The sequence below is a fragment of the Pseudomonas sp. SST3 genome, from assembly GCF_003325755.1.
The window spans coordinates 1-93,752 of the sequence record NZ_QORI02000017.1; the positions used below are offsets into that span (position 1 = coordinate 1).

The window sequence follows — 93,752 nt, forward strand, 5'->3', positions numbered from 1 at the left end:
CTTCAGGATTGCCATTACTCGGTCTGCTCCGCTGCCTGCTCTTTCTTGCGCGGCTGGATGACCATATCCACGCGAGGGCGTGGCGTGGTGACATCGGCATTGGTAGCACGGCCGGCGTTGACGATCTGCCGCTGAGTGTCATAGACAATCTTTTCGCCTTCGAAAGTATTGCCTTCCTGCACCACTTTCGCCTGATCGATCAGCACGATGCGCTCGTTTGCTGCGAAATACTGGATAGTCAGGCCGTACGCCTTGACGATTTCCTTGTCCACGGCTGGCTTCTGCTCGTAGTAGGCAGGTTTGCCAATGGAGGTGAAGACCTCGACATCGCCGTTGCTGTTCTGGGTGATGGTCACGGTGTCACCGGTGATCTTCATCGTGCCCTGGGTGATGACTACGTCGCCGCGATACACGGCAACGCCCTGTCGATCGTCCAGCTCCGCCGTGTCGGCCTGGACGCGGATCGGCTGGTTGCGGTCTTCTGGAAGCGCATGGGCATTCGAGCTGAGCAGAAAGATGCTCAAGCCGATCAGAAGGGGGAAAGTCTTAACGCAGCTCATGCTGGCCTCTTACATTGGATAGCAGGAGCATCCTGCCTTCATTCAGATACGCTTTCATGCCCGTAGCGGTCGTTACGCCGTTCGCGGCGACGATTCTAACGGGTTGGCGGGTCTCGGCATAATCCTTCTCGGGTAGCACTGTCATTCGACTGCTGGTGATAATTGTCGGGCGGCCCTTGGTGTCGGTGCGTTCGACCCTGACGTTATCGATCAGCTCGACTTCCTCGCCTTGCGGGCCGACTTCACCGCGCTCGCTGGTCACGTGCCACGGCAGCTCCGAGCCTCGGTAGGAGCGCAGATCGGGGCGGGTCAGCAGGCTGATGTCCGTGGCCTTGATGTGCTCCACTTTCTCGGCGGACAGCTCATAGTTGCGCTTGCCATCCGGCTGGTATTGGACGGTTCGAGAGTTGATGACGTAGAAGTCGATCGGTGACTCCTCGCCTTGTGCCACCGGGGCTTCCTGCATAAAGCTCTCGGGGCGAATGTTCCAGTAGCCGACCGCAACCAGAAGCAGGGCGATCAGCAGGAGGATGGCGGGAAAGCGGATTCTGCTCAGCATTGAAACCTCTAAAGATAGGCGGCCTGAGCGGCTTCGAGGCTGCCTTGGGCGCGCATGATCAGTTCGCAGAATTCTCGCGCCGCACCCTCGCCACCGCGGGCGGCGGTGACCCCATGCGCATGCTGGCGAACAAAGGCATCGGCACTGGCGACGGCCATGCCCAGGCCGACGCGGCGAATGACCGGCAGGTCTGGCAGATCGTCACCCAGGTAGGCGACTTCAGCGTAGTCGAGTCCGAGCTCGGCGAGCAATTCATCGAGCACTACGAGCTTGTCTTCGCGCCCCTGGTACAGATGCTGAATACCCAGATTCTGTGCGCGACGCTCGACCACCGGTGTTTTACGCCCGCTGATGATCGCGGTGCGTACGCCGGAATTGATCAGCATCTTGATGCCGTGACCGTCGAGGGTGTTGAAGGTCTTGAACTCGCTACCATCGACGAGAAAGTACAGTTTACCGTCCGTGAGGACGCCATCGACGTCGAAAATCGCTAAGCGAACATCGCGGGCACGGCGTAGTAGATCGTTCACTTACATCACTCCTGCGCGCAGCAGATCATGCATGTTCAGCGCGCCGACCGGCCGGTCGTTTTCATCGACCACGACCAGCGCGTTGATCTTGTTGTCTTCCATGATTTTCAGTGCTTCGGCGGCGAGCATATCGGCAATGGCAGTCTTGCCGTGAAGGGTCATGACCTGGTCGATACTGGCCTGGCGCACGTCGATTCCCTTGTCCAGCGTGCGGCGCAGATCGCCATCAGTAAATATGCCGGCCAGGCTGCCATTCGCCTCGATCACCGCCGTCATGCCGAGCCCTTTCTGCGTCATTTCCAGCAGTGCTTCGCGTAGCGGAGTGCCACGGCTGACCTGAGGCAGGCGGTCGCCGGCGTGCATCACGTGTTCGACCTTGAGCAGCAGGCGACGGCCTAGTGCGCCGCCCGGATGCGAGAAAGCGAAGTCTTCGGCTGTGAAGCCGCGTGCTTCCAGCAAGGCAATCGCCAGCGCATCGCCGAGCACCAGACTGACGGTGGTCGAGGAGGTGGGTGCAAGGTTCAGCGGGCAGGCCTCGATGGCAACGCTCGCGTCGATATTGACGGCCGCCGCCTTGGCGAGCACCGATTCGGGGTTGCCGGTCATGCTGATCAAGGTGATGCCGAGGCGTTTGATCAACGGCAGCAGTGTCACGATCTCGTTGGTAGTGCCCGAGTTGGACAGGGCCAGTACAACGTCGTCACGGGTAATCATGCCCATGTCGCCATGACTGGCTTCGGCTGGATGGACGAAGAATGCGGTGGTGCCGGTGCTGGCGAGCGTGGCGGCGATCTTATTGCCGATATGCCCTGACTTGCCCATGCCGACCACGACGACGCGCCCCTTGCATTGAAGGATAAGCTGGCAGGCTTTGACGAACTGCGCATCGATGCGGGTCTTGAGTTGCTCGACCGCCTCTATCTCCATACGGATAGTGCGCTGGGCAGTCTCGATCAGCTGGCTGCTCTGGCTCATTTGCATCGTCGCCTGTAAATGAAAACGCGGGATTATAGCGGCAAAACCCAGCGCCGCTCACCGAAAAGCTTTCGAGCGGATCGTCGCCGCTAAAACTGAACTCAAGCTGAACGAATGTGCGCTTGCTCATGCGCCGATACAGGCCTCTGCTTGGGAGGTCCCGAGGGCGGTGCTATAGTTCGCGCCGCCAAAACGGCTCTGCGAAGTATCTCCGAAAGATCGGGGGGCGTCTGATTTTGCAGACTGTATCCAAGGAGATCCGATGAGCGCCGCCAACGCTAACGCCGTCGAGCTGAAGGGTGTCACCTTCATGCGCGGGGAGCGCAGCATTTTCAACAATGTCGATATCGTCATACCGAGAGGCAAGGTGACGGCCATCATGGGGCCGTCCGGCTGCGGTAAGACTACGCTGTTGCGCCTGATCGCCGCCCAGCTCAAACCAGCCAGTGGAGAGGTCTGGGTCGCCGGGACCAACCTGCCGACGCTGTCGCGCCGCGAGCTGTTCGACATGCGCAAGCAGATGGGCGTGCTATTCCAGAGCGGCGCCCTGTTTACGGACCTCGACGTCTTCGAAAATGTTGCCTTCCCGTTGCGCGTTCATACCAAGCTGCCGGAGGAAATGATCCGCGACATCGTCCTGATGAAGCTGCAAGCGGTGGGCTTGCGCGGTGCAGTGGAACTGATGCCGGACGAGCTGTCCGGTGGCATGAAGCGGCGCGTGGCGCTGGCTCGTGCGATCGCTCTGGACCCCCAGATTCTCATGTACGACGAGCCCTTCGCCGGCCAGGATCCGATTGCGATGGGTGTTCTGGTGCAGCTGATCCGCATGCTCAACGATGCCCTGGGTATCACCAGTATCGTCGTCTCCCATGACCTGGCGGAAACCGCGAGCATCGCGGATTACATCTATGTGGTGGGCGACGGCCAGGTGCTCGGGCAGGGGACGCCTGCCGAGCTGCGCGAATCGACCAATCCGCGGATTCAGCAATTCATGAGAGGCGCGGCGGACGGCCCAGTACCTTTCCATTTTCCGGCACCGGCCTATGCCGAGGATCTGTTGCGAGGCTCCGATGCGTAAGCGTTCATTGATCGAGCGAATCCGGATGTTTGGCGAGGCCGGCATGAACGTTGTCGCGGCGCAGGGGCGCGCGACGCTGTTTCTGTTTCATGCGTTGTTCGGCGCGAGCGGGCTGAGCAATCGCTTCTCTCTGTTGGTCCGTCAGCTCTACTCGGTTGGCGTGCTGTCGCTGGCGATCGTGGTGGTTTCGGGAATATTCATCGGGATGGTGCTGGCGCTGCAGGGTTATAGCATTCTCAGCAGCTACGGCTCCGAGCAGGCGGTCGGGCAGATGGTCGCGCTGACATTGCTTCGCGAGTTGGGGCCGGTCGTCACCGCGCTGCTGTTCGCCGGACGTGCGGGGTCCGCACTGGCTGCCGAGATCGGAAACATGAAGTCCACCGAGCAGCTATCCAGCCTGGAAATGATCGGCGTCGACCCGTTGAAGTACATTATCGCGCCGCGACTGTGGGCCGGCTTCATCTCCTTGCCCTTGCTGACCGTCATTTTCAATGTGGTTGGTATCTGGGGTGGGGCAATGGTTGCGGTGGACTGGCTCGGCGTTTATGAGGGCTCGTTCTGGTCGAACATGCAGAACAGCGTGACCTTCACCTCGGATGTGCTCAATGGCGTCATCAAGAGCATGGTGTTTGCCGTCGTGGTCACCTGGATTGCGGTATTCCAAGGCTACGATTGCGAGCCGACCTCGGAAGGTATCAGTCGCGCCACCACCCGGACCGTGGTTTACGCCTCGCTGGCAGTACTCGGCCTCGACTTTATTTTGACCGCCTTGATGTTTGGAGGCTTCTGATGCGTATCCGCACCCTGGAAATCGGTGTTGGCCTGTTCCTGCTGGCAGGTGTGCTGGCCTTGCTGTTGCTGTCGCTGCGTGTCAGTGGGCTGAACGTCGACAGCACCGACACTTACAAGCTTTACGCCTATTTCGACAATATCGCCGGACTCAGTGTCCGATCCAAGGTCACCATGGCTGGCGTAACCATCGGCAAGGTGACGGCAATCGACCTCGACCGTGAGAGCTATACCGGACGTGTCACGCTGGAGGTTCAGAAAGATGTCGACATTCTGCCGATGGACTCCACCGCGTCGATTCTGACCGCCGGCCTGCTGGGTGAAAAATACGTCGGCATCAGCGTCGGCGGTGAAGAGGAAACCCTGGGTGACGGCGATACGATCCGCGATACCCAGTCGTCTCTGGTACTGGAAGAGCTGATCGGCAAATTTTTGCTCAATTCGGTCAATAAAGAATGAGGAGTATCCACATGATGACTGCCCTGCGTCGCGGCTTGCTGGTATTGCTGGCAGCCCTGCCCATGCTGGCTTTTGCGGCTCCCAGCGCTCATGAAGTGATCCAGAAGACCACCGATGAGCTGCTTGCGGATCTCAAAGCCAATAAGGAGCAATACCGCCAGGACCCGAACGCCTTTTACGACTCGCTCAACGATATTCTCGGGCCGGTGGTAGACGCGGAAGGGATATCCCGCAGCATCATGACGGTCAAGTACTCGCGTAACGCCACTCCGGAACAGATGACTCGCTTCCAGGAGAACTTCAAACGCAGCCTGATGCAGTTCTATGGCAACGCTTTGCTGGAATACAACAACCAGCAGATTCGCGTGTTGCCGGCGAGTGCCAAGCAGGACGCTGAGCGCACCAGTGTCGGCATGGAAGTGACGGGTCGCCAGGGCGAGATTTACCCGGTGTCTTACACCATGGTCAATCAGGGCGGTGAGTGGCGGGTCCGCAACGTCATCATCAATGGCATCAATATTGGCAAGCTGTTCCGTGATCAGTTCTCCGACGCCATGCAGAAGAACGGCGGTGATCTGGACAAGACCATCGATGGCTGGGCCGAAGTGGTCGCGCGCGCCAAGGACACCGAGGCTGGTCAGCAGGCAGCGGGCGATGATGACTGACGCCCGTGTCGAAAGTGGCGCCGACGGCGAGCTGCGGCTCTTCGGTGTGCTTGACTACCAATCCGGGCCGGCTCTGCGCCGGGCCGGCCAGGCCTTGATCCGTGAGCATAAAGGGAAGCGGTTGTTAATCGACTGCTCGGCCGTAGAAAAATCCAGTAGCGTCGGGCTTTCACTACTGCTGGCCTTCACCCGGGATGCAACCGCATCCGGCCAGGACGTGCTCATCGCCGGTATGCCTGGCGACATGCGCGAAATCGCCAGAGTGTCAGGTCTGCTCGATGTTCTATCGCTGGCAGACGAACCAAGAGGAGTCGTCTGATGCTCCGTTGGGCTGAAACGATGCGCGGAAAGGTCCATGCGATCGCGGAGTCGCTGGGCAACCTGCTCGTCGAAACCTTTCATTATCTGGCGCTGTTCGCCATCGGTGCGGTCACCGCCTGGGCAGGGCTGGTGGCCTTCCTCGGGATGATCGACAAGGGCAGCATCAGCGTCGATGACATCCTGCTGTTGTTCATCTACCTTGAGCTCGGCGCGATGGTTGGTATCTATTTCAAAACCAACCACATGCCCGTGCGTTTCCTCATCTATGTCGCTATCACCGCGCTGACTCGCTTACTGATCTCCGATGTTTCGCACCATCATCGTCCAGACATGGGGGTCGTCTATATTTCCGGAGCGATTCTGCTGCTGGCCGTCGCCATTCTGGTGGTGCGCTTTGCGTCCTCGAAGTTCCCCTCGGTAGCGGCGGGTAGCCATCATTCGCGCCAGTCGAACAGCGAGGCGGAGACGCTTGAATAGGTGAGCTTCGTCACCCCGCGCGGCTTCGGGGTTCGCAGTCTTCGGGCTTTTTTGTATGATGGCCGGCCGCGCGCGTCCGGCGCCGATCGAGGTTGAACATGCAGGCCGTAGAAGTTAAGAATTTTCTGGAAGAAAAGCTTCCAGGTGCACAGGTGGAAGTCGAGGGCGAAGGCTGCAATTTCCAGCTGAATGTGATCAGCGACGAGCTGGCTGGTCTGGGTCCGGTCAAGCGCCAGCAGCAGATCTACGCGCATCTAAACCCCTGGATCGCCGACGGCAGCATTCACGCCGTCACGATGAAGTTCTTCAGCCGTGCCGACTGGCTTGCGCGTAGCTGATCGCCGGTCGCGGCACATCTTTCAGCCCGTGCGGCGACTTTTGACGTCGCGCACGGCTCCTCTTTGCAAGCGCTTCGAGCCTGCGGGTTACGGGAACATCCATGGATAAACTGATCATTACCGGCGGTGCCCGCCTCAATGGCGAGATTCGCATCTCCGGTGCCAAGAACTCGGCTCTGCCCATCCTGGCAGCTACCCTGCTTGCCGATACCCCGGTAACGGTCTGCAACCTGCCGCATCTGCACGACATCACCACCATGATCGAGCTGTTCGGCCGCATGGGTGTGCAGCCGGTCATCGATGAAAAGCTCAGCGTCGAAGTCGACGCCAGCAGCATCCAGACGCTGGTGGCGCCGTATGAGTTGGTCAAGACCATGCGTGCTTCGATCCTGGTGCTCGGACCTATGGTGGCGCGCTTCGGCGAGGCCGAAGTCGCTCTGCCGGGCGGCTGCGCCATCGGCTCGCGCCCAGTTGATCTACACATTCGCGGCCTTGAAGCAATGGGTGCGCAGATCGATGTAGAGGGTGGCTATATCAAGGCGCGGGCGCCGGCTGGGGGGTTGCGCGGTGCGCATTTCTTCTTCGATATCGTCAGCGTGACCGGCACCGAGAACATCATGATGGCCGCGGCGCTGGCCAACGGCCGGAGCGTGCTAGAGAACGCCGCGCGCGAGCCGGAAGTGGTCGACTTGGCCAATTTCCTCAACGCCATGGGCGCGCAGATTTCTGGTGCGGGTACCGACACCATCACCATCGACGGTGTGAAGCGCCTGGGTGGCGGTCGTTACAGTGTCATGCCGGACCGCATCGAGACGGGCACCTATCTGGTAGCTGCTGCGGCGACCGGCGGTCGTGTGAAGCTCAAGGACACCGATGCCACCCTGCTTGAGGCGGTGCTGCACAAGCTCGAAGAGGCTGGTGCCTATATCGACACCGGCAGCAACTGGATCGAGCTGGACATGAAGGGCAATCGACCGAAAGCGGTAAACGTGCGCACGGCACCGTATCCGGCTTTCCCGACTGACATGCAGGCCCAGTTCATTGCCATGAACGCGGTCGCCGAAGGTACCGGTACAGTGATCGAAACGGTCTTCGAGAACCGCTTCATGCACGTCTACGAAATGAACCGCATGGGCTCGCAGATACTCGTCGAGGGCAACACCGCCATCGTGACCGGAGTTTCGAAGTTGAAGGGCGCGCCCGTCATGGCGACCGACCTGCGCGCGTCGGCGAGTCTGGTAATCGCCGGTCTGGTGGCAGAGGGCGATACCCTCATCGACCGCATTTACCACATCGACCGCGGTTACGAGTGCATCGAGGAAAAACTGCAGTTGCTGGGCGCCAAGATCCGCCGCGTACCGGGCTAGCTATCGGCAATGGGCCGCAGCCGTCCGCTCGGTGAGTGGGCGGCCCCGGCTGGAACCTGCGTTTGGCTTGGTTGCCCTTGCCTGCGTCAGGGTCGCGATCAACAGGTTTCAAGGAATAACCGTCCATGCTCACCATCGCCCTGTCCAAAGGCCGCATCCTCGACGACACCCTGCCGTTGCTGGCAGCAGCCGGCATCGTTCCCACCGAGAATCCCGAAAAAAGCCGCAAGCTGATCATTCCGACCACTCAGGATGACGTGCGCCTGCTGATCGTGCGGGCCACTGACGTGCCGACCTACGTCGAGCACGGCGCGGCGGACCTCGGCGTGGCGGGGAAGGACGTTCTGATGGAATACGGCGGGCAGGGGTTGTACGAACCGCTGGACCTGCGAATCGCCAACTGCAAGCTGATGACCGCCGGCAAGGTCGGTGCGCCAGATCCCAAGGGGCGACTGCGGGTCGCGACCAAGTTCGTTAATGTCGCCAAACGCTACTACGCCGAGCAGGGCCGTCAGGTCGACATCATCAAGCTTTACGGCTCGATGGAGCTCGCACCGCTGGTGGGGCTGGCAGACAAGATCATCGATGTGGTCGATACCGGCAACACGCTGCGGGCCAACGGGTTGGAGCCACAGGAGCTGATCGCCATGATCAGCTCGCGCCTGGTGGTCAACAAGGCGTCGATGAAGATGCAGCATGCGCGGATTCAGGCGCTGATCGATGCTCTGCAAAACGCAATAGCGCACCGGGGTTGACGTTCGCCTGGCTGCTGGGCAGCCGGCTCGCCTATCCGTGTCATAGCCTAAATACTCAGGTGCCCGCACGGTTGGCTTGTTACTCTAAGGGCGCCTGAAGCCAGCTTGCACGTATCTCTCATGAGGCCCGCTATGACCGCTCCCATCGACATCCGCCGACTCAACGCCGCTGATCCAGACTTCTCGCGACACCTGGATCATCTGCTGAGCTGGGAAAGCGTGTCCGATGATGGCGTCAATCAGCGCGTGCTGGAAATCATCCAGGCCGTGCGCGAACGAGGCGATGCCGCACTGGTCGAGTTCACCCAGCGTTTCGATGGCCTTGAAGTGGCCTCAATGGCCGACCTGATTCTGCCGCGTGCGCGCCTTGAGCTAGCGCTCGATCGCATCAGCTCGGCCCAGCGCCAGGCGCTGGAGGCCGCCGCGGAGCGGGTCCGCCGCTATCACGAAAAGCAGAAGCAGGACTCTTGGACCTACACGGAAGCCGATGGCACCGTGCTCGGTCAGAAGGTCACTCCACTCGATCGCGCAGGGCTTTACGTGCCTGGCGGCAAGGCGTCATATCCGTCTTCGGTATTGATGAATGCCATCCCGGCGAAGGTGGCCGGTGTGCCGGAAGTGGTCATGGTCGTGCCGACACCGCGCGGTGAAATCAATGAGCTGGTGCTGGCTGCGGCATGCATCGCCGGGGTTGATCGGGTCTTTACCATTGGTGGCGCTCAAGCCGTAGCGGCACTGGCCTACGGCACCGAGAGTGTGCCGCCAGTGGACAAGATTGTCGGCCCGGGCAACATCTACGTCGCCACTGCCAAGCGCCACGTGTTCGGCAAGGTCGGCATCGACATGATCGCCGGACCCTCCGAGATTCTGGTGGTTTGCGATGGCCAGACCGATCCTGACTGGATCGCCATGGATCTATTCTCCCAGGCCGAGCACGACGAGGATGCGCAATCGATCCTGGTCAGTTCGGACGCGGCGTTCCTCGATCGGGTCGCTGAAAGCATTGCCCGGCTACTGCCAACCCTCGAACGCGCCGAAATCGCTCACGCCTCTCTGCAGGGCCGCGGGGCGCTGATTCAGGTGGCTGATATGCAACAGGCCATCGACGTGGCTAACCGCATCGCGCCTGAGCACCTTGAGCTCTCCGTTGCCGATCCGGAGCAATGGCTACCGCAGATTCGCCACGCGGGCGCGATCTTCATGGGTCGCTATACCGCCGAAGCGCTGGGTGACTACTGTGCCGGCCCGAATCACGTGCTGCCCACCTCGGGGACCGCACGATTCTCGTCGCCGCTCGGGGTGTATGACTTCCAGAAGCGCTCGTCGATCATCAATTGCTCGGCCGACGGCGCGTCAGAGCTGGGTAAGATCGCCTCGGTACTGGCTCGCGGCGAGTCGTTGACCGCACACGCGCGTAGTGCCGAGTACCGTATAAAACGGTAGAAGCGATAAGTGCATTGAAGGTCGGGCGAGAAGCCAAACGCGGTGCTTTTCGTCCAGCCTCCGGCTGCCAACCCTATCAGCGCCCAAGCGACTTGCCTCGAAACTGCACGATGCCAGTCAGATACAAATAACGTGAATTGCGAGAACCCCATGAGCAAATTCTGGAGCCCCTTCGTCAAGAATCTGGTGCCCTATGTGCCGGGTGAGCAGCCGAAGCTGACCAATCTGGTCAAACTCAACACCAACGAGAATCCCTATGGCCCATCGCCGAAAGCAATCGCGGCGATGCAGGCCGAGCTGAACGATAGCTTGCGCCTGTACCCAGACCCGAACGGCGAGCGCCTCAAGCGTGCAGTTGCCGACTATTACGGTGTGCAGCCGGCCCAGGTATTTGTCGGGAATGGATCGGATGAGGTGCTCGCCCACGCCTTTCACGGCCTGTTCCAGCACGGCAAGCCATTGCTGTTCCCCGACGTGACGTACAGCTTCTACCCGGTGTATTGCGGTCTGTATGGCATCGCGTACGAAACCATTGCGCTGAATGATGAGTTCCAAATCGACGTGGCCGAATATGCCCGGCCCAATGGTGGGATCATCTTTCCCAATCCCAATGCGCCAACGGGGTGCGTGCTGGCGCTGGATGCGATCGAGCGTCTGCTGCAGGCGAATCCCGACTCCGTCGTGCTGGTGGACGAAGCCTATATCGACTTCGGTGGTAGCTCGGCCATCGCGCTGGTGGATCGCTACCCGAACCTACTGGTCACGCAGACGTTGTCGAAATCGCGCTCGCTGGCGGGGCTGCGGGTTGGCCTGGCTGTCGGGCATCCGGATCTGATCGAGGCGCTGGAACGCATCAAGAACAGCTTCAACTCCTATCCGCTGGACCGCATCGCCATCGCCGGCGCCGCGGCTGCGTTCGAAGATCGTGTTTATTTCGAGCAGACCTGCCAGCAGGTCATCGCCAGTCGCGAAGCGGTTGCTTCGGCAATGCAGGGGTTGGGCTTCGAAGTGCTGCCATCCGCGGCTAACTTCATTTTCGCCCGGCATCCGCAGCACGATGCTGCAGCACTTGCCGCTGGGCTTCGAGAGCAGGGCGTCATCGTGCGGCATTTCAAGCAGCCGCGGATCGAGCAGTTCCTGCGGATCACCATCGGTACGCCGGAGCAAAACCAGGCGTTGCTCGACGCATTGAAGGACATCGGCTAATCGGCCTGGCCGCCAATATCCTGGGCTGCTTGCGGCTCAGGCTTATTGAGGGCTTTTCTCTACCAGCGGTCGCATGCCAACTTCGGCCGTCAGCGTCAGCGGCTTGCCGTTGCGCAGGATGTCGATGTCGATTTCGTCGCCAGGCCGAGCGCGGGCGACTTGGTTCATCGAGCTTCGACCATCACTGGCCTGCTCTCCATCGATGCTGAGAATCAGGTCGCCCGGGCGCAAGCCGGCGCGTTCTGCAGGACCTTCTCGATAGACCCCCGCGACGACGATTCCTGGTCGGCCCGCCTGGCCAAACGACTCCGCCAGCTCGGGCGTCAGGGATTGCACCTCCACGCCGAGCCAGCCGCGGATTACCCGACCATGCTCGACGATGGACTTCATCACATCCATGGCGAGCTTCACCGGGATCGCGAAGCCGATGCCCTGCGAACCGCCAGATTCGGAGATGATCGCCGTGTTTATGCCGATCAGATGGCCTGCGGTATCGACCAGCGCGCCACCGGAATTGCCGCGGTTGATGGCTGCGTCGGTCTGGATGAAGTCCTCATAGGTATTGAGCCCCAGCTGGTTGCGTCCTGTGGCGCTGATGATGCCCATGGTCACGGTCTGCCCAACCCCGAACGGATTGCCGATCGCCAGAGTCACGTCGCCAATGCGGATGCCATCAGAGCGGCCGATAGTGATTGCGGGCAGGTCCGCGAGATCAATCTTCAGCACCGCGAGATCGGTCTCAGGGTCGTTGCCAATTACCCGAGCGAGTGTCTCGCGGCCATCGCGCAGGGCCACCACGATCTGCTCGGCATTGGCTGTGACGTGATTGTTGGTCAGCAGGTACCCTTCCGGGCTCATGATCACCGCCGAGCCCAGGCTCGACTCCATACGGCGCTGGCGTGGCAGGTTGTCACCGAAGAACCGCTGGTATAACGGATCGTCCTTGAGCATTGGCTGCTGGCTGGAACTGTCGATCAGCTTGGTGGTGTAGAGATTGGCCACCGCTGGCGCTGCGCTGCTGACCGCATTGGCGTAGGAATACGGGCCTTGCTGCGGTATGCCCACGAGCGGTGCTTGTCGCAGGGTATATTCCGGTTCGGCGTTCATACCTACCAGCTGCGGGTAGCGCTGAATGATCAGCAGGGCCACCAGCAGGCCCACCAGCAACGGCCAGCCAAAAAAACGCAGGGCATTGATCATCGCGATTCGAAATCCGGACAGGTTGCGGAGGGCGATAGCGCCCCTTAAGGTGGCGGCATTATACGAAGCTGGCTGCGAATTGCAGCTCTGCCACGGTGATTCTGTGCTGGTTTGCCAACGCCGCTTGGTTCATTTTCGTTCCAGACCGGGCAGTGGCTGTTATCAGTGCAGCCAGCGTCGGCATATTGATGAGAGGAAACTTGCATGGCCATTGCGCTGACGACACTGGTAGAGGAAGCGGATCGCTACCTGAACACCGCCAAAATCTCCGACTATTGTCCGAACGGCCTGCAGGTAGAAGGACGGCCGCAGGTTCGCCGCATTATCAGCGGGGTTACGGCCAGCCAGGCGCTGCTCGATGCGGCGGTCGAGGCGCAGGCCGACGTGGTGCTGGTGCATCACGGCTATTTCTGGAAAAACGAAGATCCGCGCATCGTTGGCATCAAGCAGCGCCGATTGAAGACGCTGCTCAACAACGACATCAGTCTGCTCGCCTATCACCTGCCGCTCGACGTGCACCCGGAAGTGGGCAACAACGTCCAGTTGGCGCGGTTGCTCGGGCTAGTCGTGGAAGGCTCGCTGGAGCCCGACAACCCACGCTCGGTCGGTCTCGTTGGCTCGCTCGAAACACCGCTTGCGCCCGCTGATTTCATGCGTCGGATACAGACCGTACTCGGACGCGAGCCGCTGATGATCGAAGGAGCCGGGCTTATCAGGCGGATCGGCTGGTGCACGGGCGGCGCTCAGGGTTATATCGATCAAGCTGTGGCGGCCGGCGTCGATGCCTACCTGACCGGAGAAGTCTCGGAGCCCACCGTGCATATCGCACGTGAAAACGGGTTGAGTTTCTTTGCAGCCGGGCACCACGCCACCGAGCGTTACGGTGTCCAGGCGCTCGGTGATTATCTGGCGAAGCGGTTTGCCGTCGAGCACCTGTTTATCGACTGCCCCAATCCGGCCTGATGCGCCGCCCCTGCTGGTCGTAACCCTACTCAGCGCGGAAGATGAAGCGCGGTTTCGCCGGTATAAACCTAGAGCATTTCGATCTAAGAAGCGGCCTGATTAGAATTTTGTGCCGTGCTAAAGTTGCGCCTCGTTCCGGCCATGCCGGCCGTCCACCTGCCAATTCGTGAGTAGCCATGGTCGACAAACTGACGCATCTGAAACAGCTGGAGGCGGAAAGCATCCACATCATCCGTGAGGTGGCCGCCGAGTTCGATAATCCGGTGATGCTTTATTCCATCGGCAAGGATTCGGCCGTGATGCTGCATCTGGCGCGCAAGGCATTTTTTCCTGGCCGTCTGCCGTTCCCGGTGATGCACGTCGACACTCGCTGGAAATTTCAAGAAATGTATCGTTTCCGCGAGAAGATGGTCACCGAGATGGACCTGGACCTGATTACCCATGTCAACCCGGATGGTGTTGCGCAGGGCATCAATCCCTTTACTCACGGTAGCGCCAAGCACACCGACATCATGAAGACCGAGGGTCTCAAGCAGGCGCTCGACAAGCACGGCTTCGATGCGGCGTTCGGTGGCGCACGGCGTGATGAAGAGAAATCTCGGGCGAAAGAGCGCGTGTATTCCTTCCGCGACAGCAAGCATCGCTGGGACCCGAAGAACCAGCGCCCTGAACTGTGGAATGTCTACAACGGCAACGTGAAGAAGGGCGAGTCGATCCGCGTCTTTCCGCTGTCGAACTGGACCGAGCTGGACATCTGGCAGTACATCTACCTGGAGCAGATCCCGATCGTGCCGCTGTACTTCGCCGCGGAGCGCGAAGTCATCGAGAAGAACGGCACCCTGATCATGATCGATGACGAGCGCATCCTCGAACACCTCACCAACGAGGAAAAGGCGCGCGTCGAGAAGCGCATGGTCCGCTTCCGCACCCTCGGCTGCTACCCGTTGACCGGTGCAGTGGAATCCACTGCCTCGACTCTCCCGGAGATCATCCAGGAAATGCTTCTGACGCGTACCTCCGAACGTCAGGGCCGCGTCATCGATCACGATGGCGCCGGTTCGATGGAAGAAAAGAAACGTCAGGGCTACTTCTAAGGATTCCGCACCATGTCTCATCAGTCTGATTTGATCAGCGAGGACATCCTCGCCTACCTGGCGCAGCACGAGCGCAAAGAGCTGTTGCGCTTTCTGACCTGCGGTAATGTCGATGACGGCAAAAGCACCCTGATCGGGCGCCTGCTGCACGACTCGAAGATGATCTATGAAGATCACCTCGAAGCCATCACCCGCGACTCGAAGAAATCCGGTACCACAGGCGACGACGTCGATCTGGCGTTGCTCGTCGACGGTCTTCAGGCCGAGCGCGAGCAGGGCATCACCATCGATGTCGCCTACCGTTATTTCTCCACCGCCAAGCGCAAGTTCATCATTGCCGACACCCCCGGCCATGAGCAGTACACGCGCAACATGGCAACCGGTGCCTCGACCTGTGACCTGGCGATCATCCTCGTCGATGCGCGCTACGGCGTGCAGACGCAGACCAAGCGCCACAGCTTCATAACCTCCTTGCTCGGCATCAAGCACATCGTGGTGGCCATCAATAAGATGGATCTGATGGACTTCGACGAGCAGGTGTTCGAGCGTATCAAGGCCGATTACCTGGCCTTCGCCGAGCGTATCGAGCTGCAGCCAAATTCGTTGCATTTCGTGCCGATGTCCGCGCTCAAGGGCGACAACGTGGTCAATCGCTCTGAGCGCGCGTCTTGGTATGAAGGCCAGTCGCTGATGGAGATTCTCGAGAGCGTCGAGATTGCCGGCGACCGCAACTTCGACGACCTGCGCTTCCCGGTGCAGTACGTCAACCGTCCCAACCTTAATTTCCGGGGCTTCGCTGGGACGCTGGCCAGCGGCATCGTGCGCAAGGGCGACGAGGTGGTGGTATTGCCGTCCGGCAAGCGCAGCACCGTCAAATCCATTGTCACTTTTGACGGCGAGCTGGAGCAGGCAACCCCGGGCGAAGCCATCACGCTGACGCTTGAAGACGAGATCGACGTGTCTCGTGGCGACATGCTGGTCCATGCTGACAACCAGCCACGCATCACGGACAGCTTTGACGCCATGCTGGTGTGGATGGCCGAAGAGCCGATGCTGCCGGGCAAGAAATACGACATCAAGCGTGCCACCAGCTACGTGCCAGGTTCGATTGCCAGCATCACCCATCGTGTGGACGTGAATACGTTGGAACATGGCCCGGCCAGTAGCCTGCAGCTGAACGAGATCGGGCGGGTCAAGGTCAGCCTGGACGCTGCGATTGCGCTGGATGGCTATGCGAGGAACCCGGCTACCGGCTCGTTTATCATCATCGACCGCCTCACCAACGGTACCGTCGGTGCGGGCATGATCATCGCCGATCCGGTTGCTCATGGTTCGTCCGGGCATCATGGCGCGCTGGCTCATGTCTCTACCGAAGAGCGCGCAGCGCGCTTTGGTCAGCAACCCGCGACCGTGCTGTTCACCGGTCTTTCCGGCGCCGGCAAGAGCACGTTGGCCTACGCGGTCGAACGCAAACTGTTCGACATGGGGCGCGCTGTCTACGTACTGGATGGCCAGAATCTACGTCATGACCTGAACAAGGGCCTTCCGCAGGACCGTGCCGGTCGTACCGAGAACTGGCGCCGCGCCGCACAGGTGGCGCGCCAGTTCAACGAGGCTGGGCTGTTGACGTTGGCGGCATTCGTCGCACCGGACGCAGAAGGCCGCGAGCAAGCCAAGGCGTTGATCGGCAGTGACCGAGTCGTCACCGTCTACGTGCAGGCATCACCGCAGGCTTGTCAGCAGCGCGATCCGCAGGGTCTGTATGCGGCGGCTGGCGATAACATTCCTGGCGAGTCCTTCCCCTATGACGTGCCGGGCAATGCTGATCTCATCGTCGATACCGAGTCGCTGACGGTGGAAGAGGGCGCCAAGCAGGTCATTGATCTGCTGCGTAAGCGTGGCGCGATCTAAGAGGTCGCGGTAAAAAAACGCCTTGCAGATGCAGGGCGTTTTGTTTATGGCGGTTGCTTTGCTTGTGTAGGAGGCGCGCCCTCGCGGCAAATGCAGGCTATCGGCCTGCCGATATCGCTAGCTATCAGTCGCGAACCACGTACTTAATAATCTCCACAACCTGCTCGGTGCTAGTCGCCCAGGCCATGGCGGCCGCATCGACCTCTTTCAGTGGATGCACGATGTCGTCGCCATGCAGCGTCACATATGGCTTGCCCAGGGCCGCGCAGTAACCGGCATCGAAGGCGGCGTTCCACTGCTTGTACTTGTCGCCGAAACGCACCACCACCAGGTCGGCTTGTTGAATCAGCGTCTTGGTGCGAATCGCATTGACCTTGGAGGATTTGTGATCGCGCCAGAAGGCGCTGGATTCGGCACCAAGGCAATCACCGGCAGCATCGCTGGCCTCATGATCGGTTACGGCGGAAGTGAAAACCACGTCCAGCTCGGCGGCGGCCGCGCCGCGCTTGATTTCGTCACGCCAGTCGGTATGGATTTCACCAGACAGGTAAACGGTAAAGCTCATGATTCCTCCTGAGGACAGTTTTTGTAGGTAAGTCGAGCGGGATGAAGCGCTGAACGTTGGCCGGGCACGTTTCTAGAACTGCGGCCCGGAGCGGGTGTTGTTGCCCTTCGCCAACCGATCGTACAGCACTACATTGACCGTAGCGGCCAGGTTCATGCAGCCGGTGGTAGGGATGTAGATCACGTCTTCACACCAGTCTCGGATTTCCTTGTTCAACGAGCCATCCTCCGGCCCGAAGATATACAGGGCGCGATCCGGATGCGTGTATTCGGGAAGAGCCCGAGCACCTTCGACCAGTTCCACCGCCACCGGCACGCAGCCGAGCGGCAAGATCTTACGCAGATCGTCGATATTGATCAGCGGAATGTCCTGATGGACCTTCTTGGTGTCGGTATTGAAGTCGCGGGCGCGATCGTAGCGCGTGCCGGTATAAAAGACCGAACTGACGCCATAGCAGCCAGCGGCCCGCATGATCGATCCGACGTTGGAGGGCGACTTGGGGTTGAGCAAGCCGACGCAGCTGTATCGTTTATTGGCCACAGGGCTGGCTCGCAAAAGGGTGGAGTATAGCGGGGTGGTGGGACTAGGGAGGAGCGGAAGACAACCGTAAGGCGGGTGAAACCCGCGAGGCACGGCTATTGAATGGCTCCACAGTGGCGGGTTTCACCGGCCTACGCCCCATATTGCAGCCTGGCGCTGAACCGTTCACGATCAATGTTCGGTCAAACAAGGATGTTGTATGTCTCGTTTTCGTCGGGCAAGGGTGCCCGGAGGGTGTTACTTCATCTCCATACGATCTGGACGTTGCCTGAGGGGGATGCCGATTTCTCCAACCGGTGGCGCTTGATCAAGCGCCACGTGACTCGCAGGTGCGGGCCGGCATATCTCCGACCTGGCTTTCTCACACCGCGACGCTCGGCCAAGCAATGCGGAACCTTATGGCAGCACCGGTTCTGGGAGCATCTCATTCGAGACGAACGAGACTTCCGCCAGCATATGGATTATCTGCATGCCAATCCGCTGAAGCACGGGTATGTGGCACGCGCGGCGGTTGGGCATGGTCGTCCTTCCATCGTTGCGTCAGGCAAGGGATATATCCCGCCGATTGGGCTGGTGGTGCAACGAAAGCTGCCATCCACGATGCGGAGTAGACGTAGGGCGGATGAAACCCGCCGATAACGGGTCGGCGCGGCGCGGAACCGTCGCCGAACGGCCCGAAGGCGAGTTTGCCATGGTTGGATGACCAGCGCCGTCGCCGGATGCCATAAAACACAAAACCTTACCGGTGAGGGCAGGGTTTTGTTTGTGTCAGATGGTGCGTAACCACGCGGGTACACGGTGCCGAATAAACCGTAGGGCGGGTGAAAACCCGCCGATAACGGGTCGGCGCGATGCGGAACCGTCGCCGATTGGCCCGAAATGATCCGCCGTGGTCGGATGACCATTGCCGTGGCCGGATGCCATAAACACAAAACCCCGCCGGTGAAGGCAGGGTTTCGTTTGTGTCAGACGGTATGTAACCGCGCGGGTTTCACCCGCCCTACAGGGCTACAGGATTAGCAACCGTTAGGAATCAGGTTGGCAGGAACGGCGGTAGTCGAGCAGGCCCAGCTACCATCTGCGGAACGGGTCCAAGTTAGGGAGGCACCGGCATCTGTCAATACTGCAGCAGCGTTACCGCCAAAAGTAGCCACGATGGTTGATGTGGCAGTAAGAGGGTCTGTAACTTGCGGAACGCCAGTGCCTGCGGGAAGAATAATGCTTGTCTGAGCGGGGCCAGTAACCAGGTTGGAGCCCGTAGCGCCTGGGTCACATTCGCCTGCTGCGTCGCCAACGGCCGTGCGTCCATCAAGTATGCAGGCCTCTACTGCAGTACGAACCTGGCCAGATTCCGACATTACCCGGCTAACTTGAGACTTGGATACATAGTTCTGATATTGCGGAATCGCAACCGCAGCCAAAATACCAATGATCGCAACTACGATCATCAATTCAATAAGAGTAAAACCCTTCTGCATCTGAGCTTTCATTTGTATCTCCTTAGAGTGTTAAGGCCTATGAGCCTGCCAAAGCTAAAGCAGTTGGCGTGCCAGATATCGTTCGGCTCGGGTGCGACGGCTGACACTGTGATGTACCTCAACCTCTTTTCGTGGCCGAGAGGTCTTCCCTGGGCGCTGCCCATCCCTGGGCTTCAAGCGCGCCTACACAAAGTGGCTGCGTTGCACCTCTCGACCGACTCTTTGCGGGCGATATGTGACCAATAACGTCACCTGCCGCTGACCTTGTTTGCAGGGCCCGGCATCTGCGCTATAAGGCGGGCACAGATTCGAGCGAGGCCGTCATGAGCGAAAACATTTCTCTATCCGGATTGGCACGGCAGATGGTCGTGGCCGGCGTGTTGGACGAAAAAACAGCCCAACAGGCGCAGGCCCAGACTGTTCGCAGCAAAACTCCTTTCGTCACCTATGTGGTTCAAAACAAGTTGGCCAAAGGCCGTGCCATAGCGGAGCTCGCCTCCGAGCAATTTGGTGTCGCATTGCTCGACCTCTCCGCGATGGACAAGGAATCGCTACCCAAGGACCTGATCAGCGAGAAGTTGGCACGTCAGCACCGCGTACTCCCGCTCTCCAAACGCGGCACCAAGCTGTATGTGGCCATTTCGGACCCCGCCAATCATCAGTCAATTGCCGATATCCAGTTCAGCACCGGGTTGACCATCGAGTCGATCCTGGTAGAGGACGACCTGTTAGGCGCTGCGATCGATAAGCTGTACGAAAGCGGCACCACCGGGCTGGAAGATCTGGGCGAGGTCGATCTGGATGGCGTCGATGTCGAGACGGTCAGCGAAGATGGCAAAGTCGAGGATGGAAGTGAGGCCGCCGATGACGCGCCGGTCGTTCGCTTCGTTAACAAGATGCTGCTCGACGCTATTCGCGGCGGCTCATCCGACCTGCATTTCGAGCCCTATGAAAAAGCATTTCGCGTACGACTCCGTACGGATGGCATCCTTCACGAAGTGGCCCGCCCGCCGATTCAGTTGGCCCCGCGCATTTCCGCGCGCTTGAAGGTCATGGCCGGACTGGATATCTCGGAGCGCCGCAAACCGCAGGACGGCCGGATCAAGATGAAGCTTTCAAAGACGAAAGCCATCGACTTCCGCGTGAACACCCTACCGACCTTGTGGGGCGAGAAGATTGTGATGCGGATTCTCGACCCTTCAAGTGCCCAGATGGGTATCGATGCGTTGGGCTACGAAGAGGACCAGAAAGAGCTGTATATGAATGCCCTCAAGCAACCGCAGGGCATGATCTTGGTAACCGGGCCGACCGGATCGGGAAAGACCGTTTCGCTTTATACGGGCCTGAATATCCTCAATACGGTCGACGTGAATATATCCACCGCCGAAGACCCGGTAGAGATCAACCTGGAGGGTATCAACCAGGTCAACGTCAATCCCCGTCAGGGCATGGATTTCTCGCAGGCGCTGCGTGCTTTTCTGCGCCAGGACCCGGATATCATCATGGTGGGGGAAATCCGGGACCTGGAAACCGCCGAAATTGCCATCAAGGCCGCGCAGACCGGCCACATGGTGATGTCGACGCTGCACACCAACAGCGCCGCGGAGACCCTGACCCGTCTGCGCAATATGGGCGTTGCGGCTTTCAACATCGCTACTTCGGTAAACCTGATTATCGCCCAGCGCCTTGCGCGCAAGCTCTGTAACAGCTGCAAGAAAGAAGTCGAGTTGCCGCGCGAGGCATTAATTGAGGAGGGCTTTCCTGCCGATAAGATCGGCACCTTCAAAGTTTACGGCCCGGTTGGCTGCGAAAACTGCAAGGGGGGATACAAAGGCCGTGTCGGTATTTATGAAGTGGTTAAAAACACGCCGGCCCTGGCCAGGATTATCATGGAAGACGGCAACTCCATCGACATTTCCACCCAGATGCGCAAAGACGGCTTCAATGACCTGCGAACCTCGGCCTTGGTCAAGGCCATGCAGGGCGTGACCAGCCTGGAAGAAGTCAACCGGGTGACCAAGGATTAACATGGCGCAGAAAGCGATAAAAACCAGTGTCTTTACCTGGGAAGGTACCAACAGGCAGGGCGCTAAGATCAAGGGTGAGCTAAGTGGCGTCAGTCCTGCGCTAGTCAAGGCGCAGCTGCGCAAGCAGGGTGTCAATCCGCAGAAGGTGCGTAAGAAATCGGTATCGCTGTTCAGCGCCGGTAAGAAAATCAAGCCGATGGACATCGCCTTGTTCACCCGGCAAATGGCGACCATGATGAAGGCCGGCGTTCCGCTGCTGCAATCCTTCGACATCATTGGTGAGGGCTTCGATAATCCGAACATGCGCAAGCTGGTCGACGATCTCAAGCAGGAGGTCGCTGCGGGTAACAGCTTCGCCACCGCGCTGCGCAAGAAGCCCCAGTACTTCGACGATCTGTATTGCAACCTGGTCGACTCGGGTGAGCAGTCCGGTTCGTTGGAAACGCTGCTGGATCGCGTGGCGACCTATAAGGAAAAGACCGAGGCGCTGAAGGCCAAGATAAAGAAGGCGATGAACTATCCCATCGCCGTTGTGTTAGTTGCGGTCATCGTATCCTCGATTCTTTTGATCAAAGTCGTGCCTCAGTTCCAGGATGTTTTTGCTAACTTCGGGGCAGAGCTACCGGCATTCACGCTGATGGTCATCGGTCTGTCGGAGGCGTTGCAGGCATGGTGGCACGTAGTGCTGCTCGGCTTGTTTGGCGCTGCCTATGCATTTAAGACTGCTCACGGTAAATCGGAGGGCTTTCGAAACTGGTTTGACCGGTTTTTGCTCAAGGTTCCGGTTGTCGGCGACATTCTCTACAAGTCCGCAGTGGCTCGGTTTGCCCGGACGTTGGCGACCACTTTTGCCGCCGGCGTCCCCTTGGTGGATGCTTTGGACTCGGTCGCGGGCGCTACAGGCAACGTCGTGTTCCGTAACGCTACGATGAAGGTCAAGAGCGACGTGTCCAGCGGTATGCAGCTCAACTTTTCCATGCGCACAACCGGAACGTTTCCAAGCATGGCAGTACAGATGACGGCGATCGGCGAGGAGTCCGGCTCGCTAGATGAAATGCTGGCCAAGGTGGCAACCTTCTACGAAGATGAAGTGGACAACATGGTTGATGGGCTTACTGCCCTGATGGAGCCCATGATCATGGCGGTTCTTGGCGTGCTGGTTGGTGGCCTGATCATTGCGATGTACCTGCCGATCTTCCAGCTAGGGGCTGTGGTTTAAGCATGGATGTTGTGACTTTTCTGGCCAGCAACACGCTGGCCTTTGTTTTATGCGTTCTTGTGTTGGGACTGCTGATCGGCAGCTTTCTCAATGTCGTGATCCATCGCTTACCGATAATGATGCAGCGGGACTGGCGCGCCCAGGCGCGAGAATTCCTCGAGTTGCCGGCCGAGTCTGCTTCGACCTTCAATCTGGTTCTTCCCCATTCCCATTGCCCGCATTGCGATCATGAGATTCGTTCGTGGGAGAACATTCCGTTGGTGAGCTGGCTGGCATTGCGTGGCAAGTGTTCGTCTTGCCGCGCACCGATCAGCAGTCGATATCCCTTGGTCGAGCTGCTGTGCGGGGTGTTGTCCGCCTATGTTGCCTGGCACTTCGGTTTTTCCTGGCAGGCCGGTGCGATGCTGTTGCTGACTTGGGGCTTGCTGGCGATGAGTATGATCGACATCGATCATCAGCTGTTGCCCGACTCCATCGTGCTGCCGTTGCTTTGGCTGGGGTTGATCGTTAATTCCTTCGGGCTGTTCGCGACACTGCCTGAGGCGGTATGGGGTGCGATTGCTGGCTATTTAAGTCTGTGGTCGGTGTACTGGTTGTTCAAGCTCGTGACCGGCAAGGAGGGCATGGGCTATGGCGACTTCAAGCTGCTGGCGATGCTCGGAGCCTGGGGTGGCTGGCAGGTTCTGCCGCTGACCATTCTGCTGTCGTCCGTAGTGGGCGCGGTGCTGGGTACTGTCATGCTGCGCATGCAAAAAGCAGATAGCGGTACGGCTATCCCCTTTGGCCCCTACTTGGCGATTGCCGGCTGGATCACGCTGCTCTGGGGTGATCAAATCACCTCGGGTTATCTGCAATTCGCCGGGTTCTAGAGCATCGCGAGCGTCCCGCTTTTAGATGGCGGGTACGAAGCTTCAACAGCCAAGTTCCACCTCAGAGCGTGGACGCAATCGAATCTGAAGCGTCCGCCTCGCGAGCCTTCGGTAAGGAGGTGCGCCTTGCAGCGAAGGCGGAGCTATTGCCGGCCTACACTGGCCATTTGAACGGTTTAAGTGGCGCCCCGTCGCTCGCTGATCGCCTACGCATGGCCTGGCCCCTTGCATCCTCGCTTTTCAGGCGTTACTACTGCGCGTCGTTTTCTTGCGGGACGGTTCGTGATGAAGCCCTGGGTGCTTGGTTTGACTGGCGGTATCGGCAGCGGCAAGAGTGCTGTGGCGGAGGAGTTTGGATGTCTCGGCGTGCATTGGGTCGACGCCGATCATGCTGCGCGCTGGGTCGTTGAGCCGGGCAAGCCAGCGCTTGGATTAATCGCTGAGCGTTTTGGGGAGACCGTTCTCGCCGCTGATGGCAGTCTGGACCGCGCGGTGCTGCGTGATCTGGTTTTCCGTGATCCGGAACAACGCAAATGGCTCGAGCAGCTATTGCACCCGCTGATTCGTCAGGAGGTTGCCGAACATCTCGCTCGGGCAACTTCTCCCTACGCCATCATGGTCTCCCCGCTGTTGGTGGAGTCCGGCCAGTATCGGCAGGTTGATCGCGTGTTGGTAGTCGATGTGCCTGAGGCCCTGCAGCTGGAGCGTGTGGTCCGGCGTGATCAGTCAAGCGAAAAGCAGATTCGGGCCATACTCAAGGCGCAGGCCAGTCGTGAAGAACGCTTGCGTCATGCCGACGACGTGCTGGTCAATGATCTTGATATGGCATGGTTAAAGTCTGAGGTGGAACGTCTGCATAATTTTTATCTGACGCTACGAGGAGGTCAGGAATGAGCACTACGATTGTTGAATGCCCTACCTGTGGCGCTCCCGTCGAGTGGAGCGTGAAGAGCCCTAGCCGGCCTTTCTGTTCCGAGCGGTGCAAGTTGATCGATCTCGGCGCCTGGGCCTCGGAAGAGCATGCGATCCCAGGCAATGAGCTCGAAGATGATCTGTTTTCCGATGACATGCCGCCCCGCCAGCACTGAGCCTGGTTCGGGTTCGGGTTCGGGTTCGGGTGTGTTGCTCTAATTGGGTCGCGTTGTTGTGCGCTCAAGCCCGCTTGTTGCCGTCGTCTTTCCAGGGCGCTTGGAGATAACGGCTGCGGTTGAAGGTTTCCATCCAATCTGGATAGAACACCACCAGCGCGCTCACGATGGTGCCGTTGATGAACGCCTCGGGAAACATCAGTAGCCAGATGTAGCCGGCGAAGTCTTCCAGCCAGGGTGGCATCGGATAGCGGCCATCGATCAGCAGAATCCCGAGCCCCGCCAGAATGCAGAACAACGCGGCGAGGCCGGCAGCAAAGAAGCCGGAAAAGAATATATAGACAAAGAGATTGCGGGGCTGGGTGCGCTCGACCGCAATCGCGCAAAGCTCCGTCACCGTAACGGGTATCAGCACCAGCAGCACGCCGTTCAGGCCGAGGGCAGCCAGCTGTTGATGGCCCGTAATGGCGAGGCCCAGCTGAGCGGCAAAGGCTGCCAGTATCGCCAGTGGCCAATCCAGCAGTAGGGTCACAGCCGTCAGGCCAATGAAATGGACGGACAGCCCCGAATCGAAATCTCGGCGGACCAGCCATAGCAAAAAAATCGCCAATACCGCGCCAAGCAGCAAATGTTGGCGGCGGGTGTCGCTGAACAGCTCCACCCAGGGTGTTCGCGCGCAGGCCCATATCAGGCCCGCAGCGTAAAGCAACCAGCCCAGGACGAGGCTGGTTGGTGCGAGCAGTTCGGTGGCAATCATCTTCAGGGCTCCTTGCGCCAGCGCTGGCTTTGCGGTCGCGGCTTCATCACTGCGGAGCCGATGGTCGACCCGCTCTCAGTCGCGCGAGCGGGGCGGGGTCTCAAGGGGCGGGGTTGGGCTGTTCGGTGTGAATCGACTCGATGGCTTCGAGTACCTCGGTAGACAGTTGCAGCTCGGTGCTGGCGATGTTGCGGTCCAGTTGTTCGAGGGAAGTGGCGCCGATGATATTGCTGGTGACGAACGGTTGCCGAGTTACATAAGCCAGCGCCATCTGGGCCGGATCCAAACCATGCTCCTGGGCCAATGCGACATACCGGGAGCAGGCTGCTTGCGACTGGGGGTTGGTATAGCGGGCAAAGCGGCTGAAAAGCGTGATCCGCGCTCCGGCCGGGCGCGCGCCTTGCTCGTATTTGCCGCTGAGCATGCCGAAGGCCAGTGGCGAGTAGGCGAGCAGGCCGCATTGTTCGCGAATCGAGATTTCGGCCAGGCCGACTTCGAAGGAGCGGTTGAGAAGGTTATACGGATTTTGGATCGAAACAGCACGGGGCCAGCCTCTGGATTCGGCCAGCTGCAGAAACTTCATGGCGCCCCAGGGCGTTTCGTTCGATAGCCCGATATGGCGGATCTTTCCGGCCTTCACCTGCTCGTCGAGGACCTCAAGCGTTTCCTCGATCGGCGTAAAATCCTGATCCTGGTGGCGATAGCCAAGCTGGCCGAAGAAGTTGGTGCTGCGTTCCGGCCAGTGCAATTGGTACAAATCGATCCAGTCCGTTCGCAGTCGCTGCAGACTTGCATCCAGTGCGGCAACGATATGCTGGCGATTCATCTTCAGCTGGCCGTCACGAATGTGGCTGATGCCGTTGCCAGGCCCGGCAATTTTGCTCGCAAGAATCCAGTCGGCCCGGTTTCCGCGGGCTTTGAAATAATTACCTATGTAGCGCTCGGTGGTTGAGTAGGTTTCCGCGCGCGGCGGCACGGGATACATTTCGGCGGTATCGAGGAAGTTGATACCTGCGGCCTTGGCGCGGTCCAGCTGGGCGAACGCTTGGTCCTGGTCGTTCTGCTCGCCCCAGGTCATGCTGCCCAGGCATAGCGAGCTGACTTTCAATTCGGTGCGGCCGAGTTGACGCAATTCCATGCGGGATCCTTCTGTCTAATGAGGTTTGGTGGATCGGATTGCGGAGGCGGGCAATAAGTTTCGCTTCGTTCAGCGCCTCCGGGAAGTTCGAGCGCGCGCTCGATTATGCCCCTGGCAACTGTGGTGACGTAACCCTTGGCAATACGGCAGCCGAACGTGCTTGCTATTTTGCTGGTAATCCGGATAATTCCGCAGCCTGTCGCCGGGGATGCCTAGCCCGCTGACGCAAAACCAAGGTAGGGGATGCCTAGCCTACCGAACACTGCCGTAGCGGACGCGCTGACCCGAGCCCCCGATAGCGTCTGTTTCCGGCTGTCCTGGCTTGCCAGGGCGAGCACCATTCAGTAAGATTCGCCGTCTTATTTTCAGGGCGGCCCCTGAGGCTATAACGAATGAAGACTTTTACTGCTAAACCGGAAACCGTCAAGCGCGACTGGTTCGTCGTCGACGCTGCAGGCCAGACCCTGGGTCGTCTGGCAACCGAAATCGCTAGCCGCCTGCGTGGCAAGCACAAGGCGGAATACACCCCTCACGTCGATACCGGTGATTACATCGTCGTTATCAATGCCGAGCAAGTGCGTGTTACTGGTGCGAAGACCACCGACAAGATGTACTACTCTCACTCCGGTTTCCCGGGTGGCATCAAGTCGATCAACTTCGAGAAGCTGATCGCCAAGGCGCCAGAGCGTGTGATCGAGACCGCGGTCAAGGGTATGCTGCCTAAGAACCCGCTGGGTCGCGACATGTATCGTAAGCTGAAGGTGTACAAGGGTGCCAGCCATCCACACACCGCTCAGCAGCCCCAAGAACTGAAGATTTAACGGAATAGTTCATTATGTCGGCGACTCAAAATTACGGCACTGGCCGTCGCAAGACTGCAACCGCGCGCGTATTCCTGCGCCCTGGTACTGGCAAGATTTCCATCAACAATCGTGAGCTGGATAACTTCTTCGGGCGCGAAACCGCTCGTATGGTGGTTCGTCAGCCGCTGGAATTGACCGAGACTGTCGAAAAATTCGACATCTACGTTACAGTTCTGGGTGGTGGTGTAAGTGGTCAGGCCGGTGCGATCCGTCACGGTATCACTCGCGCACTGATGGAGTATGACGAGTCGCTTCGCCCTGCTCTGCGCAAGGCTGGCTTCGTTACTCGTGATGCTCGCGAGGTTGAACGTAAGAAAGTCGGTCTGCGTAAAGCGCGTAAGCGTCCGCAGTACTCGAAGCGTTAATTCGCTTCCGCTTCACAGAAACGCCCAGCTTTATTCGAAGCTGGGCGTTTTTTTTGGCCTGTTTTTGCCCTGTGCGACAGCATGTCGCGTTAGGAGAGCCCCGGTTTTAGGGGCTTCGCGACAGGTTGTGTCCGGTTATTACCTTGTCATCCGAGGGGCTTTTCTTTACCATTTGGCGAATTTTCCGCGGCTGATTTTACGTAGTAGACGCCTGCCTTCGGTAGGCCATAAGAAACTGATGGGAGACGACTGAATGAGCAATGACGGCGTGAATGCTGGCCGGCGTCGCTTCCTCGTAGCCGCTACTTCGGTAGTAGGTGCTGCAGGAGCGGTGGGTGCCGCGGTCCCGTTTGTGGGATCGTGGTTCCCGAGTGCCAAGGCCAAGGCAGCCGGTGCACCGGTTAAGGTAAATATCAGCAAGATCGAGCCAGGCCAGCAGATGGTCGCCGAATGGCGCGGTCAGCCGGTGTTCATCGTGCGTCGTACCGAGGAGGCGCTGGCTAATCTGGCTAAGTTGACCGATACGGTCGCCGACCCGAAATCCGAAGCGTCTGAACAGCCGGCCTATGTCGATCCGACGGTTCGCTCGATCAAGCCGGAACTGTTGATCGTCGTTGGGCTCTGCACGCATCTTGGTTGTGCTCCCTCCTTCCGTCCTGAAGTTGCCGCCCCTGATCTGGGCGCCGATTGGCTCGGTGGTTATTTCTGCCCATGCCATGGTTCGAAATATGACATGGCTGGCCGCGTCTACAAGGGGCAGCCTGCTCCCTTGAACCTGCCGGTTCCCCCTCACACCTACGAGACGGACTCTTTGGTCGTCATCGGCGTGGACCAGGAGAGCGCATGATGAGCAAGTTCATGGAATGGGTGGATGCGCGTTTCCCTGCGACCAAGATGTGGGAAGACCATCTAAGCAAGTACTACGCACCGAAGAACTTCAACGTCTTGTATTTCTTTGGATCCCTGGCGCTGCTGGTGCTGGTCAACCAGATCATTACCGGTATCTGGCTGACCATGAGCTTCGAGCCGTCCGCCGAGGGTGCCTTCGCGTCTGTCGAATACATCATGCGTGACGTGGAGTTCGGCTGGATCATTCGTTACCTGCACTCCACAGGAGCATCGGCATTCTTTGTCGTGGTCTATCTGCATATGTTCCGTGGCATTCTCTACGGTTCCTACCAGAAACCGCGCGAGCTGGTGTGGATCTTCGGCATGATGATCTACCTCGCTCTAATGGCCGAAGCGTTCATGGGTTATCTGCTGCCTTGGGGTCAGATGTCCTACTGGGGCGCCCAGGTGATCATCTCGTTGTTCGGTGCCATCCCGGTGATCGGCGCGGATCTGACCCAGTGGATTCGTGGTGATTACCTGATTTCCGGTATCACGCTGAACCGTTTCTTTGCGCTACACGTCATCGCGCTGCCGATCGTGATTCTTGGCCTGGTCGTGCTGCACATCCTGGCGCTTCACGAAGTCGGCTCGAATAACCCGATGGGTGTGGACATCAAGAAAACCAAGGACGAAGCAGGTATGCCGCTGGATGGCATTCCGTTCCATCCTTACTACACGGTCAAGGACATCGTCGGTGTAGTGGTATTCCTGTTCGTGTTCTGCGCCATCGTGTTCTTCTTCCCTGAGATGGGTGGCTACTTCCTGGAGAAGCCGAACTTCGAAGCTGCGAACGCTTTCAAGACGCCTGAGCACATCGCGCCGGTATGGTATTTCACGCCTTACTACGCGATTCTGCGCGCCGTTCCGGACAAGCTTCTGGGCGTTATCGCCATGGGTGCTGCCATCGCCGTGCTGTTCGTGCTGCCATGGCTGGATCGTAGTCCAGTCAAGTCCATGCGTTACAAGGGCTGGATGAGCAAGATCGCACTTGTGCTGTTCTGCATCTCCTTCGTCATCCTCGGCGTGCTTGGCGTGCTGTCTCCGACGCCTGAGCGTACGTTGGTATCTCGGATCTGTACTGCTATCTACTTCGGTTACTTCATCCTGATGCCGTTCTACACCAAGCTCGAGAAGACCAAAGTAGTTCCGCAAAGGGTGGCTGGCTGATGAAAAAGCAATTCGCTGCATTGATTCTTGCATTGGTGCCGGCATTCGGTTTCGCCGCTGGCGGTGGCGCTCACCTTGATGAGGTCGACATCGACCTGACCGACAAGGTGGCGCTGCAGGATGGTCTGAAGACTTTCGCCAACTACTGCATGGGCTGTCACAGTGCGCAATACCAGCGCTACGAGCGTGTCGCGACCGATCTGGGGATTCCAGCGGATGTGATGCTCGACAGTGTGGTTTTCAGTGGTGCCAAGATTGGCGATCACATGAAGATTGGGATGAAGCCGGACGACGCCAAGGCCTGGTTCGGCGCGGCTCCGCCGGATCTGACGCTGGTAGCGCGAGTGCGTGGCAACGACTGGCTGTACTCGTACATGCGCAGCTTCTATGAAGACCCGGCGCGCCCTTACGGCGTCAATAACACGGTCTTCCCCAACGTCGGTATGCCGCATGTTCTCGCGCCGCTGCAAGGCCGCCAGGTTCTGCCGGGCAAGCTGCCTGAGGGCGAATCCGTAGCCTGCAAACAGGTTCAGGTCGTTGAAGATGGCCGCAAGCAGTTCGATCCGTTGACCGGTACCCCGATCACGCACGAAGACTGCAATGCCATGACAGTTGTGCCGGGCACCGGTGAGCTGACCGAGGCGGAGTATGACGAGAAGATCAAGAACCTGGTGACCTTCCTGGCTTACTCGGCGAACCCAGTCAAGCTGGAAAGTCAGCGCATCGGTACCTACGTACTGCTGTTCCTGGCGTTCTTCTTCGTCTTTGCCTATCTGCTCAAGCGGGAATATTGGAAAGACGTCCACTGATCCTTCGCTGTTTTGCGGTACTCTGCGCGCGCCCTTTTGGGCGCGTGCTTTTTTATGCCATCCCACAATTCCAATGAAGGAGGGACCCTATGGCCGCTACCAATCGGTTGGCCTGCTATTCCGATCCCGCCGACCATTATTCGCATCGGGTACGCTATGTACTCGCTGAAAAAGGCGTCAGCGTAGAGATAATAGACGTTGACCCGGCGCACTGTCCGGTCAGACTGACTGAGGTAAATCCATACGCCAGCGTGCCTACGCTGGTGGATCGTGATCTGGCGCTGTACGAGCCGAATGTGATCACTGAATACCTGGAAGAGCGTTATCCGCACCCGCCATTGCTTCCGGTGTATCCCGTGGCCAGAGCCAATACCCGACTGCTGGTGCATAGGGTTCAGCGGGATTGGTGTGCTCTGGTAGATCGAATCGCCGATCGCCGTACTGCCGATGCGCCACGAGCGCAGGCGCGCAAGGAGCTGCGAGAAAGCCTGACAGGTGTATCGCCTGTGTTCGCTGAGAAGCCATTCTTCATGAGCGATGAGATCAGCCTGGTGGATTGCTGTCTGTTGCCGATCTTGTGGCGTTTGCCCAAACTCGGCATAGAGCTGCCGCGGGCCGCGAAACCGCTACTTGATTACATGGAAGTCAACTTTGCTCGAGAGGCCTTCCAGGTCAGTCTATCCGCCGTTGAGCGCGGCATGCGCTAAGAGGGGCTGTATATGACTTCAAGTCGTCCTTATCTGGTTCGGGCACTGTATGAGTGGATCGTCGATAACGACTGTACCCCGCATTTGCTAGTTGATACTGATCACCCAGGTGTTCAGGTGCCCGATGGCTTTGCCAGTGATGGTCAGATCGTATTGAACGTGGCGCCAAGCGCGGTTCGCCATCTGCAGATGGACAACCAGGCGATCAGTTTCGAGGGTCGCTTCGGGGGCGTCCCCCATAGCTTGCATGTTCCATCCGCCGCGATCATGGCGATCTACGCGCGGGAGAACGGGCAGGGGATGGTGTTCGAAATCGAGCCTACCCCGCCCGACGACACTACGCCGGCTGATGATTCGTCCGGTGCGGGTGTGTCGCCGCGTCCGGCTTCGGGCGGGCGTCCTAGTTTGAAGGTCGTCAAGTAGGCCTAGAAAAAGCGTGGCAGCCGCGTCAGCTTGGCTGCCACGTGAGGTCAGCTTGTAAGTGGCTCAGTCAATGTATTCGAACAGCTTGACGATGCGCTGTACGCCGGACACGCCTTGCACCACGCTTGTTGCGCGATTGCCTTCCTGGCGAGTGACGAGGCCAAGCAGATAGACGATGCCGTTCTCGGTGATGACTTTTATGCGTGACCCGGGAACGCTCGCGTCTGCAAGCATCTGGGCTTTGATCTTGGTCGTCAGCCAGGAATCATTGCTGCGAGCTAATGCGGAGGAGGGCTTCAGTACCTGGAGCTCATTGTGCACACGCTTGACACGCTGGACGGAGCTAGCGGCCTGCTCGGCCATCTGCTTCAGCTCCGTGCGCGGTGTCTGGCCGGCAAGCAACACCACACCGTTGTAGCTCGCGACGACAATATGTGAGCCTTGGTCGAGATCCGGATGGGCCTTGGCAATATTCACGGCCGCCTTCGTTTCGATGAGCGAATCGTCGATGGTGCTACCGATCGTGCGCGTCCCTCGGTTGTCATTGATGGGGTCGTCGCGCGTGGCGTTGAGTACCGAGCTGCAGCCGGTAACGGCTAGGCACAGTGCAAGCGTAACTGCGTGCAGTCGAACCGAATTCATTCTTCGCTCCCGAACAGTTGGTTGTCGATCAGATCGCACAGGCAGTGGATGGTCAGTAGATGGACTTCCTGGATGCGCGCGGTCACTTTCGCCGGCACGCGAATCTCCACGTCCTCCGGTAGCAGCAGTGAGGCCATTCCACCACCGTCGCGGCCTGTAAGCGCGACCACTACCATCTCCCGGTCGTGTGCCGCCTGTATTGCCTGTATGACGTTGGCCGAGTTGCCGCTGGTGGATATCGCCAGCAGCACATCGCCCGGCTGGCCTAGCGCGCGGATCTGTTTGGAAAAGACCTCGTTATAGCTGTAGTCATTGGCGATGGACGTCAGTGTCGAGCTATCCGTGGTCAATGCGATCGCTGGAAGGCTGGGGCGCTCACGTTCGAAGCGGTTGAGCAGCTCCGATGAAAAATGCTGAGCATCGCCAGCCGATCCTCCATTTCCGCAGGTCAGGATCTTGCCCTCGCTGAGCAGCGTATTGACCATGACTTGGCCGGCCTGCTCGATGCTGGGGGCGAGCTCGTCCATGGCGTTCTGCTTGGTTTCGATGCTGGCCTGGAAAAGCTGACGTATACGGGATTGCATATCCATCGGAGTTAAACCTTCAGGTGACGGGCTGGCTGCATGAGCCGTGCCGTAGGGGGATCTTGGCGATGTGATCGTCGCGATACGCTGTAGAGCGACCTGGCGTGCAGTCTGTCAGCTTTCGAACGCATTTCGAATCCAGCTGGGCTTCTCTGCGTTGCCGGCTGCCGCGCCTATGGCCACCACGTCGAAGCGGCAAGGATGCCTTGCCCAGCGACTCTCCTTCTGCAGGAAAAGCTGGGCAGCCTTGATCAGCTTCTGTTGCTTGCGCAGGTCGACGCTTTCGAGCGCGCCGCCCCATGCCGCGTGGCGTCTGTAGCGAACCTCGACGAATACTACTGTATCGCCATCGAGCATGACCAGATCAAGCTCGCCACTGCGGCATGTCCAGTTCCGGCATAACAAGGCCAGTCCATGCTGTTGCAGGTAGCGCTGTGCAAAATCTTCAGCGGCCCGTCCGCTGATCTGCTTGCTGGTCGCGGTCAATAGGGCGTATCCATTAGCGGCTGAACTTCACCGTCACGGAATTCGGCCCACGGCAGGCTTCGCTCGATCCGCTGCTCCGGCGTGATGCTCAGTGTGCCGGATAGGCCGTCGAGTCGTGTTTCCGGTAGCGCCAGCAGCTGGTTCAGGCGCGGTGCCAGCAGATAGGCGTCGGCGCCCATGGCGTACAGCCTGCCGAGGCTGCCGCGGGCTTGCGGCCACTTGCGTTCGATTTCCTGACGAAGTGGTAAATGAGCATCGAGCAGCCAGGGCGTTTCGGTGAAGCGAATGCCTTCGAGATCAAGGTACTGCGTGCGATTGTCGGTAGCGGCGTGCAAGTGAGAGGTGGCATACACAGGCAGGTCGCCGGCGTACTGGAATATCAGCGTGGGTTTGACCTGCTGCGCCTGCTGAGGCGTTGCTGCCAGGAACAGGAAATCCACGTCCTGGCGGCGTGATGGCTGGGACTCGGCGCTATTGCTGGTGGTGCTGTCGCGCTGCGCTTGGCTTCCGCTGCTGCCTACCTGCAGCAGCCTGGCGATTTGATTGGCCAGCTCGATCGGTTCGGCCAGGGGCTCGGCGGCTATGACTGTTCCGCCTTGGGCCTGCCACTCCTGGCGGAAGGCTTCGAACACGCGGTTGCCCCAGTCTCCACGAGGCGTCAGCGCTATCGCACGGCGATGCCCGTCGGCCCAGGCGCGACGTGCCACTTCGCGTGCTTCGTCTTCTGCGGCCAGACCGAACTGGAACAGCTGCGCTGGTGCCTTCTGATTTGCATCGCTGTAGTTCAAGGCGAGGGTAGCGATTGGAAGCTGCTCGCGGGCAGCCAGCTGGCGGACCATGTCCTTTTCCAGCGGGCCGATTACCAGTTCGACGCCGGAGGCGGTTGCTTGTTGGTAGAAATCGTCCAGCGAGGCCAGGCGGGTACTGTCGAATAGCTCGATCTTCAAGTCTTGCCGAGCTTCCAAATGAGCAGCGAGAAAGCCGTCACGCAGCGCGCGCGCTACGCTGGCCAGTGGGCCGTTCATTGGCAGCAGCAAGGCCACATGTGACAAGGGCTTGTCCGCCAGCTCGCGAAGCTGGATCAGCGGCTCCGGCAGGCGCCGCGCGGCAGGGTGATTGGGGTTCTGCTGTATCCAGGCGTCTATTGCCCGCTGTTGCTGGCCGATGGTGCCTGCTTGCTTGACGGTGGCTGCAAGTGATAGCCAGCCGGCCAGATCCGCATCGGGAGGGGGCTGCAGCTGATCGGAAGGAAGCGCCGAAACCAGCGACCAGATTGTTTCGTGGTTTTGCTCGGCCGCGTCACCGCTCAACAAGGGGGCGATGAACGTGCGTTCGCGTGCCGCGTCGAGCGGCTGCTTGTTTGCTTCGAGCGCTTGTGCGCGTGTCAGCTGAGCGCGCAATTGCTGCTCTACGGGCAATTCCGCGAGGCGTTCGAAAGCTGGGTGCTGCAGGGCTTGAAGGGCGCGTTGCGGTTCGCCTTCGGCCAAAGCCAGTTCCGCTTCGAGGGTTTTCGCAAACATCTGTTGCGCCGGCATCAGCTGCTCAATAGCCACCTGTTCAAGTATCTGCCGAGCCTGCGCCTGGTCGCCCTGTCGCATGCTCTGGCCGGCCGCTGACAATCGCAGCAGGGCGGCCTTTCCGGGTTCGCTGGCGTCGGCCTCCTTCAGCAGCTGTTGCGTTGACGCCTGCGGGGTGCGTGGCAGCTCGCCCAATGTCGAGGAGGGCGAGCTGGCGCAGGCCGAAAGTACGGCAGCAATGCATAAGAAAAGAAGCGGGCGAAAGCGAGCCATCATGTGATCATTCCTGGAGGCGCTGGCGGGTGTCGGAGGATTGTACCCAAGCGCTGGCGGGGCTGCGATGTTGCGGCCTCTAAACGGGCTACAATGCGCGTTTTCCGTGATTGAGGTATGCCCTGTGACTGCGCCAGACGATGTGAATTCCGCGGCAGGCACGCTCTACGTCGTCGCTACGCCCATTGGCAATCTGGAGGACATCAGTGCGCGGGCGTTGCGTGTATTGGCAGAGGTAGCTCTGATTGCCGCGGAGGATACCCGTCACTCGGCTCGGTTGATGCAGCACTTCGGTATCAGCACGCCTCTGGTTGCGTGCCACGAGCACAATGAGCGAGACGAGGGCGGGCGTTTTATCAAGCGGCTTCTGGCCGGCGACAGTGTGGCGCTGATATCCGATGCCGGCACGCCATTGATATCTGACCCTGGATACCATCTGGTCAGGCAGGCGCGCGCGGCAGGCATACGGGTGGTGCCGCTTCCGGGAGCCTGCGCGCTGATTGCCGCGCTTTCTGCCGCGGGCTTGCCATCCGATCGCTTCATCTTCGAGGGTTTTCTGCCTGCCAAGCAGGTCGCGCGCCGTTCCCGTCTGGAGCAGTTGCGAGAAGAACCACGTACGTTGATCTTCTATGAGGCGCCGCATCGTATCCTCGACTCGCTGATCGATCTGGAGCAGGTGTTTGGTCCGGATCGGCCGGCTGTGCTGGGGCGCGAGCTGACCAAGACGTTCGAAACATTGAAGGGGGCGCCACTTGCCGAACTGCGCGCCTGGGTGGAATCGGACAGCAATCAACAGCGCGGGGAATGCGTGTTGGTGATTGGAGGCTGGCAGGCGCCGCAGGGCGATGACGCGGTCGATGCGAATACGCTTCGTGTGCTGCAGCTGTTATTGGCGGAGCTGCCGGTGAAACGGGCAGCGGCTGTGGCGTCCGAAATAACCGGTGTTAAGAAGAACCTGCTTTACCAGCTTGCCTTACAGCACAAGCAGTCGGACGAGTAGTCTCGTCTTATTCATCGGTACTGCTGGCTGCGTCACGGAAGGCTGTCAGCTTGCAGGCCGGGGGCGGGCAAAGTACCCTAGCGGCCGGAGAGTCGATCGGACAGTCGCTGTCCTTTCCTGTTTACAGGATAGGAGGGAGGAAAGTCCGGGCTCCATAGGGCGAAGTGCCAGGTAACGCCTGGGAGGCGTGAGCCTACGGAAAGTGCCACAGAAAATAACCGCCTAAGCGCTTCGGCGCCGGTAAGGGTGAAAAGGTGCGGTAAGAGCGCACCGCACGGCTGGCAACAGTCCGTGGCTAGGTAAACCCCACTTGGAGCAAGACCAAATAGGGATCCATTGGCGTGGCCCGCGCTGGATCCGGGTAGGTTGCTAGAGGCGGTCAGTGATGGCCGTCGTAGAGGAATGACTGTCCTCGACAGAACCCGGCTTACAGATCGACTCTCCGACCCTTCCGTTACGTCCTGCTTTTAAGTCCAAAATATTATTGCTCTTAACAAAGCACTTTAACTTTGAAGTGCAGGTTTTTGGCTTGCCTGAATATATCTACCCAATCTCTGCGCTGCTTTACCGTCTGTCCCCTCTCTGCTCGCTAAATTCCCGTCCCATAAGGGTTTTTCCCCTCAGGCTCACCTTGACGGTGGGGCTGCTGCATTTCTATAGTGCGCACAAGTGGTAGAAAGTGGAACAAAGTGGGTTTTTATGGACACAAATAGCTAACTCAGAGGGAACGCAGCCGTGTTTCGCGGAGCAAACGCCATCAGTCTCGATGCCAAAGGGCGGCTAGCTATGCCCAGCCGGTATCGTGACGAGCTTGTTTCGCGCTGCGAGGGCCAACTGATCATCACCATCGACGCGGTTGATCGCTGTCTCGGTATATATCCACTGCCCGAGTGGGAGCAGATCGAAGCCAAGCTCCGTGAACTGCCATCGCTGCGTGAGGAGAGCCGCCGACTGCAGCGTTTGCTGATCGGTAATGCCGTGGATCTGGAGATGGACGGCAGTGGTCGCGTGCTGGTACCGCCACGTTTGCGTGAGTACGCCGGCTTGGATAAGCGGGCCATGCTGGTGGGTCAGCTGAACAAGTTCAGCCTGTGGAACGAGGACGACTGGAACGCGCAAGCAGATGCGGACCTGGCGGCCATTAAACAACCCGGCGCGTTGCCGGAAGAATTACGTGATCTAATCCTGTGAGCCAGACCAGCAGCTACAACCATGTGACCGTGTTGCTCGACGAGGCCGTTGCGGCGCTCGCTGTGCGGCCGGATGGCCGCTATCTGGATGGGACCTTCGGGCGCGGCGGGCATAGCCGCCTGCTGCTGCGGCAGCTCGGGCCTGATGGCTGTTTGCTAGGATTCGATAAAGACCCGCTAGCAATTGCTACGGGGCAAGCACTGGCGGCCGAGGATGGCCGCTTTGTCGTTGTGCAAAGAAGTTTTGCCGAGCTCGGCGCTGAAGTGGCGCAACGCGGCTGGAACGGTACTTTGAGCGGTGTCTTGTTGGATCTCGGCGTGTCCTCGCCGCAGCTGGACGATCCTGAGCGCGGCTTCAGTTTTCTCAATGATGGTCCCCTGGATATGCGCATGGATCCCAGCCGCGGGATCAGTGTCGCGGAATGGATCGCCACGGCCAGCGAGGATGACATCGCTCGGGTACTCAAAGAGTACGGCGAGGAGCGCTTCGCCAAGCGCATGGCGCGCGCCGTGGTTCAGCGTCGGAGCGAGCGGCCTTTTGAGCGCACCGCCGATCTCGCCCAGGTGCTGACGGTTGCCAATCCTGCCTGGGAGAAAGGCAAGAACCCGGCGACTCGCGCTTTTCAGGGGCTGCGCATCTTCATCAATAATGAACTCGGCGATCTGGAAACCGGACTCGAGGCTGCCCTGGAGGCGCTGGAGGTCGGCGGTCGGCTGGTCGTGATCAGCTTTCATTCGCTCGAAGATCGCATAGTCAAACAATTCATGCGTCGCCATGCCAAGGGCGAAGCTGACACGCTGCCCCGTGACCTGCCGATCATTCCGGAGAAGTTCGTTCCGCGCATGAAGTTGCTCGGTAAGCCACAATACGCCTCCCCGGATGAGGTCAAGGCCAACCCCCGCTCACGTAGTGCCGTGATGCGCGTTGCGGAGAAGCTGCGGTGAGCCAGCTCCGTCGCGCCATGCCCAACGGCAGCTTACTGATGCTGGTGCTGTTTGTTGCCGTGCTTCTGTCGGCGATCGCGGTCGCCTATAGCGCGCACTGGAACCGCCAACTACTCAATGAGCTGTACGGTGAACTCAGTGTGCGTGACAAGGCGCAGGCCGAATGGGGGCGTCTGGTCCTGGAGCAAAGCACCTGGACGGCACATAGCCGTATCGAGACGCTGGCTACCGAGCAGCTGAAAATGCTCATCCCTGAAGCGGCAGATGTCAGGCTGGTGGCCCCATGAAGCTTCAGGGCGCGCTCTATCCTTGGCGTTTTCGCATCGTGCTGGCCCTGCTGGCGCTGATGGTTGGCGCCATTGCCTGGCGCATCGTCGACTTGCAGGTGATCGATCAGGGTTTCCTCAAAAACCAGGGTGATGCACGCAGCGTGCGGCACATACCCATCCCCGCACATCGCGGTTTGGTTACCGATCGACATGGCGAGCCGCTGGCGGTCAGTACGCCGGTGACCACTCTCTGGGGAAATCCACGCGAACTGCAAGCAGCCCAGGCGCGCTGGCCAGAGCTGGCCGAGGCCTTGGGGCAACCGCCTGCTGTCCTTGAGCAGCGTCTCAAGGAACAAGCTGAGCGCGAGTTCATCTACCTCGTTCGCGGGTTGACGCCCGAGCAGGGCCAGCGCGTGCTCGACATGGAGATTCCCGGCGTGTATTCGCAGGAGGAATTCCGCCGTTTCTATCCGGCAGGCGAAGTGGCCGCGCATGTGGTTGGCTTCACCGATATCGACGATCGCGGCCGAGAAGGTCTGGAGCTGGCATACGACGAGTGGCTGGCAGGCGTCCCCGGCAAGCGCCAGGTGCTCAAGGATCGTCGTGGGCGGCTGATCAAGGATGTGCAGGTGGTCAAGAATGCCAAGGCCGGCAAGTCTTTGGCACTGTCCATTGACCTGCGCTTGCAATATCTGGCGCACAGCGAGCTGCGTAAGGTCGTGCAGGAATACGGTGCCAAGGCAGCCAGCCTGGTGATGGTCGATGTTAAGACTGGCGAAGTCCTCGCCATGGCCAACCAGCCGACCTACAACCCCAACAATCGACGCAACCTGACGCCCTCGGCGATGCGCAACCGAGCGTTGATCGATGTGTTCGAGCCCGGCTCGACGGTCAAGCCATTCAGCATCGCGGCGGCGCTCGGAACTGGTAAATATCAGCCTGAGTCGGTGGTCAATACATTGCCGGGTTGGATGCGTATCGGTCGTTACACCATTCGCGATGTGTCCCGTGGGGGCATGCTCAACCTCACCGGCATTCTGATGAAGTCGAGCAACGTCGGGATCAGCAAGATTGCGCTGGATATCGGCCCGGAGCCGGTACACGCAATCATGCATCAGGCGGGGTTCGGTCAGTCTACCGGCCTCGGCTTTCCCGGCGAGCGCGTTGGAAACCTGCCTAATCATCGCAAATGGCGCGATGCCGAAACCGCTTCGCTCGCTTACGGCTACGGGTTGTCGGTAACGGCGGCTCAGCTTGCTCATGCCTATGCGGTACTGGGTAACGAAGGCAGTAACGTTCCTCTATCGCTGCTGCGTCTGGATCAGCCGCAGGAAGGCGTGCAAGTTATCGACAAGGACATTTCCAGCACCGTGTTGCGGATGCTGCAATCGGTCGTTGAGGAAGAGGGTGGCGGTGGCGCGCGGGCGAAGGTGCCGGGGTATCACGTTGCGGGCAAGAGCGGCACAGCGAAAAAGGTATCCGGGACCGGTGGCTATACCAAGGATGCCTATCGCTCGTTCTTCGCAGGTGTCGCGCCTGTTTCCGATCCACGCATCGCGATCGTCGTGGTCGTCGACGAGCCCAGCGAAGGCGGCTACTACGGTGGCCTCGTCTCTGCACCAGTGTTCGGCAAAGTGGCGGCTCGTGCGTTGCGGCTGATGAACGTGGCCCCCGACAACCTGCCGCCACCTGCGGAGATTCAGACTGCCGAAGCGGCGAAGGCCAAGGGAGGACGGATCTGATGCCGATGCCGTTGAACCAACTGCTGCCTCAGGCGGCCAGCGCGACACTGATCCGTGAGCTCACCTTGGACAGCCGCAAGGTACGTCCTGGCGATCTATTTCTGGCTGTGCCGGGCCTTCGGCAAGACGGCCGCATACACATTGCCGATGCAATTTCCCGTGGCGCCGCAGCGGTCGCTTACGAAGCCGAAGATGCGCCTGAGATGACCGCGGAGAGTGCGGTGCTGGTACCGGTCCGCCACCTGGCGGACCAGTTGTCTGCGATCGCCGGCCGGTTCTATGGCGAGCCAAGCCGCAGCCTGCACCTGGCCGGCGTCACTGGAACAAACGGCAAGACCAGCGTGACCTATCTGATTGCTCAGGCCCTGGATCGCCTGGGGGAGCGTTGCGGGATCATCGGTACCCTTGGCACCGGCTTCCACGGCGAGCTGGTGCTCGGGCAGCACACGACGCCTGATGCCATCGGTGTGCAGGCCAACCTGGCAAACCTGCGCAAGCAGGGCGCCCGAGCCGTGGCGATGGAGGTTTCTTCCCATGGCCTCGCTCAGGGCCGGGTTGCTGCGCTGGCGTTCGATGTGGCCGTGTTCACCAATCTATCGCGCGACCACCTCGACTATCACGGCTCCATGGAAGCCTACGGTGAGGTGAAAGCCCAGCTGTTCAAGATGCCGGGGCTTCGCTGCCGAGTGATCAATCTGGATGATCCCTTCGGGCGCGCCCTCGCCGCAGAGCATGCGGAATCGCGGCTGATCACCTACAGCCTGGACGACGCAGCCGCTTATCTCTATTGCCCGGAAGCACGGCTTGACGATGACGGCATCCATGCGCGGCTGGTTACTCCGCAGGGTGAGCGCTCAGTGCGCAGCCCGCTACTTGGCCGCTTCAACGTCAGCAACGTGCTCGCGGCGATCGGTGCGCTGCTAGGCATGGATTATCCGCTGGATGAAATCCTCGCGGTGCTTCCGCAAATAGAAGGCCCTGCCGGGCGCATGCAGCGTCTGGGTGGCGGCGACCACCCGTTGGTGGTGGTGGATTACGCCCATACGCCCGATGCGCTGGAAAAGGTCCTTGATGCGTTGCGCCCGCATACCCGAGGCAAACTGCTGTGCTTGTTCGGCTGCGGCGGCGACCGCGATCGCGGCAAACGCGCGCTGATGGCCCAGGTCGCCGAGCGGTTGGCCGACCGTATTGTGGTGACCGACGACAACCCGAGAAATGAAGATCCCGTGCAGATTCTCGATGAGATTCGCGCCGGCTTCGGAGCGCCGGAGCAAGCTGTGTTCATGCCGGGTCGCGCCGCGGCCATCGCCGCCTGCATCGCCGGTAGCCATGCTGACGATGTCGTGCTGCTGGCCGGCAAGGGCCACGAGGATTATCAGGAAATCAAGGGCGAACGTTTACCGTTCTCCGATCTTGACCAGGCCTCTGTAGCCCTGGCTGCCTGGAGGGACTCTAATGCTTGATGCCATGCGCCTGACCGATCTGGTCGAACCGCTATCCGCCAAGCTGATCAACGCCGATACGACTTTCAGTTCGGTCAGCACTGATAGCCGAGCTATCGAGCCGGGGCAGCTGTTCGTGGCGCTGACGGGCCCTCGTTTCGACGGACATGCCTATCTAGCCGAGGTCGCCGCCAAAGGTGCCGTAGCCGCACTGGTCGAACGGCATGTGGCAGACGTTTCGCTGCCCCAGCTGGTGGTCGCGGATAGCCGCATCGCCTTGGGTCAGCTAGGAGCCCTGAATCGTGCCGCCTTTACCGGGCCGGTCGCGGCGATTACCGGCTCCAGCGGCAAGACCAGCGTGAAGGAGCTCCTCGCCAGCATCCTGCGAGCTGCCCATGGCACCGATGCGGTGTTGGCCACTCGAGGCAACCTCAACAACGATCTAGGGGCTCCGCTGACCCTCCTTGAGCTGGCGCCTCAGCACCAGGCCGCAGTGATCGAACTGGGCGCCTCGCGTCTTGGAGAGATCGCCTATACCGTCAGCCTGACGCAGCCGGATGTCAGCTTGATTACCAACGCCGGCACCGCCCATGTGGGCGAGTTTGGCGGGCCGGACAAAATTGTTGAGGCCAAGGGCGAGATACTCGACGGCCTAGGCGCTAATGGCATCGCCGTGCTCAACCGCGATGACCGAGCGTACGCGACCTGGGAGCGGCGCGCGGCTGGCAAGCGCGTGGTGAGCTTCGCAATAAAGAGCCCGCTGGCGGATTTTCATCCCGCTTCGATCGGCTACGACTTACGCGGTTGCCCCAACTTCGTCCTGGCCGGGCCGTCCGGGACGGTGCGCGTCCAGCTAAATCTGCTCGGCCGCCACAGCGTCGCCAACGCACTCGCCGCCGCTGCAGCTGCCAGTGCGCTGGGCGTTGCGCGCGAACACATCATCGCAGGCCTCGAAAGCCTCCAGCCGGTCAAGGGTCGAGGCGTCGCGCAGATACTCAGTAACGGTGTGCGCCTCATTGATGACAGCTATAACGCCAACCCGGCCTCCATCTGCGCAGCCATTGATGTGCTGGCCGGTTTTGCCGGGCGCACCGTGCTGGCGTTGGGCGATATGGGCGAGCTGGGTGACTGGGCCGAACAGGGTCATCGCGAGGTCGGCAGTTACGCTGCAGACAAGGTGGACATCCTGTTCGCCGTTGGGCCGTTGATGAAGCACGCCGTTGACGCCTTCGGTGCCGGCGGTCGTCATTTCGCCGATCAGCAAAGCCTGATCGAGGCGCTGCGCCTGGAGCAGGGCAACGCCACCACCATTTTGATCAAGGGATCACGGAGCGCTGCGATGGACAAGGTCGTCGCTGCGCTTTCCGCATCCGGCACGGAGAAACATTGATGCTGCTGCTACTCGCCGAGTATCTGCAACGCTTCCACACGGGCTTCGCGGTCTTTCAGTACCTGTCTCTGCGTGGAATCCTCGGCGTGCTTACCGCGCTGGCGCTTTCACTGTGGATGGGGCCCTGGCTGATCCGCACGCTGCAGCTGCGCCAGATAGGCCAGTCGGTGCGTACCGATGGGCCGCAAACGCACTTATCGAAATCCGGAACTCCGACCATGGGCGGCGCACTGATCCTCAGCGCTATCGCCATCAGCACCTTGCTCTGGGCAGATCTGGCCAATCGTTATGTCTGGGTAGTACTCGCCGTGACGCTGCTATTCGGGGCGATTGGCTGGGTCGACGACTACCGCAAGGTCATCGAGAAGAACTCCCGTGGCCTGCCGAGCCGTTGGAAATACTTCTGGCAATCGGTATTCGGCCTCAGCGCCGCGATCTTCCTTTATATGACTGCGCAGACTCCGGTCGAGACCACCCTGATCCTGCCGTTGCTGAAAAACATTGAGGTCCCGCTGGGGATCGGCTTCATCGTGCTGACCTACTTCGTCATCGTCGGCTCGAGCAATGCGGTGAATCTAACCGACGGACTCGATGGTCTCGCGATCATGCCGACGGTGATGGTCGGCGGCGCGCTGGGCATCTTCTGCTACCTGTCCGGAAACGTGAATTTTGCCGACTACCTGCTGATTCCCTATATCCCCGGCGCGGGCGAGCTGATCGTGTTCTGCGGTGCTTTGATCGGTGCCGGGCTCGGCTTTCTCTGGTTCAACACCTATCCGGCGCAGGTCTTCATGGGTGACGTCGGTGCGCTGGCGCTGGGTGCGGCGCTGGGCACCATCGCGGTGATCGTTCGGCAAGAAGTGGTGCTGTTCATCATGGGCGGGGTGTTCGTGATGGAAACCCTGTCGGTGATGATTCAGGTGGCCTCGTTCAAGCTGACCGGCAAGCGGGTCTTCCGCATGGCGCCGATCCATCACCACTTTGAACTCAAGGGTTGGCCCGAACCGCGGGTCATCGTGCGCTTCTGGATCATCACAGTGATCCTTGTGCTGGTTGGTCTCGCTACGCTGAAGTTGAGGTAATAAAGAGTGCTCATCGCTTCCGATCAGTTCCGCATTGTCGTAGGTCTCGGCAAGAGCGGCATGTCCCTGGTCCGCCACCTGGCGAGCCGCGGGGTGCCGTTTGCCGTGGCCGATACGCGCGCGAACCCACCGGAACTCGCCACTCTGCAAGCGCAGTACCCGGACGTCGAAGTCCGTTGCGGTGAACTTGATCCGCAGTTCCTCAGCCGGGCCAGCGAGTTGCTGGTCAGCCCCGGTCTGCCGATCAGCACGCCCGCATTGCAGGCGGCGGCCTCCAATGGCGTGAAGCTGTCCGGCGACATCGAGCTGTTCGCGCGCGAAGCCAAGGCGCCAATCGTGGCGATCACCGGTTCGAACGCCAAGAGCACGGTGACCAGTCTGGTCGGCGAAATGGCCGCCGAGGCCGGTCGCAAGGTGGCCGTGGGCGGGAATCTGGGTACGCCAGCGCTGGATCTGCTGGCTGACGACGTCGAGCTCTACGTCCTCGAGCTATCGAGCTTCCAGCTGGAAACCACCGACCATCTGGATGCCGAAGTCGCGACCTGCCTGAATATCAGCGAAGACCACATGGATCGCTACGACGGGCTGCCGTCTTATCACCAGGCCAAACACCGAATCTTCCGCGGTGCGCGACAGGTGGTGATCAACCGCGACGATCGTCTCAGCCGCCCGCTAATTGCCGATGATGTTCCGGCCTGGTCGTTCGGTCTCGGCAAACCTGATTTCAAGGGTTTCGGGTTGTTCGAGGAGAGCGGTGAGAAGTATCTCGCCTTCCAGTTTGACGCGCTGATGCCGGCCAACCAGCTGAAAATCCGCGGTGCGCACAACCAGTCCAACGCGCTGGCGGCGTTGGCGCTGGGGTATGCGGTGGGATTGCCGATCGAGCCGATGCTCGCCACCTTGCGTAACTTTACCGGTCTCGCTCACCGTTGCCAGTGGGTCGGCGAGCGCAAGGGCGTCAGCTATTACGATGATTCCAAGGCGACCAACGTTGGTGCTGCGCTGGCGGCGATCGATGGCCTGGGCAGCGACATCGACGGTGAGCTGGTGCTGATTGCCGGCGGCGATGGCAAGGGCGCTGATTTTTCGGCCCTGCACAGCCCGGTTGCACATCACTGCCGGGAGGTGATTCTGCTGGGCCGCGATGCCGAGCGGCTCGCCGTGGCGCTTGAGGGCGCAGCTCCGATTCATCGTGTCCAGACGCTTCAGCAGGCCGTGCAGTTGGCATCCAGGCTGGCGCAGCCTGGTGATGCGGTGCTGCTATCGCCGGCCTGTGCAAGTCTCGACATGTTCGAGAACTTCGAGGATCGCGGACGCCAGTTCGCCGCTGCCGTGGGGGCGCTCAGCTGATGCTCGCCTTCCTGCGCAGTGCGCCCTCTCCGCTGTTCGGCCGCCGTGGCCTGGATCTCGACTTCCCGATGCTCGCCGGCTGCCTAGCGCTGTTGGGGCTCGGTTTGGTCATGATCACCTCGGCGTCCTCCGAAGTCGCGGCGGTGAATGCCGGCAACTCGCTGTACCACATGGTCCGCCATCTGGTGTACGTACTGATCGGTCTGGGCGCAGCCGCGGCGGTGCTGCTGGTTCCACTGTCGGCCTGGCAGCGGCTGGACTGGATGCTGCTGCTGGGTGCTTTTGCGCTGCTGATTCTGGTGCTGATCCCCGGTATCGGTCGCGAGGTCAACGGCTCCATGCGCTGGATCGGCTTTGGTGCCTTCAACGTGCAACCCTCCGAGTTGGCCAAGCTCTTCGTCGTGGTCTATCTCGCGGGTTATCTGGTGCGTCGCCAGCAAGAGGTGCGTGAAAGCCTGTGGGGCTTCCTCAAGCCGTTCCTGGTACTGCTGCCAATGGCGATGCTGCTCCTGCTCGAGCCCGACTTCGGTGCGACCGTGGTCATGATGGGCGCGGCAGTGGCAATGCTGTTCCTCGGCGGAGTCGGCTTGATCCGATTCAGTCTGCTGGTCCTGTTGGCAGTCGGCGCTGTGTTCATTCTCGTGCAGACGCAGGAATACCGTCTTCAGCGGTTGATCACCTTTACCGATCCCTGGGCCGACCAGTATGGCGCCGGCTACCAGTTGACCCAGGCGCTGATTGCGTTCGGTCGTGGCGAATGGCTGGGGGTCGGCCTTGGCAACAGCGTGCAGAAGCAGTTCTACCTGCCCGAAGCGCACACAGACTTCGTGTTTTCCGTGCTGGCCGAAGAGTTGGGCATGGTGGGTGCGCTGCTGACCATTTTGCTGTTTGCCTTCGTCGGCGTGCGTGCGCTCTACATCGGATTGGCCGCCGAGCGTGCGCGTCAGTTCTTTGCTGCCTATATCGCCTGGGGCGTCGCCTTCCTCTGGCTCGGGCAGTTCCTGATCAACGTCGGCGTGAATGTCGGTTTGTTGCCGACCAAGGGCCTGACCCTGCCGTTCCTCAGCTATGGCGGCAGCTCGTTGGTCGTCACCTGCGCCAGCATGGCGTTGCTGCTCCGCATCGAGTGGGAAAGCCGCACCGTGTTGGGCAGCGAAGACGCCGAGTTCAGCGAAGACGACTTTGCTGAAGCACCTGCGCCAAAAGGCAAGGGGGTCGCGCATGGCCGCTAACGTCCTGATCATGGCTGGCGGAACCGGCGGACACGTATTCCCAGCGTTGGCCTGTGCTCATGAATTTCAGAGCCGCGGTTACAGCGTGCACTGGCTGGGTACACCGCGCGGTATCGAGAACGAAGTGGTTCCAGCCGCCGGTTTGCCGCTGCATCTGATTCAGGTGAGCGGGCTGCGTGGCAAAGGTGTGGGCTCGCTTCTCAAGGCGCCCTTCCAGCTGCTGCGCTCGCTCGGGCAGGCTCGGCGGATCATGCGCGAGCTGCAGCCAGTCTGCGTGCTCGGGCTCGGCGGTTACGTGACAGGGCCCGGTGGCCTCGCGGCGAAGCTTGCCGGAGTACCGCTGATTATCCATGAGCAGAACGCCGTGGCCGGGACCGCCAATCGCAGCCTGGTGCCATTTGCCCAGCGGGTCTGCGAGGCCTTTCCGAATACCTTCGGCGACAGCGCCAAGCGGCGTACGACCGGCAATCCGGTGCGTCACGAGCTGTTTCTCGAAACGCCGCGGCAGACCTTGCTCGGCCGTCGCCCCCGCTTGCTGGTGCTGGGAGGCAGTCTGGGCGCCGAGCCCTTGAATAAGTTGTTGCCCGAGGCACTCGCGCAGTTGGCCGTTGAGCTGCGGCCGGAGGTGTTCCATCAGGCCGGCAAGCAGCATGCGGACATCACCCTAGCGCGCTATGTCGCGGCGGGCGTCGAGGCCGAGGTGGCACCCTTTATCAAGGACATGGCCCGCGCTTACGCCTGGGCTGATCTGGTGATCTGCCGCGCCGGTGCGCTGACGGTATGCGAGCTGGCGGCGGCCGGGCTGCCGTCGTTCCTGGTTCCCCTTCCGCATGCAATCGACGATCACCAGACGCGTAATGCCGAATATCTGGCGAAGGAGGGCGCAGCCGTTCTTCTCCCCCAAGCAAACACTGATGCTGCAGCGCTAGCCGCGCAGCTGACCGAGGTAATGATGCAGCCGGAAAAACTCAAGGCCATGGGAGCCACGGCGCGCCGCCTGGCTCGGCCGGACGCCACCCGCACCGTCGTCGATATCTGCCTGGAGGTGGCGCATGGCTAAATCCCCCGCTGCGGTAAAAGCAGAAGTGCGGCGCATGCGCCGTATTCGCCGGATTCATTTCGTCGGCGTCGGTGGCGTCGGTATGTGCGGCATCGCTGAAGTACTGCTGAACCTAGGGTACGACGTCTCCGGCTCGGATCTAAAAGCCTCCGCAAGTACCGAGCGCCTGCAGAATTTCGGTGCGCAGATCTTCATTGGGCATCAGGCCGGCAACGTGGCCGGTGCCGATGTGCTGGTGGTTTCCAGTGCGGTCAACGCCACCAACCCTGAAGTAGCGTTCGCTCTCGAGCAGCGTATCCCGGTCGTACCCCGGGCCGAGATGCTGGCCGAGTTGATGCGCTATCGCCATGGCATCGCCGTTGCCGGTACCCACGGGAAGACCACTACCACCAGTCTGTTAGCGTCGGTCTTTGCTGCGGGTGGGCTCGATCCCACCTTTGTCATCGGCGGGCGTCTGACCGCAGCGGGTACCAATGCTCAGCTGGGCACCAGCCGCTACCTGATTGCCGAGGCTGACGAGAGCGACGCGAGCTTCCTGCATTTGCAGCCGATGGTTGCGGTCGTGACCAACATCGATGCCGATCACATGAGCACCTATGGCGGTGACTTCGGCAAGCTCAAGCGAACCTTCGTCGAGTTCCTGCACAACTTGCCGTTCTACGGACTGGCAGTGCTCTGTGTCGATGACCCGATAGTGCGGGAGATCATCCCGCAGGTGGGGCGGCCGATCACCACGTATGGCACTCATGAAGATGCCGACGTGCGGGCCATCAACATTCGACAGGAAGGCATGCGCACCTACTTCACTGTGCTACGCGATGGGCTCAATGCGCTCGACGTATCGGTCAACATGCCCGGCAATCACAATGTGCTCAATGCACTGGCCACGATTGCCATTGCGACCGACGAGGGCATCGACGACGACGCTATCGTCCAAGGGCTTTCGCAGTTCGGCGGTGTCGGTCGGCGGTTCCAGGTATATGGCGAACTGCCGGTGGAAGACGGCAGTGTGATGTTGGTAGATGACTATGGACATCATCCGCGAGAGGTGGCAGCGGTGATTCAGGCGGTTCGCGGCGGCTGGCCGGAGCGCCGGCTGGTCATGGTCTATCAGCCTCATCGCTTCAGCCGGACCCGCGATCTGTACGACGACTTCGTTCAGGTGCTGACCGAAGCCAACGTACTGCTGCTGATGGAAGTCTATCCGGCCGGCGAGGAACCCATTCCCGGCGCCGATAGCCGCCACCTGTGCCACAGCATCCGTCAGCGCGGTCAGCTCGACCCCATCTATATAGAGCGCGGCGTCGAACTGGCCCCGCTGGTCAAGCCGCTGCTGCGCGCGGGCGACATTCTGCTGTGCCAGGGTGCCGGCGATATCGGCGGGCTGGCCCCGCAGCTCGTCAACAGTCCCCTGTTTGCTGGCGACGCAAGCGCCGCGAGGAAAAGCAAATGACTGCCCTGCAATCAACTCGTGACCCTCAGGCGTTCGGCCGGGTTGCCGTGCTCTTCGGTGGCAAGAGTGCCGAGCGCGAAGTGTCTCTCAAATCCGGCGCCGCGGTGCTTGCCGCGCTGCAGGCGGCCGGCGTCGATGCGTTCGGCATCGATGTGGGTGACGATCTGCTGACCCGCCTGAACAATGAACGCATCGACCGTGCCTTCATCGTCCTGCACGGGCGGGGCGGCGAAGACGGCAGCATGCAGGGCCTGCTCGAATGCGCCGGGATTCCCTATACCGGCAGCGGCATTCTGGCCTCGGCGTTGGCCATGGACAAATTACGCACCAAGCAGGTGTGGCAAAGCCTTGGCCTGCCAACCCCACGGCATGCCGTGCTGGCGAGCGAGGCCGATTGCCACACGGCTGCCGAGAATCTGGGCTTCCCATTGATCGTCAAGCCGGCACATGAGGGTTCGAGCATCGGTATGGCGAAGGTCGCCGGCATTGCCGAGCTGATCGCCGCTTGGCGCGCTGCGAGTGCTTACGATGCTCAGGTGCTCGTCGAACAGTGGATTCAGGGCCCGGAATTCACCATTGCCACGCTGCGCGGTGCGGTGTTGCCGCCGATTGGGCTGGGCACACCGCATACCTTCTATGACTACGATGCCAAGTATCTGGCCAACGATACCCAGTACCGCATCCCGTGTGGGCTGGACGCGGCGAAGGAGCTGGAACTCAAGGAGCTTTCCGCACGAGCCTGCGAGGCCGTGGGTATTCAGGGCTGGGCGCGCGTCGACGTCATGCAGGACAGCACCGGCGCCTTCTGGTTGCTGGAAGTTAACACCGTTCCGGGGATGACGGACCACAGTCTGGTACCGATGGCGGCCCGCGCGGCAGGGCTGGATTTCCAGCAGCTAGTGCTGGCCATTATCGATGCCAGCATGGCGGCAGGTAACTGAGCATGATCACTACGCTGCGTCACTCCCAACCCGGCACTGGCCGCGCTTCGCGCAAGCCGGTGCCGCGTGGCGCGAGCCGTCTGGTGCAGCGCGAGCCATTGTCGGCGCGTATGCCGCGCCCTAGCCTGAGCGCGCTCAAGCGTGTTCTGTGGCCGGTCATGTTGGTAGCGCTGGCCGTGGGGCTTTACGAGCTGGGTGAGCAGCTTGCGCCCTATGCCGATAGGCCGATCGCCAAAGTCAGTGTTCGGGGTGAGCTGACCTATGTCGATCAACAGGCGGTGCAGGCGCGCATGGCACCGTTCGTCGAGGCCAGCTTCTTCAAGGTGGATCTCGATGCATTGCGTCGCGACCTTGAGCAGATGCCGTGGATTGCCCATGTCGAGGCACGCCGGATCTGGCCGGACGAGGTCATGGTGCGTCTTGACGAGCAGCTGCCTATCGCTCGTTGGGGCGATGAGGCGCTACTGAACAACAACGGTCAGGCCTTTGCGCCGGATGACCTGACACAGTATGAACACTTGCCGCAATTGTATGGTCCGAAGCGGGCCCAGCAGCGGGTCATGCAGCAGTACCAGATGCTCAGCCAGATGCTGCGGCCGCTCGGTTTTTCCATCGCCCGCCTTGAGTTGCGTGCGCGGGGCAGCTGGTTCGCGACGACCAGGCAGGGCGTTGAGCTGCTACTGGGAAGGGACCAGATAATCGAAAAAATGCGGCGCTTCACTGCCATCTACCAGCAAGAGCTGGCGCAGGAGAGCGAAAGAATTGCGCGGATCGACCTTCGCTATGCCAATGGCCTAGCCGTTGCGTGGCACGAGCCGAGCCCGACCACGACGGAAGACTCCGTCGTTGCGAAGAATTGAGGAATGAAACACATGTCTAGCGTGCAAAGCGGCAAGATGATCGTCGGTCTCGATATCGGTACCTCCAAAGTGGTGGCGCTGGTGGGCGAAGTGACACCCGATGGCGAGCTTGAGATCGTCGGGATTGGCACTCACCCGTCGCGCGGGTTGAAAAAAGGCGTGGTGGTCAACATCGAGTCCACCGTTCAGTCGATCCAGCGCGCCGTAGAAGAGGCACAGCTGATGGCTGGCTGCCGCATCCATTCCGCATTTGTCGGCCTGGCTGGCAATCATATCCGTAGCCTCAACTCCCACGGCATCGTCGCCATCCGTGATCGGGAAGTCAGCAGCGCCGACCTCGAACGTGTGCTGGATGCAGCACAAGCCGTGGCGATTCCGGCGGATCAGCGTGTGCTGCATACCCTGCCGCAGGACTACGTGATCGATAATCAGGAAGGCGTGCGTGAGCCGCTGGGCATGTCTGGCGTGCGCCTGGAAGCCAAAGTCCACGTGGTCACCTGCGCAGTGAACGCCGCTCAGAACATCGAGAAGTGCGTGCGTCGCTGCGGCCTTGAAGTCGATGACATCATTCTCGAACAGCTCGCCTCGGCACATGCGGTGCTGACCGACGACGAGAAGGAGTTGGGCGTCTGTCTGGTGGATATTGGCGGCGGTACCACCGACATCTGCATCTTCACCGAAGGCGCGATCCGCCATACCGCCGTCATCCCGATCGCCGGTGATCAGGTCACCAACGACATTGCCATGGCGCTGCGTACGCCGACCCAGTACGCCGAAGAGATCAAGATCCGCTACGCCTGCGCACTCGCCAAGCTGGCCGGCCCCGGCGAGACCATCAAAGTACCGAGCGTCGGCGACCGTCCGCCGCGGGAACTCTCGCGGCAAGCTTTGGCCGAAGTCGTGGAGCCGCGTTATGACGAACTCTTTACGCTGATCCAGGCCGAACTGCGTCGCAGCGGCTACGAGGACCTGGTCCCGGCCGGGATCGTTCTTACAGGCGGTACAGCGAAGATGGAAGGTGCCGTCGAGCTGGCCGAGGAAATCTTTCACATGCCGGTGCGCCTGGGCGTGCCGCACAGCATCAACGGACTCAGTGACGTGGTCCGCAACCCTATCTACTCAACGGGCGTTGGCCTGTTGCTGTACGGGATGCGCAAGCAGACCGACGGCACATCCATGTCCGGTCTCGGCAATTTCGCCGATGAACCCAAGACATCTGTCGTGGACCGGCTCAAGAGCTGGATCCAGGGCAATTTCTGAGCAGTGCGGCTGTACCTAAAACTAGAAAGCTGGAAGGAGAGAGGGAAATGTTCGAACTCGTAGATCATACCCCGCAAAGTGCAGTGATCAAGGTCATTGGCGTAGGCGGAGGCGGCGGCAATGCCGTCAATCACATGGTGCGCAACAACGTTGAAGGCGTGGAATTCATCTGCGCCAACACCGATGCTCAGGCGCTGAAGAAAATCGAAGCGCGGACCGTACTTCAGTTGGGTTCCGCTATTACCAAAGGGCTGGGCGCAGGCACCAATCCCGATATCGGCCGTCAGGCTGCGATGGACGATCGTGAGCGCATCGCCGAAGTGCTGCAGGGCGCCGATATGGTGTTCATCACCACCGGCATGGGCGGCGGTACCGGCACCGGCGCCGCGCCGGTCATCGCGTCGGTCGCCAAGGAAATGGGGATCCTGACGGTTGCTGTGGTGACCCGCCCGTTCCCGTTCGAAGGCCGCCGCCGCATGCAGGTCGCTGACGAAGGCATCCGTCAGCTGTCCGAGTGCGTCGACTCGTTGATCACCATCCCCAACGAAAAGCTGCTGGACCATCCTCGGTAAGGATGCGAGCCTGCTATCTGCCTTCGCCAAGGCCGACGACGTCCTCACCGGCGCCGTGCGTGGCATTTCCGACATCATGCAACGTCCCGGCCTGATGAACGTAGACTTCGCCGACGTGAAAACTGTCATGGGCGAAATGGGCATGGCGATGATGGGGACAGGTTGTGCGACCGGACCAAACCGCGCTCGCGAGGCAACCGAGGCTGCGATCCGCAATCCGCTGCTGGAAGACGTCAACCTACAGGGCGCTCGCGGCATCCTGGTCAACATCACCGCTGGTCTGGATCTTTCGCTCGGTGAGTACGCTGCCGTGGGTGAGATCATCGAGGCCTTCGCTTCCGATGAAGCGACCGTCAAGGTTGGCGCTGTGATCGATCCGGATATGCTCGACGAGCTGCACGTCACCGTCGTGGCTACTGGCCTCGGCCCGCGCAATGAGAAGCCGGTCAAGGTTGTCGATAACACGCTGCAGACCGCTGCGGTGGCCCCTCAGGCTGCACCGGCTCCGCGTCAGGATCAGGCTGCGGTGAACTACCGTGATCTGGACCGCCCGACTGTTATGCGCAATCAGGCCCATGCGGCCGCGACGGCGGCTAAGATGAATCCGCAGGAGGATCTGGACTATCTAGACATTCCGGCCTTTCTGCGTCGCCAGGCTGATTGATTGAATGTATCAGGACTATCGGGGTGATTGGTGTTCAGCAAAGTGGGGTTCTGCTATGATCGCCGTCTTTGTTGGAAACCATTCGCAACAGCGCACTAGCGAAACCAAGCCATGATCAGACAACGCACCTTGAAGAACATCATTCGCGCCACTGGCGTCGGCCTGCATTCGGGGGAGAAGGTATACCTGACCCTGAAGCCGGCACCCGTGGACACCGGAATCGTGTTCTGTCGTACCGATCTCAACCCGCCGGTGCAAATCGCCGCGCGGGCCGAGAACGTCGGTGAGACTACCATGTCGACTACGCTGATCAGCGGCGATGTCAAAGTCGATACGGTGGAGCACTTGCTTTCGGCGATGGCAGGGCTTGGCATCGACAATGCCTATGTTGAGCTGTCGGCCTCGGAAGTGCCGATCATGGATGGCAGCGCTGGCCCCTTCGTATTCCTGATTCAATCGGCCGGCCTGCAGGAGCAGGACGCCCCCAAGAAGTTCATCCGCATCATTCGTGAAGTCTCGGTGGAAGATGGCGACAAGCGCGCCACGTTCTTGCCATTCGAAGGCTTCAAAGTGAGTTTCGAGATCGATTTCGACCATCCGGTTTTCCGCGGCCGCACCCAGACCGCCAGCGTGGATTTCTCCAGTACTTCCTTCGTCAAGGAAGTCAGCCGTGCACGGACCTTCGGGTTCATGCGCGATATCGAGTTCCTCCGCTCGCACAACCTGGCCCTGGGCGGAAGTGTCGAAAACGCGATCGTGGTTGACGAAGACCATGTGCTCAACGAAGACGGCCTGCGGTACGAGGACGAGTTCGTGAAGCACAAGATTCTCGATGCAATCGGTGATCTCTACTTGCTGGGCACCAGTCTGATCGGCGAATTCCGCGGCTTTAAATCCGGACATGCATTGAACAACCGTTTGCTGCGCACCTTGATGGAACAGAAGGACGCGTGGGAAATGGTGACATTCGATGATTCCCAGACCGCACCGATCTCCTACATGCGTCCGGCAGCTGCCGGCTGAGCAGTACTCTCTTTCCTTTTTGAGGCCACCTTCGGGTGGCCTTTTTTTGTTCCTAAATACGCGATGGGCGAGGCTACCCTCGCTTGCGAATGCTCGGTCAGTTCATGCCATCTAGCAGGCCGGCCATATCATCGGCATGCTCTTCCTCCTGCGCGAGGATGTCTTCGAAGATCCGCCTTGTGGTTGGATCCTTATCACCGATGTACTGAACGATCTCCCGGTAGCTGTCGATGGCAATGCGTTCAGCGACCAGGTTCTCGAAGACCATGTCACGCAAGCCGTTGCCCTCGGCATATTGGGCATGGGCGCGTTCGGTCAGACTGTCCGGATTGAAGTCCGGGGCGCCGCCGAGCTGTACGATGCGTTCGGCCAACCGGTCGGCATGCTCCTGTTCCTCGTTCGCATGTTCCAGAAACTCGTCGGCCGCGACGCTCGATTTCAGCCCTGTCGCCATGTAGTAGTGGCGCTTGTAACGTAGATAACAAACCAGCTCGGTTGCCAGTGCCTCGTTAAGCAGGCGGATCACCGTATCGCGATCGGCCGAGTAGCTTTCGGTCACTGCGCCATTCTCGACGTGCTGGCGGGCGCGCTCGCGCAGCGTCTGTTTATCGCTCAACTGTACGTAGCTCATCACGGTCTCCTGAGTCTGTAGGGCTGTGTATCGTTCAGCCTATACGGCCGTCGCGCCTGCTGGCGTCTCATTGGGCCTAATCTGTGATGGGCGGGGAGGCGGAAAGTTTAGCCAGGCTGGTCTTTTTCCGGCCGTTCCGTCTTACCCGGCTCTTCGATGGGTACCGGTTTACCGGGGTCTTTGCGCTCGGGTTCCGGGATCGGGTTTGGCGTTCCGTCATCCCTCGGGTCTGGGTCATGCATGGGATGCTCCTTCAACTGAGGGCTTTGATGAGGTCGTCCTTGCGCATTTTCGAACGCCCCTGAACATCACGCTCACGCGCTTTCTGCATCAGTTCGTCTTTCGTAAGGTCGGTGAGGGAAGTGCTGCCCGAGCGGTCGTTGCGCGCCGAGCCCTTGTTGGGAGAATCACCCGAGCGAGCCTTTGCCGCCCGATGCGCCGAATCCTTGCGATCGGCTCGTTTCGCTGTGTCGCTTTTCTTTTGCCCCGAGCCACCCTTGCGCTCGCCACCTCCGGATTGCTTGTTGACAGTGGCCCAGGCTCGGGCTTCGGCCTCCTTCTCTGGCACCCCGCGCTCCTCGTAGCTCTCTTCGATATGTTCGGCCTTACGCTGTTGTTTGTCGGTGTACTTAGATTTTTCGCCTCTGGGCATGATGATTTACCTCGTGCCGGTAGAACATGCGGGGCCGCATTTGCCTGCCTTGGAGTGGCTTGCGCCACGACGCCTGTGTTCTGTTTGGTCCTCGTGGCAGGCCCTGAGTTTCACACGTGTTAGCATCGCCGGTTCCGCCTGCCACATCGGTCGTCCGGTTTGGCCACACCTCGAGCCGTGGCAAGTAGGTGGACTGGGTACAGCACAACAAACCTTGGCCAGCTTCATTTCAGCGGAACGAAATTCGTTTATGCTGGCCTGAAAGAAGCACGAGCCGCGCTATCTCGGCAGTTACAGCGTGATTTCGTGTTTCGAATCTGTTTCAGAAAATCCATGCTTGCCGTTACCGGTGAGCTTTGAATGAGGCAATAACCAGATGCGAATCCTTGTATGCGGAGCCGGTGGCCAGGTCGGCCACGAGTTGGTAGACCGTGCTGGTGCGTATGGTCTCGAGACGCTTGGCATGACTCGGGAGCAGCTGGACATTACCGATGCTGGCCAAATCGCAGGCCTCGTTAGCCAGCTCAAACCAGGCATGATCATCAATGCAGCCGCCTACACGCATGTCGACAATGCCGAGACGCACAGCGAGCAGGCTTACGCGACTAACCGCGATGGCGCAGCCAGGCTTGCCGAGGCCGCTCGGCAAGCGTCCATCCCGTTGCTGCACATCTCTACCGACTATGTATTTTCCGGCGAAGCCCGGGCGCCTTACCGGGAGGAAGACGACGTCGCCCCAACGGGGGTTTACGGCGCGAGCAAGCTGGCCGGTGAGTCGGCTATCCAAGCTGTGCTGGACGAGCATTTGATCCTGCGGACCAGTTGGGTGTATGGCGTGCACGGGCATAACTTCGTCAAGACGATGCTACGTCTTGGGCGTCAACGCGATTCGCTGTCCGTCGTCGCCGATCAGTTTGGTTGCCCAACCCAGGCCGGTAGCATCGCAGACGTATTGCTGCAGTTGGCTCAGCGTTATGCTCAGAACGGTACGCTTGCCTGGGGGCTTTACCACTACAGCGGCAAGTCGCCCTGCACCTGGTTCGATTTCGCCGCAGAGATCTTTCGTCAGGCGGAGACCAAGGGCATTCTTCCAAGAAAGCCGAAGGTGTCCTCGATCACGACCGCCCAGTACCCGACGCCTGCGCGCCGTCCGGCCTGGTCGGTGCTCGATTGCTCGAAGTTCGAAACAACTTTCGGCATCGATACGCACGACTGGCATGATGATCTGTCGTCTGTGCTCGATGTGCTGATCGAGGCGGAGCCCAGTGCCGCGGCTCCTGCTACGCAGCACTCCCAGGCCTGACCGATCCGGATCGGACCCTGCTTGAACGCGGGCTGCATCCGGTTGGGTGATCTGGCTCGCGACTCGGAGTATTCTTTGCGGCTTTTGCGGGGCGACATCTAGTCGCGCCGGTTGCTGGAGAAGCCGCTTGGTCGTGTTTCAGGCAATTCTGCCTATCTTTGGCTTGATCATGCTCGGCTATCTGCTGGGCTGGCGCCACTGGCTCGCGGGTGAGGCGGCGGCCGGGCTCGCCAATATCACCTTCAAATTGTTCATGCCGGCGGTATTGTTTACTGGCATTGCGCGCGCGCAGCTAAGCGAAGGCATGTCGCCGATGCTATTGCTGGCTTATTTCGGGCCGGTACTCGCCATTTTCGTTCTGGTAGGCCTGGTTGCCCACCGTGTGCTTGGTCGGGCTTCGCCCCTCGGATTGACGGCGGCCTATTCCAATAACGTGCTGGTCGGGATCCCCTTGGTCACAACCTTGCTTGGGCCGGAGAGCCTGGTCTATGTGTTCGCCATCCTGGTTTTTCACAGCCTGATTCTGTTTTCGCTGCAGAGCTTCTACGGTGCGTTCGGTTCAGGGCAAAAGGTTAGTGGCGCTGCGCTGCTGAAAAACCTGGCTAACCCGCTCATCGTGGGTTTGTTACTCGGCGCCTTGCTGAACGTGTCTGGGTTGGGCCTGCCGCAACCGGTGTGGCGCATGGCAGACTGGTTGGCTCAGGCCGCCTTGCCTTGTGCGCTTATCGTGCTGGGCATCAGCCTGTCGCGCTATCGGCTACGCCCGAGCACTACAGTGCTGGGGCTGGCATTGGTCAAGCTGGGCTTGTTTCCACTGCTGGTATGGTACGTCGGCGGGTTGCTGCCCGGACTCAGTCACGAGGCCCGCAGCGTGCTGGTGTTACTGGCGGCTTGCCCGAGTGGTGTCAACGTGCTGGCATTCGTGATCAATCAGGACGATACCCGCGTAGTCAGCTCGACGGTCTTCCTCTCGACATTGCTTGCAGCGATCAGCCTGCCGCTGTGGATGCTGTTGATGTCGGCCTGAGTCCGCACTCGACGGCCTCAGGACTTGCCGCGTCGATCACCGTGCGCATGAGGGGCGATGATGTCCTCGAGGCGCAGTCCGGTCAGGCCATGAATGGTGCGCCAGAGATAATAGAAAATCGCCATCATCATCACCATGCTCGGAATCGCAATCATCGGATAGCTGAGCAAGGTCATGCGGCCGAGCTCAGCGTTGAAAGCCTCACTACCGGCCGGGCTGTTGACGATCCATTTGGCCAGCACATAGTTCATGAACGACGAAAAGAAGAAGGTGCCGCTGAGGAAGTAGGTGGCGCGTAGCAGTCGGGTCTCGAAGTGAGCGGTCTGCCCGTTGCGTTCGAGTTGCTCGTGAACCTTCTCGACGTTAAGTACCTTGGGGTTGTACAGCAGCGTGCGGATCAGTGGAAAGCGAGTGCGGGTAGAAGCCAGCACGGCGATGCCGATGATGCCTGGAATGGCAGCTTCCTTGATTGCCAGCCACTGCGGATCGAGCTGCAGCAAGCCGATACCACCGGTAAGCAGCACGCTGATCAGCCCCAGCAGCGCGATCCAGTTGAATTTGCGGTACTTCGCCAACTCGAACAATCCCCAGCCGAGCGGGAATGCCAGTGCCAGTAATAGCGCGCCGTCTGCGCCGAGGCGGTCATCGCCACTGAGCTTCATCAGGATCACTGAAGGAATCACGATGCTGATGGCCAGGTCCATCAATGGCCGAGGCTTGTGATCGACCGGCTGGTCGGCGCCGGGTGGGTTGGAGCGGGTATCGGTCATGTGAGTCATGTTCGTCTCGGAGGAGCGCGCATGATCACCCGAGCGCGCGTCCTTAGCCATAGTGCAATGGTGGTGTTCCGTCACAACAGGTTACTGACCGGTACCACCCTTGCGTCGCCTTTCTGACCATTGCGCAGCTTCGAAGACCAACACTACGAGAATTGCGAGGGCGAATGGCAGCAGCAGGTAGAAGCCCCTGAATACGATCAAGGCTGCCAGGACATCGGCAGTCGCCAGCTCAGGCAGAGCCGCAATAAAGGTCACTTCGAGCACTCCGAGGCCACCCGGCGCATGGGACAGCAAGGCCAGGGAAAATGATGCGAGGAACACCCCGAGCACCACTAGATAGCCCGGATTCTGCGCCTCGGGGAGGGCAAAGTAGATGATCGCGGCGGCACAGGCGAGCTCCAGCGGTGCGGCGATTAGCTGCCTTCCGACAATTGGCAGCCGTGGATAGTCGATGCGCCATTTCCCGACGTGCATCGGTGCGAAATGCCGCCAAGCGCCGGTCACGTAAAGGCCGACCAGACACAGTAGGGAAGAGCCAACGGCGATCGACAACCATGGCTCGGCGTCGATGAGCCTGTTCAGCAGGTCGGGTCGAAGGATTAGAACAGCTCCTCCCGCCAGTAGGGTCCCGAGGACGAATGTCAATGAACAGAACACGATCAGCACGCCGATCTCGTGCGGGGTAAGGCCCCTGCTGCGGTAGGCGCGGTAGCGCACGACTGCGCCGGAAAACACCGATGCACCGACGTTGTGGGCCAAGGCATACGTGGTGAACGAGCAGAGCGTAATGAACCACCATGAAATGTTCTTGCCCAGATGGGCTATGGCGATTCGGTCGTACCAGGCCAGCGCGCTGTAGGCGCCAAGGGTCGCCAGGCCTGCCAGCAACCAGTCGCCATTGCCGATCGCTTCGAGGCTGTCGGTGAGTTCGGCCAGCGAAAGATTGCGAATTTCCTGATAAAGCAGATAGCCGGAAAGCAGTACCGCCGTGATGCCGACGAGGGTCCAGGCGACATCGCTCCTTTTCATCATTACGTTGGCTCCTTGGCGACGGCTTATGCCTCGAAGCGAAGGTTCGGACAATGATGGTGCATGCGTCGCGGAATAATTCGGCCGGTCTTTTATCGGCAGCGAACCGCGCGTTTTGTTCATTTCATCGCAGGCGCGGACGAGGCGCCGGCACCCATGCGGCGCGGCGAGGTCTACCGGCGAGCCACTCTGCTTCGGAGGCGTACGTATGCCGGACATCCCGCGAGACCCACAGGTAGAAAGCTCGCTTTCGCTACTCGGCGAAGGCTACTCGTTCATTCCAAGTCGGTGTCGGCGGCTCGGCTCGGATCTCTTTCAGGTCCGTCTGTTGATGCAGAACACCATCTGCATGAGCGGGGAAGATGCTGCCAAACTGTTCTACGACGAGCAGCTGTTTCAGCGTCAGCACGCGGCGCCACGTATGTTGAAAAAAACGCTGTTCGGCCAGGGGGGCGTGCAGGGATTGGATGGTGAGGCCCATCGGCATCGCAAGCAGCTGTTCACGTCGTTGCTGACGAGCGAGGCGATCGCGGAGTTGGTGCGGTTGAGCGAGGCCAATTGGCTGGCGGCTATCCAGACGTGGCGGCTCAGCGATCGTGTGGTCCTTATGAGTGAGGTTCAGGCGATCCTTACTCGTGCTGTATGCGAGTGGGCCGGCGTGCCGCTCGTGGAGCATGAACTGACAAAGCGTCGTGATCAGCTGGCGGCCATGATTGATGGTGCGGGTGGCGTTGGAGCCCGTCACTGGCGTGCCCGCAACGCGCGTAAAGAGGCGGAACGCTGGGTAGCCGACATGATCAATCAGGTACGTGACGGAACCATGAAGATTGGCGACGACCGGGCGTTGGCGATAGTCGCACGGCACCGCGACGCGGATGGGGCCGTTCTGGAGGAGCGGATCGCCGCGGTGGAAATGCTCAACCTGCTGCGCCCGACCGTCGCGGTAGCTCGTTTCATCGTCTATGCCGCGATGGAATTGCTTGCGCACCCGCAATGGAAACAGCGTCTCCAAGACGATGATGACGCGTTGGAACCCTTTGCCCAGGAAGTTCGCCGACTTCATGCCTTCTTTCCCTTCACCGCGGCGCGCGTTCGAAAGGATTTCGAATGGAAGGGCTATCATTTTCCCAAAGGGACACGGGTGTTGCTGGATCTCTACGGTACCAACCGAGACGCACGACTCTGGGCACAGCCCGAGATCTTTCGCCCCGAGCGCTTCGCCACCTGGGATGGCGGAGCGTTCAACTTCATCACTCAAGGTGGGGGAGATGTTGCGACAGGCCATCGCTGTCCCGGAGAGCCTCTGGCGATCGCGTTACTAGTGAGCGCGCTGGGGATACTGACGAGGCGAATGAGCTATGCGGTACCCGCTCAGGATCTACACATGGATGAGTCTCGAATGCCAGCACAACCGGAAAGTCTGCTGGTCATCAGCGATGTCCGACCCGTGCCGCCAATGGTGTAGCGGCGCGGAAGCGAAACAGCGTCAACGATTCGCGGCGGTGGCCCTGACACCCACCCAATACTCAATCAGCTCGCGCAGTTGCGACATCTCAACAGGCTTTGCCATGTGCCCGTCCATTCCGGCTTCACGGGCGCGTTCCCGATGCTCGCTCAGGATGTGTGCGGTCAAGGCGACCACTGGCGTCCGCGGGCGACCCTCGGCCGCTTCCCAGGCGCGTAGCCGAGCTGTGGCCTCGAAGCCATCCATGATCGGCATTTCACAGTCCATCAGCACCAAGTCGTAAGATTTCGCCTTGATCAATGCGAGCGCTTCCTCACCATTGCTGGCTGTATCCGGCTTGAGGTTAAGTTTGCTCAACATACCTCTGATGACCTTGGTGGAGATGCTGTTGTCCTCTGCGACCAGGATGCGGAAATCGTCCGGCATCGAAAACGGCGTGCTGGCTTGGGTGGTGGTGGACCGCGCAATCGAGCTGGTGCGGCGAGCGAGTTCGTCGGCCAGGGTGGTTTTCAGCGTATAGCCCGCCACGGGTTTGGCCAGGATGCGTTTGATACCGGCATTGCGCGCGATGATCTTGCTTGGCGCACTGCTCATACCGGTCAGCATGATCAAGAGGATGTCGTGGTTCAGGCTGAAGTCTTCCTTGATCCTGCTGGCTAGCTGCATGCCCGTCATGCCCGGCATGTCCTGGTCGAGCAAGACTACATCGAAGTATTCATGCAGGTGCGCCTTGGTGCGTAGCAGCGCCAGCGCTTCCTTGCCTGACGCTACCGCACTCACGTCCAACCCCCAGCTGCTGCACTGCTGGCTGAGCACTTTGCGGCAGGTATCGTTGTCATCCACGATCAGCAAGCGCGCGCCTTTCAGCTGATTGTCGAGATCGCTGCCGGTTTGCTCCGAAAACTCCGCGCTCAGCGGCAGGCTTATCCAGAGCGTATTGCCGGCAATGCCGCCGGTTTGAATGCCGAACTCCCCATCCATGAGGTGGACAAGCTGTCTGGCGATGATCAGGCCGAGGCGACCGCCGTGGCGGGTTGCAGCGAGGAAGTCTCGGCTATCCAGAGCGGAGTTGAGCAGGGCGTCGCGCTCCTGCGTTTCCAGTGGTCGTCCGCTGTCCTGCACGGTGATGCGCAGCCGAGGCTGACCGTCGAGATCGTCCACCGCCGCGATCAACAGAACCTCGCCTTCTTCTGTCTGCTTGAATGCGTTTTCCAGCAGGTTCAGCAGGGCTTGGCGCAGACGGGTCGGATCGCCTGCGACAACATGGGGCATCTGCGGCTGGATGAAGCTGATCAGTTCGACCTTCTGCTGCTCGGCCTTGGCGCGGAAGATGCCAAGGCAGTCCTCGATCAATGCGTTGAGGTCGAATTGCACATCGTCCAGCTCGATCTGCCCGGATTCCAGTTTGGAGATGTCCAGGATCTCGTTGATGAGGTTGAGCAGCTCGTTGCCGGAGCTATGAATCGTCTGCACGTAATCGCGTTGCTTGGCCGACAGCGAGGTGCTGAGTAGCAGCTCGCTCATACCTAGCACGCCGTTCATCGGGGTGCGAATTTCGTGACTCATCTTCGCCAGAAAATCCGCCTTTGTCCGCAGCTCGGCGCTGGTCACCGCTTCGGCCGTATGCTGGTTGCGGCTGTCGGACTGAATCTGCCGCTGCCTTTCGAGCAATGCGAAGCTGAGAATAAGCCCGGCGCATGTGGCCACGCTGAACATGACCCCGGTCAGCCAATCAGGGGCGAACTGGTTGAAGCCCAGCAGGATCGGCAGAACAAGTATGAAGCCGCCATCGAACAACAGCATGCCCGCGACCAGCAGCCGGGCTGGGTCGTAGCGTAGACGCCAATGGTGGATGGCCACCGCGGTCACGCTGATGGCGGTCGCCAGCACCATCGCGTAAATCAGCCAGCTGAACCAGAGCTGACCGGTGATCAGGATTGTCGCCGCCAATGCGATGAGAAGGCCTGCCTGGAGCGCGAGCAGGCCCGTCACCCAAGCGGTCCTGCGGGAATGGAAAAAGCTAAAGGCGAAGACCAGCAAGCAAAGGCAGGCAAACAGTGCGGCGATGTCGGCAATCAATGGCTGGCTATAGATCAGCCGGGGTGACCATATCGCCAGCAGGCCGAGATTGGCCGTGGCGCACGTCAGCAGCGCGCCATGCATCAGGGCGAGCCAGACATGGCTGTAACTAAGGGTATAAGCGAAGCGCAGGAGGTTGTAGATCATCAGCAACGCCAGAGCGCCGAACAGCGCTCCGAACAGGTAGGCCGGACGGGACAGCTCGACGAGGCCGACCTCGTCTACCGAGTGGAACCAAGCCATGATCGGGTGCGATGACTGCAGACGGATATACGCTTCGCGGGGCGTACCATCGTTAGGCAGAGAAAACAGATAAGCACGTGTAGGCAATGGGCGAGACTCCAGCGGCCTTAGCTCGCCGGTTTCAATATGCCGCTCGATCTGTCCGTCGCGCAGTAGGTAGAAGTCGAGATACTGTACGCGCGGGGCAAAGATCCACAGCCAGTTCGGCTGAGCAAAGGCGGGCAGGCTCACCTGTAACCAGACGGCGCTATCGCTCGCGGGGGCGGCGTAGGCGCGTTGGTCGATTCGCTGGAACAGACTGCGCTGATCCAGAATTTCCTCGAGCGTGAGCAACCCTGACTGATCGACGAGCAACCGCCAGTTCGTCTCTGTTGCCTGTGTCGCGTCAGTGGCCGCTGGAGGGGAAGCCGGCTCGATCGCTATGGCGTAAGCGGGCAACGCATTGAGCGCAGCCAGCAATAGAATGAAGGCAAAAGCAATGGCGACCCGGACTCGACGCACGATTGAAGTCCCTTCATCTATGTGACGGCGGATTATAGCCATCGCAATGAAACCCTGTAACGCGCGCAACGGCAGATAAGTCAACCGTTGCACACATTGCGGCGATCTCTCGCTCAGCTTTCACCCTGTTCGCGGGCGATAGCACGATAACCGATGTCGTGGCGGTAGAAGTGACCTTCCCACTCGATGCGAGCGGCCAATGCATAGGCGTTCTGTTGGGCGGCTGACACCGTTTCGCCCATGGCGGTTGCGCAGAGCACGCGGCCGCCGGCTGTGGTGATCATCCCATCTTGCAGCGCTGTGCCGGCATGGAAGACCTTGCCGTCCAGCTTGGCGGCTGCGTCCAGGCCTTGAATCGGGGCGCCCTTGGCGTAATCGCCCGGATAGCCGCCAGCAGCGAGCACGACACCGAGGCTCGGCCGTGGATCCCATTGCGCCTCGATCTTGTTCAGCGCCTTGGCCAGGGCGGCCTCCACCAGCAGAACCAGGCTCGATTGCAAGCGCAACATGATCGGCTGGGTTTCGGGATCACCGAAGCGACAGTTGAATTCGATTACCTTGGGCGCCCCGCTCCGGTCGATCATCAGGCCAGCATAGAGGAAGCCGGTATAGACGTTGCCTTCCGCAGCCATGCCCTTGACGGTCGGCCAGATCACTTCGTCCATGACGCGCTGATGAATCTCGGCGGTGACCACCGGCGCTGGCGAGTAGGCACCCATGCCGCCAGTGTTCGGGCCCGTATCGCCATCGCCGACGCGCTTGTGATCCTGACTGGTGGCCATCGGCAGCACGTTGGCGCCATCGACCATGACGATAAAGCTGGCTTCCTCGCCGTCGAGAAATTCTTCGATCACCACCCGGGCGCCCGCATCGCCAAAGGCATTGCCGGAGAGCATGTCGCGCACGGCATCCTCGGCTTCTGCCAGAGTCATGGCGACGATCACGCCTTTGCCGGCCGCCAGGCCGTCGGCCTTGATCACGATCGGCGCGCCTTTCTCCTGGAGATAGGCGAGCGCCGGTTCGATCTCGGTGAAGTTCTGGTAGTCCGCCGTGGGAATCTTGTGGCGGGCCAGGAAATCTTTGGTGAAGGCCTTGGAGCCTTCCAGCTGTGCGGCGGCCGCGGTGGGACCGAAGCAATCCAGGCCGCGCATGCGGAACAGATCGACCACGCCTTTGACCAGCGGCGCTTCGGGGCCGACGATGGTCAGCTGCACATTCTGCTCGGCGAAGTCGGCCAGTTGCTCGATGGCCAGCACGTCTATAGCGACGTTTTCGCATTTCGCTTCGGTGGCCGTGCCGGCATTGCCGGGGGCGACGAAGACCTTTTCGACGCGTGGATCCTGGGCGACCTTCCAGGCCAGAGCGTGCTCACGGCCTCCGCTGCCGATGATCAGTACGTTCATTGCGTTCTCCTTAGGGAGTCGGGCCTGTGGCCCCAATGGTGGATGCTATAAGCGTCATCCACGCTACGAAAACGAGCGAGCTCGCAGTCGGGCTGGTAGATGCAAGGCAGCGGTCCCGGCCCCATGCGGAGTTGCCTTCTGGCAATGAGCGTAGGGGCGGGGCGGGCGCGCCGCAGATGCCGGTCCGGGTGCGGCCGATAATCAGTGCCTGAAGTGGCGCATGCCGGTGAACACCATGGCGATGCCAGCTTCGTCGGCAGCGGCAATCACCTCGGCATCGCGCATCGATCCGCCGGGCTGGATCACGGCGGTGATGCCGGCCTTGGCTGCATTGTCGATGCCGTCGCGGAAGGGGAAGAAGGCGTCGCTCGCCATCACCGCGCCCGGAACCGGCAGCCCGGCATGCTCAGCCTTGATCGCGGCGATGCGCGCGGAGTTGACCCGGCTCATCTGGCCTGCACCAACGCCTACGGTCTGACGGTTCTTGGCATAGACGATGGCGTTGGATTTGACGAACTTGGCTACTTTCCAAGCGAAGATCAAATCGTGGACTTCCTGCTCGCTGGGCGCGCGCTTGGTCACGACCTTGAGGTCGGCTTCGCTGATCATTCCGATGTCTCGGCTCTGTACCAACAGCCCACCATTGACGCGCTTGAAGTCCCAGCCCGGGGCACGTTCGGCCGGCCACTGGCCGCACTCCAGCAGGCGTACGTTGGCTTTGCTGGACACCACGTTGCGGGCCTCGGCGGAAATGGTTGGCGCGATGATCACCTCGACGAACTGACGCTCGACGATAGCCTTGGCTGTTTCACCGTCCAGTTCTCGGTTGAAGGCAATGATGCCGCCGAACGCCGATTCGCTGTCGGTGGCGTAGGCCAATTCATAGGCTTGGCGGATGCCGCCTTCGTCGTCCGGTACCACGGCAACGCCGCAGGGATTGGCGTGCTTGACGATGACGCAGGCCGGCTTGACGAAGCTCTTCACGCATTCCAGCGCGGCGTCAGTGTCGGCCACATTGTTGAAGGACAGCTCTTTGCCCTGCCATTGGCGGGCAGTCGCAACGCAGGCCTCGTCAGCGGTTTCGACGTAGAAGGCCGCAATCTGATGTGGATTTTCACCGTAGCGCATGTCCTGCGCCTTGACGAACTGGGTGGTAAAGGTGCGCGGCAGCAGGCTGCGGCCTTCGGTGGAAAGTGTCTCGGCGCTCTGGTCGACGGTGCCGAGGTAATTGGCGATCATGCCGTCGTAGGACGCGGTGTGCTCGAACGCCTTGAGCGCCAGGTCGAAGCGCTGGGCATAGGTCAGTCCGCCGTTCTGCAGGTCCTCGATGACGCTGGCATAGTCATCGGCGTTGACCACGATAGCGACATCCTTGTGGTTCTTCGCGGCGCTGCGGACCATGGTCGGGCCGCCGATATCGATGTTCTCGATGGCGTCCGGCAGAGAGCAACCAGGCTTGGCGACGGTAGCAGCGAAGGGGTAGAGATTGACTGCGACCAGGTCGATGGGGTTGATGCCATGCTCGGCCATGACCGCACCATCAAGATCACGGCGGCCGAGGATGCCACCGTGGATCTTCGGATGCAGGGTTTTCACCCGGCCGTCCATCATTTCCGGAAAGCCGGTGTAATCGGCGACTTCGACTGCGGCGATGTCATTTTCACGCAGCAGCTTGAAGGTGCCGCCGGTGGACAGTATCTCGACGCCGAGAGCAACGAGCTCGCGGGCAAATTCAATGACGCCGGTCTTGTCGGACACGCTGATCAGCGCGCGGCGGACGGGGAGGCGGGTGCTTTGGTCGGTCATAGACATTTCCTAGGAGCTACAGGCTGCAAGCGGGAGGCCCCAGGCGAAACGGCTTGCTACCGTTCTCTCGGAGCGCGCCACTGTGTCAGAGAAGATCGTACTGCTTGAGTTTCTTGCGCAGGGTGCCGCGATTCAGACCCAGCAGCTCTGAGGCTTTGGTCTGGTTACCCTTGACGTAATTCATCACGGTTTCGAGCAGCGGCGCTTCCACTTCGGAAAGCACCAGGTTGTAAACGTCCGTGACGTCAGCGCCTTCGAGATGGGCGAAATAGTTGTGCAACGCCTTCTCTACACTGCCGCGCAGGGTCTGGCCTGCTTCGCTTGGTGTGTTGAGGTGTTGCTTGAGGTTCACGTTGTCGCTCACGGATGTTATTCCAGTTACCAGTGTTTCGTTCAACAGCGTCATGCAGCCACCCCTTTTCCATCCCCTGAATCAGGGCCTGTTCGGCGTTCGGCCAGAAAGGCCCGAACACTGGCGCATTGCGCGTCCCTGTCTTCCAAACCATTGAACCGGGCGCGGTACTCGCGCGCGCCGGGTAGTGTTGCGAGATACCAACTGACATGCTTGCGCGCGATTCGTACACCCATCACATCGCCGTAAAACGAGTGCAGGGCCTGCAGATGCTCCAGCAGGATGCTTTGGACTTCAGTCAGGTCCGGCGGAGCCAGCAGCTCACCGGTTGCCAGGTAGTGATTGATTTCGCGAAAAATCCAGGGTCTCCCCTGGGCTGCCCGACCAATCAACAGTGCGTCGGCTCCTGTTGCCTTCAATACCTGGCTCGCCTTCAGCGGCGTATCGATATCTCCATTGGCAAATACCGGAATCGATACCGCCTGCTTGATCGCCGCGATGGTGTCGTACTCGGCTTCGCCCGTGTAAAGGTCAGCCCGTGTACGACCATGCACGGCCAGCGCTGCGATTCCGGATTGTTCGGCGATCTTCGCCACCGTAAGTCCGTTTTTGTTCTGCCTGTCCCAGCCGGTGCGGATCTTCAAGGTCACCGGAACGTCAACCGCACCGACCACGGCCTCGAGTATTTCCGAGACGAGCCGTTCGTCTTTCATCAGCGCCGAACCGGCAGCCTTGTTGCAAACCTTTTTCGCTGGGCAGCCCATATTAATATCGATGATCTGCGCGCCAAGCTCGACGTTGCGAATGGCGGCCTCGGCAAGCATCCGTGAGTCGCCCCCGGCGATCTGCACGGAACGGGGCTCCGGATCTCCTTCATGCAATAGGCGCAAACGCGACTTGCGGCTATTCCATAGGCGTACGTCGCTGGTCACCATTTCCGATACCACCAAGCCGGCACCGAGACGCCGACATAACTGACGGAACGGTTGATCGGTCACGCCAGCCATGGGCGCGAGGATCAATCGATTCGGAAGGGTATAAGGACCGATGCGTACCGCTGACATGAAGATTCCCTGCTTGGAGCCTGCTTGTTAGGTCGATCGGGACAGCAAAAAAGGGTGTGCATAATACCCGCTCCGGATGACGGGTTAAAGGTTGTTCTGAACAAATTCTGAACAGCCTCAAGCTTATAACCGGCAGCGGGATTGGCACGTCGATGCGACAGGCGGCGCTCTAGGACGCCGCCATCCGAGCGAACGTCTATTCGGGAGAGCGGAAGCTCAGGCTGTAGTTGACGGCCTTGGCGCCTGGGTCAAGGATGTCCAGCGCGATGTGAATCGGGATCTGCGATGGCATTTGCCGCTGGCCGGCGAGCTCCCCGGAGAGATACTCACCGGGCTTGAAAATACGGCGCGCCTGGGTCTGCCCGTTGATGTCGTCGAAGCGGATTTCCAACAGCGGGAACGGCTGAGCGAAGGAGGCGCGGTTGTAGATGATCGCATCGACCACTAGCGCTCCCGCGAAATCCGGATGGCTGCGCACCACCAGATTACTGCTCTTGATCTGGCTGATATCCACGCGGGGTGGCAATTCGCAGCCCAGCGCAGGGCAGATTTTCTCGAGCCATGGCCGGTATTCGTCCTGCCGCGCCACTTCGTCGAAATTGTACGCCACGTACTGGGCCGCCAGAGCAAGCAGGGCGATCAGGTTCAAAAGCCCCCAGCCTAACCAGCGGCCCCAGGGCCGGCGGCGCGCTTGCCAATCGAGCTGCAATGGCTCGTCATCGAGCTCGAACAGGGGGTCTTCATCCCTGCGACTCGAGCGATCCACGGTGCGCTGGTCCTCGTCGTCGGAGCTTTCCGGCAAGCTGGTATGTGGCGGCTCGTCATCGGTCTCGATAACGCTATCAAATACGGGCTCGACTCGGTCTTCTGGGTTAAGACCTTTCGCCAGCGGGCCGGGCGGGTTCGTCAACGGGCTGGGCGGCGCTGGGTGCTCGGCGCTGACGGGGGTGAAGTGCAGTTCCGCCGTGCCGGAGGATGATTCGGTTGTGAAGGATGGTTCCGCTTCTGTGTGAGGGTCGGAATCTGGCGTGTCGCTTTCAGCACGGAGCAACTGTTCGGCCCAAACCTCGTCAGCCTCGGTTGGCTGATCGTCGAGGCGAGACTGCAGGCTCTCCCTGGATTGCGGCTCGAGCTCCAGAAACTCACGCGACAGTTCCAACTCCTGCCGCTCGAGCTTCGCCAGTTCTTCGTCCAGATCGAGGTTGTCCAGGTCCAGATCGTCGTGGATCCACAACGTACTGTCTTCAACCGCAGGCGTCGTCTGCGGTTGTGTTCTGGCTTGTGCAGGAGCGGTAACGAGGGGGCTGCCGGCTGTGGCTGTATCCGCCGTATTGCCGTCGTTCGCATCGCCCCCTTGCAGGTGGCGGGCTGCATTGAACAACTCCATGCACGCGCCGCAGCGCACCACGCCATGGGCAGCAGCGAGCTGGGTGCGACTGACACGGAAACTGGTGCGGCAATGTGGGCACTGGGTGACGAAGCTGGTCATGCATTGGTCCGGCGGAAATGCCCGTAGTCTAGCGCATGCGTGCCGATGAGCGGCAGCGGCGGTTCGCGGTGGGATCGCGGATTTGTTTGGACGATCCCGCTCGATACTCGGCCGGGTTCAGCGGTGCCGGGTGCCGGTGATTCGTACCCAGCCGTCTTTCTCCGCGGTAGGGTCAAGGTCGAAATGGCCCGCGTAGGCGGCACGGACGTCCTCGGCCTGCTCGGCCAGGACTCCCGACAGGGCCAGACGGCCGCCCGGCTTGACCCGTTCGATGATTTGCGGCGCCAGCGCCACCAGCGGGCCGGCGAGAATGTTGGCCACGACGACGTCAAACTCACCCCCCGGCAACTGCTCCGGCAGGTAGAGCGGGAGGCGTTCCGGAGCGATGCCGTTGCGCCCGGCGTTGTCACGCGATGCTTCCAGCGCCTGCACGTCGATGTCGGTACCCACCGCTCGCTCGGCTCCCAGGAGCAGGGCGGCAATGGCGAGAATGCCCGACCCGCAGCCAAAATCCAGCACCTGCAGGCCGTCCAGCCGCTGAGCATCCAGCCATTCCAGGCACAGTGCCGTTGTCGGGTGGGTGCCCGTGCCGAAGGCGAGGCCCGGATCGAGCAGCAGGTTTACTGCATCCGGTTCGGGGGCGGCGTGCCAGCTGGGCACGATCCACAGCCGGCGGCCAAAACGCATGGGATGGAAGTTATCCATCCAGCTGCGTTCCCAGTCCTGGTCTTCGATGCGCTCCAGTTGGTAGTTGGGTAGTTCGCCACTGACCAATAGCTGCAAATGGGCGAGCAGGTTGGCCTCGTCGGTATCGCTTTCGAACAGGGCCAGCAGGTGGGTGTGCGACCACAGCGGTGTGGTGCCGAGATCAGGCTCGAAGATCGGCTGGTCTTCGGCATCCATGAAGGTTACTGATACTGCACCGACGCCCAGCAGCGCGTCTTCGAGGGTTTCCGCCTGTTCTGGAGTAATAGCGAGACGAAGTTGTAACCAGGACATGAAAGCCTCTTGGATATGGACGGCCGCTCGAGCGGGCGGTCAGAAAAGAGCAAGCTTACTGCGCAGCGGCGCTGGCTTCCATCATTCGAATGCGTCAGAAACGACAAGGGCCGCCATCGGCAGCCCTTGTCAGCGCAACACTGGATCAGTGCTTGTCCATACCCAGTTTCTTTTCCAAGTAATGGATGTTCACGCCGCCCTTACAAAACCCTTCGTCGCGAACCAGATCCCGGTGCAGCGGGATATTGGTCTTGATGCCGTCGACGACGATTTCGTCCAAGGCATTGCGCATGCGCACCATGGCCTCTTCGCGAGTGGCACCGTAGGTGATCAGCTTGCCGATCAGCGAGTCGTAGTTCGGTGGTACCGAATAGCCGCTGTACAGATGCGAATCGACCCGCACGCCATTACCACCGGGGGCATGGAAGTGCTTGACCTTACCTGGGCTGGGCAGGAAGTTGGAGGGGTCCTCCGCGTTGATCCGGCATTCCAGCGAATGTCCGCGAATGACCACGTCTTCCTGCTTGATCGAGAGCTTGTTGCCGGCGGCAATACTCAGCATTTCCTTGACGATATCGACACCAGTAACCATCTCGGTTACCGGATGCTCAACCTGAACGCGGGTGTTCATTTCGATGAAATAGAAGCGGCCGTCTTCGTAAAGGAACTCGAAGGTGCCAGCACCGCGGTAGCCAATCTCGACGCAGGCGTCGGTGCAGCGCTTGAGTACTTCTTCGCGTGCCTTCTCGTCAATGTAAGGAGCTGGTGCTTCTTCCAGAACTTTTTGGTGACGGCGCTGCAACGAGCAGTCCCGATCGCCCAGGTGAATGGCGTTGCCCTGGCCGTCGGAGAGAACCTGGATTTCCACGTGGCGTGGATTGCCGAGGAACTTCTCCAGATAGACCATCGGATTGCCGAACGCCGCGCCAGCTTCGGTACGGGTCAGCTTCGCCGACTTGATCAGGTCTTCTTCCTGGTAAACCACGCGCATGCCGCGACCACCGCCGCCGCCTGCCGCTTTGATGATCACCGGATAGCCGACCTCGCGGGCGATGCGCAGTGCTTCGCTCTCGTCTTCCGGCAGCGGGCCGTCGGAGCCAGGCACCACGGGCACGCCGGCTTTGATCATGGCGTCCTTGGCCGAGACCTTGTCACCCATGAGGCGAATGGTTTCGGCTCTCGGCCCAACGAAGGCAAAGCCGGAGTTCTCAACCTGTTCGGCGAAGTCGGCGTTCTCTGCCAGAAACCCGTAGCCCGGGTGTATAGCTGTCGCACCGGTCACTTCCGCCGCGGCAATGATTGCCGGGATATGAAGGTAGGAGTTGGTCGCAAGGGCGGGACCGATGCAGACGGACTCATCGGCCAAGGCCAGGTGCATCAACTCGCGGTCGGCGGTGGAATGCACCGCGACGGTCTTGATCCCCAGCTCCTTGCAGGCTCGCAAAATCCGCAGGGCGATTTCACCGCGGTTGGCGATTAGTACTTTTTCCAACATCGCTGGTTCTCCGCGGTTCAAACGATGGTGAACAGCGGCTGGTCGTATTCGACCGGCTGACCATTCTCCACCAGGATGGATTCGATGGTGCCGCTGGTTTCGGCCTCGATGTGGTTCATCATCTTCATGGCTTCGACGATGCAGAGGATGTCGCCCTTCTTAACGCTCTGGCCCACTTCAACGAAGCTGGCCGACTCTGGGGAAGAGGCGCGGTAGAAGGTACCGACCATCGGCGAGCGAACCACGGTGCCATTGAGCTTGGGCTGGGCCGGCGCGGCATCTGCAGCTGCCGGGGCGGCGGCCGGAGCGGCTGCGGGTGCCGGCATCGGAGCCTGGGCGTAAAAAGGCTGCTGCATGGCCACTTGCTTGCTGTGGCGGCTGATGCGAACGGATTCTTCGCCCTCGTGAATTTCCAGCTCGTCGATACCGGACTCTTCCAGCAGCTCGATCAGTTTTTTAACTTTGCGAATATCCATGAAGCGGTAACTCCCAGGTAAGTTCATAAGGCATTGCTGCTCGCTTCTTCGAGGCCGGCGCATGCCGCGCGCGGTCCTGTCAGGAAGCAGCGAGTTGTTCCAGGGCGGCCTCCAATGCCAGGCGGTAGCCGCTGGCGCCAAGGCCGCAGATCACCCCTACCGCGACATCCGAAAAATAGGAGTGATGGCGGAAAGGTTCACGCTTGTGCACGTTGGACAGGTGCACTTCGATGAATGGGATGCTCACCGCCAGCAGCGCGTCACGTAACGCGACGCTGGTATGCGTGAAGGCGGCGGGATTGATCAGGATGAAGTCCACACCTTCGTCGCGCGCGGCATGGATGCGCTCGATCAGTTCGTATTCGGCGTTGGACTGCAGATGTAGCAGGTGATGGCCGGCATCGCGGGCCCGTTGCTCCAATCCCTGGTTGATCTGCGCCAGCGTAATTGCGCCATAAACACCGGGTTCGCGAGTGCCGAGCAGATTCAGGTTCGGGCCGTGGAGGACCAGAAGCGTCGCCATGAGTATTCCTTGTTGTTCTGTCCAATCAGCGCCTTCGACAGGCACGATGGGTGAAGGGAAAAACTATGCACGAAGGGAGGGCTGACTGTCCAGTCATGTCTCGATCGGCGTAAATGCCGGCATTATGACTGGAGATTGCTGCAGGAGCTCCCGTTAGCGGGATGCCTCGGCGGTATTCAGCCGTTTTGCGAACTGGCGGGCATCAATCTCACCAACGACGCGTGCCTTTGCCAGTTCCCGTCCCGTGGGGCCGAAGAACAGAACCGCCGGCGGCCCGAAGAGCTTGTAACGATCGAGCAAGGCGCGCTGCTCCGAATTGCTGTCGGTGATATCGAAGCGAATCAGGCGATAGGCGGCCAGGCGCGGTGCAATCTGCGGGTCGGCGAATACTTCGCGTTCGATCACCTTGCAGCTGATGCACCAGTCGGCGTACCAGTCGAGTATCAGGGGTTGCCCGGCTGCGCGAGCCGCATCGAGCTGAGCATCGAGCTCGGCAGGCGTAGAGACGGTGTGCCAGCCTTCGGCGTTGCTGCTGAAGCTCCCGCCGATATTCGACGCCTGGCTCGGCAATGGCCGCAGCGGATCGGAACCTCCTTGCAGTGCGCCGATCCATGCTGCCAATGCGTAAACCAGTAGGACTAGGCCTAGCAGCTGCGCGAGTTTTTGCCGTGCCGTTTTAGGCGTAAGTTCAAGCGTGCCGAGAAACAGCGCTGTACCGGCTGCCAGCAGACCCCACAGCGCCAGCGCCAGGGAGCTTGGCAGCACCCGCTCGAGCATCCACACCGCAACCGCTAACAGCAGTACGCCAAAAGTGTTGCGGACAGTGACCATCCAGGGCCCGCTCTTGGGCAACAATGCACCGCCGCCGGTGGCGAACAGGATCAATGGCACGCCCATGCCGAGGCCGAGGGCAAATAGCTTCAGGCCACCGCCTAAAGCATCGCCGCTGGCGCTGATATAAAGCAGTGCACCGGCGAGAGGGGCGGTGACACACGGCGAAACCAATAGGCTGGACACCGCCCCAAGTAGCGCAGCACCCATGAATGAGCCGCCTTTGACATTGCCGGCAAGGGCGTCGAGGCGACGGCTCAGTGACTGAGGCAGGCGCAAGTCGAACAGGCCAAACATGGCCAAGGCAAAGGCGACGAAGAACAGCGCGAAGGGCACCAGTATCCAAGGCGACTGAAGACGTGCCTGCAGATTCAATTCGGCGCCGAATACGCCCATCAACGCGCCCAGCAGGGCGAAGCCACCTGCCATCGGCAGCACGTAAGCGACCGATAGCAGGAAGCTGCGCACCCCGCCGGTCTGGCCACGCAGCACCACGCCAGAGAGGATCGGCAGCATAGGCAATACGCAAGGCGTGAAAGTCAGGCCCAGCCCGGCAAGGAAAAACAGCGCCACTGAGCGCCAAGACAGGGCAGTGCTGTCATCGGTCGTGCTGTTAACCGTGCTGGATGCAGACGCGGTGGGCGCCGATGTGGCTCCTATGTCGAAGGTTTCGGTTTCCGGTGGGTAGCAAAGACCTTTATCGGCGCAGCCCTGATAGGTGACCTGCAGCGTGAACGGTCTATCGTCAGGGTTCTGTATCGGTAGCTCGACGTCGAGCACACCGTAGTAGACCTCGACCTCGCCAAAATAATCGTCGGTCTTCTGCTCGCCTGCCGGTAACTTCGGCTCCCCGACGACCACCCCGGCATCGCTGGCCTTGAACTGGAAGCGATGACGGTACAGGTAATAGCCTTCCGCTGCGATGAAGCGCAGCTTGATCCTCTCAGGCGCCGCCTCCATCAGGCTCAGGCGGAAGGCCTCGCGCACCGGAAGGAAGTCCGCACTGTTATTCAGCCCGCCCAGGGTAGCGCTCGGGCGGCTATCGAACAGACCGGCAGCGGCGGGAAGGGCGAACAGCAGGATCAGCAGGCTCAGCAAACGGCGCATGGTCATCTCACAGGGTGCAATCGCGCCATGATACCCAACGTGGCGCATCATCGCCCGGGCGCAACGTCGCACTATTGCTCGTTTTGCAACCAGATTATGCCGTCGCGTTCGATGGCAGAGCGTGCTCGAAGGGCTTGGCCAGCACAGGGCCCCGCCACGCATTCACCCGTGTCGATCAGAAACAATGCCCCGTGAGTTGCGCACTGGATCAAACTGCCGCTGCTGTCGAGAAACTGATCCGGCAGCCATTCCAATGGTATTTTCCGGTGCGGGCAGCGGTTCTCGTAGACGTGCAGGGTACCGTTCTTGCGTATTGCGAGGAGCCGCTGGCCTTGTATTTCCAGGCCCTTGCTTTGGCCTTCAGCGATATCGCTCGCCGCACACAATCGAAACATTTCCCCTCCTTTTATTGCGACGATTAGCGCCTGATGTCTGGATAGATGTAGAGCTCAGCCGATTAATGCTGGCGGCCCCGTTGGCTGGCTTTTATCCTTCGCGTCGAACTCTCACTGGCGATATCCCTGATGAGCCCTGTGCTGTCTGTGCGCCCCCTGTTTCTTTCGCTGGGTCTGTTGTGGCTGATTGCATTCTGGTTGTCGCTGGCGCTGGGGCCGGTCAGTCTATCGTTTGGCGAAACGCTGGGCGCCATGTTTCGCCTGCTTGGCGTTCCGTTGCAGGGCCAGAGTCTCGGGTCGGCGGAGCTCATCCTGGGGCAGATAAGGCTGCCGCGCGCCTTGCTCGGGTTGGCCGTAGGCGCTGTGCTGGCGCTCTCTGGCGTCGCCATGCAGGGGTTGTTTCGCAATCCGCTAGCTGACCCGGGGCTGATCGGTGTTTCCAGCGGTGCCGCATTGGGCGCCGCTTTGGTCATCGTCGGCGGCGAGCTCATGGGCGGTATCCCGCCACTGCTGGAGCCATATCTGTTGTCGTTGAGCGCATTCGTGGGCGGTCTCGGCGTCACCGTGCTGGTGTATCGCCTCGGGCGTCGCGATGGTCGTACCCATGTAGCCACGATGCTGCTCGCCGGTATTGCGCTGACCGCTCTGGTGGGCGCCTTGATCGGGCTCTTCACCTATCTTGCCGATGACACCACGCTACGCACGCTGACGTTCTGGAACCTCGGCAGCCTCAATGGCGCGAACTATGCGCGGCTATGGCCGTTGCTGCTCGTGACGTTGGGGGTGGCGATCTGGTTGCCGCGCCGCTCCCAGGCGCTGAATGCACTGCTGCTGGGTGAATCCGAAGCACGTCACCTGGGATTCGATGTTGAACGACTCAAGCGTGAGCTGGTGTTCTGTACCGCGCTGGGTGTGGGTACCGCAGTAGCGGCGGCCGGCATGATCGGATTCGTGGGCTTGGTGGTTCCGCACTTGGTGCGGCTGATGATCGGCCCCGACCACCGGTTGCTGTTGCCGGCCTCGGCGCTGGCCGGCGGGAGCCTGTTGCTGCTGGCTGACCTGTTGGCGCGGCTGACGCTGGCGCCTGCGGAATTGCCGATCGGTATCGTTACCGCTCTGCTAGGCGGCCCTTTCTTTCTTTATCTATTACTGCGAGGGCGCCCGTGACCCTCGGTGCTTACGGGATCTCGGTACGCCGTGGTGCTTCAACGGTGCTGGCTGATATCGATCTCGAATTGGTGCCCGGCGAAGTTCTCGGTGTGTTAGGGCCCAACGGTGCAGGCAAGAGCACGTTGCTCGGGGCGTTGAGTGGCGAACTGGCGGTCAGTGCCGGCGAGGTATTGCTACAGGGAAAATCGCTGCACGGCTGGAATGGACCTGAGCGCGCACGTTGCCTGGCGGTGCTGCCGCAGAGTTCGACTTTGAGCTTCGGCTTCCGGGTCGATGAAGTGGTCAGCCTTGGTCGATTGCCCCATGCCAGCGGTCGCGAGCGCGACAAGGAAATCGTCGCCGCTGCGCTGCACGCCTCGGACGCACAGCATCTGGCTCACCGCAGCTATCTGACGTTATCCGGTGGCGAGCAACAGCGCGTGCACCTGGCTCGCGTGCTTGCGCAGCTGTGGCCGGGTAGCGCGGGGCAGGTGCTTTTGCTCGACGAGCCAACTGCCATGCTCGATCCCTTGCATCAGCACAGTATCTTGCGCGCGGTCCGGCACTTTGCCGAGCAGGGCGGCGCGGTGCTGGTGATCTTGCATGATCTAAACCTTGCTGCACGCTATTGCGACCGCCTGTTGCTCTTGGCGGATGGCTGCACTCGGCTGAGCGGTACGCCTGAAGAGGTGCTGCGTGCCGAGCCTTTGAAAGCCGTGTTCGGCCTCGACGTGCTGATTCAGCCGCATCCAGAGCGTGGCTACCCGCTCGTGATTGCCCGTTGAGGAACCGGTGATGCGATTTATGTTGTCCGTTGCCCTGGTCTTGCTTACTGCCTGTCAATCGACGCCGCCATTGCCGCCGTTGCCGTCCTGGCAGAGCCCCGAAGGTCTGGACCAAGCTAATCTCGGCCAGATCATCGATATGCGCAGCGGTAACAGCCTTACGCCGCAACAGCTGGTGGAGAAATTGGCCGGTGCCGAACGAGTACTGGTTGGCGAGCGCCATGACAACCCTGACCACCACGCGTTGCAGCGCTGGCTTCTCAACGCACTGGCGCAGCGGCGTGAGCAGGGCAGCCTGCTATTGGAGATGCTCAATCCAGATCAGCAGGGGAAGGTAGCCCGCACGCAGGAATCGATCCAGGGAGGGCGCTGGCCGGCGGATCTGCCTGCCGCGCTGGGATGGCAAAAAGGATGGGATTGGCAGCTGTACGGACCTTTAGTCGAATATGCATTGGCGCAGCCCTATCCGGTGCTATCGGCGAATCTTGATCGCGCCGAAATAACCGGTATCTACCGGCGCAAACCGCGGTTGACCGGGGCGACAGCGGCCGAGCAGGTGCAAGGGGCGTTACTGGAGCAGATCCGGGTTTCCCATTGTGGTCTGCTGCCCGAGGCGCAACTGCCGGCGATGCTGGCCGTGCAGCAGCAACGTGACCGTCGGATGGCCGAGCGGCTGGAGGCGGCGCCGATACCGGCTATGTTGCTTGCAGGTGCCTTTCACGTGCGTCGCGACCTTGGGGTGCCTTTGCATCTGGATCGAGAGGATATCGGCACTACCCGGGTGCTGTTGCTTGCGGAAGTGGGAGCGTCGCCGCAGGCGGGGCAGACCGATTTTGTCTGGTTTACCCCGGCCCTGCGGCAGCAAGACCATTGTGCGGAACTCCGCGACAAGACCAAATAACCGGCAAGCGCAGTTTGTGGCGCAGGTACGGTTTATCCAGGGCAAAAAAAGACCCGGCAAGAGCCGGGTCAAAACCGTGATTAGCCTGATGAGGAGATAATCTGAAAGTCCGATTGCCTGGCCTTCCAGCTTACCAGCTGATCTCGCGACCAGTGGTGCTAATAATAACAATTCTCATTATTAGGTCAACAGGCGATTCAAAATTAATTCACCGCTCGTCGCTGACCCTTACCGAGCTACGCAGATAGTGGCAAACGCAGCTGAGTGACTTCCTTATTGAGCAAGTCGATGCGTCTGGCCATGCTTTCTATCAGGCTGTGAGCAATCTTCGGGTTGCTCTGCATCAAACCGAGGAATTGGTCCTTGGGGATCAGCATCACGGTGCAGGCGGAGGTGGCAACGACTGTCGCGCTGCGTTTTTCCTGGGTGAATACGGCCATTGCGCCGAAGATTTCATCGCGCTGCACGTCACCGACTTTCTGCCCGTCAACAATCGCCTCGGCGTGCCCGTCGATGATGATAAATACATTGTCAGCATCGTCACCCTGGCGAATCAGTTCCTCGCCTGCGGCAAAATGTTGAAAGCCGGTCGTGGGGTGGATCTCGGGTTGCTTCAGCCGCGCCAGTGCATCGCAGAGAAGTGCTGTCTGGCCAATGAGGTACTGAGTAAAGAGCTCCTGCCGATGTGGATCAGCATGTATATGCTGAAATACCGCGCTACGCGAGTAGGGGATCAGGCGAATCGATTCGTCGCTGCGATAGCGGCAGGACGGCGTTTCGATCCCTTGGCGGAGGCCTAGAATATCTCCTTCCTGCACGTAGAACAGCGGCCTGTCATCCACGAGCGCGTGCAGCAACCCGCTTTCGATGATGAACAGTTGCTGCTCGGGTAGCTCCCCCGCCAAATCGTCGGAGCCTTTGATTTCGATAGGTGGTGCGAAGGGTGTCAGGCCTTCAAGGAGTTGCGCGGGGATCCCCTGCAAGCGGTTGATCAGTTGATCGGCGTAAGCCGGTTGTTCCCCGAGTAAGTACATAACGGCAATCCTTGGACAAGCGGGCTCACAAAGGTTGAGCGATGCGCGTGTTCACAGTAAGGCCGCAGCAGGCGGGAGTAAATTGGCTTACGTAGAGGTTGTGAGCTAGCTCTTGTCTCTGGCGTCGTGCTTGTCCAGATGCTGGTTCAGCTCGCTCTTGAGTGTGTCAGGCAGCTCCTTCCAGTTGATATCCCGAAGGGCGCCTTCGATGGCATAAAGCAGCACGCGTGACGCGCTGAATCCTCGTGATTTAACCGCTTGGTAAGCGCTGACCGCGCCGAGCCTGCGCAGGTCCTCGGCGGTGTGGATGCCGGAAGCGTGCAGCCATTGGGCGGATGTCTTGCCGAGGTTTCTCAAGGTCAGCAACTCGTCGTGCATGATTGCTCCTATCGGCCCGGATAGCCGGCAAGGAAATGAAGCGGCCAGCGGACTCTACGCTGCCGTTCGGGCGCTCCCCATAACTGCATGAGCTCGGGCTCCAGCTCAGCTACGGGATCCCTGCCGTGGATCTGCAGCCATTTTTTTACCGCCGACCAGGTGCGCAGATAACCGAGCATCTGATGGAAGTTCCATTGGGTCTCGATGGTGAATTCTGGAGGCGTGATGGTTTCGAACGGGGCTTTGATGTCGCGATAACCCGCATCAACGCTGGCGCGGCCGTGTGGCCAGTAACCGCTTAGCGTTTTGCCGTGCAGGCGAGCGATCACGGCATCGATCGACGGCTCGAGACGAAGCAGGCTGTAGCACCACGCGCAAAACAGACCATCCGGTGCGAGCACCCGCTTTGCTTCGGCAAAAAACACCGGAGTCGCGAACCAGTGCAGCGCCTGTGCAATTACCAACAGGTTGGCCTGACCATCGCGTAGCGGCAACCGCTCGGCCTGGGCAGCGAAACGCTGTGCGGATCGCCAGTTTGAGTGGCCGGTCAGCTGGTCAGGGCTGGCATCGCAGGCGATCACGCTGTCGAAGTGGTCCAATAGGGGAAGTGTCGCCTGACCGCTGCCGGCGGCAACGTCGAGTGCGCGGTGAGTTTGCGAGCACTGATCAGCGAGCCAGTCGAACAGAGTGGCCGGATAAGTCGGGCGGAACTGGGCGTAATCGTCGGAGCGAATCGAGAAAAGCCGGACGCTGTCACTCATGGCGATGGCCCGGCAGTACTAATGGCAGAACGCTGCGTGACATGGTCGACTTCCGAAGGCAGACCTATCCAAGTATAGAGACACCGGCGGGTTCTGCTCGGAACGGTGCCTGATTGCTGCCGATCATGCCTGGCTCGGCCCTCGGGTTCTAGGGCTAGAGCCCTGGTAGCCGTTGGCGAATCGCACTGACCAGATTGTCGAGGCTCTGCACGTCAGGCGTATCGATCTGCCGGCTGAGCAACTGTTCGCTGTCGGTAAGCGGCTCGCGTGACGCCTGTTGTGTCTTGATGACCGTCATGGTCGCGTCGGACGGGTCGCCACCTTCGGCCTGTCGTTGGGTCAGCCACTGTTCGATAACCGCATCCGGTGCCTCGCAGGAGAGGATCATGAACGGCACGCCAGTTGATTCCGCCACCTGCCAGGCACTTTGGCGGTGCTTCTGCTTGAGATAGGTCGCATCGATTACCACCGAAAAGCCTGCATTCAGTGCCGTCTCGGCTAGTGCGTGCAGTCGCTGGTAGGTCGCCTCGCCGGCTTCTGCGTTGTAGATGCCAGCGTCCAGTTCGGTGGCAAGGGCTTCTGGCTGTGCACCATACAGTCGCTTGCGTTCGACATCCGAGCGCAGCCTGATTGCGCCGAGGGCCTCGACCAGGCGTAGCGCAACCTGACTCTTGCCGACCGCCGATACGCCGTGGGTGATTGCGAGGAAGCGGGATGGAATGGCGCTGTAGCTTTCAGCCAGATTGGCGTAGCTGCGGTACTGGCGCAGGATTACCCGGCGCTGCACGGCGTCCTGTTCCTGATGGAGTCGAAATAGGCTGACCTTGGCGCGAACCAGGGCCCGATAGGCTTTGTACAGGTTGAGCAATTCGAGGGCTGCGTAGTCTCCAGTACGTTCCAGCCAGCTGTTGATGAAGCGGCGTGCCTGGCACTTTAAACCGCGATCTTCCAGGTCCATTGCCAAGAAGGCGGCGTCGGAGGCGATATCGATCAGTCGGAAGGGCTCGTTGAATTCTATGCAGTCGAACAGCACAACTTTGTTTTCGATGATCGTGGCATTGCCCAGATGCAGGTCACCGTGGCATTCACGGATGAAGCCCTGCTGGGTGCGCTGCTCTAGCAGAGACTGCAAACGGGCGATGCTGGTTTCGGTCCAGTCATGCAGCGCATCGAGCTGTTGCAGGTCGGATTGCTCGGTCAGCAAGGGGCGGATTTGCTCGAAGTTCTGCCGCATCGGCGCAACGATCGCTTCGGCATTGTTCAGCGGATGCTCGGCTGGCACCTGGGGGATGCTGAGGTGAAACTGGGCGATCTGTTCGGCCAGGGCATCGATATGTGCGTCGGTCAGTTCGCCGCGCGTTTGCACTTCTGCCATCAATTGAGTTTGTGGAAACTCGCGCATCTGCAACAAGTATTCGATCGGTTGACCTTCGCCGCCGATCACCGGGGCCTCGATGCTGCCGGTTACAGGCAGAACGCGCAGATACAGGTCTGGTGCCATGCGTTGGTTCAGGCGCAGCTCTTCCTCACAGAAATGCTTGCGATCCGCCAGGTCGGTAAAGTTGAGAAAGCCGAAATCCACCGGTTTCTTCATCTTGTAGGCGTAGGTGCCGGTGAGGATGACCCAGGAGATATGGGTTTCGATGACCCTGAAGCCGTCGACCGGATGGGGGTAGAGGGCCGGGTCTTGCAATGCGGTGATCAATGCTTGGCTCACGGTCATTCCTTGTAGATTGTCGGATGGGATGTGCGAGCCAATCGGGACGCGGGTCACACAGTCGGAAAGCGGCCCATTATGTCCGCCCCGGCTAGGCCTGCAAACCGCCAAGAGGCCGTCTTCTGAGCAAATCAAAGTGCGTATAATCCGCCGCCATGACTAAAGCACGCTCCCCTCGTTCTCGTTCCAAGCGCCGTTCTGGTGGTTCACGCCCCTGGCTGGGCTGGATGATCAAGCTATCCATAGTGGGCCTGGTAATATTTGCCGGCGTAGCCGTTTATCTCGATGCCGTGGTGCAGGAGAAGTTCTCCGGCAAGCGCTGGACGATCCCCGCAACGGTCTACGCACGCCCCTTGGAGTTGTTCGTTGGGCAGAAGCTGGCCAAGGAAGATTTCCTGACCGAGCTCGACGCGCTGGGGTATCGCCGCGAAAAAGCCGTCAGTGGTGCCGGTACCATGTCGGTCGCTGCCAACGCTGTCGAAATGCACACCCGCGGATTCCGCTTCTATGAGGGGACGGAGGAATCGCAGCGCATTCGGGTGCGTTTCTCCGGTGATTTCGTTGCAGGTCTGACACGCGCCAGTGGGGGCGAGCTGCCGGTGGCGCGCCTGGAGCCCGTCACCATTGGCGGCCTCTATCCGGCGCATAACGAGGACCGTATCCTCATCAAGCTGGATCAGGCGCCGCCCTACCTGATTGAAACGCTGGTTGCAGTAGAGGATCGGGAGTTTTTCGATCATTTCGGGGTGTCGCTCAAATCCATTGCACGAGCTGTTTGGGTCAACCTGACCGCTGGTGAAGTGCGCCAGGGTGGCAGCACGTTGACCCAGCAGCTGGTTAAGAACTTTTATCTAACCAACGAGCGCAGCCTCAGCCGTAAGGCTACCGAAGCGATGATGGCGGTGCTGTTGGAGCTGCATTACGACAAGAATGAAATTCTCGAGGCCTATCTCAACGAGGTATTCCTCGGGCAGGACGGTCGCAGGGCCATTCACGGGTTTGGCCTGGCCAGCCAATATTTCTTCGGTCGGCCTCTTGCTGAACTGAAGGTTCAGCACGTCGCACTGCTGGTCGGCATGGTGAAGGGGCCGACCTACTACAATCCACGGCGCCATCCGGAGCGGGCCTTGGAGCGTCGCAACCTGGTGCTCGCTCTTTTGGCCGAGCAGCAGGTGCTCAGTCCCGAGGAGGCTGCAGCGGCTCGGAAGACACCGCTTGGGGTGACGCAGCGAGGCAGTCTTGCCGATAGCTCCTATCCGGCATTCCTGGATCTGGTCAAGCGCCAGCTGCGCGAGGATTACCGCGAGGAGGACCTGACTGAGGAGGGCCTGCGGGTCTTCACCAGTTTCGATCCGATCCTGCAGCGCAAGGCCGAGAAAGCCATGAGCGAGACGCTGAAGCGCCTCGGTAAGGCGGCCGAAGGCGTAGAGGGTGCGATGCTGGTCACCAATCCGGAAACTGGCGAGCTTCAAGCGATGCTTGGCAGTCGCCAGCCTGGGTTCGCCGGGTTCAATCGGGCGTTGGACGCTTCGCGCCCCATCGGGTCGTTGATCAAACCGGCCATTTATCTTGCGGCGCTGGAGAAGCCCAGCCAGTACACCCTGACCAGCCTGCTTGAGGACGAGCCGTTCTCGGTCAAAGGGGCCGATGGGCAGGTATGGAAACCGCAGAACTATGGGCGCACCGCGCACGGTACCGTCTACCTCTATCAGGCGTTGGCCAATTCGTACAACCTGTCCACGGCGCGGCTGGGCCTCGAACTTGGGGTGCCACACGTATTGAAAACCCTGGAGCGGTTAGGTGTCTCGCCACAATGGCCGGCCTATCCTTCAATGCTGCTGGGCGCAGGTGGGCTGCGGCCTATCGAGGTTGCGGGTATGTATCAGACGCTCGCCAATGGTGGCTTCAATACACCGCTGCGCGCGATTCGCAGCGTTGTCGCGGCTGATGGCGAGCCACTTAGTCGCTACCCCTTCAAAGTGGAGCAGCGTTTCGATGCCGGCGCTATCTACCTGACCCAGTACGCCATGCAGCGCGCCATGCTCGAAGGGACGGGTCGCTCAGCCTACAATCATGTGCCGAAGTCTTTGGCGCTGGCGGGCAAGACCGGCACGACTAATGACTCACGCGATAGCTGGTTCGCAGGGTTCAGTCAGGACCTGCTGGCGGTGGTTTGGCTGGGGCGTGATGACAACGGCAAGACATCGCTGACCGGTGCCACTGGTGCGCTGCAAGTATGGGCAGACTTTATGCGCCGGGCCGATCCGCTGCCGCTACAACCCTCCCTGCCGGAGAATGTAGAGCTGGCGTGGGTAGATGCACAGACAGGTGGCGGGACGTCGGAGAATTGCCCTGACGCCGTGCAGATCCCGTACATTCGCGGCAGCGAACCTGTGCCGGGCCCTGGCTGTGGCATCCGGGCGCCGGCCGAATCGGTCATGGATTGGGTTCGTGGCTGGTTACCTTGAAGAGGTCGCCAGCTGATTGGAGTTTCAAGAGGTTCGAATATTGAACAAGCAATGGGTAATGGTCGTAGCAGCTGCTGTGCTGCTGCAGGGCTGCGCAACGGTTGAGCGAGGGGCGATACCCGTCGTCGATTCTGGAGCGCCTGTGTCTGAGGAAATTTCGGCCCGACAGTCCTCACGCTCCACCGGCCCGTCTGCTTCAACGGCGCGATCAGCGTCGGAAGATGCCGGCGTCATGGTCATGGTGCCTCAGCAGAGTTCCGAGCCGCTGCAGACCTTTCCAGCGCCAGATGGCGCGTTCTCGGGATCTTCGGATCCGGTACCGACCGCGTCAGAGCAGTGGCGCGCGCCGCAACCTGCACCAGCCCCGGCGCCGAGCCAATCTGCGCCAACCGGCATTCCCTCCAGCAGCGGGACGCTATCGGCCGATGAGCGACTTGATGGACCGGTACTGGCGCTGCTTACCACTGCTCAGCAGCAGCAGGGCGGAGGCGACCTGAACGGTGCGGCTTCCAGCCTTGAGCGCGCTCAGCGGATCGCACCCAGGGAACCCCAGGTCTTGTATCGCCTAGCCCAGGTGCGCCTGGCTCAAGGGGATGCGGTGCAGGCTGAGCAGCTTTCCCGGCGGGGCTTGAGTTATGCCAGCGGTCGTCCAGCGCTGCAGGCAAGTCTGTGGGAGCTGATCGCTCAGGCGCGTGAGCGTCAGGGTAACGCTGCGGGCGCCGCCCAGGCCCGGGAGCGAGCTAAGGTGGCGATGTGATGGATGATCGTGTTGCCGAGCTGGCCAAGCAGCTGCTGCTGATCGAAAAAGAGCTGCGTGTTCGCGATCTCTGGGCCTCCTCGCCGCCGGACTCCGCTGCTCTCGCCAGTCAGGAGCCATTCTGCGTCGATACACTTTCGTTCGAGCAATGGCTGCAGTGGATCTTTCTGCCTCGTATGAAAATCATCCTGGAGCAGCGTGAGGCACTACCGAACGCTTCCGGGATACTGGCCATGGCGGAGATGGTTTACCAAGGCCAGCCGCAGCAAATGGCCGGCTTGTTGCGGGCGCTGAAAGCGTTCGATGTTCTGATCAGTCGCGGCTAGGAGCCATGCACTTGCTTAAGGTTAGTCGCATGTCTCGGCGATTTTCTGTTGGGTTTCGCTGATGCGCGTCTGACGCTCTTCTTCATTCAGTCGACGCATTTCGCCTTCTTCTTCCACACGTACTCGCGGATTGTTCTGCAGTTGTGCCAAATTGGTTCGCAATGTGGTGCAGTATCGCTGGCGCTCGACCTTCTGCTCGGCCACCTCTTTTTTCACCTGGCGATCGATCTCGCGCTGTTCCGATTCTCCAGAGGATTCGGGGGCGGTTGGCGCCGCTGTGGCGGGCTTTGGCGGCGGCGTTGCGGTATTTAACGCTTCGGCGGATTGGCCCTGCGGGGGCTGCGCGCCGAAGTGGGTAACCCCTTGTGCATCCACCCACTTGTAAACCTGGCCGGCCATGACACTGCTGCTCAAGGCAAGCAGGAGGCCGCCCGCGAGAATCGTCAAACGCATGCTAATTCCTTCTGTGGATGCAAAACCAGGTCGGTACTATACGCAAAAGCCGAGTGCCTCCATTCTGCGCTGGATCACAGCTGAAACAGGCAGAAGGTCAACAGTGGACTTGACTTGCTGGAGTCTAATCCGAACAATTCCATGCTTGCTGTTCTGATCGGCCGATGAAACAGGCCTTTCAGTCAATCATGAAGGTGCACACCCGCGCCGACCTGTAACATCCGCAACGCGTTACCTCGCGCTGGGAGGAGCGCCCCGCAACACTTTGGGGCTTTCCTAATACTCGCTAGTCAGCTGCTGACGTAGTCGGCGACCACCGTCGCTCACGCGCTGTCTGGTAGTAAACCTATTTCTGGCCGGTCCGACGCGGGGCGGCTATCTGGCGTTTTAGAGGTGAACAACGTGGAACTTTTATCCGGCGCTGAAATGGTCGTCCGCTTCTTGCGCGACGAAGGCGTTAAGTACATCTACGGTTATCCGGGCGGCGCCTTGCTGCACATCTACGATGCGCTGTTCAAGGAAAAGGAAGTCACGCACATCCTCGTTCGTCACGAACAAGCTGCAACTCATATGGCCGACGGTTACGCTCGCGCTACTGGCAAGGCGGGCGTAGTCCTGGTCACGTCGGGGCCAGGCGCAACCAATGCCATCACCGGCATCGCCACCGCCTATATGGATTCGATTCCAATGGTGGTGATCTCCGGTCAGGTCGCCAGCAATATGGTTGGCACCGACGCTTTCCAGGAAACCGACATGATCGGTATTTCCCGGCCGATCGTTAAACACAGCTTCATGATCAAACATCCTTCGGAAATTCCCGAGGTGATGAAGAAAGCGTTCTACCTGGCTCAGTCCGGTCGGCCCGGCCCGGTCGTAGTTGATATTCCCAAGGACATGACCAACCCGGCTGAGAAGTTTGAGTACGTCTATCCGAAAAAGGCCAAGCTGCGCTCCTACAGCCCGGCGGTACGCGGCCATTCGGGACAGATCCGCAAAGCGGCGGAGCTCCTGCTGGGGGCCAAGCGACCGATCATCTACGCCGGCGGTGGCGTGATTATGGGCGGTGCATCATCACAGCTGACCGAGCTGGCGAAGATGCTCAACCTGCCAGTGACCAATACCCTGATGGGACTCGGCTGCTACCCAGGTAGCGATCGTCAGTTCGTTGGCATGCTCGGTATGCATGGTAGCTACACCGCGAACCTGGCGATGCATCACTCCGATGTGATTCTCGCTGTTGGCGCGCGCTTCGATGATCGCGTGATCAATGGCGCAACCAAGTTCTGCCCGAATGCCAAGATCATCCATATCGATATCGATCCGGCTTCCATCTCCAAGACCATCAAGGCCGACATCCCTATTGTCGGGCCGGTAGATAGCGTGCTTACCGAAATGGTCGCCATCGTCAAGGAGATCGGCCAGACGCCAAACGCCGATACCGTTGCCAGCTGGTGGAAGCAGATCGAGGAGTGGCGTGGCAGTCGCGGCCTGTTCCCGTATGACAAGGGCGACGGCACCATTATCAAGCCGCAAGCGGTTATCGAAATGCTGTGCGAAGTGACCCGGGGCGAGGCGTATGTCGCGTCCGATGTCGGCCAGCATCAGATGTTCGCTGCGCAATATTACCGATTCGACAAGCCCAACCGCTGGCTCAACTCAGGCGGTCTCGGCACGATGGGTTTCGGTTTCCCCGGTGCCATGGGCGCCAAGCTCAGCTTTCCTGAATCTGACGTTGCCTGCGTAACTGGTGAAGGCAGCATCCAGATGAACATTCAGGAGCTGTCGACCTGCCTGCAGTACGACCTGCCGGTGAAGATCATCAACCTCAACAATGGTGCGCTGGGCATGGTCCGCCAATGGCAGGACATGATGTACGACAGCCGCTATTCGCACTCCTACATGGAGTCACTGCCGGACTTCGTCAAGCTGGTCGAGGCCTATGGGCATGTCGGCATGCGCATTACCGACCTGAAAGATCTCAAGCCGAAGATGGAAGAGGCTTTCGCCATGAAGGACCGCCTGGTCTTCCTCGATATTGCCGTTGATACCAGCGAGCACGTCTATCCGATGCAGATCAAAGACGGTGCGATGCGCGATATGTGGCTCAGCAAGACGGAGCGGACCTGATCATGAGACACATCATTTCCCTGCTGTTGGAAAACGAACCGGGTGCGTTGTCCCGTGTGGTTGGTCTGTTCTCGCAGCGTAACTACAACATCGAAAGCCTGACCGTCGCCCCGACTGAGGATCCCACCTTGTCGCGGCTTACGTTGACCACCGCCGGCCATGAGGAGGTGATCGAGCAGATCACCAAGAACCTCAATAAGCTGATCGAGGTAGTCAAGCTGGTGGATCTGTCGGAAAGCGCGCACATCGAGCGAGAGCTGATGTTGATCAAAGTGAAGGCCACCGGCGCTCAGCGCGCTGAGGTCAAGCGCACCACGGATATCTTCCGTGGCCAGATCGTCGACGTAACGGCCAACGTGTACACCATCCAGCTGGCCGGTACGTCGGACAAGCTGGACAGCTTCATTCAGGCAGTCGGTACCGCATCGATTCTGGAAGTTGTGCGCAGCGGTGTTACCGGGATATCCCGTGGCGACAAAGTGCTGAGCATCTAACACATTTATTGAATGGCCCGACCGGCCAGTAACAGGGGTAATTCCATGAAAGTTTTCTACGATAAAGATTGTGACCTCTCCATCATTCAGGGCAAGAAGGTTGCGATCATCGGCTACGGTTCTCAGGGACATGCGCATGCCTGCAACCTGAAGGATTCCGGCGTCGACGTCACCGTTGGTCTGCGTGCAGGTTCCCCATCGGTTGCCAAGGCTGAGGCCCATGGCCTGAAAGTTGATAACGTCGCGGCCGCTGTTGCTGCTTCCGATGTAGTGATGATCCTCACTCCGGACGAATTCCAGGGCCGTCTGTACCGTGACGAGATCGAGCCGAACCTGAAGAAAGGCGCCACTCTGGCCTTCGCTCATGGCTTCTCGATCCATTACAACCAGGTTGTACCGCGTGCCGATCTTGACGTGATCATGATCGCGCCGAAGGCTCCAGGTCATACGGTGCGCTCCGAGTTCGTCAAGGGCGGTGGCATCCCCGACCTGATCGCCATTTACCAGGACGCATCCGGTAACGCTAAGAATGTCGCGCTGTCCTACGCATCTGGCGTTGGCGGTGGCCGTACCGGCATTATCGAAACCACCTTCAAGGACGAGACCGAAACCGACCTGTTCGGCGAGCAGGCCGTTCTATGCGGTGGTTGCGTCGAACTGGTCAAAGCCGGTTTTGAAACACTGGTCGAAGCCGGCTATGCGCCGGAGATGGCCTATTTCGAATGCTTGCACGAGCTGAAATTGATCGTTGACCTGATGTTCGAAGGCGGTATCGCCAACATGAACTATTCGATCTCCAACAACGCCGAGTATGGCGAATACGTTACGGGCCCTGAGGTCATCAACGCCGAGTCCCGCGCCGCAATGCGCAACGCGCTCAAGCGCATTCAGGACGGTGAGTACGCCAAGATGTTCATCACCGAAGGTGCTGCCAACTATCCGTCGATGACTGCCTATCGCCGCAACAATGCCGCTCATGGCATTGAGGTGGTCGGTGAGAAGCTGCGCTCCATGATGCCGTGGATCGCTGCCAACAAGATCGTCGACAAGAGCAAGAACTGATAGCGGTTCTGCTTGGAAAGAACGCGGCCTAGGCCGCGTTCTTTCGTTATGCCTGGTTGCATCTGATATAAACCGATGCTGCTGTCCGGCTGAACCCGTGATGTCAGGGTCTGTCGAAATTATTCACACCTGCTGTAAGGTAAATTTGCATGAGTGAGCATCCCGAAGAGCCGAACAAGCCAGTCGAGCCGGAGAGCTTGTTGCCAATCGATGAGCACGTCGAAGAGATTCAGGATTCCGAAGGACGCAAGGTTCGTCATCGTGGCATCTATTTGCTCCCAAACCTTTTCACCACCGCCAATCTTTTCGCCGGCTTCTTCTGCATCATCACAGCGATCAACGGCAACTTTTATGTCGCTGCCGCAACGGTGTTCGTAGCGATGGTGTTGGACAGTTTGGACGGTCGCGTGGCGCGCTTGACCAATACGCAGAGCGCATTCGGAGCCGAATATGATTCGTTGTCCGACATGGTGGCCTTTGGTCTTGCACCCGCTGTGCTGGCCTACGAATGGGCCCTTTCGGGGTTGGGGAATGTAGGGCTAACCGTTGCGTTCATCTACGTTGCGTGTGCCGCGCTGCGCCTTGCACGGTTCAATACCCAGATCGGAAAAGTCGACAAGCGTTGGTTTATCGGGCTGGCTAGCCCGGCCGCTGCCGGCGTGGTTGCAGGGTCGGTATGGGCAGTCTGGGCGCTGGACGAACCTGGCATTAGAGGCGTGGATTTACCAATCGCAGTGGTGATGCTGTTTGCACTATTAGTCGCAGCAGCTGGCTTGTTGATGGTCAGTAACATCAAGTACTACAGCTTCAAGGATTTGGATCTCAAAGGCCGGGTCCCTTTTGTCGCAATACTCGTGGTGGTTTTGATCTTTGCCGTTGTGTTCAGTGATCCGCCGCGCATTCTGCTGCTGATTTTCCTGGCCTATGCCGTTTCAGGGCCTGTGCAGTTCCTTATGCGTCGTCGTAAGCGCGTCGAGAGTTGATTTCTCCATTGATCCGCTGTCTATTGAGTGATCCAGGCCTCAGGCAGTGGAGCACATCATGCTTATCAGAATTCCTCGTCGCAGCGATTGCCGTGAATCAGAGGTAACCCCCGAAGCGCTTTATCTGAAGCGTCGGCAGATACTGCGGGGGGCTGTGTTATCGGCCGCCTGCGCAGGCTTTCCGCTGATGGCTCGCGCGCAGGAGGGGCGGTACGAAGGTGTGGACGCGGTCGGTGCGCCTGCTTGGTTCGACGCCAAGCTCGATGAGGCACGCTGGGCGGCCACCGTCGCGGAAGGTGAAGCCATCACGCCCTATCGCGATGCGACGCACTACAACAACTTCTATGAGTTCGGCCCGGACAAGGGCGACCCCGCAGCCCACGCCCCCACGCTCGTAACCGAACCCTGGACCGTCATGGTGGAGGGCGAAGTGGCGAATCCTGGGCGCTACTCCGTCGAGGATCTGTTTACGTCGTCCCGGCTCGAGGAGCGTATCTATCGCTTGCGTTGCGTCGAGGCGTGGTCGATGGTCATCCCATGGTTGGGCTTTCCCCTGGCTGAACTGATTCGCCGCCTCGAACCGACCTCCAATGCGAAGTTCGTGCGTTTCGAGACCCTGGCCAGGCCCGAGCAGATGCCAGGAATGCGAGCCGGCTTTTCGCTGATCGACTGGCCCTACGTCGAGGGATTGAGGATGGATGAGGCGATGCATCCGCTGAGTTTGATGGTGGTCGGCATGTATGGTCGCGTGCTGCCAAGCCAGAATGGCGCGCCCCTTCGCCTGGTTGTTCCATGGAAGTATGGTTTCAAGAGCATCAAGTCCATTGTGCGCATCAGCTTCGTTCGGGAGCAGCCGGCAACCACCTGGCAGACAATGGCGCCTCAGGAATACGGCTTCTATGCCAACGTGAATCCCGACGTCTCCCATCCTCGGTGGTCCCAGGCGAGGGAGCGACGACTGCCGGGTAGCCTGTTCAGCCCCAACGTCAGAGCGACGCTGCCATTCAATGGGTACGCCGATGAGGTTTCGAGCCTGTACGCCGGAATGGATCTGAGCAAGGACTATTGATGCGCTACCCATGGTGGCGGCTGTTGTTGTTCCTGGCCGCGACAAGCGTGCCCTGCTACTGGCTGTACCTGGGCGCTATCGCGGCACTGGGGCCCGACCCTGGCAAGGTGCTGGTGGATAATCTGGGACAAGGCGCTCTGGTGATGCTGCTGTGCTCGCTCGCAATGACGCCGTTGCAGCGACTCACAGCCTGGTCCGGATGGATCGCATTCCGTCGCCAGCTTGGACTGTGGTCGTTCGCCTATGCAGTGCTGCACGTCGCGGCCTATCTGTATTTTCTCCTGGGGCTCGACTTCACCGGCTTCACGGCTGAGCTCGTCGAGCGGCCCTATATCGCCGTGGGCGCGATTGCGCTGCTGGGGTTGTCGGTGCTCGCCGCTACGTCCAACCGTGGGAGCATGCGCAAGTTGGGCAAGCGCTGGAAGAAATTGCATCGGATCGTTTATCCGATTGTTTTCATCGTGCTGCTGCACATGCTATGGGTCGTGCGAGCCGACGCTGGACGCTGGGCGCTTTACGCCACGGTTGCTGCTGCCCTGCTGCTGGCACGGTTGCCATCGGTAGAAAGAAAGCTCGCTGGCCGCGGCAGGGCGAAGCGAGTGCGATCTGTTGATTGAAACAAAACTGCAAACAACCGTTGACGTACGATTCTGAGCACCTATAATGCGCACCTTCTCCGGCGCAGGCTTTTGGCGAAACCTCTTGTAAATCAAGAAGTTAGCGAAATAAAAGGCTTGCACGGGAGGCGGATTCGAGTAGAATGCGCCGGGCTAACAGGGTGGTGGTTTTGCGCTGTTGGTGGCTCTGGTCAGGTTGATTGGAAGCGGTTGAAAGAGGTGGTTGACAGCGGTTTTAGACGCTGTATGATTCGCCTCCCGCTGACGAGAGACGCTAGGTTGATCGGAAGCGCAAGCGGTTGAGAAGAAAGAAAAACTTCTTCAAAAACAGCTTGACGAGACACAAGGCTGCTGTAGAATGCGCGGCCTCGGTTGAGACGAAAGACTTGATCGAAACGCTCTTTAACAACTGAATCAAGCAATTCGTGTGGGTGCTTGTGAGGTAAGAC

At 60.1% G+C, this 93,752-nt stretch carries 94 protein-coding genes, 1 other RNA gene and 2 pseudogenes; 60 read left to right on the forward strand and 37 right to left on the reverse strand.

The window, feature by feature from the left end:
* Nucleotides 1-14 precede the first annotated feature (14 nt).
* From lptA to DQ405_RS16765, 4 genes are read right to left on the reverse strand one after another with little or no spacing between them, the layout of a single operon-like run.
* Nucleotides 15-560 (reverse strand): lipopolysaccharide transport periplasmic protein LptA, encoded by a 546-nt coding sequence (gene lptA, locus DQ405_RS16750; protein WP_168425194.1) that lies wholly within the window; start codon nucleotides 558-560, stop codon nucleotides 15-17.
* On the reverse strand, nucleotides 547-1,119 hold the full coding sequence (gene lptC / locus DQ405_RS16755; protein ID WP_168425195.1) for an LPS export ABC transporter periplasmic protein LptC: 573 nt from the start codon (nucleotides 1,117-1,119) through the stop codon (nucleotides 547-549). Before lptC ends, lptA begins: the two co-directional genes overlap by 14 nt.
* 8 nt (nucleotides 1,120-1,127) lie before the next feature.
* A complete protein-coding gene (locus DQ405_RS16760; RefSeq protein ID WP_168425196.1) occupies nucleotides 1,128-1,649 on the reverse strand; it encodes a KdsC family phosphatase in 522 nt (173 codons plus the stop codon).
* The gene (locus DQ405_RS16765) at nucleotides 1,650-2,630 is read right to left on the reverse strand and encodes a KpsF/GutQ family sugar-phosphate isomerase (RefSeq protein ID WP_174824688.1); all 981 of its coding nucleotides are present in this window, start codon (nucleotides 2,628-2,630) and stop codon (nucleotides 1,650-1,652) included. It lies immediately after the preceding gene.
* A gap of 256 nt (nucleotides 2,631-2,886) precedes the next feature.
* Here DQ405_RS16765 and DQ405_RS16770 point away from each other — a divergent pair, with 256 nt between their 5' ends.
* The 11 genes from DQ405_RS16770 (at nucleotide 2,887) to hisC (ending at nucleotide 11,522) form a co-directional block, all read left to right on the forward strand.
* Nucleotides 2,887-3,702: an ATP-binding cassette domain-containing protein gene (locus tag DQ405_RS16770; RefSeq protein WP_168425198.1), complete on the forward strand. Its 816-nt coding sequence runs from the start codon at nucleotides 2,887-2,889 to the stop codon at nucleotides 3,700-3,702.
* Nucleotides 3,695-4,492: a lipid asymmetry maintenance ABC transporter permease subunit MlaE gene (gene mlaE / locus DQ405_RS16775; protein WP_168425199.1), complete on the forward strand. Its 798-nt coding sequence runs from the start codon at nucleotides 3,695-3,697 to the stop codon at nucleotides 4,490-4,492. The genes DQ405_RS16770 and mlaE overlap by 8 nt, the downstream gene beginning before the upstream one ends.
* On the forward strand, nucleotides 4,492-4,950 hold the full coding sequence (gene mlaD, locus DQ405_RS16780) for an outer membrane lipid asymmetry maintenance protein MlaD (protein ID WP_168425200.1): 459 nt from the start codon (nucleotides 4,492-4,494) through the stop codon (nucleotides 4,948-4,950). Before mlaE ends, mlaD begins: the two co-directional genes overlap by 1 nt.
* A gap of 11 nt (nucleotides 4,951-4,961) precedes the next feature.
* Nucleotides 4,962-5,615, forward strand: coding sequence for an MlaC/ttg2D family ABC transporter substrate-binding protein (locus DQ405_RS16785; RefSeq protein WP_168425201.1), 654 nt, complete (start codon nucleotides 4,962-4,964; stop codon nucleotides 5,613-5,615).
* Complete coding sequence (locus DQ405_RS16790; RefSeq protein ID WP_168425288.1) at nucleotides 5,608-5,934, forward strand: STAS domain-containing protein; 327 nt, start codon at nucleotides 5,608-5,610, stop codon at nucleotides 5,932-5,934. Before DQ405_RS16785 ends, DQ405_RS16790 begins: the two co-directional genes overlap by 8 nt.
* A complete protein-coding gene (locus DQ405_RS16795; RefSeq protein WP_168425290.1) occupies nucleotides 5,931-6,413 on the forward strand; it encodes a phosphate-starvation-inducible protein PsiE in 483 nt (160 codons plus the stop codon). Before DQ405_RS16790 ends, DQ405_RS16795 begins: the two co-directional genes overlap by 4 nt.
* Nucleotides 6,414-6,511: 98 nt before the next feature.
* Nucleotides 6,512-6,751, forward strand: a complete 240-nt coding sequence (locus DQ405_RS16800; RefSeq protein WP_025242912.1) for a BolA family protein — start codon at nucleotides 6,512-6,514, stop codon at nucleotides 6,749-6,751.
* Between the two features lie 101 nt (nucleotides 6,752-6,852).
* Nucleotides 6,853-8,118, forward strand: coding sequence for a UDP-N-acetylglucosamine 1-carboxyvinyltransferase (gene murA / locus DQ405_RS16805; RefSeq protein ID WP_168425202.1), 1,266 nt, complete (start codon nucleotides 6,853-6,855; stop codon nucleotides 8,116-8,118).
* A 125-nt stretch (nucleotides 8,119-8,243) separates the two neighbouring features.
* Nucleotides 8,244-8,873 carry an ATP phosphoribosyltransferase gene (gene hisG, locus DQ405_RS16810; protein ID WP_168425203.1) on the forward strand — a complete coding sequence of 210 codons (630 nt, stop codon included), beginning with the start codon at nucleotides 8,244-8,246 and terminating at the stop codon, nucleotides 8,871-8,873.
* A 132-nt stretch (nucleotides 8,874-9,005) separates the two neighbouring features.
* On the forward strand, nucleotides 9,006-10,316 hold the full coding sequence (gene hisD / locus DQ405_RS16815; protein WP_168425204.1) for a histidinol dehydrogenase: 1,311 nt from the start codon (nucleotides 9,006-9,008) through the stop codon (nucleotides 10,314-10,316).
* Nucleotides 10,317-10,466: 150 nt separating this feature from the next.
* Nucleotides 10,467-11,522: a histidinol-phosphate transaminase gene (gene hisC, locus DQ405_RS16820; RefSeq protein WP_168425205.1), complete on the forward strand. Its 1,056-nt coding sequence runs from the start codon at nucleotides 10,467-10,469 to the stop codon at nucleotides 11,520-11,522.
* Between the two features lie 42 nt (nucleotides 11,523-11,564).
* On the opposite strand, the gene algW is transcribed toward hisC, so the two are convergent.
* On the reverse strand, nucleotides 11,565-12,722 hold the full coding sequence (algW, locus tag DQ405_RS16825) for a Do family serine endopeptidase AlgW (protein WP_168425206.1): 1,158 nt from the start codon (nucleotides 12,720-12,722) through the stop codon (nucleotides 11,565-11,567).
* A gap of 204 nt (nucleotides 12,723-12,926) precedes the next feature.
* On the opposite strand from algW, the gene DQ405_RS16830 reads away from it, so the two are divergent.
* The 3 genes from DQ405_RS16830 to cysN all read left to right on the forward strand — a co-directional run bounded on the left by DQ405_RS16830 (nucleotide 12,927) and on the right by cysN (nucleotide 16,690).
* On the forward strand, nucleotides 12,927-13,685 hold the full coding sequence (locus DQ405_RS16830; protein WP_168425207.1) for a Nif3-like dinuclear metal center hexameric protein: 759 nt from the start codon (nucleotides 12,927-12,929) through the stop codon (nucleotides 13,683-13,685).
* 176 nt (nucleotides 13,686-13,861) lie between these two features.
* Nucleotides 13,862-14,779, forward strand: coding sequence for a sulfate adenylyltransferase subunit CysD (gene cysD / locus DQ405_RS16835; RefSeq protein ID WP_168425208.1), 918 nt, complete (start codon nucleotides 13,862-13,864; stop codon nucleotides 14,777-14,779).
* Between the two features lie 12 nt (nucleotides 14,780-14,791).
* Nucleotides 14,792-16,690 (forward strand): sulfate adenylyltransferase subunit CysN, encoded by a 1,899-nt coding sequence (cysN, locus tag DQ405_RS16840; RefSeq protein ID WP_168425209.1) that lies wholly within the window; start codon nucleotides 14,792-14,794, stop codon nucleotides 16,688-16,690.
* 124 nt (nucleotides 16,691-16,814) lie between these two features.
* On the opposite strand, the gene DQ405_RS16845 is transcribed toward cysN, so the two are convergent.
* Complete coding sequence (locus DQ405_RS16845) at nucleotides 16,815-17,255, reverse strand: YtoQ family protein (protein ID WP_168425210.1); 441 nt, start codon at nucleotides 17,253-17,255, stop codon at nucleotides 16,815-16,817.
* Nucleotides 17,256-17,327: 72 nt separating this feature from the next.
* Nucleotides 17,328-17,795, reverse strand: coding sequence for a TrmH family RNA methyltransferase (locus tag DQ405_RS16850; protein ID WP_168425211.1), 468 nt, complete (start codon nucleotides 17,793-17,795; stop codon nucleotides 17,328-17,330).
* Nucleotides 17,796-18,038: 243 nt separating this feature from the next.
* On the opposite strand from DQ405_RS16850, the pseudogene DQ405_RS28620 reads away from it, so the two are divergent.
* Nucleotides 18,039-18,406: pseudogene (locus DQ405_RS28620) on the forward strand (REP-associated tyrosine transposase); the annotation flags it as partial.
* 405 nt (nucleotides 18,407-18,811) lie between these two features.
* Here the strand turns inward: DQ405_RS28620 and DQ405_RS16855 are convergent.
* Nucleotides 18,812-19,285: a pilin gene (locus DQ405_RS16855; RefSeq protein WP_168425212.1), complete on the reverse strand. Its 474-nt coding sequence runs from the start codon at nucleotides 19,283-19,285 to the stop codon at nucleotides 18,812-18,814.
* 311 nt (nucleotides 19,286-19,596) lie between these two features.
* Here DQ405_RS16855 and pilB point away from each other — a divergent pair, with 311 nt between their 5' ends.
* The 5 genes from pilB to yacG all read left to right on the forward strand — a co-directional run bounded on the left by pilB (nucleotide 19,597) and on the right by yacG (nucleotide 24,476).
* On the forward strand, nucleotides 19,597-21,300 hold the full coding sequence (pilB, locus tag DQ405_RS16860; RefSeq protein WP_168425213.1) for a type IV-A pilus assembly ATPase PilB: 1,704 nt from the start codon (nucleotides 19,597-19,599) through the stop codon (nucleotides 21,298-21,300).
* Between the two features lies 1 nt (nucleotide 21,301).
* The gene (locus DQ405_RS16865; RefSeq protein ID WP_168425214.1) at nucleotides 21,302-22,519 is read left to right on the forward strand and encodes a type II secretion system F family protein; all 1,218 of its coding nucleotides are present in this window, start codon (nucleotides 21,302-21,304) and stop codon (nucleotides 22,517-22,519) included.
* Nucleotides 22,520-22,521: 2 nt separating this feature from the next.
* Entirely contained in the window at nucleotides 22,522-23,388 is an 867-nt protein-coding gene (locus DQ405_RS16870) for a prepilin peptidase (protein WP_168425215.1), read from the forward strand.
* A gap of 285 nt (nucleotides 23,389-23,673) precedes the next feature.
* Nucleotides 23,674-24,282 (forward strand): dephospho-CoA kinase, encoded by a 609-nt coding sequence (gene coaE, locus DQ405_RS16875; protein WP_168425292.1) that lies wholly within the window; start codon nucleotides 23,674-23,676, stop codon nucleotides 24,280-24,282.
* The gene (yacG, locus tag DQ405_RS16880) at nucleotides 24,279-24,476 is read left to right on the forward strand and encodes a DNA gyrase inhibitor YacG (RefSeq protein ID WP_168425216.1); all 198 of its coding nucleotides are present in this window, start codon (nucleotides 24,279-24,281) and stop codon (nucleotides 24,474-24,476) included. The genes coaE and yacG overlap by 4 nt, the downstream gene beginning before the upstream one ends.
* Nucleotides 24,477-24,540: 64 nt before the next feature.
* Here yacG and DQ405_RS16885 read toward each other — a convergent pair whose 3' ends face one another.
* On the reverse strand, nucleotides 24,541-25,233 hold the full coding sequence (locus DQ405_RS16885) for an energy-coupling factor ABC transporter permease (protein ID WP_168425217.1): 693 nt from the start codon (nucleotides 25,231-25,233) through the stop codon (nucleotides 24,541-24,543).
* Nucleotides 25,234-25,333: 100 nt separating this feature from the next.
* Nucleotides 25,334-26,371, reverse strand: a complete 1,038-nt coding sequence (locus DQ405_RS16890) for an NADP(H)-dependent aldo-keto reductase (protein WP_168425218.1) — start codon at nucleotides 26,369-26,371, stop codon at nucleotides 25,334-25,336.
* Nucleotides 26,372-26,763: 392 nt separating this feature from the next.
* Between DQ405_RS16890 and rplM the strand changes: the two genes are divergently transcribed.
* The 7 genes from rplM (at nucleotide 26,764) to DQ405_RS16925 (ending at nucleotide 31,596) form a co-directional block, all read left to right on the forward strand.
* Nucleotides 26,764-27,192, forward strand: coding sequence for a 50S ribosomal protein L13 (gene rplM / locus DQ405_RS16895; protein ID WP_168425219.1), 429 nt, complete (start codon nucleotides 26,764-26,766; stop codon nucleotides 27,190-27,192).
* Nucleotides 27,193-27,206: 14 nt separating this feature from the next.
* Nucleotides 27,207-27,599 (forward strand): 30S ribosomal protein S9, encoded by a 393-nt coding sequence (gene rpsI, locus DQ405_RS16900; protein WP_158187526.1) that lies wholly within the window; start codon nucleotides 27,207-27,209, stop codon nucleotides 27,597-27,599.
* Nucleotides 27,600-27,852: 253 nt separating this feature from the next.
* Complete coding sequence (gene petA, locus DQ405_RS16905) at nucleotides 27,853-28,446, forward strand: ubiquinol-cytochrome c reductase iron-sulfur subunit (RefSeq protein ID WP_168425220.1); 594 nt, start codon at nucleotides 27,853-27,855, stop codon at nucleotides 28,444-28,446.
* Complete coding sequence (locus DQ405_RS16910; protein ID WP_168425294.1) at nucleotides 28,446-29,657, forward strand: cytochrome b; 1,212 nt, start codon at nucleotides 28,446-28,448, stop codon at nucleotides 29,655-29,657. The genes petA and DQ405_RS16910 overlap by 1 nt, the downstream gene beginning before the upstream one ends.
* Entirely contained in the window at nucleotides 29,657-30,466 is an 810-nt protein-coding gene (locus DQ405_RS16915) for a cytochrome c1 (protein ID WP_168425221.1), read from the forward strand. The genes DQ405_RS16910 and DQ405_RS16915 overlap by 1 nt, the downstream gene beginning before the upstream one ends.
* A gap of 89 nt (nucleotides 30,467-30,555) precedes the next feature.
* Nucleotides 30,556-31,173, forward strand: a complete 618-nt coding sequence (locus DQ405_RS16920) for a glutathione S-transferase N-terminal domain-containing protein (protein WP_168425222.1) — start codon at nucleotides 30,556-30,558, stop codon at nucleotides 31,171-31,173.
* Nucleotides 31,174-31,185: 12 nt separating this feature from the next.
* On the forward strand, nucleotides 31,186-31,596 hold the full coding sequence (locus DQ405_RS16925; protein ID WP_168425223.1) for a ClpXP protease specificity-enhancing factor: 411 nt from the start codon (nucleotides 31,186-31,188) through the stop codon (nucleotides 31,594-31,596).
* Nucleotides 31,597-31,659: 63 nt separating this feature from the next.
* Here the strand turns inward: DQ405_RS16925 and DQ405_RS16930 are convergent, their stop codons facing one another.
* From DQ405_RS16930 to DQ405_RS16945, 4 genes are all read right to left on the reverse strand, one after another.
* Complete coding sequence (locus DQ405_RS16930; protein ID WP_168425224.1) at nucleotides 31,660-32,238, reverse strand: BON domain-containing protein; 579 nt, start codon at nucleotides 32,236-32,238, stop codon at nucleotides 31,660-31,662.
* Entirely contained in the window at nucleotides 32,235-32,828 is a 594-nt protein-coding gene (locus DQ405_RS16935) for a phosphoheptose isomerase (protein WP_168425225.1), read from the reverse strand. Before DQ405_RS16935 ends, DQ405_RS16930 begins: the two co-directional genes overlap by 4 nt.
* 108 nt (nucleotides 32,829-32,936) lie before the next feature.
* On the reverse strand, nucleotides 32,937-33,308 hold the full coding sequence (locus tag DQ405_RS16940) for a YraN family protein (RefSeq protein WP_168425226.1): 372 nt from the start codon (nucleotides 33,306-33,308) through the stop codon (nucleotides 32,937-32,939).
* Complete coding sequence (locus tag DQ405_RS16945; RefSeq protein ID WP_168425227.1) at nucleotides 33,305-35,101, reverse strand: penicillin-binding protein activator; 1,797 nt, start codon at nucleotides 35,099-35,101, stop codon at nucleotides 33,305-33,307. The genes DQ405_RS16940 and DQ405_RS16945 overlap by 4 nt, the downstream gene beginning before the upstream one ends.
* A 121-nt stretch (nucleotides 35,102-35,222) precedes the next feature.
* On the opposite strand from DQ405_RS16945, the gene rsmI reads away from it, so the two are divergent.
* From rsmI to lpxC, 18 genes and pseudogenes are all read left to right on the forward strand, one after another.
* Nucleotides 35,223-36,098, forward strand: coding sequence for a 16S rRNA (cytidine(1402)-2'-O)-methyltransferase (gene rsmI / locus DQ405_RS16950; protein ID WP_446730889.1), 876 nt, complete (start codon nucleotides 35,223-35,225; stop codon nucleotides 36,096-36,098).
* Nucleotides 36,099-36,186: 88 nt separating this feature from the next.
* Nucleotides 36,187-36,544, forward strand: an RNA gene (rnpB, locus tag DQ405_RS16955) — RNase P RNA component class A.
* Nucleotides 36,545-36,833: 289 nt separating this feature from the next.
* On the forward strand, nucleotides 36,834-37,289 hold the full coding sequence (gene mraZ, locus DQ405_RS16960) for a division/cell wall cluster transcriptional repressor MraZ (RefSeq protein WP_168425229.1): 456 nt from the start codon (nucleotides 36,834-36,836) through the stop codon (nucleotides 37,287-37,289).
* Nucleotides 37,286-38,233, forward strand: a complete 948-nt coding sequence (gene rsmH, locus DQ405_RS16965) for a 16S rRNA (cytosine(1402)-N(4))-methyltransferase RsmH (RefSeq protein ID WP_168425230.1) — start codon at nucleotides 37,286-37,288, stop codon at nucleotides 38,231-38,233. Before mraZ ends, rsmH begins: the two co-directional genes overlap by 4 nt.
* 17 nt (nucleotides 38,234-38,250) lie before the next feature.
* The gene (gene ftsL, locus DQ405_RS16970) at nucleotides 38,251-38,520 is read left to right on the forward strand and encodes a cell division protein FtsL (RefSeq protein WP_178114149.1); all 270 of its coding nucleotides are present in this window, start codon (nucleotides 38,251-38,253) and stop codon (nucleotides 38,518-38,520) included.
* Complete coding sequence (locus DQ405_RS16975; protein WP_168425232.1) at nucleotides 38,517-40,244, forward strand: peptidoglycan D,D-transpeptidase FtsI family protein; 1,728 nt, start codon at nucleotides 38,517-38,519, stop codon at nucleotides 40,242-40,244. The genes ftsL and DQ405_RS16975 overlap by 4 nt, the downstream gene beginning before the upstream one ends.
* Nucleotides 40,244-41,707 (forward strand): UDP-N-acetylmuramoyl-L-alanyl-D-glutamate--2,6-diaminopimelate ligase, encoded by a 1,464-nt coding sequence (locus tag DQ405_RS16980; protein ID WP_168425233.1) that lies wholly within the window; start codon nucleotides 40,244-40,246, stop codon nucleotides 41,705-41,707. The genes DQ405_RS16975 and DQ405_RS16980 overlap by 1 nt, the downstream gene beginning before the upstream one ends.
* A complete protein-coding gene (locus tag DQ405_RS16985) occupies nucleotides 41,700-43,076 on the forward strand; it encodes a UDP-N-acetylmuramoyl-tripeptide--D-alanyl-D-alanine ligase (protein ID WP_168425234.1) in 1,377 nt (458 codons plus the stop codon). The genes DQ405_RS16980 and DQ405_RS16985 overlap by 8 nt, the downstream gene beginning before the upstream one ends.
* A complete protein-coding gene (mraY, locus tag DQ405_RS16990) occupies nucleotides 43,076-44,158 on the forward strand; it encodes a phospho-N-acetylmuramoyl-pentapeptide-transferase (protein ID WP_168425235.1) in 1,083 nt (360 codons plus the stop codon). The genes DQ405_RS16985 and mraY overlap by 1 nt, the downstream gene beginning before the upstream one ends.
* A 6-nt stretch (nucleotides 44,159-44,164) precedes the next feature.
* Nucleotides 44,165-45,508, forward strand: coding sequence for a UDP-N-acetylmuramoyl-L-alanine--D-glutamate ligase (gene murD / locus DQ405_RS16995; RefSeq protein WP_168425236.1), 1,344 nt, complete (start codon nucleotides 44,165-44,167; stop codon nucleotides 45,506-45,508).
* A complete protein-coding gene (gene ftsW / locus DQ405_RS17000) occupies nucleotides 45,508-46,740 on the forward strand; it encodes a putative lipid II flippase FtsW (protein ID WP_168425237.1) in 1,233 nt (410 codons plus the stop codon). The genes murD and ftsW overlap by 1 nt, the downstream gene beginning before the upstream one ends.
* Nucleotides 46,730-47,800, forward strand: a complete 1,071-nt coding sequence (gene murG / locus DQ405_RS17005; protein ID WP_168425238.1) for an undecaprenyldiphospho-muramoylpentapeptide beta-N-acetylglucosaminyltransferase — start codon at nucleotides 46,730-46,732, stop codon at nucleotides 47,798-47,800. The genes ftsW and murG overlap by 11 nt, the downstream gene beginning before the upstream one ends.
* Nucleotides 47,793-49,253, forward strand: coding sequence for a UDP-N-acetylmuramate--L-alanine ligase (gene murC / locus DQ405_RS17010; RefSeq protein ID WP_168425239.1), 1,461 nt, complete (start codon nucleotides 47,793-47,795; stop codon nucleotides 49,251-49,253). Before murG ends, murC begins: the two co-directional genes overlap by 8 nt.
* Entirely contained in the window at nucleotides 49,250-50,194 is a 945-nt protein-coding gene (locus tag DQ405_RS17015; RefSeq protein ID WP_168425240.1) for a D-alanine--D-alanine ligase, read from the forward strand. Before murC ends, DQ405_RS17015 begins: the two co-directional genes overlap by 4 nt.
* 2 nt (nucleotides 50,195-50,196) lie before the next feature.
* A complete protein-coding gene (locus DQ405_RS17020) occupies nucleotides 50,197-51,054 on the forward strand; it encodes a cell division protein FtsQ/DivIB (RefSeq protein ID WP_168425241.1) in 858 nt (285 codons plus the stop codon).
* A gap of 12 nt (nucleotides 51,055-51,066) precedes the next feature.
* A complete protein-coding gene (gene ftsA / locus DQ405_RS17025; protein WP_168425242.1) occupies nucleotides 51,067-52,314 on the forward strand; it encodes a cell division protein FtsA in 1,248 nt (415 codons plus the stop codon).
* Nucleotides 52,315-52,361: 47 nt separating this feature from the next.
* Nucleotides 52,362-53,550 (forward strand): annotated as a pseudogene (ftsZ, locus tag DQ405_RS17030) (cell division protein FtsZ).
* Between the two features lie 111 nt (nucleotides 53,551-53,661).
* Nucleotides 53,662-54,573 (forward strand): UDP-3-O-acyl-N-acetylglucosamine deacetylase, encoded by a 912-nt coding sequence (lpxC, locus tag DQ405_RS17035; RefSeq protein WP_168425243.1) that lies wholly within the window; start codon nucleotides 53,662-53,664, stop codon nucleotides 54,571-54,573.
* Nucleotides 54,574-54,670: 97 nt separating this feature from the next.
* Here lpxC and DQ405_RS17040 read toward each other — a convergent pair whose 3' ends face one another.
* The 3 genes from DQ405_RS17040 to DQ405_RS17045 all read right to left on the reverse strand — a co-directional run bounded on the left by DQ405_RS17040 (nucleotide 54,671) and on the right by DQ405_RS17045 (nucleotide 55,856).
* Nucleotides 54,671-55,204, reverse strand: coding sequence for a ferritin-like domain-containing protein (locus DQ405_RS17040; RefSeq protein WP_168425244.1), 534 nt, complete (start codon nucleotides 55,202-55,204; stop codon nucleotides 54,671-54,673).
* Nucleotides 55,205-55,311: 107 nt separating this feature from the next.
* Nucleotides 55,312-55,446: a hypothetical protein gene (locus tag DQ405_RS28110; RefSeq protein WP_274597420.1), complete on the reverse strand. Its 135-nt coding sequence runs from the start codon at nucleotides 55,444-55,446 to the stop codon at nucleotides 55,312-55,314.
* Between the two features lie 11 nt (nucleotides 55,447-55,457).
* Entirely contained in the window at nucleotides 55,458-55,856 is a 399-nt protein-coding gene (locus DQ405_RS17045) for a Rho termination factor N-terminal domain-containing protein (protein WP_168425245.1), read from the reverse strand.
* 376 nt (nucleotides 55,857-56,232) lie between these two features.
* Here DQ405_RS17045 and rfbD point away from each other — a divergent pair, with 376 nt between their 5' ends.
* On the forward strand, nucleotides 56,233-57,159 hold the full coding sequence (rfbD, locus tag DQ405_RS17050; protein WP_168425246.1) for a dTDP-4-dehydrorhamnose reductase: 927 nt from the start codon (nucleotides 56,233-56,235) through the stop codon (nucleotides 57,157-57,159).
* A 127-nt stretch (nucleotides 57,160-57,286) separates the two neighbouring features.
* Nucleotides 57,287-58,186: an AEC family transporter gene (locus DQ405_RS17055; protein ID WP_168425247.1), complete on the forward strand. Its 900-nt coding sequence runs from the start codon at nucleotides 57,287-57,289 to the stop codon at nucleotides 58,184-58,186.
* A 17-nt stretch (nucleotides 58,187-58,203) separates the two neighbouring features.
* On the opposite strand, the gene DQ405_RS17060 is transcribed toward DQ405_RS17055, so the two are convergent.
* Both DQ405_RS17060 and DQ405_RS17065 read right to left on the reverse strand, forming a co-directional pair.
* Nucleotides 58,204-58,965, reverse strand: coding sequence for a VC0807 family protein (locus DQ405_RS17060; protein WP_446730890.1), 762 nt, complete (start codon nucleotides 58,963-58,965; stop codon nucleotides 58,204-58,206).
* An 81-nt stretch (nucleotides 58,966-59,046) separates the two neighbouring features.
* A complete protein-coding gene (locus DQ405_RS17065; RefSeq protein WP_168425248.1) occupies nucleotides 59,047-59,997 on the reverse strand; it encodes a lysylphosphatidylglycerol synthase transmembrane domain-containing protein in 951 nt (316 codons plus the stop codon).
* 205 nt (nucleotides 59,998-60,202) lie between these two features.
* Between DQ405_RS17065 and DQ405_RS17070 the strand changes: the two genes are divergently transcribed.
* Entirely contained in the window at nucleotides 60,203-61,459 is a 1,257-nt protein-coding gene (locus DQ405_RS17070) for a cytochrome P450 (RefSeq protein ID WP_168425249.1), read from the forward strand.
* A gap of 21 nt (nucleotides 61,460-61,480) precedes the next feature.
* On the opposite strand, the gene DQ405_RS17075 is transcribed toward DQ405_RS17070, so the two are convergent.
* The 12 genes from DQ405_RS17075 to DQ405_RS17130 all read right to left on the reverse strand — a co-directional run bounded on the left by DQ405_RS17075 (nucleotide 61,481) and on the right by DQ405_RS17130 (nucleotide 76,222).
* Nucleotides 61,481-64,282, reverse strand: coding sequence for a response regulator (locus DQ405_RS17075; RefSeq protein ID WP_168425250.1), 2,802 nt, complete (start codon nucleotides 64,280-64,282; stop codon nucleotides 61,481-61,483).
* Nucleotides 64,283-64,395: 113 nt separating this feature from the next.
* Nucleotides 64,396-65,685: a phosphoribosylamine--glycine ligase gene (purD, locus tag DQ405_RS17080; RefSeq protein WP_168425251.1), complete on the reverse strand. Its 1,290-nt coding sequence runs from the start codon at nucleotides 65,683-65,685 to the stop codon at nucleotides 64,396-64,398.
* Nucleotides 65,686-65,886: 201 nt separating this feature from the next.
* Nucleotides 65,887-67,491 carry a bifunctional phosphoribosylaminoimidazolecarboxamide formyltransferase/IMP cyclohydrolase gene (purH, locus tag DQ405_RS17085; protein ID WP_168425252.1) on the reverse strand — a complete coding sequence of 535 codons (1,605 nt, stop codon included), beginning with the start codon at nucleotides 67,489-67,491 and terminating at the stop codon, nucleotides 65,887-65,889.
* 85 nt (nucleotides 67,492-67,576) lie between these two features.
* Nucleotides 67,577-67,897, reverse strand: coding sequence for a DNA-binding transcriptional regulator Fis (fis, locus tag DQ405_RS17090; protein ID WP_168425253.1), 321 nt, complete (start codon nucleotides 67,895-67,897; stop codon nucleotides 67,577-67,579).
* Nucleotides 67,894-68,907, reverse strand: a complete 1,014-nt coding sequence (dusB, locus tag DQ405_RS17095; protein WP_168425254.1) for a tRNA dihydrouridine synthase DusB — start codon at nucleotides 68,905-68,907, stop codon at nucleotides 67,894-67,896. Before dusB ends, fis begins: the two co-directional genes overlap by 4 nt.
* A gap of 196 nt (nucleotides 68,908-69,103) precedes the next feature.
* The gene (locus DQ405_RS17100) at nucleotides 69,104-70,396 is read right to left on the reverse strand and encodes a DUF3426 domain-containing protein (protein ID WP_168425255.1); all 1,293 of its coding nucleotides are present in this window, start codon (nucleotides 70,394-70,396) and stop codon (nucleotides 69,104-69,106) included.
* Nucleotides 70,397-70,513: 117 nt separating this feature from the next.
* Entirely contained in the window at nucleotides 70,514-71,395 is an 882-nt protein-coding gene (gene prmA, locus DQ405_RS17105) for a 50S ribosomal protein L11 methyltransferase (RefSeq protein ID WP_168425256.1), read from the reverse strand.
* Between the two features lie 145 nt (nucleotides 71,396-71,540).
* Nucleotides 71,541-72,890 carry an acetyl-CoA carboxylase biotin carboxylase subunit gene (gene accC / locus DQ405_RS17110; protein WP_168425257.1) on the reverse strand — a complete coding sequence of 450 codons (1,350 nt, stop codon included), beginning with the start codon at nucleotides 72,888-72,890 and terminating at the stop codon, nucleotides 71,541-71,543.
* Nucleotides 72,891-72,907: 17 nt separating this feature from the next.
* Nucleotides 72,908-73,366 (reverse strand): acetyl-CoA carboxylase biotin carboxyl carrier protein, encoded by a 459-nt coding sequence (gene accB, locus DQ405_RS17115; protein ID WP_168425258.1) that lies wholly within the window; start codon nucleotides 73,364-73,366, stop codon nucleotides 72,908-72,910.
* Nucleotides 73,367-73,445: 79 nt separating this feature from the next.
* Nucleotides 73,446-73,889 (reverse strand): type II 3-dehydroquinate dehydratase, encoded by a 444-nt coding sequence (aroQ, locus tag DQ405_RS17120; protein WP_168425259.1) that lies wholly within the window; start codon nucleotides 73,887-73,889, stop codon nucleotides 73,446-73,448.
* 153 nt (nucleotides 73,890-74,042) lie between these two features.
* On the reverse strand, nucleotides 74,043-75,827 hold the full coding sequence (locus DQ405_RS17125; protein ID WP_168425260.1) for a protein-disulfide reductase DsbD: 1,785 nt from the start codon (nucleotides 75,825-75,827) through the stop codon (nucleotides 74,043-74,045).
* A 71-nt stretch (nucleotides 75,828-75,898) separates the two neighbouring features.
* Entirely contained in the window at nucleotides 75,899-76,222 is a 324-nt protein-coding gene (locus DQ405_RS17130; protein WP_168425261.1) for a Rieske (2Fe-2S) protein, read from the reverse strand.
* 183 nt (nucleotides 76,223-76,405) lie between these two features.
* Between DQ405_RS17130 and DQ405_RS17135 the strand changes: the two genes are divergently transcribed.
* The 3 genes from DQ405_RS17135 to DQ405_RS17145 are packed head-to-tail and all read left to right on the forward strand — an operon-like array spanning nucleotide 76,406 to nucleotide 79,057.
* Nucleotides 76,406-77,389: a FecCD family ABC transporter permease gene (locus DQ405_RS17135; protein ID WP_168425298.1), complete on the forward strand. Its 984-nt coding sequence runs from the start codon at nucleotides 76,406-76,408 to the stop codon at nucleotides 77,387-77,389.
* Entirely contained in the window at nucleotides 77,368-78,156 is a 789-nt protein-coding gene (locus DQ405_RS17140) for a heme ABC transporter ATP-binding protein (RefSeq protein ID WP_446730891.1), read from the forward strand. The genes DQ405_RS17135 and DQ405_RS17140 overlap by 22 nt, the downstream gene beginning before the upstream one ends.
* 10 nt (nucleotides 78,157-78,166) lie before the next feature.
* On the forward strand, nucleotides 78,167-79,057 hold the full coding sequence (locus DQ405_RS17145) for a ChaN family lipoprotein (RefSeq protein ID WP_168425263.1): 891 nt from the start codon (nucleotides 78,167-78,169) through the stop codon (nucleotides 79,055-79,057).
* Nucleotides 79,058-79,293: 236 nt separating this feature from the next.
* Here DQ405_RS17145 and DQ405_RS17150 read toward each other — a convergent pair whose 3' ends face one another.
* The 4 genes from DQ405_RS17150 to DQ405_RS17165 all read right to left on the reverse strand — a co-directional run bounded on the left by DQ405_RS17150 (nucleotide 79,294) and on the right by DQ405_RS17165 (nucleotide 82,947).
* Nucleotides 79,294-80,091: a cyclic nucleotide-binding domain-containing protein gene (locus DQ405_RS17150; protein WP_168425264.1), complete on the reverse strand. Its 798-nt coding sequence runs from the start codon at nucleotides 80,089-80,091 to the stop codon at nucleotides 79,294-79,296.
* A 105-nt stretch (nucleotides 80,092-80,196) separates the two neighbouring features.
* On the reverse strand, nucleotides 80,197-80,469 hold the full coding sequence (locus tag DQ405_RS17155; protein WP_168425265.1) for a TfoX/Sxy family protein: 273 nt from the start codon (nucleotides 80,467-80,469) through the stop codon (nucleotides 80,197-80,199).
* 8 nt (nucleotides 80,470-80,477) lie between these two features.
* A complete protein-coding gene (locus tag DQ405_RS17160) occupies nucleotides 80,478-81,230 on the reverse strand; it encodes a class I SAM-dependent methyltransferase (protein ID WP_168425266.1) in 753 nt (250 codons plus the stop codon).
* Nucleotides 81,231-81,384: 154 nt separating this feature from the next.
* Complete coding sequence (locus DQ405_RS17165) at nucleotides 81,385-82,947, reverse strand: AAA family ATPase (RefSeq protein WP_168425267.1); 1,563 nt, start codon at nucleotides 82,945-82,947, stop codon at nucleotides 81,385-81,387.
* A gap of 155 nt (nucleotides 82,948-83,102) precedes the next feature.
* Here DQ405_RS17165 and mrcB point away from each other — a divergent pair, with 155 nt between their 5' ends.
* From mrcB to DQ405_RS17180, 3 genes are read left to right on the forward strand one after another with little or no spacing between them, the layout of a single operon-like run.
* Nucleotides 83,103-85,415 (forward strand): penicillin-binding protein 1B, encoded by a 2,313-nt coding sequence (gene mrcB, locus DQ405_RS17170; RefSeq protein ID WP_168425268.1) that lies wholly within the window; start codon nucleotides 83,103-83,105, stop codon nucleotides 85,413-85,415.
* A 58-nt stretch (nucleotides 85,416-85,473) separates the two neighbouring features.
* Nucleotides 85,474-86,172 (forward strand): tetratricopeptide repeat protein, encoded by a 699-nt coding sequence (locus DQ405_RS17175; RefSeq protein ID WP_168425299.1) that lies wholly within the window; start codon nucleotides 85,474-85,476, stop codon nucleotides 86,170-86,172.
* A complete protein-coding gene (locus DQ405_RS17180; protein ID WP_168425269.1) occupies nucleotides 86,172-86,498 on the forward strand; it encodes a YqcC family protein in 327 nt (108 codons plus the stop codon). The genes DQ405_RS17175 and DQ405_RS17180 overlap by 1 nt, the downstream gene beginning before the upstream one ends.
* Nucleotides 86,499-86,519: 21 nt before the next feature.
* On the opposite strand, the gene DQ405_RS17185 is transcribed toward DQ405_RS17180, so the two are convergent.
* Nucleotides 86,520-86,951, reverse strand: coding sequence for a DUF4124 domain-containing protein (locus DQ405_RS17185; protein WP_168425270.1), 432 nt, complete (start codon nucleotides 86,949-86,951; stop codon nucleotides 86,520-86,522).
* Between the two features lie 402 nt (nucleotides 86,952-87,353).
* On the opposite strand from DQ405_RS17185, the gene DQ405_RS17190 reads away from it, so the two are divergent.
* The 6 genes from DQ405_RS17190 to msrQ all read left to right on the forward strand — a co-directional run bounded on the left by DQ405_RS17190 (nucleotide 87,354) and on the right by msrQ (nucleotide 93,303).
* Complete coding sequence (locus tag DQ405_RS17190; protein ID WP_168425271.1) at nucleotides 87,354-89,078, forward strand: acetolactate synthase 3 large subunit; 1,725 nt, start codon at nucleotides 87,354-87,356, stop codon at nucleotides 89,076-89,078.
* A 2-nt stretch (nucleotides 89,079-89,080) separates the two neighbouring features.
* Nucleotides 89,081-89,572, forward strand: a complete 492-nt coding sequence (ilvN, locus tag DQ405_RS17195; RefSeq protein WP_168425278.1) for an acetolactate synthase small subunit — start codon at nucleotides 89,081-89,083, stop codon at nucleotides 89,570-89,572.
* A 45-nt stretch (nucleotides 89,573-89,617) separates the two neighbouring features.
* The gene (gene ilvC / locus DQ405_RS17200; protein WP_168425280.1) at nucleotides 89,618-90,634 is read left to right on the forward strand and encodes a ketol-acid reductoisomerase; all 1,017 of its coding nucleotides are present in this window, start codon (nucleotides 89,618-89,620) and stop codon (nucleotides 90,632-90,634) included.
* 149 nt (nucleotides 90,635-90,783) lie between these two features.
* Nucleotides 90,784-91,617 (forward strand): CDP-diacylglycerol--serine O-phosphatidyltransferase, encoded by an 834-nt coding sequence (gene pssA, locus DQ405_RS17205; protein WP_168425282.1) that lies wholly within the window; start codon nucleotides 90,784-90,786, stop codon nucleotides 91,615-91,617.
* Between the two features lie 58 nt (nucleotides 91,618-91,675).
* A complete protein-coding gene (msrP, locus tag DQ405_RS17210; protein WP_168425284.1) occupies nucleotides 91,676-92,686 on the forward strand; it encodes a protein-methionine-sulfoxide reductase catalytic subunit MsrP in 1,011 nt (336 codons plus the stop codon).
* On the forward strand, nucleotides 92,686-93,303 hold the full coding sequence (msrQ, locus tag DQ405_RS17215) for a protein-methionine-sulfoxide reductase heme-binding subunit MsrQ (protein ID WP_168425286.1): 618 nt from the start codon (nucleotides 92,686-92,688) through the stop codon (nucleotides 93,301-93,303). Before msrP ends, msrQ begins: the two co-directional genes overlap by 1 nt.
* 191 nt (nucleotides 93,304-93,494) lie before the next feature.
* Here msrQ and DQ405_RS27180 read toward each other — a convergent pair.
* Nucleotides 93,495-93,752: hypothetical protein (locus DQ405_RS27180; RefSeq protein WP_206678911.1), on the reverse strand; the 258-nt coding region annotated here is incomplete at its 5' end.

Excerpts from the sequence above, each read along its gene's own strand:
- ilvN (WP_168425278.1), top strand. The coding sequence starts at position 89,081 with ATGAGACACATCATTTCCCTGCTGTTGGAAAACGAACCGGGTGCGTTG.
- mraY (WP_168425235.1), top strand. The coding sequence starts at position 43,076 with ATGCTGCTGCTACTCGCCGAGTATCTGCAACGCTTCCACACGGGCTTC.
- rplM (WP_168425219.1), top strand. The coding sequence starts at position 26,764 with ATGAAGACTTTTACTGCTAAACCGGAAACCGTCAAGCGCGACTGGTTC.
- DQ405_RS16910 (WP_168425294.1), top strand. The coding sequence starts at position 28,446 with ATGAGCAAGTTCATGGAATGGGTGGATGCGCGTTTCCCTGCGACCAAG.
- prmA (WP_168425256.1), bottom strand. The coding sequence starts at position 71,395 with ATGTCCTGGTTACAACTTCGTCTCGCTATTACTCCAGAACAGGCGGAA.
- DQ405_RS16980 (WP_168425233.1), top strand. The coding sequence starts at position 40,244 with ATGCCGATGCCGTTGAACCAACTGCTGCCTCAGGCGGCCAGCGCGACA.
- DQ405_RS16855 (WP_168425212.1), bottom strand. The coding sequence starts at position 19,285 with ATGAAAGCTCAGATGCAGAAGGGTTTTACTCTTATTGAATTGATGATC.
- DQ405_RS16945 (WP_168425227.1), bottom strand. The coding sequence starts at position 35,101 with ATGATGGCTCGCTTTCGCCCGCTTCTTTTCTTATGCATTGCTGCCGTA.
- DQ405_RS17175 (WP_168425299.1), top strand. The coding sequence starts at position 85,474 with ATGGTCGTAGCAGCTGCTGTGCTGCTGCAGGGCTGCGCAACGGTTGAG.
- dusB (WP_168425254.1), bottom strand. The coding sequence starts at position 68,907 with ATGTCAGCGGTACGCATCGGTCCTTATACCCTTCCGAATCGATTGATC.
- DQ405_RS16870 (WP_168425215.1), top strand. The coding sequence starts at position 22,522 with ATGGATGTTGTGACTTTTCTGGCCAGCAACACGCTGGCCTTTGTTTTA.
- DQ405_RS16785 (WP_168425201.1), top strand. The coding sequence starts at position 4,962 with ATGATGACTGCCCTGCGTCGCGGCTTGCTGGTATTGCTGGCAGCCCTG.
- DQ405_RS17155 (WP_168425265.1), bottom strand. The coding sequence starts at position 80,469 with ATGCACGACGAGTTGCTGACCTTGAGAAACCTCGGCAAGACATCCGCC.
- aroQ (WP_168425259.1), bottom strand. The coding sequence starts at position 73,889 with ATGGCGACGCTTCTGGTCCTCCACGGCCCGAACCTGAATCTGCTCGGC.
- fis (WP_168425253.1), bottom strand. The coding sequence starts at position 67,897 with ATGACGCTGTTGAACGAAACACTGGTAACTGGAATAACATCCGTGAGC.
- DQ405_RS16935 (WP_168425225.1), bottom strand. The coding sequence starts at position 32,828 with ATGGATATGCAATCCCGTATACGTCAGCTTTTCCAGGCCAGCATCGAA.
- DQ405_RS16830 (WP_168425207.1), top strand. The coding sequence starts at position 12,927 with ATGGCCATTGCGCTGACGACACTGGTAGAGGAAGCGGATCGCTACCTG.
- accC (WP_168425257.1), bottom strand. The coding sequence starts at position 72,890 with ATGTTGGAAAAAGTACTAATCGCCAACCGCGGTGAAATCGCCCTGCGG.
- hisG (WP_168425203.1), top strand. The coding sequence starts at position 8,244 with ATGCTCACCATCGCCCTGTCCAAAGGCCGCATCCTCGACGACACCCTG.
- algW (WP_168425206.1), bottom strand. The coding sequence starts at position 12,722 with ATGATCAATGCCCTGCGTTTTTTTGGCTGGCCGTTGCTGGTGGGCCTG.
- DQ405_RS17045 (WP_168425245.1), bottom strand. The coding sequence starts at position 55,856 with ATGCCCAGAGGCGAAAAATCTAAGTACACCGACAAACAACAGCGTAAG.
- DQ405_RS16985 (WP_168425234.1), top strand. The coding sequence starts at position 41,700 with ATGCTTGATGCCATGCGCCTGACCGATCTGGTCGAACCGCTATCCGCC.
- DQ405_RS16845 (WP_168425210.1), bottom strand. The coding sequence starts at position 17,255 with ATGAGCTTTACCGTTTACCTGTCTGGTGAAATCCATACCGACTGGCGT.
- accB (WP_168425258.1), bottom strand. The coding sequence starts at position 73,366 with ATGGATATTCGCAAAGTTAAAAAACTGATCGAGCTGCTGGAAGAGTCC.
- ftsA (WP_168425242.1), top strand. The coding sequence starts at position 51,067 with ATGTCTAGCGTGCAAAGCGGCAAGATGATCGTCGGTCTCGATATCGGT.
- DQ405_RS28110 (WP_274597420.1), bottom strand. The coding sequence starts at position 55,446 with ATGCATGACCCAGACCCGAGGGATGACGGAACGCCAAACCCGATCCCG.
- DQ405_RS17130 (WP_168425261.1), bottom strand. The coding sequence starts at position 76,222 with ATGTTTCGATTGTGTGCGGCGAGCGATATCGCTGAAGGCCAAAGCAAG.
- cysN (WP_168425209.1), top strand. The coding sequence starts at position 14,792 with ATGTCTCATCAGTCTGATTTGATCAGCGAGGACATCCTCGCCTACCTG.
- mrcB (WP_168425268.1), top strand. The coding sequence starts at position 83,103 with ATGACTAAAGCACGCTCCCCTCGTTCTCGTTCCAAGCGCCGTTCTGGT.
- DQ405_RS17015 (WP_168425240.1), top strand. The coding sequence starts at position 49,250 with ATGACTGCCCTGCAATCAACTCGTGACCCTCAGGCGTTCGGCCGGGTT.
- DQ405_RS16930 (WP_168425224.1), bottom strand. The coding sequence starts at position 32,238 with ATGAATTCGGTTCGACTGCACGCAGTTACGCTTGCACTGTGCCTAGCC.
- pilB (WP_168425213.1), top strand. The coding sequence starts at position 19,597 with ATGAGCGAAAACATTTCTCTATCCGGATTGGCACGGCAGATGGTCGTG.
- DQ405_RS17100 (WP_168425255.1), bottom strand. The coding sequence starts at position 70,396 with ATGACCAGCTTCGTCACCCAGTGCCCACATTGCCGCACCAGTTTCCGT.
- petA (WP_168425220.1), top strand. The coding sequence starts at position 27,853 with ATGAGCAATGACGGCGTGAATGCTGGCCGGCGTCGCTTCCTCGTAGCC.
- DQ405_RS16885 (WP_168425217.1), bottom strand. The coding sequence starts at position 25,233 with ATGATTGCCACCGAACTGCTCGCACCAACCAGCCTCGTCCTGGGCTGG.
- DQ405_RS16765 (WP_174824688.1), bottom strand. The coding sequence starts at position 2,630 with ATGCAAATGAGCCAGAGCAGCCAGCTGATCGAGACTGCCCAGCGCACT.
- DQ405_RS17060 (WP_446730890.1), bottom strand. The coding sequence starts at position 58,965 with ATGACTCACATGACCGATACCCGCTCCAACCCACCCGGCGCCGACCAG.
- msrP (WP_168425284.1), top strand. The coding sequence starts at position 91,676 with ATGCTTATCAGAATTCCTCGTCGCAGCGATTGCCGTGAATCAGAGGTA.
- DQ405_RS17040 (WP_168425244.1), bottom strand. The coding sequence starts at position 55,204 with ATGAGCTACGTACAGTTGAGCGATAAACAGACGCTGCGCGAGCGCGCC.
- purH (WP_168425252.1), bottom strand. The coding sequence starts at position 67,491 with ATGACCGACCAAAGCACCCGCCTCCCCGTCCGCCGCGCGCTGATCAGC.
- DQ405_RS17070 (WP_168425249.1), top strand. The coding sequence starts at position 60,203 with ATGCCGGACATCCCGCGAGACCCACAGGTAGAAAGCTCGCTTTCGCTA.
- DQ405_RS17145 (WP_168425263.1), top strand. The coding sequence starts at position 78,167 with ATGCGATTTATGTTGTCCGTTGCCCTGGTCTTGCTTACTGCCTGTCAA.
- DQ405_RS16790 (WP_168425288.1), top strand. The coding sequence starts at position 5,608 with ATGACTGACGCCCGTGTCGAAAGTGGCGCCGACGGCGAGCTGCGGCTC.
- DQ405_RS17180 (WP_168425269.1), top strand. The coding sequence starts at position 86,172 with ATGGATGATCGTGTTGCCGAGCTGGCCAAGCAGCTGCTGCTGATCGAA.
- DQ405_RS16890 (WP_168425218.1), bottom strand. The coding sequence starts at position 26,371 with ATGGAATTGCGTCAACTCGGCCGCACCGAATTGAAAGTCAGCTCGCTA.
- DQ405_RS17065 (WP_168425248.1), bottom strand. The coding sequence starts at position 59,997 with ATGATGAAAAGGAGCGATGTCGCCTGGACCCTCGTCGGCATCACGGCG.
- ilvC (WP_168425280.1), top strand. The coding sequence starts at position 89,618 with ATGAAAGTTTTCTACGATAAAGATTGTGACCTCTCCATCATTCAGGGC.
- lptC (WP_168425195.1), bottom strand. The coding sequence starts at position 1,119 with ATGCTGAGCAGAATCCGCTTTCCCGCCATCCTCCTGCTGATCGCCCTG.
- mlaE (WP_168425199.1), top strand. The coding sequence starts at position 3,695 with ATGCGTAAGCGTTCATTGATCGAGCGAATCCGGATGTTTGGCGAGGCC.
- hisC (WP_168425205.1), top strand. The coding sequence starts at position 10,467 with ATGAGCAAATTCTGGAGCCCCTTCGTCAAGAATCTGGTGCCCTATGTG.
- DQ405_RS16975 (WP_168425232.1), top strand. The coding sequence starts at position 38,517 with ATGAAGCTTCAGGGCGCGCTCTATCCTTGGCGTTTTCGCATCGTGCTG.
- murG (WP_168425238.1), top strand. The coding sequence starts at position 46,730 with ATGGCCGCTAACGTCCTGATCATGGCTGGCGGAACCGGCGGACACGTA.
- DQ405_RS16865 (WP_168425214.1), top strand. The coding sequence starts at position 21,302 with ATGGCGCAGAAAGCGATAAAAACCAGTGTCTTTACCTGGGAAGGTACC.
- pssA (WP_168425282.1), top strand. The coding sequence starts at position 90,784 with ATGAGTGAGCATCCCGAAGAGCCGAACAAGCCAGTCGAGCCGGAGAGC.
- DQ405_RS17160 (WP_168425266.1), bottom strand. The coding sequence starts at position 81,230 with ATGAGTGACAGCGTCCGGCTTTTCTCGATTCGCTCCGACGATTACGCC.
- rpsI (WP_158187526.1), top strand. The coding sequence starts at position 27,207 with ATGTCGGCGACTCAAAATTACGGCACTGGCCGTCGCAAGACTGCAACC.
- coaE (WP_168425292.1), top strand. The coding sequence starts at position 23,674 with ATGAAGCCCTGGGTGCTTGGTTTGACTGGCGGTATCGGCAGCGGCAAG.
- msrQ (WP_168425286.1), top strand. The coding sequence starts at position 92,686 with ATGCGCTACCCATGGTGGCGGCTGTTGTTGTTCCTGGCCGCGACAAGC.
- cysD (WP_168425208.1), top strand. The coding sequence starts at position 13,862 with ATGGTCGACAAACTGACGCATCTGAAACAGCTGGAGGCGGAAAGCATC.
- lptA (WP_168425194.1), bottom strand. The coding sequence starts at position 560 with ATGAGCTGCGTTAAGACTTTCCCCCTTCTGATCGGCTTGAGCATCTTT.
- DQ405_RS16770 (WP_168425198.1), top strand. The coding sequence starts at position 2,887 with ATGAGCGCCGCCAACGCTAACGCCGTCGAGCTGAAGGGTGTCACCTTC.
- murA (WP_168425202.1), top strand. The coding sequence starts at position 6,853 with ATGGATAAACTGATCATTACCGGCGGTGCCCGCCTCAATGGCGAGATT.
- DQ405_RS16915 (WP_168425221.1), top strand. The coding sequence starts at position 29,657 with ATGAAAAAGCAATTCGCTGCATTGATTCTTGCATTGGTGCCGGCATTC.
- DQ405_RS16920 (WP_168425222.1), top strand. The coding sequence starts at position 30,556 with ATGGCCGCTACCAATCGGTTGGCCTGCTATTCCGATCCCGCCGACCAT.
- rfbD (WP_168425246.1), top strand. The coding sequence starts at position 56,233 with ATGCGAATCCTTGTATGCGGAGCCGGTGGCCAGGTCGGCCACGAGTTG.
- yacG (WP_168425216.1), top strand. The coding sequence starts at position 24,279 with ATGAGCACTACGATTGTTGAATGCCCTACCTGTGGCGCTCCCGTCGAG.
- purD (WP_168425251.1), bottom strand. The coding sequence starts at position 65,685 with ATGAACGTACTGATCATCGGCAGCGGAGGCCGTGAGCACGCTCTGGCC.
- DQ405_RS16800 (WP_025242912.1), top strand. The coding sequence starts at position 6,512 with ATGCAGGCCGTAGAAGTTAAGAATTTTCTGGAAGAAAAGCTTCCAGGT.
- lpxC (WP_168425243.1), top strand. The coding sequence starts at position 53,662 with ATGATCAGACAACGCACCTTGAAGAACATCATTCGCGCCACTGGCGTC.
- DQ405_RS17020 (WP_168425241.1), top strand. The coding sequence starts at position 50,197 with ATGATCACTACGCTGCGTCACTCCCAACCCGGCACTGGCCGCGCTTCG.
- murC (WP_168425239.1), top strand. The coding sequence starts at position 47,793 with ATGGCTAAATCCCCCGCTGCGGTAAAAGCAGAAGTGCGGCGCATGCGC.
- ftsL (WP_178114149.1), top strand. The coding sequence starts at position 38,251 with ATGCCCAACGGCAGCTTACTGATGCTGGTGCTGTTTGTTGCCGTGCTT.
- ftsW (WP_168425237.1), top strand. The coding sequence starts at position 45,508 with ATGCTCGCCTTCCTGCGCAGTGCGCCCTCTCCGCTGTTCGGCCGCCGT.
- DQ405_RS17150 (WP_168425264.1), bottom strand. The coding sequence starts at position 80,091 with ATGTACTTACTCGGGGAACAACCGGCTTACGCCGATCAACTGATCAAC.
- hisD (WP_168425204.1), top strand. The coding sequence starts at position 9,006 with ATGACCGCTCCCATCGACATCCGCCGACTCAACGCCGCTGATCCAGAC.
- DQ405_RS17185 (WP_168425270.1), bottom strand. The coding sequence starts at position 86,951 with ATGCGTTTGACGATTCTCGCGGGCGGCCTCCTGCTTGCCTTGAGCAGC.
- mlaD (WP_168425200.1), top strand. The coding sequence starts at position 4,492 with ATGCGTATCCGCACCCTGGAAATCGGTGTTGGCCTGTTCCTGCTGGCA.
- DQ405_RS16925 (WP_168425223.1), top strand. The coding sequence starts at position 31,186 with ATGACTTCAAGTCGTCCTTATCTGGTTCGGGCACTGTATGAGTGGATC.
- DQ405_RS17125 (WP_168425260.1), bottom strand. The coding sequence starts at position 75,827 with ATGCGCCGTTTGCTGAGCCTGCTGATCCTGCTGTTCGCCCTTCCCGCC.